The sequence below is a fragment of the Streptomyces sp. NPDC050738 genome, assembly GCF_040654175.1.
Lineage (GTDB): Bacteria > Actinomycetota > Actinomycetes > Streptomycetales > Streptomycetaceae > Streptomyces.
In genome coordinates, this window is the sequence record NZ_JBFAHN010000009.1 from 158504 (window position 1) to 273554 (window position 115051).

The 115051-nt window shown below is 70.1% G+C and carries 99 protein-coding genes (1 of these 99 only partly in view); 65 read left to right on the top strand and 34 right to left on the bottom strand.

Annotation, left to right across the window (positions count from 1 at the left end; translation table 11 throughout):
* Positions 1 to 90 precede the first annotated feature (90 nt).
* Entirely contained in the window at positions 91 to 537 is a 447-nt protein-coding gene (locus tag AB0H78_RS23670; RefSeq protein WP_363236518.1) for a DUF3093 domain-containing protein, read from the bottom strand.
* Between the two features lie 58 nt (positions 538 to 595).
* Here AB0H78_RS23670 and AB0H78_RS23675 point away from each other — a divergent pair, with 58 nt between their 5' ends.
* The 8 genes from AB0H78_RS23675 (at position 596) to AB0H78_RS23710 (ending at position 7853) form a co-directional block, all read left to right on the top strand.
* Positions 596 to 1180 (top strand): PaaI family thioesterase, encoded by a 585-nt coding sequence (locus AB0H78_RS23675; protein WP_363236519.1) that lies wholly within the window; start codon positions 596 to 598, stop codon positions 1178 to 1180.
* Complete coding sequence (gene dut / locus AB0H78_RS23680) at positions 1180 to 1692, top strand: dUTP diphosphatase (RefSeq protein WP_363236520.1); 513 nt, start codon at positions 1180 to 1182, stop codon at positions 1690 to 1692. Before AB0H78_RS23675 ends, dut begins: the two co-directional genes overlap by 1 nt.
* Position 1693: 1 nt before the next feature.
* Positions 1694 to 2452, top strand: coding sequence for a DUF3710 domain-containing protein (locus AB0H78_RS23685; RefSeq protein WP_363236521.1), 759 nt, complete (start codon positions 1694 to 1696; stop codon positions 2450 to 2452).
* A 149-nt stretch (positions 2453 to 2601) separates the two neighbouring features.
* On the top strand, positions 2602 to 3336 hold the full coding sequence (locus AB0H78_RS23690) for an ABC transporter ATP-binding protein (protein WP_363236522.1): 735 nt from the start codon (positions 2602 to 2604) through the stop codon (positions 3334 to 3336).
* A gap of 90 nt (positions 3337 to 3426) precedes the next feature.
* The gene (locus AB0H78_RS23695; RefSeq protein WP_363236523.1) at positions 3427 to 5970 is read left to right on the top strand and encodes a sensor histidine kinase KdpD; all 2544 of its coding nucleotides are present in this window, start codon (positions 3427 to 3429) and stop codon (positions 5968 to 5970) included.
* Between the two features lie 41 nt (positions 5971 to 6011).
* Positions 6012 to 6710 carry a response regulator gene (locus AB0H78_RS23700; RefSeq protein ID WP_363236524.1) on the top strand — a complete coding sequence of 233 codons (699 nt, stop codon included), beginning with the start codon at positions 6012 to 6014 and terminating at the stop codon, positions 6708 to 6710.
* Positions 6711 to 6719: 9 nt separating this feature from the next.
* Positions 6720 to 7103, top strand: a complete 384-nt coding sequence (locus tag AB0H78_RS23705) for an OB-fold nucleic acid binding domain-containing protein (RefSeq protein WP_206962685.1) — start codon at positions 6720 to 6722, stop codon at positions 7101 to 7103.
* A gap of 3 nt (positions 7104 to 7106) precedes the next feature.
* Entirely contained in the window at positions 7107 to 7853 is a 747-nt protein-coding gene (locus AB0H78_RS23710) for a DUF3159 domain-containing protein (protein ID WP_363236525.1), read from the top strand.
* A 65-nt stretch (positions 7854 to 7918) separates the two neighbouring features.
* Here AB0H78_RS23710 and AB0H78_RS23715 read toward each other — a convergent pair whose 3' ends face one another.
* The 4 genes from AB0H78_RS23715 to AB0H78_RS23730 form a co-directional block, all read right to left on the bottom strand.
* Positions 7919 to 8590, bottom strand: a complete 672-nt coding sequence (locus AB0H78_RS23715; RefSeq protein WP_363236526.1) for a TrkA family potassium uptake protein — start codon at positions 8588 to 8590, stop codon at positions 7919 to 7921.
* Positions 8590 to 9258: a TrkA family potassium uptake protein gene (locus AB0H78_RS23720; RefSeq protein ID WP_363236527.1), complete on the bottom strand. Its 669-nt coding sequence runs from the start codon at positions 9256 to 9258 to the stop codon at positions 8590 to 8592. Before AB0H78_RS23720 ends, AB0H78_RS23715 begins: the two co-directional genes overlap by 1 nt.
* A gap of 274 nt (positions 9259 to 9532) precedes the next feature.
* The gene (locus AB0H78_RS23725) at positions 9533 to 11167 is read right to left on the bottom strand and encodes a carboxylesterase family protein (RefSeq protein ID WP_363236528.1); all 1635 of its coding nucleotides are present in this window, start codon (positions 11165 to 11167) and stop codon (positions 9533 to 9535) included.
* A gap of 1 nt (position 11168) precedes the next feature.
* On the bottom strand, positions 11169 to 13700 hold the full coding sequence (locus AB0H78_RS23730; RefSeq protein WP_363236529.1) for a glycoside hydrolase family 3 C-terminal domain-containing protein: 2532 nt from the start codon (positions 13698 to 13700) through the stop codon (positions 11169 to 11171).
* 287 nt (positions 13701 to 13987) lie between these two features.
* On the opposite strand from AB0H78_RS23730, the gene AB0H78_RS23735 reads away from it, so the two are divergent.
* The 4 genes from AB0H78_RS23735 to AB0H78_RS23750 all read left to right on the top strand — a co-directional run bounded on the left by AB0H78_RS23735 (position 13988) and on the right by AB0H78_RS23750 (position 20728).
* The gene (locus AB0H78_RS23735) at positions 13988 to 16036 is read left to right on the top strand and encodes an APC family permease (protein ID WP_363236530.1); all 2049 of its coding nucleotides are present in this window, start codon (positions 13988 to 13990) and stop codon (positions 16034 to 16036) included.
* A gap of 102 nt (positions 16037 to 16138) precedes the next feature.
* Positions 16139 to 17473 (top strand): TRAM domain-containing protein, encoded by a 1335-nt coding sequence (locus AB0H78_RS23740; RefSeq protein WP_363236531.1) that lies wholly within the window; start codon positions 16139 to 16141, stop codon positions 17471 to 17473.
* Positions 17474 to 17732: 259 nt separating this feature from the next.
* Positions 17733 to 19463, top strand: coding sequence for an acyltransferase (locus AB0H78_RS23745; RefSeq protein ID WP_363236532.1), 1731 nt, complete (start codon positions 17733 to 17735; stop codon positions 19461 to 19463).
* 119 nt (positions 19464 to 19582) lie between these two features.
* On the top strand, positions 19583 to 20728 hold the full coding sequence (locus AB0H78_RS23750; RefSeq protein WP_363236664.1) for an MFS transporter: 1146 nt from the start codon (positions 19583 to 19585) through the stop codon (positions 20726 to 20728).
* Positions 20729 to 20815: 87 nt separating this feature from the next.
* Here AB0H78_RS23750 and AB0H78_RS23755 read toward each other — a convergent pair whose 3' ends face one another.
* A complete protein-coding gene (locus AB0H78_RS23755) occupies positions 20816 to 21454 on the bottom strand; it encodes a helix-turn-helix domain-containing protein (protein ID WP_363236533.1) in 639 nt (212 codons plus the stop codon).
* Positions 21455 to 21574: 120 nt separating this feature from the next.
* Here AB0H78_RS23755 and AB0H78_RS23760 point away from each other — a divergent pair, with 120 nt between their 5' ends.
* Both AB0H78_RS23760 and AB0H78_RS23765 read left to right on the top strand, forming a co-directional pair.
* On the top strand, positions 21575 to 22546 hold the full coding sequence (locus AB0H78_RS23760) for a zinc-binding dehydrogenase (RefSeq protein ID WP_363236534.1): 972 nt from the start codon (positions 21575 to 21577) through the stop codon (positions 22544 to 22546).
* A 216-nt stretch (positions 22547 to 22762) separates the two neighbouring features.
* Positions 22763 to 23245, top strand: a complete 483-nt coding sequence (locus AB0H78_RS23765) for a DUF4232 domain-containing protein (protein WP_363236535.1) — start codon at positions 22763 to 22765, stop codon at positions 23243 to 23245.
* Here AB0H78_RS23765 and AB0H78_RS23770 read toward each other — a convergent pair.
* Entirely contained in the window at positions 23226 to 23879 is a 654-nt protein-coding gene (locus AB0H78_RS23770) for a CatB-related O-acetyltransferase (protein ID WP_363236536.1), read from the bottom strand. The genes AB0H78_RS23765 and AB0H78_RS23770 overlap by 20 nt on opposite strands.
* 162 nt (positions 23880 to 24041) lie before the next feature.
* Between AB0H78_RS23770 and AB0H78_RS23775 the strand changes: the two genes are divergently transcribed.
* Genes AB0H78_RS23775 through AB0H78_RS23785 form a run of 3 tightly spaced genes read left to right on the top strand, consistent with a single transcriptional unit; the run spans position 24042 to position 28087 of the window.
* Positions 24042 to 24845 carry an alpha/beta hydrolase gene (locus AB0H78_RS23775; protein ID WP_363236665.1) on the top strand — a complete coding sequence of 268 codons (804 nt, stop codon included), beginning with the start codon at positions 24042 to 24044 and terminating at the stop codon, positions 24843 to 24845.
* Complete coding sequence (locus tag AB0H78_RS23780) at positions 24842 to 26107, top strand: SpoIIE family protein phosphatase (protein WP_363236537.1); 1266 nt, start codon at positions 24842 to 24844, stop codon at positions 26105 to 26107. Before AB0H78_RS23775 ends, AB0H78_RS23780 begins: the two co-directional genes overlap by 4 nt.
* A gap of 27 nt (positions 26108 to 26134) precedes the next feature.
* Positions 26135 to 28087, top strand: coding sequence for a M13-type metalloendopeptidase (locus AB0H78_RS23785; protein WP_363236538.1), 1953 nt, complete (start codon positions 26135 to 26137; stop codon positions 28085 to 28087).
* A 63-nt stretch (positions 28088 to 28150) separates the two neighbouring features.
* On the opposite strand, the gene AB0H78_RS23790 is transcribed toward AB0H78_RS23785, so the two are convergent.
* From AB0H78_RS23790 to AB0H78_RS23800, 3 genes are all read right to left on the bottom strand, one after another.
* Positions 28151 to 30064 (bottom strand): NAD-binding protein, encoded by a 1914-nt coding sequence (locus AB0H78_RS23790; RefSeq protein ID WP_363236666.1) that lies wholly within the window; start codon positions 30062 to 30064, stop codon positions 28151 to 28153.
* Positions 30065 to 30148: 84 nt separating this feature from the next.
* The gene (locus AB0H78_RS23795; protein ID WP_363236539.1) at positions 30149 to 30661 is read right to left on the bottom strand and encodes a DUF664 domain-containing protein; all 513 of its coding nucleotides are present in this window, start codon (positions 30659 to 30661) and stop codon (positions 30149 to 30151) included.
* 59 nt (positions 30662 to 30720) lie between these two features.
* Entirely contained in the window at positions 30721 to 31905 is a 1185-nt protein-coding gene (locus tag AB0H78_RS23800; protein ID WP_363236667.1) for an Ig-like domain-containing protein, read from the bottom strand.
* Positions 31906 to 32089: 184 nt separating this feature from the next.
* Between AB0H78_RS23800 and AB0H78_RS23805 the strand changes: the two genes are divergently transcribed.
* The 10 genes from AB0H78_RS23805 (at position 32090) to AB0H78_RS23850 (ending at position 43768) form a co-directional block, all read left to right on the top strand.
* On the top strand, positions 32090 to 33247 hold the full coding sequence (locus tag AB0H78_RS23805; RefSeq protein ID WP_363236540.1) for a peptidoglycan bridge formation glycyltransferase FemA/FemB family protein: 1158 nt from the start codon (positions 32090 to 32092) through the stop codon (positions 33245 to 33247).
* A complete protein-coding gene (gene murJ, locus AB0H78_RS23810; RefSeq protein WP_363236541.1) occupies positions 33244 to 34887 on the top strand; it encodes a murein biosynthesis integral membrane protein MurJ in 1644 nt (547 codons plus the stop codon). Before AB0H78_RS23805 ends, murJ begins: the two co-directional genes overlap by 4 nt.
* 22 nt (positions 34888 to 34909) lie before the next feature.
* On the top strand, positions 34910 to 35602 hold the full coding sequence (locus AB0H78_RS23815) for a response regulator transcription factor (RefSeq protein ID WP_363236542.1): 693 nt from the start codon (positions 34910 to 34912) through the stop codon (positions 35600 to 35602).
* Positions 35599 to 37050, top strand: coding sequence for an ATP-binding protein (locus AB0H78_RS23820; RefSeq protein WP_363236543.1), 1452 nt, complete (start codon positions 35599 to 35601; stop codon positions 37048 to 37050). Before AB0H78_RS23815 ends, AB0H78_RS23820 begins: the two co-directional genes overlap by 4 nt.
* Positions 37047 to 37538: a hypothetical protein gene (locus tag AB0H78_RS23825; protein ID WP_363236544.1), complete on the top strand. Its 492-nt coding sequence runs from the start codon at positions 37047 to 37049 to the stop codon at positions 37536 to 37538. Before AB0H78_RS23820 ends, AB0H78_RS23825 begins: the two co-directional genes overlap by 4 nt.
* 217 nt (positions 37539 to 37755) lie before the next feature.
* Positions 37756 to 41130: a phosphodiester glycosidase family protein gene (locus tag AB0H78_RS23830; RefSeq protein ID WP_363236668.1), complete on the top strand. Its 3375-nt coding sequence runs from the start codon at positions 37756 to 37758 to the stop codon at positions 41128 to 41130.
* Positions 41131 to 41181: 51 nt separating this feature from the next.
* Positions 41182 to 41586, top strand: coding sequence for a cell division protein SepF (locus AB0H78_RS23835; protein WP_363236545.1), 405 nt, complete (start codon positions 41182 to 41184; stop codon positions 41584 to 41586).
* A gap of 55 nt (positions 41587 to 41641) precedes the next feature.
* Positions 41642 to 42790: an ATP-binding protein gene (locus AB0H78_RS23840; RefSeq protein ID WP_363236546.1), complete on the top strand. Its 1149-nt coding sequence runs from the start codon at positions 41642 to 41644 to the stop codon at positions 42788 to 42790.
* A 25-nt stretch (positions 42791 to 42815) separates the two neighbouring features.
* Positions 42816 to 43151: a nucleotide pyrophosphohydrolase gene (locus tag AB0H78_RS23845; RefSeq protein ID WP_363236547.1), complete on the top strand. Its 336-nt coding sequence runs from the start codon at positions 42816 to 42818 to the stop codon at positions 43149 to 43151.
* A 125-nt stretch (positions 43152 to 43276) separates the two neighbouring features.
* On the top strand, positions 43277 to 43768 hold the full coding sequence (locus tag AB0H78_RS23850) for a DUF6099 family protein (protein ID WP_363236548.1): 492 nt from the start codon (positions 43277 to 43279) through the stop codon (positions 43766 to 43768).
* Between the two features lie 2 nt (positions 43769 to 43770).
* On the opposite strand, the gene AB0H78_RS23855 is transcribed toward AB0H78_RS23850, so the two are convergent.
* Positions 43771 to 43998, bottom strand: a complete 228-nt coding sequence (locus AB0H78_RS23855) for a hypothetical protein (protein WP_363236549.1) — start codon at positions 43996 to 43998, stop codon at positions 43771 to 43773.
* Positions 43999 to 44245: 247 nt separating this feature from the next.
* Here AB0H78_RS23855 and AB0H78_RS23860 point away from each other — a divergent pair, with 247 nt between their 5' ends.
* Positions 44246 to 45172, top strand: coding sequence for an LLM class F420-dependent oxidoreductase (locus AB0H78_RS23860; protein ID WP_363236550.1), 927 nt, complete (start codon positions 44246 to 44248; stop codon positions 45170 to 45172).
* Here AB0H78_RS23860 and AB0H78_RS23865 read toward each other — a convergent pair.
* Entirely contained in the window at positions 45162 to 45341 is a 180-nt protein-coding gene (locus tag AB0H78_RS23865; protein WP_363236551.1) for a hypothetical protein, read from the bottom strand. The two genes, AB0H78_RS23860 and AB0H78_RS23865, sit on opposite strands and share 11 nt — an antisense overlap.
* A gap of 11 nt (positions 45342 to 45352) precedes the next feature.
* Here AB0H78_RS23865 and AB0H78_RS23870 point away from each other — a divergent pair, with 11 nt between their 5' ends.
* From AB0H78_RS23870 to AB0H78_RS23890, 5 genes are all read left to right on the top strand, one after another.
* Entirely contained in the window at positions 45353 to 46822 is a 1470-nt protein-coding gene (locus AB0H78_RS23870; RefSeq protein ID WP_363236552.1) for a 3' terminal RNA ribose 2'-O-methyltransferase Hen1, read from the top strand.
* Positions 46819 to 49389, top strand: coding sequence for a polynucleotide kinase-phosphatase (locus tag AB0H78_RS23875; protein ID WP_363236553.1), 2571 nt, complete (start codon positions 46819 to 46821; stop codon positions 49387 to 49389). The genes AB0H78_RS23870 and AB0H78_RS23875 overlap by 4 nt, the downstream gene beginning before the upstream one ends.
* 49 nt (positions 49390 to 49438) lie before the next feature.
* On the top strand, positions 49439 to 50662 hold the full coding sequence (locus AB0H78_RS23880) for an arginine deiminase (protein WP_363236554.1): 1224 nt from the start codon (positions 49439 to 49441) through the stop codon (positions 50660 to 50662).
* Positions 50663 to 50709: 47 nt separating this feature from the next.
* Positions 50710 to 51720, top strand: coding sequence for an ornithine carbamoyltransferase (gene argF, locus AB0H78_RS23885; RefSeq protein ID WP_363236555.1), 1011 nt, complete (start codon positions 50710 to 50712; stop codon positions 51718 to 51720).
* A gap of 146 nt (positions 51721 to 51866) precedes the next feature.
* Positions 51867 to 53279 carry an amino acid permease gene (locus tag AB0H78_RS23890; RefSeq protein ID WP_363236556.1) on the top strand — a complete coding sequence of 471 codons (1413 nt, stop codon included), beginning with the start codon at positions 51867 to 51869 and terminating at the stop codon, positions 53277 to 53279.
* On the opposite strand, the gene AB0H78_RS23895 is transcribed toward AB0H78_RS23890, so the two are convergent.
* Positions 53257 to 53700: an ATP-binding protein gene (locus AB0H78_RS23895; RefSeq protein ID WP_363236557.1), complete on the bottom strand. Its 444-nt coding sequence runs from the start codon at positions 53698 to 53700 to the stop codon at positions 53257 to 53259. The genes AB0H78_RS23890 and AB0H78_RS23895 overlap by 23 nt on opposite strands.
* A 198-nt stretch (positions 53701 to 53898) precedes the next feature.
* On the opposite strand from AB0H78_RS23895, the gene AB0H78_RS23900 reads away from it, so the two are divergent.
* Positions 53899 to 54726 (top strand): enoyl-CoA hydratase family protein, encoded by an 828-nt coding sequence (locus tag AB0H78_RS23900; protein ID WP_363236558.1) that lies wholly within the window; start codon positions 53899 to 53901, stop codon positions 54724 to 54726.
* On the top strand, positions 54711 to 57002 hold the full coding sequence (locus AB0H78_RS23905) for a bifunctional salicylyl-CoA 5-hydroxylase/oxidoreductase (RefSeq protein ID WP_363236559.1): 2292 nt from the start codon (positions 54711 to 54713) through the stop codon (positions 57000 to 57002). Before AB0H78_RS23900 ends, AB0H78_RS23905 begins: the two co-directional genes overlap by 16 nt.
* Here the strand turns inward: AB0H78_RS23905 and AB0H78_RS23910 are convergent.
* Genes AB0H78_RS23910 through AB0H78_RS23925 form a run of 4 tightly spaced genes read right to left on the bottom strand, consistent with a single transcriptional unit; the run spans position 56989 to position 60711 of the window.
* The gene (locus AB0H78_RS23910) at positions 56989 to 57423 is read right to left on the bottom strand and encodes a hypothetical protein (RefSeq protein ID WP_363236560.1); all 435 of its coding nucleotides are present in this window, start codon (positions 57421 to 57423) and stop codon (positions 56989 to 56991) included. The genes AB0H78_RS23905 and AB0H78_RS23910 overlap by 14 nt on opposite strands.
* Entirely contained in the window at positions 57420 to 58250 is an 831-nt protein-coding gene (locus AB0H78_RS23915) for a GNAT family N-acetyltransferase (protein WP_363236561.1), read from the bottom strand. The genes AB0H78_RS23910 and AB0H78_RS23915 overlap by 4 nt, the downstream gene beginning before the upstream one ends.
* Positions 58251 to 58292: 42 nt before the next feature.
* Positions 58293 to 59102, bottom strand: coding sequence for a PaaX family transcriptional regulator C-terminal domain-containing protein (locus tag AB0H78_RS23920; protein ID WP_363236562.1), 810 nt, complete (start codon positions 59100 to 59102; stop codon positions 58293 to 58295).
* Positions 59103 to 59106: 4 nt separating this feature from the next.
* Positions 59107 to 60711 (bottom strand): AMP-binding protein, encoded by a 1605-nt coding sequence (locus AB0H78_RS23925; protein WP_363236563.1) that lies wholly within the window; start codon positions 60709 to 60711, stop codon positions 59107 to 59109.
* An 83-nt stretch (positions 60712 to 60794) separates the two neighbouring features.
* On the opposite strand from AB0H78_RS23925, the gene AB0H78_RS23930 reads away from it, so the two are divergent.
* From AB0H78_RS23930 to AB0H78_RS23960, 7 genes are all read left to right on the top strand, one after another.
* Complete coding sequence (locus tag AB0H78_RS23930; protein WP_363236564.1) at positions 60795 to 61904, top strand: acyl-CoA dehydrogenase family protein; 1110 nt, start codon at positions 60795 to 60797, stop codon at positions 61902 to 61904.
* On the top strand, positions 61904 to 62302 hold the full coding sequence (locus tag AB0H78_RS23935; RefSeq protein ID WP_363236565.1) for a RidA family protein: 399 nt from the start codon (positions 61904 to 61906) through the stop codon (positions 62300 to 62302). The genes AB0H78_RS23930 and AB0H78_RS23935 overlap by 1 nt, the downstream gene beginning before the upstream one ends.
* A 302-nt stretch (positions 62303 to 62604) precedes the next feature.
* Entirely contained in the window at positions 62605 to 62895 is a 291-nt protein-coding gene (locus AB0H78_RS23940; protein ID WP_363236566.1) for a hypothetical protein, read from the top strand.
* A 6-nt stretch (positions 62896 to 62901) separates the two neighbouring features.
* The gene (locus tag AB0H78_RS23945) at positions 62902 to 63822 is read left to right on the top strand and encodes an acetamidase/formamidase family protein (RefSeq protein ID WP_363236567.1); all 921 of its coding nucleotides are present in this window, start codon (positions 62902 to 62904) and stop codon (positions 63820 to 63822) included.
* 73 nt (positions 63823 to 63895) lie between these two features.
* Positions 63896 to 64342 carry a hypothetical protein gene (locus AB0H78_RS23950; protein ID WP_363236568.1) on the top strand — a complete coding sequence of 149 codons (447 nt, stop codon included), beginning with the start codon at positions 63896 to 63898 and terminating at the stop codon, positions 64340 to 64342.
* Between the two features lie 96 nt (positions 64343 to 64438).
* A complete protein-coding gene (gene dps, locus AB0H78_RS23955; RefSeq protein ID WP_363236569.1) occupies positions 64439 to 64999 on the top strand; it encodes a DNA starvation/stationary phase protection protein Dps in 561 nt (186 codons plus the stop codon).
* Positions 65000 to 65041: 42 nt separating this feature from the next.
* Positions 65042 to 65605 carry a type 1 glutamine amidotransferase domain-containing protein gene (locus AB0H78_RS23960; protein WP_363236570.1) on the top strand — a complete coding sequence of 188 codons (564 nt, stop codon included), beginning with the start codon at positions 65042 to 65044 and terminating at the stop codon, positions 65603 to 65605.
* A 14-nt stretch (positions 65606 to 65619) separates the two neighbouring features.
* Here AB0H78_RS23960 and AB0H78_RS23965 read toward each other — a convergent pair whose 3' ends face one another.
* Positions 65620 to 65988, bottom strand: a complete 369-nt coding sequence (locus AB0H78_RS23965) for an STAS domain-containing protein (protein ID WP_363236571.1) — start codon at positions 65986 to 65988, stop codon at positions 65620 to 65622.
* Between the two features lie 143 nt (positions 65989 to 66131).
* Here AB0H78_RS23965 and AB0H78_RS23970 point away from each other — a divergent pair, with 143 nt between their 5' ends.
* Together AB0H78_RS23970 and AB0H78_RS23975 are read left to right on the top strand one after the other, a co-directional pair.
* Complete coding sequence (locus AB0H78_RS23970) at positions 66132 to 66983, top strand: SigB/SigF/SigG family RNA polymerase sigma factor (protein WP_363236572.1); 852 nt, start codon at positions 66132 to 66134, stop codon at positions 66981 to 66983.
* Positions 66984 to 67088: 105 nt separating this feature from the next.
* On the top strand, positions 67089 to 68270 hold the full coding sequence (locus AB0H78_RS23975; protein WP_363236573.1) for a SpoIIE family protein phosphatase: 1182 nt from the start codon (positions 67089 to 67091) through the stop codon (positions 68268 to 68270).
* A gap of 42 nt (positions 68271 to 68312) precedes the next feature.
* On the opposite strand, the gene AB0H78_RS23980 is transcribed toward AB0H78_RS23975, so the two are convergent.
* The 4 genes from AB0H78_RS23980 to AB0H78_RS23995 all read right to left on the bottom strand — a co-directional run bounded on the left by AB0H78_RS23980 (position 68313) and on the right by AB0H78_RS23995 (position 72384).
* Entirely contained in the window at positions 68313 to 69839 is a 1527-nt protein-coding gene (locus AB0H78_RS23980) for a UDP-N-acetylglucosamine 1-carboxyvinyltransferase (RefSeq protein WP_363236574.1), read from the bottom strand.
* Positions 69840 to 69853: 14 nt separating this feature from the next.
* Positions 69854 to 71251 (bottom strand): FAD-binding oxidoreductase, encoded by a 1398-nt coding sequence (locus AB0H78_RS23985; RefSeq protein WP_363236575.1) that lies wholly within the window; start codon positions 71249 to 71251, stop codon positions 69854 to 69856.
* A 59-nt stretch (positions 71252 to 71310) separates the two neighbouring features.
* The gene (locus tag AB0H78_RS23990; protein ID WP_363236576.1) at positions 71311 to 71661 is read right to left on the bottom strand and encodes a hypothetical protein; all 351 of its coding nucleotides are present in this window, start codon (positions 71659 to 71661) and stop codon (positions 71311 to 71313) included.
* 93 nt (positions 71662 to 71754) lie between these two features.
* The gene (locus AB0H78_RS23995) at positions 71755 to 72384 is read right to left on the bottom strand and encodes a dihydrofolate reductase family protein (RefSeq protein ID WP_363236577.1); all 630 of its coding nucleotides are present in this window, start codon (positions 72382 to 72384) and stop codon (positions 71755 to 71757) included.
* Positions 72385 to 72536: 152 nt separating this feature from the next.
* Here AB0H78_RS23995 and AB0H78_RS24000 point away from each other — a divergent pair, with 152 nt between their 5' ends.
* The 5 genes from AB0H78_RS24000 (at position 72537) to acnA (ending at position 80286) form a co-directional block, all read left to right on the top strand.
* Positions 72537 to 73454 (top strand): ABC transporter ATP-binding protein, encoded by a 918-nt coding sequence (locus AB0H78_RS24000; RefSeq protein WP_363236578.1) that lies wholly within the window; start codon positions 72537 to 72539, stop codon positions 73452 to 73454.
* Positions 73451 to 74440, top strand: a complete 990-nt coding sequence (locus tag AB0H78_RS24005) for an iron-siderophore ABC transporter substrate-binding protein (protein ID WP_363236579.1) — start codon at positions 73451 to 73453, stop codon at positions 74438 to 74440. Before AB0H78_RS24000 ends, AB0H78_RS24005 begins: the two co-directional genes overlap by 4 nt.
* 22 nt (positions 74441 to 74462) lie before the next feature.
* Positions 74463 to 76538 carry an iron ABC transporter permease gene (locus AB0H78_RS24010; protein ID WP_363236580.1) on the top strand — a complete coding sequence of 692 codons (2076 nt, stop codon included), beginning with the start codon at positions 74463 to 74465 and terminating at the stop codon, positions 76536 to 76538.
* Between the two features lie 50 nt (positions 76539 to 76588).
* Entirely contained in the window at positions 76589 to 77398 is an 810-nt protein-coding gene (locus AB0H78_RS24015) for a tetratricopeptide repeat protein (protein WP_363236581.1), read from the top strand.
* 173 nt (positions 77399 to 77571) lie between these two features.
* Entirely contained in the window at positions 77572 to 80286 is a 2715-nt protein-coding gene (acnA, locus tag AB0H78_RS24020; RefSeq protein WP_363236582.1) for an aconitate hydratase AcnA, read from the top strand.
* A gap of 62 nt (positions 80287 to 80348) precedes the next feature.
* Here acnA and AB0H78_RS24025 read toward each other — a convergent pair whose 3' ends face one another.
* Entirely contained in the window at positions 80349 to 81341 is a 993-nt protein-coding gene (locus tag AB0H78_RS24025) for an aldo/keto reductase (protein WP_363236583.1), read from the bottom strand.
* Between the two features lie 75 nt (positions 81342 to 81416).
* Between AB0H78_RS24025 and AB0H78_RS24030 the strand changes: the two genes are divergently transcribed.
* The gene (locus AB0H78_RS24030; RefSeq protein ID WP_363236584.1) at positions 81417 to 81893 is read left to right on the top strand and encodes a MarR family transcriptional regulator; all 477 of its coding nucleotides are present in this window, start codon (positions 81417 to 81419) and stop codon (positions 81891 to 81893) included.
* 2 nt (positions 81894 to 81895) lie between these two features.
* The gene (locus AB0H78_RS24035) at positions 81896 to 82333 is read left to right on the top strand and encodes a MarR family transcriptional regulator (protein WP_363236585.1); all 438 of its coding nucleotides are present in this window, start codon (positions 81896 to 81898) and stop codon (positions 82331 to 82333) included.
* 69 nt (positions 82334 to 82402) lie between these two features.
* On the opposite strand, the gene AB0H78_RS24040 is transcribed toward AB0H78_RS24035, so the two are convergent.
* Positions 82403 to 86233 carry a GH92 family glycosyl hydrolase gene (locus AB0H78_RS24040; protein WP_363236586.1) on the bottom strand — a complete coding sequence of 1277 codons (3831 nt, stop codon included), beginning with the start codon at positions 86231 to 86233 and terminating at the stop codon, positions 82403 to 82405.
* Positions 86234 to 86933: 700 nt separating this feature from the next.
* Between AB0H78_RS24040 and ngcE the strand changes: the two genes are divergently transcribed.
* Genes ngcE through AB0H78_RS24055 form a run of 3 tightly spaced genes read left to right on the top strand, consistent with a single transcriptional unit; the run spans position 86934 to position 90275 of the window.
* On the top strand, positions 86934 to 88340 hold the full coding sequence (ngcE, locus tag AB0H78_RS24045; protein ID WP_363236587.1) for an N-acetylglucosamine/diacetylchitobiose ABC transporter substrate-binding protein: 1407 nt from the start codon (positions 86934 to 86936) through the stop codon (positions 88338 to 88340).
* Between the two features lie 7 nt (positions 88341 to 88347).
* Positions 88348 to 89406 carry a sugar ABC transporter permease gene (locus tag AB0H78_RS24050; protein ID WP_363236588.1) on the top strand — a complete coding sequence of 353 codons (1059 nt, stop codon included), beginning with the start codon at positions 88348 to 88350 and terminating at the stop codon, positions 89404 to 89406.
* Positions 89403 to 90275, top strand: a complete 873-nt coding sequence (locus tag AB0H78_RS24055; RefSeq protein WP_363236589.1) for a carbohydrate ABC transporter permease — start codon at positions 89403 to 89405, stop codon at positions 90273 to 90275. The genes AB0H78_RS24050 and AB0H78_RS24055 overlap by 4 nt, the downstream gene beginning before the upstream one ends.
* Before the next feature lie 65 nt (positions 90276 to 90340).
* On the opposite strand, the gene AB0H78_RS24060 is transcribed toward AB0H78_RS24055, so the two are convergent.
* Together AB0H78_RS24060 and AB0H78_RS24065 are read right to left on the bottom strand one after the other, a co-directional pair.
* Positions 90341 to 91093, bottom strand: coding sequence for an SIS domain-containing protein (locus AB0H78_RS24060; RefSeq protein WP_363236590.1), 753 nt, complete (start codon positions 91091 to 91093; stop codon positions 90341 to 90343).
* Entirely contained in the window at positions 91090 to 91965 is an 876-nt protein-coding gene (locus AB0H78_RS24065) for a MurR/RpiR family transcriptional regulator (protein ID WP_363236591.1), read from the bottom strand. The genes AB0H78_RS24060 and AB0H78_RS24065 overlap by 4 nt, the downstream gene beginning before the upstream one ends.
* A gap of 79 nt (positions 91966 to 92044) precedes the next feature.
* Between AB0H78_RS24065 and AB0H78_RS24070 the strand changes: the two genes are divergently transcribed.
* The 8 genes from AB0H78_RS24070 (at position 92045) to AB0H78_RS24105 (ending at position 103311) form a co-directional block, all read left to right on the top strand.
* The gene (locus tag AB0H78_RS24070; RefSeq protein WP_363236592.1) at positions 92045 to 93058 is read left to right on the top strand and encodes a BadF/BadG/BcrA/BcrD ATPase family protein; all 1014 of its coding nucleotides are present in this window, start codon (positions 92045 to 92047) and stop codon (positions 93056 to 93058) included.
* A 198-nt stretch (positions 93059 to 93256) separates the two neighbouring features.
* Positions 93257 to 94456 carry an ROK family transcriptional regulator gene (locus AB0H78_RS24075; protein ID WP_363236593.1) on the top strand — a complete coding sequence of 400 codons (1200 nt, stop codon included), beginning with the start codon at positions 93257 to 93259 and terminating at the stop codon, positions 94454 to 94456.
* Positions 94457 to 94578: 122 nt separating this feature from the next.
* The gene (locus tag AB0H78_RS24080) at positions 94579 to 95646 is read left to right on the top strand and encodes a substrate-binding domain-containing protein (RefSeq protein ID WP_363236594.1); all 1068 of its coding nucleotides are present in this window, start codon (positions 94579 to 94581) and stop codon (positions 95644 to 95646) included.
* Positions 95647 to 95881: 235 nt separating this feature from the next.
* Entirely contained in the window at positions 95882 to 96670 is a 789-nt protein-coding gene (locus AB0H78_RS24085; RefSeq protein WP_363236595.1) for an ATP-binding cassette domain-containing protein, read from the top strand.
* On the top strand, positions 96667 to 97965 hold the full coding sequence (locus AB0H78_RS24090; RefSeq protein ID WP_363236596.1) for a sugar ABC transporter permease: 1299 nt from the start codon (positions 96667 to 96669) through the stop codon (positions 97963 to 97965). Before AB0H78_RS24085 ends, AB0H78_RS24090 begins: the two co-directional genes overlap by 4 nt.
* A 179-nt stretch (positions 97966 to 98144) precedes the next feature.
* The gene (gene dxs / locus AB0H78_RS24095; RefSeq protein WP_363236597.1) at positions 98145 to 100058 is read left to right on the top strand and encodes a 1-deoxy-D-xylulose-5-phosphate synthase; all 1914 of its coding nucleotides are present in this window, start codon (positions 98145 to 98147) and stop codon (positions 100056 to 100058) included.
* Positions 100059 to 100248: 190 nt separating this feature from the next.
* Positions 100249 to 101766 (top strand): amino acid permease, encoded by a 1518-nt coding sequence (locus AB0H78_RS24100; RefSeq protein ID WP_363236598.1) that lies wholly within the window; start codon positions 100249 to 100251, stop codon positions 101764 to 101766.
* Positions 101767 to 101838: 72 nt separating this feature from the next.
* Positions 101839 to 103311 carry a glycosyltransferase family 39 protein gene (locus AB0H78_RS24105; RefSeq protein ID WP_363236599.1) on the top strand — a complete coding sequence of 491 codons (1473 nt, stop codon included), beginning with the start codon at positions 101839 to 101841 and terminating at the stop codon, positions 103309 to 103311.
* Here the strand turns inward: AB0H78_RS24105 and AB0H78_RS24110 are convergent.
* Positions 103287 to 103664 carry an NTP pyrophosphohydrolase gene (locus tag AB0H78_RS24110; RefSeq protein ID WP_363236600.1) on the bottom strand — a complete coding sequence of 126 codons (378 nt, stop codon included), beginning with the start codon at positions 103662 to 103664 and terminating at the stop codon, positions 103287 to 103289. The two genes, AB0H78_RS24105 and AB0H78_RS24110, sit on opposite strands and share 25 nt — an antisense overlap.
* A gap of 79 nt (positions 103665 to 103743) precedes the next feature.
* On the opposite strand from AB0H78_RS24110, the gene AB0H78_RS24115 reads away from it, so the two are divergent.
* The gene (locus tag AB0H78_RS24115; protein WP_363236601.1) at positions 103744 to 104787 is read left to right on the top strand and encodes a hypothetical protein; all 1044 of its coding nucleotides are present in this window, start codon (positions 103744 to 103746) and stop codon (positions 104785 to 104787) included.
* Between the two features lie 65 nt (positions 104788 to 104852).
* Here AB0H78_RS24115 and AB0H78_RS24120 read toward each other — a convergent pair whose 3' ends face one another.
* The 5 genes from AB0H78_RS24120 to AB0H78_RS24140 all read right to left on the bottom strand — a co-directional run bounded on the left by AB0H78_RS24120 (position 104853) and on the right by AB0H78_RS24140 (position 111228).
* Positions 104853 to 106985, bottom strand: a complete 2133-nt coding sequence (locus AB0H78_RS24120; RefSeq protein ID WP_363236602.1) for a 3-hydroxyacyl-CoA dehydrogenase NAD-binding domain-containing protein — start codon at positions 106983 to 106985, stop codon at positions 104853 to 104855.
* Positions 106982 to 108208, bottom strand: a complete 1227-nt coding sequence (locus tag AB0H78_RS24125; protein ID WP_363236603.1) for an acetyl-CoA C-acyltransferase — start codon at positions 108206 to 108208, stop codon at positions 106982 to 106984. The genes AB0H78_RS24120 and AB0H78_RS24125 overlap by 4 nt, the downstream gene beginning before the upstream one ends.
* A gap of 181 nt (positions 108209 to 108389) precedes the next feature.
* A complete protein-coding gene (locus AB0H78_RS24130) occupies positions 108390 to 109673 on the bottom strand; it encodes a ribonuclease D (protein ID WP_363236604.1) in 1284 nt (427 codons plus the stop codon).
* A gap of 78 nt (positions 109674 to 109751) precedes the next feature.
* Positions 109752 to 110414, bottom strand: coding sequence for a response regulator transcription factor (locus AB0H78_RS24135; RefSeq protein WP_363236605.1), 663 nt, complete (start codon positions 110412 to 110414; stop codon positions 109752 to 109754).
* A 163-nt stretch (positions 110415 to 110577) separates the two neighbouring features.
* Positions 110578 to 111228, bottom strand: a complete 651-nt coding sequence (locus AB0H78_RS24140; protein WP_363236606.1) for a DUF3000 domain-containing protein — start codon at positions 111226 to 111228, stop codon at positions 110578 to 110580.
* 68 nt (positions 111229 to 111296) lie between these two features.
* Here AB0H78_RS24140 and hemE point away from each other — a divergent pair, with 68 nt between their 5' ends.
* Complete coding sequence (hemE, locus tag AB0H78_RS24145; protein WP_363236607.1) at positions 111297 to 112361, top strand: uroporphyrinogen decarboxylase; 1065 nt, start codon at positions 111297 to 111299, stop codon at positions 112359 to 112361.
* A 5-nt stretch (positions 112362 to 112366) separates the two neighbouring features.
* Here hemE and AB0H78_RS24150 read toward each other — a convergent pair whose 3' ends face one another.
* Together AB0H78_RS24150 and AB0H78_RS24155 are read right to left on the bottom strand one after the other, a co-directional pair.
* The gene (locus AB0H78_RS24150; protein ID WP_363236608.1) at positions 112367 to 113740 is read right to left on the bottom strand and encodes an FAD-dependent oxidoreductase; all 1374 of its coding nucleotides are present in this window, start codon (positions 113738 to 113740) and stop codon (positions 112367 to 112369) included.
* Positions 113741 to 113759: 19 nt separating this feature from the next.
* On the bottom strand, positions 113760 to 114734 hold the full coding sequence (locus AB0H78_RS24155; RefSeq protein ID WP_363236609.1) for a DUF4349 domain-containing protein: 975 nt from the start codon (positions 114732 to 114734) through the stop codon (positions 113760 to 113762).
* 127 nt (positions 114735 to 114861) lie between these two features.
* Here AB0H78_RS24155 and hemG point away from each other — a divergent pair, with 127 nt between their 5' ends.
* Positions 114862 to 115051: the beginning of a protoporphyrinogen oxidase gene (gene hemG, locus AB0H78_RS24160; RefSeq protein ID WP_363236610.1), read on the top strand. 1235 nt of this gene lie beyond the right edge of the window; only the first 190 of its 1425 coding nucleotides appear in the window; the start codon lies at positions 114862 to 114864; the stop codon falls past the right edge of the window.

Genomic DNA, 115051 nt, shown 5'->3' on the forward strand with positions numbered 1-115051 from the left:
TCTGCCTCCGCTGGAGCGGATCGAGGGGCCGGTGCGGCTCAATGGTCCTGACGACCCGGAAGGCCACGGAGCACCCAGGGCCCTGGAGAGCTAGCCGGCCCGTACGGCCGCGAGGGCCGCCTTGAGCTCCTCCGGGTGGCGGGTGGAGAGGTAGGCGTACGGCGTCGGGTCGGCCGGGTCGGTGATCTCGACCTTCAGCGCCGTCGGGATGTAGGCGCGCAGCAGCATGAACGCCCTGGTGTCGGCCTTGTGCGAGCGCCAGGCGCGCGCCTCTTCGGCGTCCAGCACCTCGGCCTCGCCCAGCGCCGAGAGCGGAATCTTCGCCTCGCCCGCGACCAGCGAGTCCGCCACGACGCGGATGCGCATCGAGCCGTACGCACTCACCACGACGCCCGCGACCGCGGTGCCGCCGACCAGACCGCCGAGCAGGGGCAGGGTGCCCAGCGGCAGGAACATCAGCGCACACGCGAAGCCCACGAGCAGGGTGATGAACCACCATGAACGGGGTGCGGTGAGGCGTTCTTCGTAAGGCTGCATGAAGCCAAGCTTGGCACGGCGCTCTGCGCACAGGTACGCGCAGGTAGGGTCTGCGTTTGTGACAGGAACATCTGCAGCGCTGACGCCCCCGGCCGATGCCATAGCGCCGGTGCGGCATGCCGATGCGCCGGCCCCCGGAGAGCTTCTCGGCGCGCACTACGGACACTGCTTCGGCTGTGGTGATCAACAGGCGCACGGACTGCATCTCGCGGCCCGCGCCGGTGAAGGCGTACGCGTGTCCGCCGAGTTCACGGTGCAGGCCGCCCACCAGGGCGCCCCCGGGCTCGCGCACGGCGGCATCCTGGCCACCGCGCTGGACGAGACGCTCGGCTCGCTGAACTGGCTGCTGCGGGTCATCGCGGTGACCGGGCGGCTCGAGACCGATTTCGTACGGCCGGTCCCCGTGGACACCGTGCTGCACCTGGAGGCCGAGGTCACCGCCGTGCACGGGCGGAAGATCTACTCGCAGGCCGTGGGGCGGATCGGCGGTCCCGACGGACCCGTCGCGGTCCGCGCCAAGGCCCTTTTCATCGAGGTCAAGGTCGAGCACTTCACGGAGAACGGCCGGCCCGAGGAGATCCGGGCGGCGATGGACGACCCGGACCAGATCAGGCGCGTACGTGCCTTCGAGGTGAACCCCTGATGCGCAACCCCGTAGATGTACTCATCCGCCGCGTCGATCCGGACGTACCGATCCCCGCGTACGGGCACCCCGGCGACGCCGGAGCCGACCTGGTGACGACGGAAGCGGCCGAACTCGCCCCGGGGGAAAGGGCGGTGCTGCCCACGGGAGTGTCTGTCGCGCTCCCCGACGGGTACGCGGCCTTCGTGCACCCGCGATCCGGTCTGGCCGCCCGCTGCGGAGTCGCCCTGGTGAATGCCCCAGGGACGGTTGATGCCGGGTACCGTGGGGAAATCAAGGTGATCGTGGTCAATCTCGACCCGCGCGAAAGCGTGCGGTTCGAGCGATTCGACCGGATTGCCCAACTGGTCGTCCAGCAGGTCGAGAAGGTGCGCTTCCACGAGGTGGCGGAACTTCCCGGCTCGGCGCGGGCCGAGGGGGGCTTCGGTTCCACCGGCGGTCATGCCGCGGTGGGCGGCACACAGGGTGGGAATCGATACGCTTCGGTCGTATCCGACCGGGAAGGACAGTGACGTGTTCGGACGTCGCAAGAAGAATGGTTCCGACGAGGACCTGGCGGGCGAGGCCGAGCAGTTCGACGACGCCGGTGCCGAGGCCGAGGCCGAGGACGCTCCGCGCGTAGTACTGGAGCCCGCTCCCCGTCCCGACGGACCGTGGGACATCACCGAGGTCGGTGAGCCCGGCAAGGACCGGGTGGACCTCGGCGGACTCTTCGTCCCCGGGGTGGAGGGCATGGAGCTGCGGGTCGAGGTCGCGGGTGACGCGATCGTCGCGGCGACGGTCGTCCTGGGTGACAGCGCCGTACAGTTGCAGGCCTTTGCCGCGCCCAAGCGCGAGGGCATCTGGGGCGAGGTGCGCGAGGAGATCGCCACAGGCATCACCCAGCAGGGTGGTGTGATCGACGAGATCGAGGGCCCGTTGGGCTGGGAGCTGCGCGCGCAGGTCCCCGTACAACTGCCCGACGGGACCAACGGCGTGCAGCTGGTGCGCTTCGTCGGCGTCGACGGCAAGCGCTGGTTCCTGCGCGGGGTCATCTCCGGCCAGGGCGCGGTGCAGCCGCAGGCCGCCGGGGTGCTCGAGCAGATCTTCCGGGACACCGTGGTCGTACGGGGCGAGGGGCCGATGGCGCCGCGCGACCCGATCGTCCTCAAGCTCCCGGACGACGCGCAGATGATGCCCGACGGCGTCCAGCAGGAGGACCAGGAGGGCTCGCGCTTCTCCGGTGGCATGGGCCAGCTGCAGCGCGGTCCGGAGATCACCGAGGTCCGCTGAGCACAGGCGGTTCTGGGCCGGTGGCCCGCACCTCCCTTTCGAGGGGGTGCGGGCCACCGGTGTGTCCGGGCCGACACCGAAGCATTGCCCGGACCCACCCGGCGCGACGATACTGGCGCCTGATCACAGCACCGTACGGGGGAGCGCTCATGACCGAGAACACCAGCGGGCAGTCCGGCACGGCCCTGGCCGACGACCCGGCCGGCAGCCCGATGATCCAGGTGGAGAACCTCCACCGCTCGTACGGAACGGGGCCCGCCGCCGTCCACGCACTGCGCGGGGTCTCCTTCGACGTGCCGCGCGGCGAACTGGTCGCGCTCAAGGGGCGTTCGGGATCCGGCAAGACGACCCTGCTCAACCTGGTCGGCGGACTCGACAGCCCCGGCGAGGGCCGGATCACCGTGGACGGCACCGAACTCTCCGGCCTCGGCGAGAAGGGCCTCCTGGAGCTGCGCCGCGACCGGATCGGCTTCATCTTCCAGTCCTTCGGCCTGATCCCCATCCTCTCCGCCGCCGAGAACGTCGGCGTACCCATGCGGCTGCGCAAGACCGATCCGCGCGAGCGTGAGGAGCGCGTCGAGCTGCTGCTCTCCCTGGTCGGCCTGGCCGACCACGCCCAGCAGCGTCCCGGCGAGCTCTCCGGCGGCCAGCAGCAGCGCGTCGCCATCGCCCGCGCGCTCGCCAACAAGCCGGCGCTGCTGATCGCGGACGAGCCGACCGGGCAGCTGGACGCGGAGACCGGGCTCGCGGTGATGGAGCTGCTGCGGGCGGTCGTACGGAGCGAGGGCGTGACCGTCCTGGTGGCCACCCACGACAACCAGCTGCTCGGCCTCGCGGACCGGGTGCTCGAACTGAGCGACGGGCACATCGTCGAGCACGACTGAGGCGGGGGAGGGCGTCAGAGAGGCGTCAAGACGATCACCGCGACCCTCCCTTGTCCGGAATGCCTGTTTCGTTCGCCGTAAGGTCGAGGCATGGCACGCGGCAAGCTCCGGATCTACCTCGGCTCGGCACCGGGCGTCGGCAAGACGTACGCGATGCTGTCCGAGGCCCACCGCCGGATGGAACGCGGCACGGACTGTGTCGTCGCCTTCGTGGAACACCACGGCAGGCCGCGCACCGAGGTGATGCTGCACGGCCTGGAGCAGATCCAGCGCCGCGAGATCGAGTACCGGGGCACCGTCTTCACCGAGATGGACGTCGACGCGGTCCTGGAGCGCAGGCCGGCCGTCGCGCTGGTCGACGAGCTGCCGCACACCAACGTCCCGGGCTCGCGCAACACCAAGCGCTGGCAGGACGTCGAGGAACTGCTCGCCGCGGGCATCGATGTCGTCTCGACCGTCAACATCCAGCATCTGGAGTCGCTGGGCGACGTCGTCGAGTCGATCACCGGCGTACGGCAGCGGGAGACCGTCCCCGACGAGGTCGTCCGCCGTGCCGATCAGATCGAGCTGGTCGACATGTCGCCCCAGGCGCTCCGCCGTCGTATGGCCCACGGCAACATCTACACGTCCGACAAGGTCGACGCGGCCCTCTCCAACTACTTCCGCCCCGGCAACCTCACCGCCCTGCGCGAGCTGGCGCTGCTCTGGCTGGCCGACCGGGTCGACGAGTACCTCCAGCAGTACCGCGGCGAGCACAACATCCGCGCCACCTGGCAGGCCCGCGAGCGCATCGTCGTCGGCCTCACCGGAGGGCCCGAGGGGCGCACCCTCATACGCCGCGCCGCCCGCATGGCGGCCAAGGGGTCGGGCAGCGAGATCCTCGCCGTGTACGTCGCCCGCAGCGACGGACTCACCTCCGCTTCGCCCAAGGAGCTCGCGGTCCAGCGGACCCTCGTCGAGGACCTGGGCGGCACCTTCCACCACGTCATAGGCGACGACGTACCGCCCGCGCTCCTGGAGTTCGCACGCGGCGTCAACGCCACCCAGATCGTGCTCGGCTCCAGCCGCCGCAAGGCCTGGCAGTACATCCTGGGGCCCGGCGTCGGCCAGACCGTGGCCCGCGACTCGGGGCCCGACCTGGACGTCCATATCGTCACCCACGACCACGTCGCCAAGGGGCGCGGACTGCCCGTCGCCCGCGGGGCGCGGCTCGGCAGGGTGCGCATCATCTGGGGCTGGCTCACCGGAGTGGTGGGTCCTGTGCTCCTCACCGTGCTGCTCACCAACAGCAGCGCCGATCTCGGCATCGCCAACGACATGCTGCTCTTCCTGTCCCTGACCGTGGCCGCGGCCATGCTCGGCGGACTGCTGCCCGCGCTCGCGTCGGCGGCCTTCGGCTCGCTGCTCCTCAACTACTTCTTCGCCCCGCCGCTGCACCGGCTGACGATCTCCGACCCCAAGAACATCGTCGCCATCGTGATCTTCGTGTCGGTCGCGGTCGCGGTCGCCTCCGTCGTTGACCAGGCGGCCCGCCGCACCCACCAGGCCGCAAGGCTGCGCGCGGAGTCCGAGATCCTGTCCTTCCTCGCGGGCAGTGTGCTGCGCGGCGAGACGGCCCTGGACGCGCTTCTGGAGCGGGTACGGGAGACCTTCGCCATGGAGTCCGTGGCGCTCCTGGAACGCGCGAGCGACGTCGACCCCTGGACCTGCGCGGGCAGTGTCGGACCCCGGCCGGTCGCCCGCCCCGAGGACGCCGATGTCGACATGCCGATCGGCGACGACATGGCGCTGGCGCTCTCGGGGCGGGTACTGCCCGCCGAGGACCGCAGGGTGCTCGGCGCCTTCGCCGCACAGGCCGCCGTCGTACTGGACCGCCAGCGCCTCGTCGGCGAGGCCGAGGACGCCCGCCGCCTCGCCGAGGGCAACCGCATCCGCACCGCTCTGCTGGCCGCCGTCAGCCACGATCTGCGGACCCCGCTCGCGTCCATCAAGGCGGCCGTCACCTCCCTGCGCTCCGACGACATCCAGTTCTCCCAGGAGGACGAGGCCGAACTCCTCGCGGGCATCGAGGAGGGCGCCGACCGCCTCGACCACCTGGTCGGCAACCTCCTCGACATGTCCCGGCTGCAGACCGGCACCGTGACACCCCTGATCCGCGAGATCGACCTCGACGAGGTGGTCCCGATGGCGCTCGGTGGCGTACCCGAAGGCAGCGCGGAACTGGACATCCCCGAGTCGCTGCCGATGGTCGCGGTCGACCCCGGCCTGCTGGAGCGTGCCGTCGCCAACATCGTCGAGAACGCCGTGAAGTACAGCCCGGGCGGCGAGCCCGTGCAGGTCTCCGCCAGCGCCATGGCCGACCGGGTGGAAGTACGCGTCACCGACCGCGGCCCCGGCGTCCCCGACGACGCCAAGGACCGCATCTTCGAGCCCTTCCAGCGGCACGGCGACGCCCCGCGCGGCGCCGGAGTGGGCCTCGGCCTGGCCGTCGCACGCGGCTTCATCGAGTCCATGGGCGGCACCCTCGCCGCCGAGGACACCCCCGGCGGGGGCCTGACCATGGTCCTCACCCTCAAGGCGGTGCGCGGCCACACCTCCGTACCCGCGGATCTCCCCGCCCGGGTCACCTCATGACCCCGAAAGCCCCGCAGACGCAGGCAGAGAGCAGGAACGCAATGACCCGGGTCCTGGTGGTCGAGGACGAGCCGCAGATCGTCCGTGCCCTCGTGATCAACCTCAAGGCACGCAAGTACGAGGTCGACGCGGCCCCCGACGGCGCCACCGCCCTCGAACTCGCCGCGGCCCGCCACCCCGACGTGGTCGTCCTCGATCTCGGCCTGCCCGACATGGACGGCGTCGAGGTCATCAAGGGGCTGCGCGGCTGGACCCGCGTCCCGATCCTGGTGCTCTCCGCCCGCCACACCTCCGACGAGAAGGTCGAGGCGCTGGACGCCGGCGCCGACGACTACGTCACCAAGCCCTTCGGCATGGACGAGCTCCTCGCGCGGCTGCGTGCCGCGGTCCGCCGGGCCGAGCCGGTCGGCGGGGACGGATCAGGCGGCGGCGATGACGTCTCACTGGTCGAGACCGAGGGATTCGTCGTCGATCTCGCGGCGAAGAAGGTGCGCCGGGGGGACAGGGACGTACGCCTGACCCCGACCGAGTGGCATCTCCTGGAGGTGCTGGTGCGCAACACCGGCCGCCTGGTCAGCCAGAAGCAGCTGCTCCAGGAGGTGTGGGGGCCTTCGTACGGCACAGAAACCAACTATCTGCGGGTGTACATGGCCCAGCTGCGGCGCAAGCTGGAGACAGACCCCTCTCACCCCCGGCACTTCGTCACCGAGCCGGGAATGGGTTACCGCTTCGAGCGTTAGGCTTCCCGTATGAGCGCTAAGCCGACCGGCCGCTTCCGCCGGATGATCGACAGGCTGTCGTCGTCCCAGGAAGACCTGCACTCCGCGGAGCTGCAGGAGGACACGCAGGCCACCGGGTGCACCCGGATCACGGACTGCGGGGACCGACAGATCGTGAAGGTCACTGGTACCTTGCGCACGGTCACCCTGCGCCCTCGGGCGGGCGTGCCCGCCCTGGAGGCCGAGCTGTTCGACGGCACGGCCCCTCTGGACGTGGTGTGGCTGGGCCGGCGCTCCATCGTGGGCATAGAGCCGGGCCGCAAACTGATCGCCTCCGGCCGGATCTCGATGAGCCACGGCCGCAGGGTGCTCTTCAATCCCAAGTACGAACTGCGACCGCTCGGACAGGAGTAGCCGGTGACGTCGATCGACAAGCCGACCACCACACCGGATCAGCAGGGGAGCGACACTTCCGCCGAGTCCAAGGCCGTCACCGAAGCGGCGCTGTCCGAGGCCTTCGGCGGCGTACGCGGCATGGCGGAGACGATTCTCCCCGGTCTGCTCTTCGTGATGATCTACACGATCAACCAGGACCTGCACTCCGCGGCGATCGCCGCGCTCGCGGTCTCCCTGGTCCTGGTCGCCGTACGGCTGGTCCGCAAGGACACGGTCAAGCACGCCTTCAGCGGCGTCTTCGGGGTGGTCATCGGTGTGGTCTTCTCGATGTTCACCGGTGACGCCAAGAACTTCTACCTGCCGGGGATGCTGTACGGCGTCGGCACGGGGCTGGCGTACATCGTCTCCGCGCTGGTCGGCTTCCCGCTGATCGGGCTGATCCTCGGGCCGATCTTCAAGGAGAACCTCTCCTGGCGGACCCGGAACCCGGGCCGCAAATCGGCGTACATGAAGTCGAGTTGGGCCTGGGGCCTGATCTTCCTCGCCAAGTACGCGATCCTCTTCCCGCTGTACTGGTGGGGGGACACCACTCAGTTCGGCTGGGTGGTCATCGCGCTGAAGCTGCCGCCGATGCTGCTCGCGATCTATCTGACGTGGGTCTTCCTGTCGAAGGCGCCGCCGCCCATCGACGTGTTCGCGGAGATGGAGGCGGAGGAGCAGGCCGAGAAGGCCCGTAAGGCCGCCGCCGCCCAGCAGAGCGAGGCGTAGCGCCTGTTACGCGAAGGGGCCCCGGGACCGTGACGGTCCCGGGGCCCCTTGCGTCGGCTCTGCGGTCAGGCCGTCTCGCGACGTACCGACAGCAGGTCCTCCAGCTGTTCCTCGCGCGCCTGGGCCGCCACGAACAGCAGCTCGTCGCCCGCCTCCAGGGTCTCCTCCGGGCTCGGCGTCAGGACGCGCGTGCCGCGGATGATGGTGACCAGGGAGGTGTCCTCGGGCCAGGCCACGTCCGAGACCGGGGTGCCGGCCAGCGCCGACTCCGGGGGCAGCGTGAGCTCGACCAGGTTGGCGTCGCCGTGGCTGAAGCGCATCAGCCGGACCAGATCGCCGACGCTCACCGCCTCTTCGACCAGCGCCGACATCAGGCGGGGTGTGGAGACCGCGACATCGACGCCCCAGGACTCGTTGAAGAGCCATTCGTTCTTGGGGTTGTTGACGCGGGCCACGACCCGCGGCACTCCGTACTCGGTCTTGGCGAGCAGCGAGACGACGAGGTTGACCTTGTCGTCGCCGGTCGCCGCGATCACCACGTTGCAGCGCTGCAGCGCCGCCTCGTCCAGCGAGTTGATCTCGCAGGCGTCGGCGAGCAGCCACTCCGCCATCGGCACCCGCTCCACCGAGATGGCGGTCGGGGCCTTGTCGACGAGGAGCACCTCGTGCCCGTTCTCCAGGAGCTCGGCCGCGATGGAACGGCCCACGGCGCCGGCTCCGGCAATAGCGACACGCATCAGTGACCGCCCTCCTCGGGGCCCTGGGCGAAGACCGCCTCGACCTTCTCGACCTCGTCCGTGTGCATCATCACGTGGACGAGGTCGCCTTCCTGGAGCACCGTCTGCGAGGTCGGCAGGACCGCTTCGCCGAGGCGCGTGAGGAAGGCGACGCGTACGCCGGTCTCCTCCTGCAGCGTGCTGATCTTGTGCCCGATCCAGGCGGCCGACGTGTGCACCTCGGCCAGCTGTACGCCGCCGCTGGGGTCGCGCCAGAGCGGTTCGGCGCCGGACGGCAGCAGCCGCCGCAGCATCTGGTCGGCGGTCCAGCGGACGGTGGCGACCGTCGGGATGCCGAGACGCTGATAGACCTCGGCGCGGCGGGGGTCGTAGATACGGGCCGCGACGTTCTCGATGCCGAACATCTCGCGCGCGACCCGCGCGGCGATGATGTTCGAGTTGTCGCCGCTGCTCACCGCGGCGAAGGCGCCGGCATCCTCGATGCCTGCCTCGCGCAGCGTGTCCTGGTCGAAGCCGACCCCGGTGACCCTGCGGCCGCCGAACCCGGCGCCCAGACGGCGGAACGCCGTGGGGTCCTGGTCGATCACGGCGACCGTGTGCCCCTGCTGTTCCAGGGTCTGCGCGAGAGCGGCTCCCACTCGCCCGCAGCCCATGATGACGATGTGCATCGGGGCCCCTACCTCACCCTGTCCAGTGGGGCTTTGACCTGCACGTTCATCATCTTCTGTCCTTCCGTGCCCCGTACTGGGGCATTCACTGGGCAAAGCGGCTCGGATGTGGCGATGCGACAGCACGGACTGTGCCCGCCTGGCCATCATCCGACACGCTACCCGTACAGCCGAACGCAGGATCGGTCGCGGGACCACTCCGTGAATCCGATCTCCCCGGCGTACCGGCGCCCGGCGTGCGCCCCCCTGATGTGCACGCCGGGCGCCGCCCCTGTCACCCCGCCGCGGTTGCGTCCCAGAGGTCGCACCTGTGTTCGGTGCCGACGGTGGTGGAGATCGTGTTGCCGCCGGCCGAAGCGGTGCGCAGCGACAGTGTGCGGCCGGGGTGGCCGCGCTGGTCCCGCATGGCCGGCTGCCCTGCGGCGCGGGGCGCCGAGCCGTGGAGGAACGAACCCCAGTACTGCACCATCTGCCGGGACAGGGCGTGCTGCTCGGCATTGAGCGGCGTGGGCAGGCCGAAGTGTTTGAAGAGGTACTGGACTTCATCGACGTGGGTCGCGCCGAAGTCGAATGTCTTTCCGGCCTCCCTGATCGAGGCGAAGGGCGGAGACGTGCGGTCGGCGAACTCGTACGCGTACACCGGTGCGCGCCCGTCGCTCGCGAGGTCCCGGTCCAGGCGCAGGGCCGGGCAGGCCATCAGCTGGTCGCCGACGGCCGCCGCGTAGGCGAGGGTCGGGGAGGGGAAGGCGGACAGCGGGTAGCGGGCCAGGGCCTTCGCGCCCGTCGCGGGACCGAAGGCCGACTTCAGGGCGTCCGGGTAGGCGGCCGCGGTGAGGGGCTTGCCCTGGCCGTCGTAGGAGCCGTACGCGAAGAGGCGGCCCTCGTCCTTGTTGGCGCCGTTGAGGACGGGCACGTGTGCCGCGTGCCCGGTCGCTGTCGCGGTGGCGGGCTGCTGCGGCAGGAACGCACCGCCTGCCACGGGGGCCCAGTCGAAGCCCGACTGGGCGGCGAGGATCTCCTGGGCCGGTTTGCCGCGCAGGCAGGCCACGGTGTCCTTCGCCGCAGAGGCAGAGGCAGAGGCAGAGGCAGAGCAGCCGAGCTTCGCGGCGAACGCGGCGCCCGCGGCCGCGGCCGTCTTCGGGGTGCGGGCGGCGCAGTCGCCGTACGCCCCGCTCTCGATGATCCCGGCCCGGAACAGGCCGCGCGCCGTGGGCGAGGCGAGCTGGGTGCAGACGGAGCGGCCGCCCGCGGACTCGCCCGCGACGGTGACGCGGCTCGCGTCGCCGCCGAAGCGGCCGATGTTGGCGCGCACCCAGCGCAGCGCGAGCTGCTGGTCGAGCATGCCGTAGTTGCCCGAGACGCCGTCTTGCGCCTCTTTGTCGAGCCCGGACGCGGCGAGGAATCCCATCGCGCCCAGGCGGTAGTTGATGCTCACCACGACCGTGCCGGTCTGCCGTGCGAAGGCGTCGGGGACGATGTCGCTGCCTGCGCCCGCGGTCAGCCCGCCGCCGTGCAGCCACACCATGACGGGCTTGGAGCCGGTGCCTTCGGGTGCGTAGACATTGAGGTCGAGGCAGTCCTCTGTGTACGTCGGGTCCTGATAGCCGGGGTCCCAACTGGCGCCCTGTACGCAGCGGTTGCTGAAGTCGGTGGCCCGGCGTACGCCGTCCCAGGACCCTGCGGGGCGGGGCCGCGCCCAGCGCAGCTGTCCGACGGGCGGCTGCGCGTACGGGATGCCGAGGAACTGGCGTCCCTCGGGCGTGGACTCCCCGCGCACCCAGCCGTCCTGCGTCCGGACCAGAGTGCTGTCGTGGTGCGCGGCCGCCGCCTGGGCGGGCAGTCCCGCCGCGGCGACCGACGCGAGCGCGGCGAGGACCGCCGCAGCGCCGCGTGTGCGACTGAACCGCATGTCAGTGCTCCCTTCCGTGGCCGATGACGACGGCCCTGGTCAGCCGGGGATCGCGCGAGGAGGAGCCCACCTGGACGGTGCGGCGGCCGGTGCCGAGCACCCGGCCGTGCCGTCCCGCGTCCCAGGAGGAGAGGGTGCGGGTCGCGACGCGCACGGTGACGCGGCGCCGCTCGCCCGGCGCGAGGTGGATGCGGTGGTAGCCGGCGAGGGCGCGCACGGGCTGGTCGAGATCCAGGTCCGGCGACCTGCCGACGTACACCTGAGCGACCTCGACTCCCTTGCGCCGCCCGGTGTTGCGCACCGTGAAGCGGGCCTCGAAGCCGCCGTCGTGGGAGGGGCGCACGGTCAGGTCCGTATACGCGAACGAGGTGTACGAGACCCCGTGCCCGAAGGGGAACAGCGGCTCGGCGCCCTCGGCGTCGTACCAGCGGTAGCCGAGGTGGATGCCCTCGGAGTACTCCTCCCTGCCGCCCACCCCCGGGTAGCGCAGCGGGTCGCCCGCCATGGGGTGGCGGTCCTCGGAGACCGGGAAGGACTGGGTGAGGCGCCCGCCCGGGTCGCAGTCGCCGAAGAGCACCGCTGCCGTGGCCGCCGCGCCCTCCTGGCCCGGGTAGTACATCTGGAGGACGGCCGCGACGTCGTCGAGCCACGGCATCGTCGTCGCCGACGAGGTGTTGAGGACCACGGCGGTCCGCGGATTGGCGGCGGCCACCGCCGCGATCAGCTCCTCCTGGTGCCCGGGGAGGGCGAGGGTGGTGCGGTCCTTGCCCTCGGTGGCGTCCTCGTACGCGAAGAGCACCACGCTCCGGGCGCCGCGCGCGGCCGCGACCGCCTCGGCGATGTCGGCCTTCCTGGTCGCCGTGGTGATGCGGCGCAGCCGGAACGTCTGGCCGGCCGTGCCGCCCTGCGCGCTGATCTGCAGACGGTGCTCTCCCCGGGTCAGGGCGACCGGTGCGCGGCGCACCATCAGACCGTCGGGCGCGGCGGCGGTCAGGCCGCCCGCGAAGTACTCGCCGTAGCCGGGCAGCAGCGGGAAGAGCTCGGTGCCGTCGAGCAGTACGGTGGGGCGCGCCGCGCCCGAGTAGTGGATGACGAAGGTCCACTCGTCGGCGGCGTCGACGCTCAGATTCCCGTCGTACGTCCAGGTCTGCCCGGCCGCCACGCGCTGCCCTTCGAGGTCCGCGCCCGGAGCGAGCGTCCCCGGGGGCAGGGCCTTGCCGAAGAGGTCCTCGCCGAGTGCGTACGAGACCCGCGCGCCGTGTCCCGCCCGGGACGTGATGGCGTCGAGGGGGCTCCCGGCGTGATCGGGGATCACATGGGCGCTGCCGCCGCCGCTGATGAACGGGATGGAGCCGGTGGGTCCGATCACCGCGATGTCACGGGCCGCGGATCCGGTGAGCGGGAGCGTACGGCGCGGATTGTGCAGCAGCGTCGCGCCTGCCTCGGCCACCTCGCGTGCCACGGCGGCCCCGGCCCGCGGGTCGCGCGAGGGCCGCTTCGGCACCTTGCCGCCGAGCAGCCCGAAGCGGTCCATCACCCCGAGGATGCGGCGGACGCTGCGGTCGACGTACGCCTCGGGGACGGCCCCGTCCTGGACGGCCTTCTTCAGCGCGTCCCCGAAGTACGTACCGCCCGGCATCTCCATGTCGAGGCCCGCGGTGATCGCCGCGACCGTGCTGTGGGCGGCGAACCAGTCGGTCATCACCCAGCCGTCGAAGTCCCAGCCGTCCCGCAGGATCCCGGTGAGCAGGTCCTTGTTCTCGCAGGCGAAGGTCCCGTTGACCCTGTTGTACGAGCCCATCACCGCGCCCGTGCCCGCACGGACCGCGGACTCGAAGCCCCTCAGCTCCAGTTCGTGCATGGTCTGCTCGTCGGCGTGCACGTCGACGGAGTCGCGGTCCTTCTCCTGGTTGTTCAGCGCGAAGTGCTTGACGGTCGCGATCAGCCCCTCGCCCTGGATCCCGCCGATCTCCTCGGCGACCAGGTCGGAGGCGAGCAGCGGGTCCTCGCTGAAGGTCTCGAAATTGCGTCCCGCGTACGGGGTCCTGATGAGGTTGACCATCGGGGAGAGCAGCACGTCCTGGCCGAGCGCGCGGCCCTCGCGTCCGATGACCTCGCCGTATCTGCGCGCCAGCTGCGGGTCGAAGGCGGAGGCGAGGAGTACGGGGGCGGGGAGCGCGGTGGCATGCGCGGTGACGCGGACACCGGCGGGCCCGTCCGCGAGGCGGAGCGGAGGGATGGCGAGGCGGGGTATGCCGGGGATGTAGCCGGCCTGGCCCAGGTCCTGGGGGTCGGTGGCGCCGTGCAGGAAGGTGAGCTTCTCGTCGAGGGTGAGCCGGGCGAGCAGCGACTCCACCCGACGGCCGGCGCGGGGCCCGGCAGCCGGGGCGGCAGCGGCGGGGGATGCGAGGGGCAGTCCACTGGTCGCCGCCGCGGTCACCGCGATGGCGCCGCCGAGCAGACGAAAGGCCGACCGGCGGGTCATGGGGCGGGTCACGGGGCGGGATACAGAGCGGGACACGATCTCGGGCATGAGCCGTCACTCCTTCTGTGCCTGGACGTGATGGTGTGCATCGCTTACACGTGCCAATGAAGGGCCTGTGTTCAGCCCTTGAACGCGTGTCAGTGATTTCGGCCGGAAAGCTATGACCACCGTTGACTCGTGTCAATGAGTTGAACAAGAAACGAAGTTGAGACATCCCGGCGGCACGTGCCCGGCAGCGGCCCGCCCACCCCGCGGAGCCGCCGGCCGAAGGGATTCCCGGCGATAAGTGGGTGGTGGGTGGGCGACACCCATATCGAACGCTTACGATCCTCTGCGTGTCCAAACTGACCGACGTGCCCAAACGGATCCTGATCGGCCGGGCCCTGCGCAGCGACAAGCTGGGAGAAACGCTCCTCCCCAAGCGCATCGCACTCCCCGTCTTCGCCTCCGACCCCCTGTCCTCGGTGGCGTACGCCCCGGGAGAAGTGCTGCTCGTCCTCTCCATCGCGGGTGTGTCGGCGTACCACTTCAGCCCGTGGATCGCGGTCGCTGTCGTGGTGCTGATGTTCACCGTGGTGGCGTCGTACCGGCAGAACGTGCACGCCTACCCGAGCGGCGGTGGTGACTACGAGGTCGCCACCACCAACCTCGGCCCCAAGGCCGGGCTCACCGTGGCCAGCGCCCTGCTGGTGGACTACGTCCTCACGGTGGCCGTGTCGATCGCCTCCGGCGTGGAGAACCTCGGCTCGGCGATCCCCTTCGTCGTGGAGCACAAGGTGTTCTGCGCGGTCGCCATCGTCGTCCTGCTCACCCTGCTGAACCTGCGCGGGATGAAGGAGTCGGGCAAGCTCTTCGCCATCCCGACCTACATCTTCGTCGCAGGCGTCTTCATCATGATCGCCTGGGGCGCCTACCGCGGGTGGATCCTGGGCGACGGCATGAAGGCCCCCACCGCCGACCTCTCGATCCACGCGGAGAAGGGCGGCCTGGCGGGATTCGCCCTGGTCTTCCTGCTCCTGCGTGCCTTCTCCTCCGGCTGTGCGGCGCTCACCGGTGTCGAGGCCATCAGCAACGGCGTCCCCGCCTTCCGCAAGCCCAAGAGCAAGAACGCGGCGACCACGCTGGCCCTGATGGGCACGCTCGCCGTCGTCATGTTCTGCGGCATCATCGCGCTGGCCATGACGACCGACGTCAAGATGGCCGAGAACCCGGCGTCCGACCTGCTCAGGAACGGCACCCCGGTCGGCTCCGGTTTCGTACAGAACCCGGTGATCTCACAGGTCGCGGAAGCCGTGTTCGGCAAGGGCTCGTTCCTCTTCGTGGTGCTCGCCGCGGCCACCGCGCTCGTCCTCTTCCTCGCCGCCAACACCGCGTACAACGGCTTCCCGCTGCTCGGCTCGATCCTCGCGCAGGACCGCTACCTCCCGCGCCAGCTGCACACCCGCGGCGACCGCCTCGCGTTCTCCAACGGCATCGTGCTGCTGGCCGGCGCGGCCGTGCTGCTGATCGTGATCTACGGTGCCGACTCGACCCGGCTGATCCAGCTCTACATCGTCGGCGTCTTCGTCTCCTTCACGCTCAGCCAGACCGGCATGGTCCGCCACTGGAACCGCCACCTGCGGGCCGAGACCGACCCCAACAAGCGCCGCCGCATGATCCGTTCGCGCGCGATCAACACCTTCGGCGCCTTCTTCACCGGCCTGGTCCTGGTCGTCGTCCTGGCGACCAAGTTCACGCACGGCGCCTGGGTGGCGCTGCTCGGCATGGTGATCTTCTACGGCACCATGTCGGCGATCCGAAGGCACTACGACCGGGTCGCCGACGAGATCGCCGCCCCCGAGGTCCCCTCCGACGACACGGTGCGCCCCTCCCGGGTGCACTCCATCGTCCTGGTCTCCAAGGTCCACCGGCCGACGCTGCGCGCCCTCGCGTACGCCAAGCTGATGCGCTCGGACAAGCTGGAGGCGCTCTCGATCAGCGTCGACCCGGTCGAGACCAAGGCGCTCAAGGAGGAGTGGGAGCGGCGGGGCATCAACGTCCCGCTGAAGATCCTGGACTCCCCGTACCGCGAGATCACCCGCCCGATCATCGAGTACGTGAAGGGCCTGCGGCGCGAGAGCCCGCGCGATGTCGTCTCCATCTACATCCCGGAGTACGTCGTCGGGCACTGGTACGAGCACCTCCTGCACAACCAGAGCGCCCTGCGCCTCAAGGGCCGGCTGCTCTTCCTGCCGGGCGTCATGGTGACCTCGGTGCCGTACCAGCTGGAATCCTCCGAGGTCGCGAAGAAGCGGGCCCGTCGGCGGGCCGAGTGGAACGCGCCGGGTGCGGTGCGGCGCGGCCCGGTCAACCAGCGGCCCAAGGACCCGGCCAACAAGAGCTGACCCCTGCGGGCGCGCTGGTTGGCGAGCGGCCGGACAACACCCACGTAGACTGGTGGGTCGTTGTCCGGCCGCTTTCCTTTTGACCTCTGGAGTCACCCCGCCATGCAGAACGCGAACGCATCTGAGTCTTCGCTGGTCGGGGAGGAGTACGAGGTCGAGGTCGGTCCCGTCGCGCACGGCGGCCACTGCATCGCCCGTACCGCGGAGGGCCGCGTCCTCTTCGTACGCCACACGCTGCCCGGCGAGAAGGTCGTCGCCCGCGTCACCGACGGCGACGCGGACTCGCGCTTCCTGCGCGCCGACGCGGTGAAGATCATCGAGGCCTCCAAGGACCGCGTCGAGGCCCCCTGCGTCTACGCGGGCCCCGGCAAGTGCGGCGGCTGCGACTGGCAGCACGCCAAGCCCGGCGCCCAGCGCCGCCTCAAGGGCGAGGTCATCACCGAGCAGCTCAAGCACCTCGCGGGCCTGACCCCCGAGGAGGCCGGCTGGGACGGCACGGTCATGCCGGCCGAGGGCGACAAGCTCCCCCCGGGCGAGGTCCCGGCCTGGCGCACCCGCGTCCAGTACGCGATCGACGCCGAGGGCCGCGCGGGCCTGCGCAAGCACCGCTCGCACGAGATCGAGCCGATCGACCACTGCATGATCGCCGCACCCGGCGTCAGCGAACTGGGCATCGAGAAGCGCACCTGGCCGCAGCTCGCCTCCGTCGAGGCGATCGCCGCCACCGGCTCCAGCGACCGCCAGGTCGTCCTCACCCCGCTCCCCGGCGGCCGCCTGCCGATCGTCGAGCTCGACAAGCCGGTCTCGGTCCTGCGCGTCGAGGAGAAGGACGGCGGAGTGCACCGCGTCCACGGCCGCCCCTTCGTCCGCGAGCGGGCCGACGAGCGCACGTACCGCGTCGGCATGGGCGGCTTCTGGCAGGTCCACCCGCAGGCCGCGTACACCCTGATCAAGGCGGTCATGCAGGGCCTGATGCCGCGCAAGGGCGAGATGGCCCTCGACCTCTACTGCGGCGTCGGCCTCTTCGCGGGCGCCATCGCCGAGCGCCTCGGCGAGAAGGGCGCGGTGCTCGGCATCGAGACCTCCAAGCGCGCCTGCGAGGACGCCCGCCACAACCTGGCGGACATGCCGAGGGTCCGCATCGAGCAGGGCAAGGTCGAGCAGGTCCTGCCGCGCACCGGCATCAAGGAGACCGACCTGATCGTCCTGGACCCGCCGCGCTCGGGCGCAGGCAAGCAGACGGTCAAGCAACTGGCGGCCCTGGGCGCACGCCGCATCGCGTACGTGGCCTGCGACCCGGCGGCGCTCGCCCGGGACCTGGCGTACTTCCGCGAGGGCGGCTACAAGGTGCGCGTGCTGCGGGCGTTCGACCTGTTCCCGATGACGCACCACGTGGAGTGCGTCGCGATCCTCGAACCCATCGCAAAGGCCGCCTGACCTGCGGCCCCATCCGGCGACGACCTGGACGAGCTGCCAGTCGTATCCGGAGTCCGGCACGGGCGCCCGGGGCTGAGGGGGCGTGTGCCGGGTCATGTCGCCGCTCTTGCGTGCATGAGGGCGGGCGCCTTAACCTGCCGTCTGCGAAAGCGCTTTCTATGCGCTTCGGGGACCCTGCCGTGGGCACTCGCTCGTCAGTCTGTGACACGCCTCGGTGTGCCGGCGGCGAAGGTCACCAGCCCCCACGCGAGAGGAAACCGTGACGAAGGATCACACCGGCGAGACCTCACCGGCTGACTGGAATCGTTTCGACTACTCACCCTGGCGCTTCTGGTCGGACGCTGACGAGGACGCGCACGCCCGGCAGTTGGAACTGCAGCGGCGCCTGGCCGCAGACCGCCCCGGCCACACCTTCGGTGACAACTGCTTCGTCTCCGAACTCGCCTCGGTGGACAACGAGACACTGCGTCTGGGTGCACGTTCGTATGTCGCCGCCGGTGCCTACCTGACCGGTTCCCTGAGTACCGGCCGTGACTGCACCATCAACCCGTACAGCGTCGTGCGCGGTCGGATCGATCTCGGTGACGCCGTCCGGATCGGCGCCCACACCTCCCTGCTGGCCTTCAACCACACCATGTCGGACCCCGACACCGAGGTGTTCCGTCAGCCCATCTCCACGCGCGGCATCCAGGTCGGGAACGACGTCTGGATCGGCTCCCACGTGGTCGTCCTGGACGGCATCACGATCGGCGACCGCGCCGTCGTGGGAGCCGGCAGCGTGGTCACCAAGGACGTCCCGGCCGGCGCGGTCGTCGCCGGCAATCCGGCGAAGGTACGGCGCTGGCGCGTACCGGGGGCAGGGCCTCAGGCCCGTGCGGGCGACCTGGCCGGGGCGGTCGCCGCGTTCGCTGCCACCGCACGTACCCAGGCCGGAGAAGTGCTGGCCCGCTGCTACGACGCGACGGCCCACGGCGGCATCTTCACCGACCGGCCGGGTGCCGCCCCGACCGTCCGTGCCCAGTGCGACGCCATCGAGATCGCCGACCTGCTCCTCGGCCGGGCCCCGGACCAACTCCCGGCCACCGAACAGATCGGGCGGCTGCGCGACTGGCAGGACTCCGCGACCGGCATGGTGGCTCCGCTGTCTCCCGATGGCACTCAACCGGCTCCCAAGCCGGGCCTGTTCGACCCTGATGCCGGTTACCACGTGCTGTGCGTCGGCTATGCACTCGAGTTGCTCGGCAGCGGATTCCCTGGCCCGGTCCAGGTCGTCGCGGATGCGGATGCGGCCGACATCGTAGAGAACCTTGAGCGCCTGCCCTGGGCGGACGGCGCGTGGAAGGCGGGAGACTGGGTCGACATCCTGAGCACGGCGATGCTGTGGAACCGCCGTATGGGAGACAAGGGGCGGCCCGGCGCCACCGATGCGCTGTTCGGCTGGCTGCTGTCCCATGCCGATCCACGGACCGGCGTGTGGGGCACCCCGCGCCCGTCCGACGGCCTGCTCCAGGTCGTCAACGGCTTCTACCGGGCCTCACGCGGGTCCTTCGCCCAGTTCGGCTTGCCCTTGCCCTACCCGGAACGTGTGATCGACACGGTGCTGGAACACGTACGGGACGTCCGCTACAGCCCACCCGAGCGACAGAACGCGTGCAACATCCTGGACATTGCCCACCCTCTGTGGCTCACCCGGCAGACAGGACACCGAGCCGAAGAAGTCGGCACACTCGCCAGGCGCCTGCTCACCGACGCGCTGGGCCACTGGACGGATCACCAGGGGTTCGGCTTTCAGGCACCCCACCCGGCGAACACCGGCCTCCCGGCGACCGCTTCTGGACTGCAGGGCACCGAGATGTGGCTGGCGATCATCTGGTACCTCTCCGACCTCACCGGCCTGGCCGACCTCCTCGGATACAGGCCCCGCGGAGTACACCGCCCCGAGCCCCACCCGCACCGCGCCCTCTTTGGCCCCAACCTGCGTGCGACATAACGTACTTCGCACATGGCGGCTCGCGAGGACTGCGCGGAACGCGTCCTCTGCGCGCGGCTCCAGAGCGAGGGGGACCAGGCGTGACCACTCAGGCAGACGCGTCCGCGCCGAGGCGGCAGATGTGGCCGCTGTACGCGGCTGGGTTCACCACCGCGTTCGGCGCGCACAGCGTCGCTGCGAACCTCGGTGGTTTCAGCGAGGACGCGGTCACCTCCCTGCTGGTGCTGGGCGGGCTGCTCGCGCTGTACGACGGGGCGGAGGTCCTCCTCAAGCCGGTCTTCGGTACGCTCGCGGACCGCATCGGCGCCCGTCCGGTGATGATCGGCGGGCTCATCGCCTTCGCCGCAGCCTCGGCGCTCTACGCCCTGGCGGACAGCCCCGGATGGCTGTGGGCGGCCCGCCTCGGTCAGGGAGCGGCGGCCTCGGCCTTCTCGCCCTCGGCCTCCGCCCTTGTCGCGCGGCTCAATCCGGCCGCCAAGCATGGCCGGGCGTTCGGCAGTTACGGTTTCCACAAGTCCATCGGCTACACCCTCGGCCCGCTGCTCGGTGGCGTCCTGGTCTGGGCCGGAGGGCTGCGACTGCTCTTCGCGGTCATGGCCGTGCTCAGTGCCGTCGTCGCGGCCTGGGCCGCCCTGACAGTTCCCGCCATGCCGCCCCTGCCCCGCCGGCGTCAAACCGTTCTGGACCTGGCCAGGCGGCTCACCTCCCGCGCCTTCCTCGCCCCGACCGCCGCCCTGGCAGGCGCGACGGCCGCGCTCTCGGTCGGCGTCGGGTTCCTGCCCGTCTCCGGTGCGGCAGCAGGGCTCGGCACCGTGGCCACCGGCGCCGCCGTCTCCGTGCTCGCCGCATGTGCCGCCGTCGTTCAGCCTGCCGCCGGCCGGGCCCTGGACGCCGGCCGCCTCACCACCCGCACCGGTTTGACCACCGGGCTCCTGCTCACCTCGGCCGGTCTGGGCTGCGCGATGCTGCCAGGACTGCCCGGTGTGCTGAGCGGCGCGGCTCTGATCGGTGTGGGGACCGGGCTGATCACCCCGCTCGGGTTCGCGGCACTCGCCGCCTCCACACCCGCCGAACGCCTCGGTCAGACCATGGGGTCGGCCGAACTCGGTCGCGAACTCGGTGACGCCGGCGGCCCGTTGCTTGTTGCGGCTGTCGCCACGCTCACCACCCTCACCTACGGCTTCGCCGCGCTCGCCGTCATCCTCGCCATCGGCCCCGCTTGCGCGTTCGTCACACACCGTGGAAGAGCACCCACACCTCGGTAGTCGGCAGAGGCGGCAGCTCTCCACCGGAACGAGAAGAGGACGACGTACGGCGAGTCGGTTCCGGGCGGCGGATGCGCCCAGGCGCGTTCACGGTGTGGCGGGCGGGTGCCGCAGGTGGGGGGCCGGCGGCAGCGGGGCAGGTGCTCCTGTCCCTGGTGCGGCACGGAACGCCTCGATCATGTAGGCGGCGAACCGGCGCGAAGCCGTGAGCCGGGCGGCGCGCGGCGCGTCCTGGACGGACCGGTGGGCCATGAGCATCAGGATCAGGTCGTCGACGACGAAACCGGGGTGCAGCCGGCCGGTCTCCTGAGCGCGACGGGCCAGTTCGGCGACCGCGTGTTCGGCCCGCTTCCGGTCGGCGGCGAAGTCAATGGCCTCGGGAAAGGCCGTCATGAAGGCGTCGGCGAATCCCCGGCTGTGCGCGTGGAGTTCGCAGATCCGCTCGACCAGGCTCCGGAATCCGTGCCACGGGTCCGGGTCCGCGAGGGCGTCGCGGACGGCGGCATGGCAGGCTCGCCGCTGCTCGGCGAAGGTTTCCACGATCAGTGCCTGCTTGGTCGGGAAGTGCCGGTACAGCGTGGCGGGGCCGATGCCCGCCTGCCGGGCGACCTCACGCATGGGCGCACCCAGGCCGTCCTCGCCGAACACCGCACGGGCGGCGTCCAGGATGCGGGCCCGGTTGTCGCGGGCGTCGGAACGCGCAGGGTGAGGCAAACGGCCGGTCATGGTCTCTCATCTTAGCCAAACGGACGGGGGCGTCCGTTACGGTCCGATTGAGGGCATGCCGCCCGCCGCCCGCGCTCGCAGCGGCTGTGCCCCGTACGTCCACCGACCCGAGGAGCAGAGATGAAAGCCGTCGTGATCAGGGAGTTCGGAAACCCCGAGGGTCTGGAGGTCGTCGACGTGCCCGTGCCCGTCCCCGCCCCCGGGCAGGTGCTGATAGCGGTGGAAGCCGCCGGGGTGGGCGGCGTGGACGCCGTGATCCGCCGGGGAATGCTCGCCGCCTACGGCTTCCGGGAGGGCCATCTCCTCGGCAGCGAGGTCGCGGGAAGCGTCACCGCCGTGGGGGAGGGTGTGGACGCCTCATGGATCGGTCGGCGGGTGTGGGCGTTCACCGGGCTGTCCGGTGGATACGCCGAGCACGCCGTCGCCGCGGTCGAGGACGTCCTTCCGTTGCCGGACGGCCTGACCGGCGCCGACGCGGTGACTCTGGGCGGATCCGGCGTGGTCGCCCACTTCGCCCTGGAACACGCCCGATTCACGCCCGGTGAGGCGGTGCTCGTGCGCGGCGCCGCGGGCAGCATCGGGATCACGGCGGTCCAGCTCGCAGCCAAGGGTGGCGCAGGCACGGTGGCGGTCACCACCTCATCGGCGGAGCGCGGCGCCAGACTCAGGGACCTGGGCGCGACCCACGTCCTCGACCGCTCCGGCGAGGGCTCCGGCCCGGACGCGCCGTCGGGCTTCGATGTGGTGATCGATGTCGTGGGAGGTCCCCGGCTTCCCCTTTTCCTGGACAGGTTGAACCCCAACGGGCGGTTCGTGTCCGTCGGCGTGGTCGGCGGGCAGCCGCCGGCAGACTTCGGGATGCGGCTGATCGATGCCTTCCGCCGGTCCCTGTCGTTCGCCACCTTCAGCTCCGACACCGTGCCCGTCCCCGACAGGCAGGCCGTACGGTCGGCCCAGTTCACCGACGCCGCAAGCGGGAGCCTGCGCTCGGTCGTGCACGAGGTGCTGCCGCTGGACCAAGCGGCGTCGGCACACCGGAAGATGGACGCGGGAGAGGTGTTCGGCAGGGTTGTGCTGGCCCCCTGGGCCTGAGCGCATGTTTCCCGGCGTTGCGGACAGACGAGACGCATGAATGCCAAAGGGACGACACGGAATCGTGAACGCGCCTGTGCGGCAGCGTTCGTTGTGGTCGGCATGCTCGCCGGGGCCGCGTGCAGTGCGAACGGAGACGACCAGGCGCGGGTGAACGCGACGGCGCAGCGCCCGCAGCCACAGCCGGCCACGGACAGTGCGGCATCGAGCCGGTCCGTGGCCGTATCCCGGTCCGCGGCCCCGGCGGCCACCGGTGCGGGCAGGTCAACCCAGGGATCCGGGAGGGGCGGCGACTGCATCACGGACGCTCTGAAGGCCGCTCTCGTGCCGACGGGCCAGGAGATGAACAGCAGGTACTTCGATCTCACCCTGACCAACACCACGGACGGCACCTGCACGCTCAAGGGCTATCCGGGGCTGTCGTTGACCACGGCGGACGGTACGCGCATCGGTAAGCCCGCCACCCGGTCGGACAACGGCGGCAAGCGTGACGTCACGCTCAAGGCGGGGCAGACGGCGCACGCGGTCGTGCAGACGCCGCGCAAGGAGGTCACCGACGGCACATGCTGGCCCGAGCCGGCCCGCATCAAGGTCTACCCGCCCAACAACACCGTATCTCTCACCGCCGCCGCCCCCGGTCAACTCGTGGTCTGCGGGGACACTTTCACCGTCGGCCCCTTCACTGCCCGCGCGCTCTGAACGGAGCGGCTGCCTCCAACTCGGCGACATCGCCCGACATGATCGTCCGTACATGCTCGGTGATGTGCTCGGCGGGCCAGTCCCACCAGGCCACCGCCAGCAGCCGGGCCACGTCCTTCTCCTCGAATCGGGTGCGGATGAGGCGGGCCGGATTGCCGCCGACGATCCCGTAGTCGGGTACGTCGCCGGTGACGACGGCGCCGGTGGAGACGATCGCGCCGTGCCCGATCCGTACGCCGGGCATCACCGTCGTGCCGTGGCCGAACCAGACGTCGTTGCCGACGACGGTGTCTCCCCGGTTCGGCAGGCCGGTGAGCAGGTCGAAGTGGTCCGACCAAGGGCTGCCCATGGTGGGGAACGGGAAGGTCGAGGGGCCGTCCATACGGTGGTTCGCGCCGTTCATGATGAACCGCACCCCCGTGCCCAGCGCGCAGAACTTGCCGATGATCAGCTTCTCCGGGCCGTAGTGGTAGAGCACGTTGCGGGTCTCGAACGCGGTCGCATCGTCCGGATCGTCGTAGTAGGAGTACTCGCCGACCTCGATCAGCGGGGACTTCACCAAGGGTTTGAGCAGAACCACGCGTGGCTGCTCGGGCATCGGGTGGAGGACCGTCGGGTCGGCCGGTGCGGGCATGATCGGTGATTCCTCTCTCTTTACCCGGTGCTCGTGCCCCGGCCTGCGGCGTTCCAACCCCCTCGCGGGGGAGGCCGACGTGTTTCCCTAGGGTTGAAACGCGATCTGTGTGGCACTCGGCCCGTGTCGTATCGAGAAAGGCTCTGAATGAACCCCACTTCCGTGGATGTCCGCCACCGGAACAACATCACCGTCACCGGCCGTGCGGACGGACCCGTGCTTCTCCTGGCCCATGGCTTCGGCTGTGACCAGAACATGTGGCGGCTGGTCCTTCCCGCGCTGGTCGAGGACTTCCGGGTGGTGCTCTTCGACTACGTGGGCTCCGGGCGGTCGGACCCCGCTGCCTGGGACGAGCGGCGGTACGGCTCGCTGGAGGGGTACGCCCAGGACGTGCTGGACGTGTGCGAGGAGCTGGATCTGCACGATGTGACCTTCGTGGGGCATTCGGTCAGCGCCATGGTCGGGGTGCTCGCGGCGGCGACGGCACCCGAACGGTTCTCCCGTCTGGTGATGGTGGCTCCCTCGCCCCGCTACATCGACGAGGACGGGTATCGGGGCGGGTTCGCCGCGGACGGCATCGATGAGCTCCTCGAGTCCATGGAGTCGAACTACCTCGGCTGGTCCGCGGCGATGGCACCCGTGATCATGGGCAACGCCGAACGGCCCGAACTGGGCCAGGAGTTGAGCGGTCTGTTCTGCGCCACCGACCCGCACAAGGCCCAGGTCTTCGCCCGTACGACGTTCTTGTCCGACAGCCGCGCCGACCTCAAAACGGTCGCACTGCCGACGCTGGTCATGGAGTGCAGGCAGGACGTGATCGCCCCGCGCGAAGTCGGCGCGTACGTCCACGCCGCCATCCCCGGCAGCCGCCTGGTCACGCTGGACGCGACGGGACACTGTCCGCAACTGAGCGCGCCCCAGGCCACGTCGGAGGCGATCATCGACTTCGTCACAGCGACGCGGTGACGCACCGTACCGATCGGGATCCGGAAGGGGAGTACGACGGAGCCACCACCGATGCGGCGTTCACCGCTCTGCTGGAGGACAGCGTCGAGGAGTTGTACGAGCAGGCTCCGTGCGGCCATCTGTCGACGCTGATGGACGGCACGATCGCGAAGATCAACACCACCTTGCTGGAGTGGCTCGGGCTGCCCCGGGGGCAGGTGGTGGGCCGGATGCGCTTCACCGATCTGCTCACCGTGGGAGGCAAGCTCTACCACGAGACGCACTTCGCCCCGCTGCTGCAGATGAACGGCGAGATCAGCGGCATCGCCCTGGACATCAAGGCCGCCGGGGGACACCGGATGCCGGTGCTCGTCACCTCGAAGGTGAAAACCAGCGACGACGGCGAACCGATGCTCATCCGCACCACCGTCTTCGATGCCCACGACCGCCGCGTCTACGAGACCGAGCTGCTGCGCGAGCGCCAGGAGGCCGACGCGGCGCGCAGGCAGGCCGAGGCCGACCGCGAGCGGCTCCAGGAAGCACTCGCCGTGCTCCAGCGGAGCCTGCTGCCTTCCGAACTGCCCGTGGTTCCGGGGCTGGAAGCCGACTCGTACTACCACACGGCCTCCCCGGATCTGCTCGGCGGAGACTTCTACGACCTGTTCCCCCTCGACGGGGGCCGGTGGGCGTTCTTCCTCGGCGACGTATGCGGCAAGGGCCCCCAGGCTGCCGCCGTCACCTCGCTGACCCGCTACACGCTGCGGGCCGCCGCCCTTCACGAACGCGACCCCATCGCCGTGCTGACCACCTTGAACACCGTGCTGCACGAGCGGTACAGCAGCGGCGACACCCGTTACTGCACCGCCATATACGGCCTCGTCCAACCCGGCGACCACCACGTCGACGTGCAGCTGGCCTCCGGTGGCCACCCCTCCGCGCTGATCCAGCGCGCCGACGGCACCGCGCACTATCTGCCGACCCCCGGCGGCATGCTCATCGGCATCCTGCCCCACGCGCAGTTCACCCGGGCAGGCACCCGGCTGTTCCCCGGTGACACGCTGCTGCTCTACACGGACGGCCTGACCGAGGCCCGCACCGGATCCAACCGGGAGCTCTACGGAGAGGACGCCCTGCGCGACTTCGCCGCCGGACAGCCCCCCACGGGGCCCCAGGATCTGATCGGCGCACTGTCCGGACTCCTCGCCGGCTTCGGCGAGGGCCTCGACGACGACACCGCGCTGCTCGCCCTGGGGGTGCCGAGAGAGAGGCTGCCGAGGACCTGAATACCGGCAGGCCGTTAGGGTGCATGAATGAGCACTCTGGATGACGCACGCGAGGGTATGAACCCCGAGATCCGGCCGCAGGACGACCTGTTCGGCCACGTCAACGGCCGCTGGCTGGACACCGCGCAGATCCCCGACGACCGCTCCAGCTGGGGGCCCTTCGTCGAGCTCGCGGACGCCGCCGAGCAGCATGTGAAGGAGATCATCCAGGAGCTGGCCGCAGCGGGCTCCGCGGACGAGGACGCGCGGAAGATCGGCGCGCTCTACGCCTCCTTCATGGACGAGGAAGCCGCCGAGGCCAAGGGGCTCGACCCGGCCAGGCCGCTGATCGAGGCCGTCGCCTCCATCGGCGATCTGCGCGAGCTGGCCGCCTTCCTCGGCCGCTTCGAGCGGACCGGTGGCTCCGGGCTCTTCGGTTCGTACATCGACAGCGACGACCGCAACTCCGACCGCTACCTCGTCAACATCCTCCAGGGCGGGCTCGGGCTGCCCGACGAGTCGTACTACCGCGAGGAGAAGTTCGCGGACATCCGTACGGAGTACCTCGCCTACCTCACCCGGATTCTCGCGCTCGCCGAGCACACCGACCCGGCGGGCGCCGCGCAGACCGTCCTCGGCATCGAGACGAAGCTGGCGGCCGGGCACTGGGAGCGGGCCGAGACCCGTGACGTACAGAAGACCTACAACCTCACCACCTTCGCCGAACTGACCGCGCTGGCACCGGAGTTCGACTGGGCCGGTTACGCTGCCGGGCTCGGCGGTTCGGAGGCGACGCTCGCCGAGACGTGCGTGCGCCAGCCTTCGTATCTCACGCATCTGTCGGGTGTGCTGACCGAGGTGCCGATCGCGCAGTGGCGCGACTGGCTGCTGGTGCAGGCGGTGCGCGCCTGCTCGCCGTACCTCTCCGGTGCGTTCGTCGAGAACAACTTCGCCTTCTACGGGCGCACGCTCAACGGCACCCCTGAGCTGCGGGCCCGCTGGAAGCGCGGTGTGCAGTTCGTGGAGGGCGCTGTCGGCGAGGCCGTCGGCAAGGAGTACGTCGCCCGGCACTTCCCGCCGAGCTCCAAGGAGCAGATGGACGCCCTGGTCGCCAATCTCCTGGAGGCGTACCGCCAGTCCATCGGCCGGCTCGACTGGATGACGGACGAGACCAAGGAGCGGGCGTACGAGAAGCTCGCCACCTTCCGGCCGAAGATCGGCTACCCGGAGAAGTTCCGCGACTACTCGGCGCTCCAGGTCAGCGAAGGCGATCTGCTCGCCAACGCGGAGGCCTCGGCCGCCTTCGAGTCCGACCGGCAGCTCGCCAAGATCGGGGCGCCGGTCGACCGCGACGAGTGGTTCATGCTGCCGCAGACCGTCAATGCCTACTACAACCCGGGCACCAACGAGATCTGCTTCCCGGCGGGCATCCTCCAGAAGCCGTTCTTCTCTCCCGACGCGGACCCGGCCGAGAACTACGGCGGCATCGGCTCGGTCATCGGCCACGAGATCGGCCACGGTTTCGACGACCAGGGCGCGCAGTACGACGGCCAGGGCAACCTCAACGACTGGTGGACGGCGGACGACACCACGGCCTTCAAGGCCAAGTCCGGCGCGCTGATCAAGCAGTACGACGCGTTCTCGCCGCGCAATCTGCCCGGGGAGTTCGTCAACGGCGCGCTCACCGTCGGGGAGAACATCGGCGACCTGGGCGGCCTGACCATCGGGCACACGGCGTATCTGATCGCGCTGGACGGGGCCGAGGTGCCTTCGGCGGGCGGGCTCACCGGCTCGCAGCGGCTCTTCCTCAACTGGTCCTACTGCTGGCGCACCAAGCGCCGCAAGGAGCAGGAGCAGCAGTACCTGACGATCGACCCGCACTCGCCGCCGGAGTTCCGCGCGAACATCGTGCGCAACCTGGACGAGTTCCACGAGGCGTTCGGCACGGTGGAGGGCGACGGCCTCTGGCTCGCCCCCGAGGAGCGCGTACGGATCTGGTAGGTCGCGCGAGGCGCGCGGGCCTGGGCGGGATGCGATCCCGCCCGGGCCCGCGCGCCTTTTCCGCTAGTCGGTACGGGCGGCGGCCGTGCGCGCCTGCGCCGTCCCGCGGCCCAGGATCTCCGCCAGGCCCCTGCGGGTCGCGGCGAGCACCACGCGGTCCTGGGGTTGCAGGACGTAACTGCCGGAGAGTTCCCAGACCAGGCTGCGCGGGTGGGACGTGCCGTGCCGGGCCAGGTCCGGCGTGCGGTCGGCGGGGGCCGCGGTGTCCAGGGCGAGGATGCGGCAGACGCCGGGGCGGAAGACCTCCGCGACCTTACGGCCCTCCAGCTGGGGGTGGCCCGCCACGTCCACCGCCGCGAAGAGCAGCACTCTGCGCTCCACCGGTATGGCGCCCAGGATGTGACGGCCCATCATGGCGCCGGCGAAGGCGGGTGCCGCGAGGTGGGAGACGCTGCGGCTGCGGGTCAGGGCCCCGGGGTGCGCGGCGCGCAGGGTGCGGAAGACGGCGGTGGCGAAGTCGTCGTCGTACAGGCGCATGACGACGCGCAGGGCGGGGTCGAGCGAGCGGGCGTAGAGCGACGCCTCCAGGTTGGTGGTGTCGGAGCTGGTGAGGGCGAGCAGGGCGTGCGCGCGGTGGATGCGGGCCGCCTCCAGGGTGCCCACCTGGGTGGCGTCGCCGATGACGGTGGGCACCCGCAGATGGCGTGCGAGGCCCACACCGCGGGCCTCCGGGTCGGTCTCGACGCAGACCACCGGGATGTCGAGTTCGCGCAGCCGCAGCAGGACGCGGCTGCCGACCTTGCCCAGGCCGAGCAGGACGACATGGCCTGAGAGGCGGCGCGAGGGGCGCAGGAGGGCGGAGCTGGAGCGGAAGGTGCCCAGGCCCTCCAGTACGGCGGCGATCAGCACCGGCAGGAGCAGCAGACCCGTCAGGCCGGAGCAGAGCTGCAGGATCTGGCGGCTGAGGGGCTCGTCGACGGCCGGGTCGCCGATCGCGAAGATGTCCAGGAGCGTGAGGTAGGCGGCGCCGAGGAAGTGGTTGTCGGATGAGGTCAGCCAGGAGGCGATGGTCAGGCCGAGAACGGCCGCGGTGATCCCGGCGAACGACCACCGCAGGCGGCGCGAGAAGAGCCGGCCCAGGGGGACTCCGCGGTCGGTGAGGCGCGAGGCCTGCTGCGGCGGGCCCGAGTAGGAGACGGCCTCCAGGACCACCGTTCCGCGCCCCGTGGCGGAGGCCACCGACTGTGCGTCGGGCAGGAGTTGGGGTCCGTCCGTACCGCTGCCCTCGGCGCCCTCCGAGCCCGCAGGGTTCACCGCCGTCGAGGAGAGCAGGGCGAGGGTGCACAGCCCCTGGTCGGCGCTCTCGCCGGGTAGGGGCGGCGGCCGGTCGGCCGCCCGCAGCAGTACGCCGTCCGCCTGTACGACCTTGCTGGTGCCGGCCACCGCGGACGCGGCGAGCGCGGGGGCGGCGGTGTCCGCGTCGGAGAGCACGGTGGTCGACATGTCGAGCTGCGCCCGGTCGAGATCCGGGTCGGCGAGCACCGCCGCCTGGTCGAGCACCTCCGCCAGGTACTGGCCAAGCCTGCGGTTGTAGAGCCGGATCACCAGCCGCAGACGGGGGTTGAGACGGCGGGCGATCAGCGCCCCGCGGATATTGGTCTCGTCGTCCTCGTAGACGAGCGCCAGCGCGGCGGCCCCGCCGACCCCGGCCGCGGCCAGCACCTCGTGGGTCGGTTCGGTCGCCTCGGGGGCGGGCGCCGGTGCGGGGGTTCCGTCCGTACGGGCCGCCTCGCCCCGGTTCATGGCGGCCGACACCCGGTCCAGGAAGGCCGAGGCTCTGGCCCGTCCGCTCAACGGCAGCTGCGCCAGGGAGGTTTCGTCCAGCGGCGGTACGACGAGGGTGACCTGCTCCCCGTACACCTCGCGCAGTTCGGCGGCGAGCCGGTGCGCGAGCGTGTCGTCGCCACAGACGACCATGTGGCCGGTGGGGGCTGTGGTGCCTGACGGCTGCTGCTGGTGCGGAAGTGAGGACACGGATCAGAGCATGCCGTACGGCAGGCTCTAGGTGAGCACCAACCACCGGTGGCCGTCGATGAGTTCGCGTGCCGCGTCGAGATGTCCGGCATGGGCGGCGGTTTCGGTGATGACGTGCAGCACGGCCTCGCGGAAGCTGTGCAGATGCGGCTCGCCGAAGAGGTGGTGGGGCCACCAGGCCAGGGCGGCGTCCATCGGGGTGGTCGTGATGACGGCGTCCGCGAGCCGTGTCTCCAGGCGGTAGCGGTCGAGTACGTCGGCGGCCGGGACGCCGGGGTCCACCTTCCAGGGGTCGTCGATGTCGTCCAGCGCACGGATGACGTCCTGGTCACCGATGGCGACGGCGCGGAACCAGAACCGCTCCACATCGAGCGCGAGGTGCTGCACGAGCCCCAGGCAGCTCCACCCTGACGGCAGCACGGGCCGGTGCAGCGCGTCGGCGTCGAGCCCTTCGAGGATGCCCAGGATGTGCCGGCGCTGCCCCTGCAGGGAGGTGAGGAGTGCACGGGTCTCGGCGTCCGGCGCCGCGGTGTCGGTCATGGGAGAACAGGATTCCGCGCCGGACGCCGGGTGGCAACAAAGCTGCGCACAGGGCTTCTTCAGCCGAGGGCGCTCCTCGCCTGCCAGGCGGACCAGCTGAGATTCCACTCGCCGTAGCCGTTCCCCACGGCGACGGTGCCTTTCGTCTCGGCGCCGGTGATCTCGAAGGGGTCGCCGACCTGGGTGAGGCCGAAGAGATAGCCGGCGTCTCCGTCGCTCATGCCGATGCAGCCCGAACTGTGGTTCGCCTTCCCGAAGAAGGGGGCGTTCCAGGGGGCCGCGTGGGCGTACATCCCCGACCAGGTCAGCCGCATCGAGTCGTTGACCATCTTGTTGTACGCGTGGCCGAGCCCGACGGTCTCCGAGCGCATGTTGATCGTGCCCTCCCTGGCGATGACGACCGCCGTGCCCCGCCAGGACCGCTTGTCGCCGCCCGGGGTGCCGCCGGAGACCGGGATCTTCCGGATGCGGCTGCCGTCGCGGTACACCTCCAGCTGTTTGGTGTCGAGGTTCACCTTCGTCAGCTGGTTCCTTCCGATGGTGAAGCGGGTGCTGTAGTCGCGTACGAAGAAGCCTCCCGATGTGCCGGAGTCGACACCGTTCAGGTCGGCCTGGAGGGAGACCTTGGTGCCGGCCTTCCAGTACTCCTTGGGGCGCCAGTCGACGCGGTCCCGGCCGGAGTAGTCCTGGATCCAGCCCCAGGAGCCCTCGGTGTTGTTGGACGTGGTGACCTTCAGCTGCTTCTCGACGGCCGCCTTGTTCTTGACCGGGCTGTCGAAGACGATCGAGAGCGGCTGGGCGACGCCGACCGCGGTGTCCTTGGCGGGGGACATGGTCACCTTGTTGACGTGGTCCGCCGCGGCCGTCGCGAAGGAGGCCTGGGCCCTGCCGCCGTCCGCCGTGGCGGCCTGCACGGTGTAGCCCGTGCCGGGAGCCGCGCTGCGGGCCGAGGTCCAGGACTTGCCGTCGGGGGAGAGCGTGCCCGCGAGCGAGCCGCCCTTGTCCCCGGTCACCGTCACCTTGTCCAGGGTGCCTTCGGCGAGCGTCACCTTCACCGGGGCGCCTGCTCTGGCCTGCTGCCCGGTGAGATTCACGGTGATCTTCGGGGTCGCGGCCACTGACTTTCCCGGGGCCTTGTTGTCGTCACCGCCGCCGGAGGAACCGCCGGAGGAATTCCCGGAACAGGCGGTGAGCGCGGCGCACAGCACGACACCGACGGCCGCGGTTCTGCGTATGTGATGCAACTTCTTCGACTGCCTCGACTGCTTCAACGGGGTTCCTCCGTAAGGGTATTTCCCCGGACTCTAGGTCGCGGCGGCTCATGGAAATCCGGCAATTCACCGTGTGACAAGGACCGGAGAGCAACGGTCACCGTCCCGTCACATGCGCCGCTCGGACCGGTCATGGACCGCTGTGAACATCCTGTGCATGACAGCACTCCTGGTGACCGGCGACCGCGATGTGGAGCTCGGGATGCGCAGCCTCGACACCACCGAGTACCGCTCCTTCCTCGACGGGCGCCCGGGGGCGAGTTTCCTGCAATACCCGTCCTGGGCCGAGGTGAAGAGCCAATGGCGTGCCGAAAGAGTCGGATGGGCCCTCGGGAACGGCGAATTGGCCGGCGGCGCTCTGGTGCTCTACCGGCATTTCCCCGGCACCCGAAAGTACTTCGCCTATCTTCCCGAAGGCCCCGTGGCGGACTGGGCCGATCCGGATATCGACCGCTGGCTGACGCCGCTGCTCACCCATCTGCGGCAGGCGGGCGCCTTTGCCGTACGGATAGGGCCCTCGCCCGCGTACCGCCGCTGGGACGCCGCCCGGCTGAAGGCGTCCACCGGGCCCGGGCGCAGGATCGGTGACGTACTCGCGACCGAGGTGGATCCCCTGGGGTCCGCGGTCGCCGAGCGGCTGCGGGCGCGCGGCTGGAAGCGGTGCGGAGGCGACGAGGGGGACGCCGACGCCCAGCCACGCCATGTCTTCCAGGTGCCGCTCGCGGGCCGGACCCAGGACGATCTGTGGGCCGGGCTCAATCAGGAGTGGCGCCGCAACGTACGGATCGCCGCGCGCGCCGGAGTCCGGGTGTTCGAGGGCGGGCCCGACCAACTGGCCGACTTCTACCGGCTGCTGGAGATCACCGAGCAGCGCGACGGCTTCCGGCTCGGCCGCTCCCTCGCGTACTTCCAGCGCCAGTACGCGGCCCTCAACGCCGAGCGGGCGGGCCGCATGCGGCTCTACCTCGCCGTGCACGACGGGGAGATCCTTGCCGCGCACACCATGATCGTCGCGGGCGGGAGGGCCTGGTACCAGACCGGCGCCTCGGCCGACCACCGCCGTGAGGTGCGCCCCAGCAACGCCCTGCAATGGCAGATGATGCGCGATGCACACGCACTCGGTGCACAGGTGTACGACATGCGCGGGGTACCCTCCACCCTTGATCCGGGCGACCGGTCCTTCGGTCTGCTGCGCTGGAAGCTCGGCACCGGCGGACAGGCCGTCGAGACACTGGGGGAGTGGGAGATGTCCATGGGCGGGGCCACCAACAACGCGCTGTACCGGGCCTTCCAGGCCTATCTGGCACGCCGGTGACAGCGGCGGCCGCGGAGGCGGGGCCCAGACACGCGCGGTCCAAGGACTCGCTGCTGCGCAGCGGAGCCGTCATGGCCGCGGGCTCCGTCGTCTCGCGAGCCACCGGATTCATCCGCTCGGCGGTCGTCGCCGCCGCGCTGGGCGTCGCGTTCCTCGGCGACGGGTACGCGGTCGCCAACAACATCCCCAACATCCTCTACACGCTGCTGATCGGCGGCACCCTCAACGCGGTCTTCGTGCCCGAACTGGTCCGCGCCGCCAAGGAGCACGCCGACGGCGGCGCCGCCTACACCGACCGGCTGCTCACCGCCTGCACCACCGCCCTGCTGGTCATCACGGCCGCCGCGGTGCTCGCGGCCCCGGCGCTCATCTCCGCGTACACCAGCTACAGCGGCGCAAAGGCCGATCTCGTCGTCGCCCTCGCCCGCTACTGCCTGCCGCAGATCTTCTTCTACGGCCTCTTCACCCTCTTCGGGCAGGTCCTCAACGCGCGCGGCCGCTTCGGCGCCATGATGTGGACGCCGATCCTCAACAACCTGGTCGTCATAGGGGTGTTCGGCCTCTTCCTGGCCACCGCGACCACCGGCGGCGAGACCCTGAGCGCCGCCGACGCCCGGCTGCTCGGCTACGGCACCACCGCCGGAATCGCCGTCCAGGCCCTCGCCCTCGTCCCGTCCCTGCGCGCCGCCCGCTTCCGCTGGCGCCCCCGCTTCGACTGGCGCGGCAGCGGGCTCGCCAGGCCGCTGCGCTCCGCCGGCTGGCTGGTGCTGCTCGTCCTGACCAACCAGGCCGCGTACTGGGTGATCACCCGGCTCTCCACCACGGCGGGACAGCGCGCCGAGCACGCGGGCGTGGAGGGCGCGGGCTACGCCGCGTACACCAACGCCAACCTCCTCTGGATGGTCCCGCACGGCATCATCACCGTCTCCCTGGTCACCGCACTGCTCCCGAGGATGAGCCGCTCGTACGCCGACGGAGACCTCGCCGCGGTCCGCCGCGACATCTCCTACGGCCTGCGGGTCAGCGCCGCCGCCATCGTCCCCGCCGCCTGCGCGCTCCTCGCGCTCGCGCCCTGGGTGCTCGGCGCGGTCTACGGATACGGGCGCACCGGCGACGGAGAGATCACGGTGATGGCCGGGATGCTGATGGCCTTCGCACCCGGCCTCGTCGCGCTCTCCGCGCAGTACGTCCTCTCGCGCGGCTTCTACGCGCTCGGCGACACCCGCACCCCCTTCTTCCTCAACCTCGTCATCGCCGGGGTGAACGCGGGGCTCACCGTCGTCGCGTACGAGACGCTGCCCGCGCGCTGGGCCGTCACCGGGATGGCCGGGGCCTACTCGGCGGCGCTCTTCGCGGGCTGCGCGGTCACCGCGTACACCCTGCGGCGCAGGCTCGGCGGGGGCGCAGGACCGCTGCGCTCGCCCACCGTGCGCGCCCACGGGCGGCTGCTGCTCGGCGCGCTGCCCGCCGCGGCCGCCGGATACGGGGCCGCCCGCGCGGCCGAACCCTTCGGGGACTTCGCGGCGGCCGGTGGCGGCACCGTCGTCCTCCTGGTGGTCCTCGCACTGCTCGCGGGGCCGCTCGGGCTCACCGAGATCACTGCCATGTTCAGCAAACTGCGCGGCCGCAGAAGCCGTTGAGAGACCAAGGACACCGACAGCCATGCCACGCGTGCTTCTGATCGAGGACGACGCCTCCGTGCGCGAAGGGGTCGAGCTCGGGTTGCGCCGCCGCGGCCACGAGGTGCGCACGGCCGAGACCGGAGAGGCGGGACTCGATGAACTCAAAGGGTTCCAGCCCGAGTTGGTGCTGCTCGACCTGATGCTCCCCGGGATGAACGGCGTCCAGGTCTGCCGCCTCATCCGCGAGAGCGAGGAGACGAGCCTGCTGCCGATCATCATGCTCACCGCGCGCGGCGACGACTTCGACGTGGTGGTGGGCCTGGAGGCGGGCGCCGACGACTACATCATCAAACCCGCGCGCACCGAAGTGATAGAGGCCCGCATCCGGGCCGTACTGCGCCGGCTCACCGACCCCGGCAACGGCCGCCCCGGACCGGAGTTCCACGGTGAACTCGCCCTGGACCGCACCGGATTGAGCGCCGCCAAGTCAGGGGAGCGACTGCAGCTCGCCCCGTCCGAGCTGAAGCTCCTGCTCCATCTCGCCGCCTCCCCGGAACAGGTCTTCAGCCGTCAGCAGCTCCTCGAATCGGTCTGGGAGCACAGCTACCACGGTGACGCCCGACTGGTCGACGCCTGCGTACGCCGGCTGCGCCACAAGATCGAGGACGTCCCCGGCAACCCTCTCTACATCCAGACCGTGCGCGGCTTCGGTTACCGCTTCGGACCGCTGTGAGACGCCGCCTCCTGGGCCGCCTCGGCCTGCGCAGCCGGCTGATCGCCGCCTTCCTGCTGGTCGCCGCCATCAGCGCGGCCACCACCGCGACCCTCACCTACCGCGAGGCGCGCTCGGCCATCCTGCAGCAGGTGCAGGACACGGCCGTCGCGCAGTTCCGCGACCAGATCCAGGCCCAGCACCTGACCCTGCCCATGAGCGCCAAGTCGCTGGAGCACGTCTGCATCCAGCTCGCCGTCCGGGGCCGCCCGCGCCCGTGGATCGTCTTCGGCGAGTACGGAAAGATCACCGCGTCCTCCTCCGACCGCCCCACCTCAGGGGTGGTCACCGCCGCGCTGCGCGACAGGACCCGGGCCAGCGCGCACGGCTCCTTCCAGCGCGTCGTCAAGGGCGGCGTCCCCTGGCTGACCGTCGGAATGCCGGTGATGTTCGGCGAAGGAGAGAACCAGCAGCGCACCGGCATCGTCCTCTACGCCGTGATGAAGCTCGACACCGAGGAAGCCAACATCGACGCCATGGTCACGGCGGCACGCGACGGCGCCCTGCCCGCACTCGCCGTCGCGCTCGTGCCCGCGCTGCTGGCCGCGCGCAGCGTGCTGCGGCCGGTGCGCGATCTGCGACGGGCCGCGAGCAGCATGGGCAAGGGCGCGCTCGACACGCGTATCGAGGTGAAGGGATCCGACGAACTCGCCGACCTGGCATGGACGTTCAACGAATCCGCCGTCGCACTGGAACGCTCCGTCGAAGAACTGCGCAAGGCGGAGGCGCGGGCCAGGCGCTTCGCCTCCGACGTCTCGCACGAACTGCGCACCCCGCTCGCCGGGATGCTCGCCGTCACCGAGGTGCTCGACGAGGACGCCGACCGGCTCGACCCCGACACCGCGGCCGCCGTACGCCTGATCTCCGCCGAGACCGGAAAACTCGCCACGCTGGTCGAGGACCTGATGGAGATCTCCCGCTTCGACGCCAAGGCGGCAGAGCTCAACGCCGACGAGGTCGACGTGGCGGAGACGATCCGCAAGACGCTCCAGCGGCGGCGCTGGGAGGACCAGGTCACCACCGAACTCCCCGACGGGATACGGGCGATGCTCGATCCGCGCCGCTTCGACATCGTCATCGCCAACCTGGTCGGCAACGCGCTGCAGCACGGATCGCAGCCCGTGACGCTGCGGCTGTACGCGGACCGGGCCGACGCGGGCCCGGCCGGCGGGCGCCTCGCCGTCGAGGTGGCCGACGGCGGACCCGGAGTGGATCCGGCCGTGCTCCCGCACATCTTCGACCGGTTCTTCAAGGCGGACGCGGCACGCACCCGGTCGGCGGGCAGCGGCCTCGGTCTTGCGATCGCGCTGGAGAACGCACGGCTGCACGGCGGGACGGTGCGCGCGGCGAACGGACCCGCGGGCGGGGCCCTCTTCACCGTGGAGCTGCCGGTGGGCGAGACCCGATGAGGCGGATCCACCACTGGGCCGGGGTGATTCTCGCCATGACCCTGGCGGGCGGCTGCGGTATCCGCTCCACCGACGTGGTCGAGGTCGGGGAGCCCGCGACCGGGCAGATCGGCACGCCCGGAACTCCCGGCAAGGAGGGGGTCACGCTCTACTTCCAGGGGCCGGACGGACTGATGCCCGTGGTGCGGCCCTACGGGAAGGACGTCGATCCGGGGAAGCGGCTCGCCATGCTGCTGGTGGGCCCCACGGCGGCGGAGCGTGCGGCAGGACTGCGTACGGAACTCCCGGAATTCGACGGTTCGCCGGCCTTGGAGGAGAACCCGGGCGACGTACGCATCCTGCTGATGGGGCCGGTGGCCGGCCTGCCCGCCGGCGCACGCCAGCAACTGGTGTGCACGGCCGCGTCCTTCAAGGGGCAGAGCCTGATGACCACCGTGCGGATCAGCGGATCCGACGGTGACCTCGGCATGGAACCGTGCCGGCTGTGAGCGCGGACGCCGGCCGCGCGCAGCTGTTCCCGGGCAATTCATGCGCCACCCCTTGGATCACACCTGTCCCCCTGGAACCCTGAGGCGCTGCACACGCCTGTCGTCGCACCAGACTCAGGGGGTCCCCTTGTTCTCGTCCGCCCACATACGCTCCGGCCGGGTCAGACATCGCGCCGGACCGGTCGCCGTACTCGCCGCACTGACACTCACCGGCACCCTGGCGGCCGCCGCGCCCGCCCTCGCCGACACCGGCCCCTCCCTCGACGTACGCCCCGCCACCAGGGCCGACGCCCTGCGCCCGATATCGCCGCCCGCCGCCAGCGCACCGGACGGCGGGCTCTCGGCGAACGCGGTGGTCGACGGCGACGGCATCGAGACCGCCGCCTCCTCCCAACCTCTCGCGCAGGGCGTGACGTTGACCAAGTTCGACCGTATGGAATCGGACAAGTGGCTGCGGGCCGACGCACTCTCCGTCGACCTCGGCGGCAGCGCACGGGTCGACTACCTCTCCTCCGGCAAGGTCTCCGGGCGCGAGACGATCTCCCAGATGGTCTCGCACCACGACGCGGGCAAGGGCCGTACGACGGTCGCCGCGACCAACGCCGACTTCTTCGACATCAACCAGACCGGCACCCCGCTCGGCTTCGGCATCGCCAACGGCGTGATCGACCACTCCGCGAAGGCCGGCTACAACACCTCCCTCGGCTTCGGCTCCGCCACCGACCCCGCGGACGCCGCCGGGCGCATCCTCAACCTCACCTTCCAGGGCACCCTCACCCTCCCCGACGGCGCCCACTCCCTCGACTCGTACAACGCGGCCGACGTCCCGGCAGGCGGCATCGGCCTCTACACCCCGCAGTGGGGAGAGGCCGACCGCGCCCAGACCGTCGACGGCTCGGCCAAGGTCGTCGAGGCGGACGTCGTGAACGGCACAGTCGTCGCGGTCGACGACAAAGCCGGCACCGGCGCGATACCCGACGGCCAGACGGTCCTGATCGGACGCGACGCGGGCGCCGACACACTCTCCGCGCTCAAACCCGGCGACCGGGTGTCCACCGCCTACGAGCCGCGCACCGACGGCGGTTCCGTGCCCCGCACCGCCGTCGGCGGATCCGGACTCCTTGTCGTGGACGGACAGGCCCAGAACTGGGAGGGCAGGCCGAACAACACCACCGCCCCGCGCACCGCCGTCGGCTTCTCCAAGGACGGACTGACCATGCACGTCCTGGTGGTCGACGGACGCCAGGCCGACAGCGGCGGCACCACCCTCACCGAACTCGCCCTGATGATGAAGAAGCTGGGCGCCTACAACGCCCTCAACCTCGACGGCGGCGGCTCCTCCGTCCTGCTCGCCCGCGAGGCGGGACGCACCGGCACGGTCGTCGAGAACAGCCCCTCCGACGGCAGCGAGCGCGCCGACGCCACCGGCATCGCCATCACCGCACCCACCGGCACAGGACAGCTCAAGGGCTACGAGGTCGCCACCGCCACCTCCGCCGCCTCGGCCCCCACCGCCGACCCGGTCAAGGGCGGCCACCCCGACCGGGTCTTCCCCGGCCTGACGCGGCGCCTGACCGCCACCGGATACGACGCCGCCTACGGACCCGCCTCGGGCCGCCCCGGCTGGCGCACCTCCCGGCCGGACGTCGCCACGGTCTCCAAGGACGGCGTCCTGCGCGCCCGGCGCGCCGGCACGACCGACGCGCTCGCCCGCAGCGGCACGGCACATGGAGCACTGCGCATGACCGTCCTCGACCCCCTCGACCGGATCACCGCCACCACCCGCAAAGTCGGCCTCGCCGACCCCGCGGCAAGCGGCAGCTTCGGTCTGATCGGCCTCGACGCACGCGGCGACAGCGCGCCGATCGAGCCCGGCGACGTACAACTCGACTACGACCACGCCCTGTTCGACATCACCGCCGAGAAGGCCAAGGGCTCCTTCACCGTCAAGGCCAGAACCGCGGGCGGATCGGGACTCGTCCGCGCCACGGCCGGCGGGAGGACCACGACGGTCGGCGTGACCGTCGGGCTCGAGGACCGGGAGACCGCCTCGTACGACGACGCGGCGCAGTGGACCTTCAGCGCCGCACGCGCCACCGGTTCGCTCGCCGCGACCGCCGAAGGGCACACCGGCACCGCGCTCACCATGAACTACGACTTCAGCAAGGACACCGCGACCCGCGCCGCATACGCCAACCCGCCGCAGCAGATCGCCGTCCCCGGCCAGCCGCAGTCCTTCACCCTCTGGATCAAGGGCGACGGCAAGGGCTCCTGGCCCAGCCTCCACCTCAAGGACGCGGCAGGCACCGACCAGGTGCTGCGCGGCCCTTACATCACCTGGACCGGCTGGAAGCAGGTCACCTTCACCGTGCCCGCCGGGGTGGCGTACCCGGTGAGCGTCTACCGCTTCTACATCGCCGAGACCGTCGCCACCCAGCAGTACACCGGGCAGATCGCGCTCGACGACCTCCACGCACAGCTCCCGCCGGACGTGGCGCTGCCCGCCGAGCCGGTCGTCAAGGACCCGCTCATCCAGAGCGCGGCCAGGGTCGGACACCGCGACTGGCGGTTCGCGGTGATGTCCGACGCCCAGTTCGTGGCGCGGGCACCCGACAGCGACATCGTGCGCCAGGCACGGCGCACGCTGCAGGAGATCCGGGCGGCGAAGCCGGACTTCCTGGTCATCAATGGGGATCTCGTCGACGAGGGGTCGGCCGCCGACCTGAAATTCGCCCACCAGGTATTGAACGAAGAACTGGGCGACGCGGTTCCCTGGTACTACGTGCCGGGCAATCACGAGGTGATGGGCGGCTCCATCGCCACCTTCACCGCCGAATTCGGCCCCGCACAGCGCACGTTCGACCACAAGGGGACCCGCTTCATCACCCTCGACACCTCCTCGCTCACCCTGCGCGGCGGCGGCTTCGCCCAGATCAAGGAGTTGCGGAAGCAGCTCGACGCGGCAGCCACCGACCCCTCGGTCGGCTCGGTGGCGGTGATCGAGCACGTACCGCCGCGCGACCCCACCCCGCAGAAGGGCAGCCAGCTGGGCGACCGCAAGGAGGCCGCCCTGCTGGAGAACTGGCTCTCGGACTTCCAGCACAGCAGCGGCAAGGGCGCCGTGTTCATCGGCGGCCACGTCGGCGTCTTCCACGCCTCGCACGTCGACGGCGTGCCGTACCTGATCAACGGCAACTCGGGGAAGAATCCGGCAGCCCCGGCCGCCGAGGGCGGCTTCACCGGCTGGTCCCTGGTCGGCGTCGACCGAGGCGCCAGGCCGGACTGGATCTCCGTACAGACCAGGGCACATGTCGACACACTGACGATCGACGCACCCGAGACCCTGACCGTAGGCCAGTCGGCACGGGTCACGGGAAGCACCGAGCAGTCCGGGCGTACGGTGCCGGTCGCCTGGCCGGTGAGCGCGGACTGGTCCGTCAGCCCGGGCAGCGCCGCGTCCTTCGACCCCGCGACAGGGGTGCTCTCGCCCCGCAGAACAGGGCCGTTGACCGTGACGCTCAAGGTCAACGGGGTGACCACGCAGGCGACGATCAACGTCGGGCCCCGTGTCGGTGTTGGGCTGAACGGGTGAGAGGCGTCATCATCGACTGATGCAGATAGTGAGTCCAACCGAGGCGGTCCGGTGAGCAGGTACGGCAGATACGACCAGTTCGATGCCACCGACGAGCAGTGGGAAGGGCTTGCCCAGGTCGTACCCCTGAGGAGCCGGAACGAATGGCCCTCACGGGTCGACCACCGGACCATCCCCAACGAATACGCCGAGGAGCAGCGCCGGTTCGTCGTGCTGAGGGTGCAGGTCTTCGCGGACGCCCGCGAGGTCGCCGACTACCTCATCGCGCAGATCCCGGTGCTGCTCGACCTGACCGGAGCGGACATCAGCGTGGCCAAACGGATCCTGGACTTCAGCACCGGAGTCGTCTTCGGTCTGGGCAGCGGGATGCACCGCGTCGACAAGAACGTCTTCCTGCTCGCCCCGGTCGGCACGGAGGTGGAGGGGATCGCGGCCGAGGCCGTCCCCCGATCGTAGGAAGGTCAACGCGGTGTAACGGTTCGGCAGTTCGGCGGGTGCATACGGTCCGACCATGGACGCATCCCGCTCGCTGCCGACCGTCACCGAACTGAGGCTCGCCGCCTTCGGAACGCATCGCGGCGCGGTCTTCCCCCTGGCCCCCGTGACCCTGTTCGCGGGGCCCGGCGGCAGCGGCAAGTCGACAGCGCTGCAGGCGTACGAGGCCCTGGCCAGGCTCGGCGCCGGCGACTGCCTGGAAGAGGCCTTCCCCGACCCGTCGGGCTGCGTACCCGAGGGATCGGAAGCTGACGCGGAGGGCCGACGCGGGTTCAGGATCGGATGCACGGTCCAGGGCCCCGCAGGCCCCGTACGCCTCGATCTCGCCCTGCAGGCGGAACCCGAACTGCGCATCGTCGGCGAACGGCTGAGCATCGGCGAGCAGACGCTGCTGGCCACCGCGCTGCGCGACCCCGGCCGGTCCACGGTGCAGGCCGCCTGGCACACCGGGGGCGACGTGCCGGTGACCAGAGCGCCGCTGCCCGACGATCTGCTGGGCACAGCACTGCTGCCGCTGCGGGTCGCCGGCAGGACGGAGGGGCAGTTGAAGGTGCTGGCCGCCGCCGAGCAGATGGTGGTGGCACTGCGCTCGGTGTACGTATGTGATCCCCAGCCCCAGCGGATGCGCGGACGCGTCACGGTGGGCGCGGGGCGGCTGCGGCGCGGCTGCGACAACCTGGCCGAGGTGCTGCTCCGCACCCAGTCGGAGTGCGCGATCCGCTACCGGGAGCTGGTCGCCGCCGCGCGGGAGGGCTGCGCCGGACCGGTGGAGACGGTGCGCGCCGAGGAACTGGCCGACGGAACGGTACGGGCGGTGCTCGGCCGCGGCGGGGAGCGGTCCACCCCGCTGGGGCGGCTGGGGGACGGCGAGTTGAGGTACCTGGCGCTCGCGCTCGTGCTGCTCACCGGGGACCGGGTCCTGGCCATGGACCCCGCGCACGAGGTGCCCGAGGCGCTGCAGTCGCTCACCTTCCTGCTGGACGGATTCGACCGGTGCCTGGACACGCGGCAGTCGAGGTCGCTGCTCGAACTGGCGGCGCGGACCTGCGCCCGGGAGAACCGCCGGGTGGTGGGGGCGGTCGGCGAGGGGTCGGCGGCCGCTGCGTATGCGCGCGAGGTGGCGGGTGTGACGGTGGTAGACCTGAGCCGTGACCGAACCACTTGATACAGCACCTGATCGAGCACCTGATGTGGCCGCGCTGCAGGAGCGACTGACCCGGTTCGCCGAGGCGCGGGGCTGGGGGCCGTACCACACGCCGAAGAACCTGGTGGCGGCGTTGAGCGTCGAGGCGTCGGAGCTTCTGGAGATCTTCCAGTGGCTGACGCCCGAGGAGTCGGCCGGGGTGATGGAGGACCCGGAGAAGGCGCATCGGGTGGCCGACGAAGTCGCCGACGTGCTGGCCTATCTCCTGCAGTTCTGCGCGGTGTTGGGGATCGACGCGCTGGCGGCGCTTTCGGCCAAGATCGACCGGAATGAGCACCGGTTTCCGGTACCGGACCCCCAAGATCGTCACTCTTCGAAGTGACGGAGTTGTCCACAACCGGCTTGGTGTCCACAGATTTCCCCATTCCCCTGGCTTTCCGGACTCAGCTCGCTCACTCTGGGTAATGGAGTGAGTGGGACGGAAAGTCGTACGAACGGGGGCGGCGTATGGATGCGGTGCGGCTCATCGGAGTATGCCGGCACGCACTGGCCCAGAGCCGGGCGGAGTTGGACACGGTGGCGGAGGCCTGGCAGGCACAGGCGCTCGCGACGGCGATAGGCGGCCGACTCGCGCTGTGCGGACCCCCCGAACTGCGAACGGAGGCACGCGGCCTGGTCGAGTCGGGCGGACGGGGGTGCGCCGCGCTCGACCCGGTGGTGCTCCCGATAGGGGCGATTCGGGCGGCCCAGCTCACCGAAGTGGCCCAGGTGCGGACGGCGTTGACCGGCCTGGGCATCCTGCTCGGGGAAGTCGGCATCGCGCTCGTCGGCGTCGGCTGCGCGACGGACGTCGACGGGCTCTACTGGCAGTGCATCGAGGCGGTGGACGCCGCCGACGAGTCGGGTGACCGGGTGCGCGGGATGCTGCGAAGACTCACGGTGCGGGAACAGGACAGACCGTCAGGGTCCGTCCGTGACTCGGCGGCGGGGCCGTCATGACATCAGTGGGAGTTCTCGCCCGCCGGCAATGGGGTCTCCCCTGCTCGAACGGAGTTGAGAGCTTGGGGAAGGTTAGTCGAGGACTGCAGATCGGCGTCGAGCTGCGAGAGATCGGCGTTGAGCGAGGCCATCAGCTCCTCCATCTGCTGGAGCAGACCCTTTGGCGCACCCTTCTGCTCGGGTACGGACGGTGCGGGCGCAACCTGTTCGGGTGCGGCTTCGTGGGACATGACGGCCTCCTCGGCCCGAGCCCTCCCACGGGGAGGGCTGCAACAACGAGCGACGCACCGGCAGCGGGGGCCGGTGCGCGAGCCGGACGGTCCGGCTCCGACCGAGCCAACGACCGGGCCCGGGCGCCAGTAACTGGCGGAGCCGTGCGCGGACCGCCAGGTTGACGGGATTTCACCCGGCCGTGCGGGTGGTGAGGTGGGTGAGGCGGGAGGGGTTGACGGGTGTTCGAAGGTGCAGGATGGATGTATGGACCTTCGAATCTTCACCGAGCCCCAGCAAGGGGCGAGCTACGACACCCTGCTCACTGTCGCCAAGGCCGCCGAGGACCTGGGCTTCGATGCCTTCTACCGCTCCGACCACTATCTGCGGATGGGGTCGGGCGACGGTCTCCCGGGACCGACCGACGCCTGGATCACGCTGGCCGGTCTGGCCCGCGAGACCAAGCGGATCCGGCTCGGCACGCTGATGACCGCGGGCACCTTCCGGCTGCCGGGCGTGCTGGCCATCCAGGTGGCGCAGGTCGACCAGATGTCGGGCGGCCGGGTCGAACTGGGCCTGGGCGCGGGCTGGTTCGAGGAGGAGCACAAGGCGTACGGCATTCCGTTCCCGAAGGAGAAGTTCGGCCGGCTCGAAGAGCAGCTGGCGATCGTCACCGGGCTCTGGGAGACGAAGGTCGGCGAGAAGTTCAACTACGACGGGACCTACTACCAGCTGACCGACTCGCCCGCGCTGCCCAAGCCCGCCCAGGCGAAGATCCCCGTGCTCATCGGCGGACACGGAGCGACCCGCACCCCGCGTCTCGCCGCCCGGTACGCGGACGAGTTCAACATCCCCTTCGCTTCCCTGGAGGACAGCGAGCGGCAGTTCGGCCGGGTGAGGGCCGCAGCGCAGAAGGCGGGCCGCGCCAAGGACGACCTGGTGTACTCCAACGCCCTGGTGGTCTGTGTGGGCAAGGACGACGCGGAGGTGACCCGCAGGGCGCATGCCATCGGGCGGGACGCGGCGGAGCTGAAGGCCAACGGCCTGGCCGGTTCGCCGGCCGAGGTCGTGGACAAGATCGGCCAGTACGAGGCCATCGGGTCCTCCCGGGTCTATCTCCAGATCCTGGACCTCGACGACCTCGACCACCTGGACCTGATCTCCTCCCAGGTGCTGTCCCAGCTCAGCCGGTAGCGGGCCGCGCGATGACCTCGAAGAGTTCGCCCCTGCGGCCGTAGAGGAAGTCCGTCACGGGGCCGGCGACACCTCCGGCCCCGTGAGCCCGCTCGGCCACCGCATCGCCCGGGGTGCCGAGGTCCGGGATGCGAAGAAAATCTCTGGTGGGGGCGGTCTCACCGGGCAATACTCGGAAGCGTGTTCCTGACGATCAGTACCTCCGGCACCCCAGAGCGTCCCGCGACCGAGCTCGGCTTCCTGCTGCACAAGCACCCCGACAAGGCCCAGGCGTTCTCCACCTCCCATGGCACGGCGCACGTCCTCTATCCCGAGGCGACCGCCGAGCGCTGCACCGCGGCGCTGCTCCTGGAAGTGGATCCCGTGGCGCTGGTCCGCAGCGGCAAGGGGAAGGGGCGCGGCGGTGCACCCGACGCGGCGCTCGCGCAGTACGTGAACGACCGCCCCTACGCCGCGTCTTCGCTGCTGTCCGTCGCGATGAGCACCGTCTTCAAGAGCGCTCTGCGCGGAGTGTGTGCGGCACGCCCGGAGCTGGCCGCCGGGCCGATGCCGTTGCGGATCGAGGTGCCCGTGCTGCCCGCACGCGGCGGCCCCGACCTGGTGCACAAGCTCTTCGGGCCGCTCGGCTGGTCGAGCGTCGTCGCCGAGCCGGTGGCGCTGGACGAGGCGTTCCCCGCGTGGGGAGAGTCCCGGTACGTACGCCTGGTGCTCGAAGGCGACCTGCGGCTCGCCGACGCACTGCGCCAGCTCTACGTCCTGCTGCCGGTGCTCGACGACGCCAAGCACTACTGGGTCGCACCCGACGAGGTCGACAAATTGCTGCGGGCGGGCGAGGGCTGGCTGGCCGAGCACCCCGAGCAGAAGCTGATTACCACCCGCTACCTCGCGCGCCGCTGGGGGCTGACCCGTCAGGCGATGGAGGCCCTCGAACTCGTACGGCTCGCGGAGGCGGACGACAGCGAGGTCGAGGAGATCGACAACGCCGTCGACGAGACCGCCGACACGGAGGAGAAGCCGGTCCCGCTCGCCGTCCAGCGGCGCGAGGCGATCCTCGAAGCGCTGCACGCGGCCGGTGCGGGCCGGGTGCTCGACCTGGGCTGCGGGCAGGGCCAGTTGGTGCACGAGCTGCTCAAGGACGTGCGGTTCACCGAGGTCGTCGGTGTCGACGTGTCGATGCGCGCGCTGAACATCGCCGCGCGCCGGCTGCGGATCGAGCGGATGGGGGAGCGGCAGTCCGGGCGGGTCAAGCTGATGCAGGGCTCGCTCGCGTACACCGACAAGCGGCTCAAGGGCTACGACGCGGCGGTGCTCAGCGAGGTCATCGAGCACCTCGACCTGCCCCGGCTGCCCGCTCTGGAGTACGCCGTCTTCGGTTCGGCCCGCCCTCAGACCGTGCTGGTGACCACGCCGAACGTCGAGTACAACGTCCGCTGGGAGACCCTCCCGGCCGGACATGTGCGCCACGGCGACCACCGCTTCGAGTGGACCCGCGAGGAGTTCCAGGCCTGGGCCGGGGCGGTGGCCGAACGGCACGGCTACGGCGTGCGGTTCGTGGCCGTGGGGCCCGACGACCCCGAGGTGGGGCCGCCGACCCAGATGGCTGTTTTCACGATGAGGACCGACGAAAAGAAGGAGGCGAAGGCCGCATGACCAGTACGGACACCACCAGCAGCACGAGCAGGCGCACTCTCCCGGTGACCGACCTCTCCCTCGTGGTCCTCGTCGGAGCGACCGGGTCGGGCAAGTCCACCTTCGCGCGCGCCCACTTCAAGCCCACCGAGGTCATCTCCTCCGACTTCTGCCGCGGTCTCGTCGCGGACGACGAGAACGACCAGAGCGCGAGCGGTGACGCCTTCGACGTCCTGCACTACATCGTCGGAAAGCGCCTCGCCGCCGGCCGGCTCACCGTCGTCGACGCCACCAGCGTGCAGTCCGAGAGCCGCAAGCAGCTCGTCGCCCTCGCCCGCGAGCACGACGTGCTGCCCATCGCGATCGTCCTCGACCTGCCCGAAGCGGTCTGCGCGGAGCGCAACGCCGCACGCCCCGACCGGGCCGGCATGCCCCGCCACGTCATCTCCCGGCACCGCCGCGAACTCCACCGCTCGCTGCGCTCCCTGGAGCGCGAAGGCTTCCGCAAGGTGCACATCCTGCGCTCCGTGGAGGAGGTCGAGAGCGCCGAAGTCGTCCTGGAGAAGCGCTACAACGACCTCACCCACCTCACGGGCCCCTTCGACATCATCGGCGACATCCACGGCTGCCGCTCCGAGCTGGACACCCTCCTGGGCGAGCTCGGTTACGTCGACGGCGCGCACCCCGAGGGACGTACGGCCGTCTTCGTCGGCGACCTCGTCGACCGAGGCCCCGACAGCCCCGGCGTACTGCGCCGTGTGATGTCGATGGTCGCCGGGGGCAACGCGCTGTGCGTGCCCGGGAACCATGAGAACAAGCTCGGCCGTTACCTCAAGGGAAGGAACGTCCAGCACACCCACGGACTCGCCGAGACCATCGAGCAGCTGGAGAAGGAGACCGAGGAATTCCGTACGCAGGTGCGGGAGTTCATCGACGGGCTCATCAGTCACTACGTCCTGGACGGCGGCAGGCTCGTCGTCTGCCATGCGGGGCTGCCGGAGAAGTACCACGGCCGCACCTCGGGCCGGGTGCGTTCGCACGCCCTGTACGGCGACACGACCGGGGAGACCGACGCGTTCGGCCTGCCCGTGCGCTACCCCTGGGCCGAGGACTACCGCGGCCGCGCGGCGGTGGTCTACGGACACACCCCGGTCCCGTCCACGAGCTGGATCAACAACACCATCTGCCTGGACACCGGCGCGGTCTTCGGCGGGAAGATGACCGCGCTGCGCTGGCCGGAGCGCGAGCTCGTCGACGTACCGGCCGAGCAGGTCTGGTACGAGCCCGCCAAGCCCCTCACCACCGAGGCGCCGGGCGGACACGACGGGCGCCCGCTCGACCTGGCCGACGTCAACGGCCGCCGGATCGTGGAGACACAGCACTCCGGCCGCGTCGCCGTGCGCGAGGAGAACGCCGCGGCGGCTCTGGAGGTGATGAGCCGGTTCGCGGTCGACCCCCGCCTGCTCGCCTACCTCCCGCCCACCATGGCCCCGACGGCCACCTCTGAGGTGGACGGCTACCTGGAGCACCCCGCCGAGGCCTTCGCCCAGTACCGGAAGGACGGTGTCGCCAAGGTCGTGTGCGAGGAGAAGCACATGGGCTCGCGCGCGGTCGCCCTCGTCTTCCGCGACGCGGACGTGGCCAAGGAGCGCTTCGGCGTGGAAGGACCGACCGGCGCACTCCACACCCGCACCGGACGCCCCTTCTTCGCCGACGAGAAAGTCACCGAGGAGATCCTCGGCCGGCTGCGCACCGCCGTCACGGAAGCGGGCCTCTGGGACGAACTCGCCACCGACTGGCTGCTGATCGACGCCGAGTTGATGCCCTGGTCGCTCAAGGCGTCGGGCCTGCTGCGCACGCAGTACGCAGCCGTGGGCGCCGCCTCGCGCGCCGTCCTGCCCGGAGTCGTCGGCGCCCTGGAGGCGGCAGCGGCCCGCGGGGTCGAGGGTGTCGAAGGGCTGCTCGCCAAGCAGCGCGAACGGGTCGTGGACGCAGCCGCGTTCACCGACGCCTACCGCCGCTACTGCTGGACCACCGACGGCCTGGACGGCGTACGGATCGCGCCGTTCCAGATCCTCGCCGTCCAGGGCCGCAGCCTCGCCGCCGTACCGCACGACGAGCAGCTTGCCTGGCTGGACCGGCTGGTCGAGCACGACAACCGCTCCGACGGAAGCAGCCTGCTCCAGACCACGCGCCGTCTGGTCGTCGACACCGGTGACGAGGCCTCCGTACAGGCAGGCACCGACTGGTGGCTGGAGATGACGGGGCGAGGCGGCGAGGGCATGGTCGTCAAGCCGCTCCAGGCCATGGCGCGCGACGGCAAGGGCAGGCTGGTCCAGCCGGGCATCAAGGTGCGCGGCCGCGAGTACCTCCGGATCATCTACGGACCGGAGTACACGCGCCCGGAGAACCTGACCCGACTGCGCCAGCGCTTCCTCGGCCACAAGCGCTCGCTCGCCCTGCGCGAGTACGGGCTCGGTGTCGAGGCGCTGGACCGGCTGGCCGGCGGCGAGCCGCTGTGGCGCGTCCATGAGGCGGTCTTCGCCGTGCTCGCGCTGGAGTCGGAGCCGGTGGACCCGCGCCTCTGAACGGGGCACTCAGGGGGTGAGCGCGGTCGCCCGGGGACAGGATGGGGGCATGGGATTCCATGTCGACTCCGAGTCCGGGCGGCTGCGCCGCGTCATCCTCCACCGGCCCGATCTGGAGCTGAAGCGCCTCACCCCCAGCAACAAGGACGCGCTCCTGTTCGACGATGTGCTCTGGGTGCGCAGGGCCCGCCAGGAGCACGACGGATTCGCCGATGTGCTGCGCGACCGCGGCGTCGAGGTGCATCTCTTCGGCGACCTTCTCCGCGAGTCGCTCGACGTCCCCGAGGCGCGGGCTCTTGTCCTGGACCGGGTCTTCGACGAGAAGGAGTACGGCCCCCTGGCCACAGGTCATCTGCGGGCTGCCTTCGACGAGATGCCCGCGGCCGATCTCGTCGGGGCGCTGGTCGGCGGGATGACCAAGCGGGAGTTCCTGGAGCGCCACACCGAGCCGGTCTCGGTCCGTTTCCACGCCATGGACCTGGACGATTTCCTGCTCGGCCCGCTCCCCAACCACCTCTTCACCCGTGACACCTCGGCCTGGATCTACGACGGGGTCTCCATCAATGCGATGCGCTGGCCGGCCCGCCAGCGCGAGACCGTCCACTTCGAGGCGATCTACCGCCACCACCCGCTCTTCGCCCGCGAGACCTTCCACACCTGGTCCAGAGGCCAGAGCGACTATCCCTCCACCATCGAGGGCGGTGACGTCCTGGTCATCGGGAACGGCGCGGTCCTGATCGGGATGAGCGAGCGCACGACCCCGCAGGCCGTGGAGATGCTGGCGCGCGGGCTGTTCGCGGCCGGTTCGGCACGGACGATCGTGGCCCTCGACATGCCCAAGCGCCGTGCGTTCATGCATCTGGACACGGTGATGACGATGGTCGACGGGGACACCTTCACGCAGTACGCGGGGCTCGGCATGCTCCGCTCGTACACGATCGAGCCGGGTACGGCCGAGAGCGAGCTCAAGGTCACCGACCACCCGCCGGAGCACATGCACCGGGCCATTGCCGCGGCCCTCGGCCTGGACTCGGTGAGGGTGCTGACCGCGACGCAGGACGTGCACTCGGCGGAGCGCGAGCAGTGGGACGACGGCTGCAACGTGCTGGCGGTGGAGCCGGGCGTCGTCGTCGCGTACGAGCGCAATGTGACCACCAATACGCATCTGCGCAAGCAGGGAATCGAGGTCATCGAGATCCGTGGCAGTGAGCTGGGGCGGGGCAGGGGCGGGCCGCGGTGCATGAGCTGCCCGGTCGAACGCGATGCCGTATAGTGATGCGTTCTAATGCATAGAATTTCACTTCCCCGGGAGTAGTCATCATGGCGATAGACCTCGCAGGCCGCCACTTCGTCAAGGAGCTGGACTTCACCGCCGAGGAGTTCCGCGGGCTCGTCGAGCTGGCCGCGGAGCTCAAGGCGGCCAAGAAGTCGGGCACCGAGACGCAGCGGCTGCGCGGCAGGAACATCGCCCTGATCTTCGAGAAGTCCTCGACCCGTACGCGCTGTTCGTTCGAGGTCGCGGCCGCCGACCAGGGTGCTTCGACGACGTACATCGACCCGGCGGGCTCGCACGTCGGCAAGAAGGAGTCGGCGAAGGACACCGCCCGCGTCCTCGGCCGGATGTTCGACGCGATCGAGTTCCGCGGAGACGCGCAGGACACCGTCGAGGAGCTCGCCGCGCACGCCGGTGTCCCCGTCTACAACGGCCTCACCGACGACTGGCACCCCACCCAGATGCTCGCCGACGTGCTCACCATGACCGAGCACAGCGACAAGCCCCTGACCGGGATCTCCTTCGCCTACCTCGGCGACGCCCGCTTCAACATGGGCAACTCCTACCTGGTGACCGGTGCGCTGCTCGGCATGGATGTACGGATCGTGGCGCCGAAGTCCTACTGGCCCTCCGAGGGCGTCGTCGCCCAGGCCCGCAAGGCCGCCGAGGTCAGCGGCGCGCGCATCACTCTCACCGAGGACATCGCGGAGGGCGTCGCCGCGGCCGACTTCGTCGTCACCGACGTCTGGGTCTCCATGGGCGAGCCCGAGGAGATCTGGGCCGAGCGGATCAAGGTCCTCGGTCCGTACGCGGTGACCATGGACGTCCTCAGGGCCACCGGCAACGCGAACGTGAAGTTCCTGCACTGCCTGCCCGCCTTCCACGACCTCGGCACCAAGGTCGGCCGCGAGATCCACGAGAAGTACGGGCTCTCCGAGCTCGAAGTCACCGACGAGGTCTTCGAGTCGGCGCACTCGGTCGTCTTCGACGAGGCCGAGAACCGGATGCACACCATCAAGGCGGTCATGGTGGCGACACTCGCGGGCAGCGCGTCCTGAAACACCTGACGCGAATATCAATACACCCGATTGGGTGAATATGCAGAGTGGCGGCTAGTATGTCGCCTCTTGGTGGGGTTCGAGCTCGCACGCTCGAACCCCACTTTCTTGTGCTCGAAACAGAGATCAGAGAAGAGATCCACCCCGTGCTGCGCATCAAGTCCCCGGAACAGCTGCTCGCCGAGTCGGGTGCCGACCTCGAGGGCCACGGCCTGAAGCGCACCATGGGGCTCTTCCAGCTCGTGTGCTTCGGCGTCGGCGCCATCGTCGGCACCGGCATCTTCGTCGGCCTCTCCGACACGGTCGCCGAAGCCGGCCCCGCGGTGATCATCTCGTTCATCCTGGCCGCGATCACCTGCATCTTCACGGCCTTCTCCTTCGCGGAGCTGGGCGGTGCGATCCCGGTCTCCGGCTCCTCGTACTCCTTCGCCTACGCCACGCTCGGCGAGCGCATCGCCTTTCTCACCGGCTGGTGCCTGCTGCTGGAGTACGGCGTCTCGGTCTCGGCCGTGGCGGTCGGCTGGAGTCAGTACGTCAACGAGCTGCTGAGCAGCCTCTTCGGATGGCAGCTTCCCGCCTCGCTCTCGGCGGGCCCCGGCGACGGCGGCGTGATCAACGTCCCCGCCGTCGTGGTCATCGTGATGGCCGCCGTCCTGCTCGTGCGCGGCATCCGTGAGAGCGCCCAGGCCACCGCCGCCATGGCCGTCCTCAAGATCGCCATCCTGATCGCCTTCTGCGCGATCGCGTTCACCGCCTTCGAGGACGGCAACCTCGTGCCGTTCTCCCCGCAGGGCTTCGCCGGCATCACGGCGGGCACCTCGGCCGCCTTCTTCTCGTACATCGGTTTCGACGCGATCACCACGGCCGGCGAAGAGGTCAAGAACCCCCGCCGCAACATCCCCATCGCGATCCTGATCTGCATCGGCATCGTCACGGTCATCTACTGCCTGGTCGCCATCTCCGCCATCGGCGCCGTGGGCGCGGACGCCGTGGGCGATCAGCCCGCCGCGCTCTCCCTCATCGTCAACCAGGTCACCGACTCCACCGTCGGCGGCGGGATCATCGCCTTCGGCGCGGTCGTGGCGATCGCCTCGGTCGTCCTCGCCGTGATGTACGGCCAGACCCGCATCCTGATGTCGATGTCCCGCGACGGTCTGATCCCGCGCGTCTTCGAACGCGTCTCTCCGAAGACCGCGACGCCCGTCGCCAACACCTGGATCGTCGCGCTGGTCTTCGCGATTCCGGCGGCCTTCAGCTCGCTCGACATCGTCGTGGACCTGACCACCATCGGGGCGGCCGCGACCATGGCCGTCGTCAACATCGCGGTGATCGTGCTGCGGCGCAGCCACCCGGAGCTGGAGCGTTCCTTCCGGGTGCCGTTCTACCCGGTGAGCCCGCTGGTGGGCATGGCCTTCTGTGTGTACCTCATGTACGGCACCGGCTGGACGACCTGGGTGCAGTTCATCGTCTTCGTGGCCGTCGGACTGCTCGTCTACACGCTCTACGGGCGCCGCAACTCCCGGCTCACCGACCCCGTCAGTCCCGCCCCGGCAGCGTGAACCAGATCGCCTTGCCGTGCGCGGTGGGGCGGTGGCCGTAGGACGAGGAGAGGGTGCGGATCAGCAGCAGTCCGCGCCCGTGCTCCTGCCAGGGGTCGGGCTCGGCCGGCGGTCCGCTCTGCGCGAGCTCGCCGGGCGCGACCGGATCGCGGTCGTGCACCTCGACCTGGCAGCCCGTCGGGAGCAGCTCGACGACCAGCTCGATCGGGGCGTCCCCTTCCGTGTGCTCCACCGCGTTGGCCACCAGCTCCGCCGTGAGCAGCTCGGCCGTGTCGCTGTCCGCGGCGCCCCCGTCGCCCGCCGCGATGTCCGCGAGTGCGGTGCGGATCAGGGCGCGTGCGATCGGCACTGCCGCCGTGGTGTGCGGCAGTGCGATGCGCCAGGAGGCAGGGCCGGGGGAGTCGGGCACGCTGAGCTTCATCTCCTTTGGGGACGTGTGAGTCGACTTGTCCACGGTACGGAGGCGACCTGTGGGTGAGTAGGGGCAGCGGCCTCCTCCGGGAGGGACCTTCGGCACACTCCCCCTGCATTTCCTTTATCGCGTACTCGTGACGAGAGTCACGAACCGGTGATAACTTCTAGGGACCGGCAGCCCTCCGACCGAAGGAGGCCGCACGTCATGAGCCCCTTTACCGGCTCCACACCCCGCACCGGCCAGTGGCAGCACCTGCGGCTGACCGTCGACGACGGGGTCGCCACCGTCACGCTGGCCCGGCCCGAGAAGCTCAACGCGCTCACCTTCGGCGCCTACGCCGACCTGCGCGATCTCCTCGCCGAGCTCTCCCGGGAGCGTGCGGTGCGCGCACTGGTCCTGGGCGGCGAGGGGCGTGGATTCTGCTCAGGCGGAGACGTCGACGAGATCATCGGCGCCACGCTCGCCATGGACACCTCCCAGCTGCTCGACTTCAACCGGATGACGGGCCAGGTCGTACGGGCCCTGCGCGAATGCCCCTTCCCGGTGATCGCCGCGGTCCACGGCGTCGCGGCGGGCGCGGGCGCCGTTCTCGCGCTGGCCGCCGACTTCCGCGTCGCCGACCCCTCCTCCCGGTTCGCCTTCCTCTTCACCAAGGTCGGTCTCTCCGGCGGAGACATGGGCGCCGCGTATCTCCTGCCGCGCGTCGTCGGGCTCGGGCACGCCACCCGGCTGCTGATGCTGGGCGAGCCCGTCCGCGCCCACGAGGCCGAACGCATCGGCCTGATCAGCGAGTTGGCGGAGGAGGGCCGTGCGGCCGAGGCGGCCGACACGCTCGCCCGCCGGCTCGCCGACGGCCCTGCCCTCGCGTACGCGCAGACCAAAGCGCTGCTCACCGCCGAACTCGACATGCCTCTCGCGGCTGCCGTGGAGCTGGACGCCGCCACCCAGGCGCTCCTCATGAACGGGGAGGACTACGCCGAGTTCCACGCCTCCTTCACCGAGAAGAGGCCGCCGAAATGGCAGGGGAGGTAGCCGGTATGCGCGTCGCGGTGATCGGCGGCGGACCCGGTGGGCTGTACGCGGCAGCCCTCCTCAAGCGCCTCGACCCCAGCCGGTCCGTCACCGTCTGGGAGCGCAACGCCCCCGACGACACCTTCGGCTTCGGGGTCGTCCTCTCGGACGAGACCCTCGGTGGCATCGAGCACGCCGACCCGGTCGTCCACCGCGCGCTCCAGCAGGAGTTCGTACGCTGGGACGATATCGACGTCGTCCACCGCGGTACCACTCTGACCTCGGGCGGCCACGGTTTCGCGGCGCTCGGCAGGCGCCGCCTGCTGGAGATCCTGCACGAACGCTGCCACTCCCTCGGTGTCGAACTCCGCTTCCGCACCGAGGCCCCGCCCGCCGCCCAACTCGCCCTGGAACACGACCTGGTGATCGCGGCCGACGGGGTGCACAGCGCGACCCGCACGGCGCACGCCGACGCCTTCGCGCCCCGCCTCACCACCCACCGCTGCCGCTACATCTGGCTCTCCGCCGACTTCGCCTTCGACGCCTTCCGCTTCGAGATCGCCGAGACCGAACACGGCGTGATGCAGCTGCACGGCTACCCCTATGCGGCGGACGCCTCCACCGTCATCGTCGAGATGCGCGAAGAGGTGTGGCGGGCGGCCGGCCTCGACGTATGCGACGAACAGGAGTCGACGGAACGCTGCGCGAAGATCTTCGCCGACGCACTCGGCGGCCGCTCCCTGCACGGCAACAGCTCCACCTGGACCGCCTTCCGCACCGTCGTCAACGACCGCTGGTCGCACGGCAATACGGTCCTGATCGGCGACGCCGCCCACACCGCCCACTTCTCCATCGGCTCGGGGACGAAGCTGGCGGTCGAGGACGCCCTCGCGCTGGCCGCCTGCATCGAGGAACAGCCCGACCTGCCCACGGCTCTCGCCGCGTACGAGAGCGAGCGCCGGCCCGTGGTCGCCTCCACGCAGCGCGCCGCCCGCGCCAGCCTGGAGTGGTTCGAGGAGCTGGGGACCTATGTCGGCCAGCAGCCACGCCAGTTCGCCTTCAACCTCCTCACCCGCAGCCGCCGCGTCACCCACGACAACCTGCGCCTGCGCGACGGAGCCTTCACCGACGCCGTGGAGCGTGCGTTCGGCTGCGATCCTGGCACGCCCCCGATGTTCACCCCCCTCCGGCTGCGCGAGCTGACCCTGCGCAACCGCGTCGTCGTCTCGCCGATGGACATGTACTCCGCCGAGCACGGCGTCCCCGGCGACTTCCACCTCGTCCACCTGGGCGCGCGGGCGCTCGGCGGGGCGGGCCTGGTCATGACGGAGATGGTGTGCGTCAGCGACCAGGGCCGCATCACCCCGGGCTGCGCGGGCCTCTACACCCCCGAACAGGCCACGGCCTGGCGGCGTATCGCCGACTTCGTCCACACCCGGTCGCCGGGCACGGCCATCGGGATCCAGCTGGGCCACTCGGGCCGCAAGGGATCGACCCGCCTGATGTGGGAGGGCATGGACGATCCGCTCGCCGACGGCGAGAACTGGCCCCTGGTCGCCGCGTCCCCCCTTCCCTACCGCCCCGGCGTCAGCCAGATCCCGCACGCGCTCGACCGCACCGGCCTCATCGACATCCGCGAGCAGTTCGCGGCGGCGGCCTGGCGCGCGGCCCGCTGTGGATTCGACCTCCTCGAACTCCACTGCGCACACGGCTACTTGCTGTCCGGTTTCCTGTCCCCCCTGACCAATCAACGCACCGACGGCTACGGCGGTTCCCTGGCCGCCCGCCTCCGCTTCCCCCTGGAGGTCTTCGACGCGGTGCGGGGCATCTGGCCGGAGGACCGCCCGATGACGGTACGGATCTCCGCCACGGACTGGGCGGCCGGCGGTACGACCCCCGAGGAGGCGGTCGAGATCGCGCGGGCCTTCGCCGCTCATGGCGCGGACGCCATCGACGTGTCGACGGGCCAGGTCGTCTCCGACGAGCAGCCCGCCTACGGCCGCTCGTACCAGACCCCCTTCGCGGACCGTATCCGCAACGCACTGGACGTCCCCGTGATCGCGGTCGGCGCGATCTCCTCCTGGGACGACGTCAACTCCCTGCTCCTCGCGGGCCGCACCGACCTCTGCGCCCTGGCCCGCCCCCACCTCCACGACCCCAACTGGACCCTGCACGCGGCGGCCGACCAGGACTACCAGGGCCCGGGCGCCTCCTGGCCCCTCCCGTACCAGGCGGGCAGCCGCCGCCCGCAGACCGGCAGAACGGACGGTCCGAAGCCCCGGCTCAGGCTTGCGTGAGGCAGTCGTGGCAGAGGCAGGGCTCGGGGTGGGGCGCCCCACCCCAGTGGGTGGCACGGTATCGGCGCGACATCCGCTCGAGGAACTCGGCGAGTTCGGCGGCCTGTTCACGGTTCTCGTGGGCGAGCCAGCCGTCCTCGTTGCGGCGCAGCACGGCCGGGCTGTAGACGAGTTCGGCCCGGAAACCGTGCAGATTGCGGGCCGCCATGTCCATGGTGATGTACGCCCCGGTGTGCCGTCCGTGCCCGACGGTGGTCACCTGCTCCCACCCCATGCCCGGGTGGCCGCCGATGACGTACACCTTCGCCCCTCCCCGGTAGGACTTGGTCCCGGGCCGCAGCTCCTGGCCGCCCTCGCCGTAGCGCCGGTGGAGCACGACGTTCGCGGCGACCAGCCACACGGGCTCAGGGCCGCCGCTCACGATGCGGTGACGATGACGCGGTCGGTCACCGGGCGGTAGCCGATGCGCTGGTACACCCCGTTGCTCGTCGGGTTCGCCAGGTCCGTGAAGAGCAGGACCTCGCCCACGCCCGCGTCCAGCGCGGCGCGGCTCACCGCCGCGGTGACCGCCGCCGCGTAGCCGTGGCCGCGCAGGGCGGGCGGGGTGTAGACCGGGGCGACCCGGACCTGCCCCGCCACCTGTCGCGTCGCACCGGCCAGCGACACCGGCGTCCCTTCGTGCTCCCAGAGCGTCAGGCCGCCGTACGAGAGCCGGTCGGTCACCGCCGCCTCGACGCGTGCGTCCTCCCGGTCGGTGCCGGTGTCGTGCGCGAACGCGTGCAGCCACTCCACCAGGAGTTCACGGTCGGCGGCCGTCGCGACCCGCGCCCGGCCCGGCGGTGCGGGGGAGGGAGGGGTCAACTCCGCTAGACGGTAAAGGCGTTGCTCCATCAGCGTCCGGTGCTCGGGCCAGGCGGCCGTGAGCGCCTCCAGCTCGGGGCGTCGCGCGTTGACCGTCGTCGCGCCCAGCTTCCGTATCTCCCGGGCCAGCGGAGCGAGTGCCTCCGCCGGCACCACCCCCACCTGGAAGGGGTGCGGCGGAGTCCACAACGCGGTGCCCTCCACGGCGCCGTCGGGTCCCTGCCACCAGCCGAACACCGGGGCGTCGTCGCTGTAGATGTGGAGTCCGCGCTCCCGGAGGCCCGCCGTGATGGTCAGGATCAGTGTGTTCTCCGCCGGGTGAGCGGCCGCCGAGGCGCCCGCGGTCGCCAGGAACGCGTCGAGATCCTCCGTGAAAGTCCAGGTCATCGGCTCATGCTGCCAGCCCGCCCCGGCGCATGCACCTTTGTTTCAGGGGGATTGCAGCACGAACTCCGCGCCCGCGTCCCGCAGTCGACCGTGCAACTGTCCGAAGACCTCCGCCGCCCGTCCGCCCGGCCACTCGCCCGGGAGCAGTTCCGGCGGCAGGCCGGGGTCCGCGTAGGGGAGCCGCCGCCAGGAGTCCAGGGCCAGGAGGTAGTCGCGGTAGGCGGACTCCGCGTCGGGTGTGTGCTGCTCCCAGTGCCTGAGCACCGGCTCGTGACGCTCCAGGAACTCCTCGTAGAGCTTGGCGACCGCCCCCAGGTCCCACCAGCGCGCGACCGACTCCGCCGTCGCGGTGAAGCCGAGGTGTTCCCCTCGGAACAGGTCGACGTACGGCCCGAGTCCGAGCCGCTCCAGGGTGTGCCGCGTCTCCTCGTACAGCGTGGCGGGTGCGATCCACACCCCCGGCGCCGCCGTGCCGAAACCCAGCCCGGCCAGCCGCGAGCGCAGCACATGGCGGCGCTCGCGCTGCGACTCGGGGACAGAGAAGACGGCGAGGACCCAGCCGTCGGCGATCCGTGGCGCCGGCCGTGCGTAGATCCGCCGGTCGCCGTCGTCGAGCAGCTGGCGCGCGTCCGCCGAGAGCGCGTAGCCCGCGGCACCCTCGTCCGTACGCGAGGACTCCAGCAGCCCGCGCCGCTTCAGCCGCGACACCGAGGAGCGCAGCGACGGCGCGTCCACGCCCACCGCCGCGAGCAGACGGATCAGTTCCGCCACGGGGACAGGGCCTGCGGACGTGCGGCCGTAGGCGCCGTACAGCGTGACGATCAGGGACCGGGGGGCGTGCAGCTCACTCACGCGATCACTCTAATTCGCGCAGGCGGAAGCGCTGCAGTTTGCCCGTGGGCGTCCGGGGCAGCGCGTCCACGAAGACGATGTCGCGCGGGCACTTGTAGGGGACCAGCTCGGCGCGCACGAAGTCCTTGAGCGCCTGCACGTCCCGCCGCGCGCCCTCCCTCAGCACGGTGTACGCGACGGCCACCTGGCCCCGTTGCTCGTCCGCGCGGCCCACCACGGCGGCCTCCAGCACATCGGGGTGGCGCAGAAGGGCGTCCTCGACCTCGGGGCCCGCGATGTTGTACCCGGCCGAGATGATCATGTCGTCCGCGCGGGCCACATAGCGGAAGTAGCCGTCCGCATCGCGGATGTAGGTGTCGCCCGTCAGATTCCAGCCGTCCCGTACGTACTCCGACTGCCGCTCGTCGGCGAGATAGCGGCACCCCACCGGGCCGCGTACCGCCAGCAGCCCCGGCTCCCCGTCCGCGACCGGCACCCCCTCCCGGTCCACCACCCGCGCCTGCCAGCCCGGCACCGGCACACCGGTCGTGCCAGGACGGATCGCCTCGTCCGCCGCCGAGACGAAGATGTGCAGCAGCTCGGTGGCGCCGATGCCGTTGATGATGCGCAGCCCGGTCCGCGTCTGCCAGGCGTGCCAGGTCGCCGCGGGAAGGTTCTCGCCCGCCGAGACGCAGCGGCGCAGGGCCGAGAGGTCGTACGCGTCCACATCCGCCAGCATGGCCCGGTAGGCGGTCGGCGCGGTGAACAGGACCGACACCCGGTGCTCGGCCAGGGCGGGCAACAGCTGCCTGGGGCCCGCCTGTTCGAGCAGCAGCGCCGACGCGCCCGCCCGCATCGGGAAGATGACGAGACCGCCGAGCCCGAAGGTGAAGCCCAGCGGTGGGCTGCCCGCGAAGACGTCGTCGGGCTGCGGCCGCAGGATGTGACGCGAGAAGGTGTCCGCGATGGCGAGCACGTCCCGGTGGAAGTGCATGCACCCCTTCGGCCGTCCTGTGGTGCCCGACGTGAAGGCGATCAGGGCCACGTCGTCGCAGGAGGTCTGCACGGCCTCGTACACCTCGGGCTTCTCGCGCGCCAACTGGCAGAGGTCGTCGGGTCCTTCACCCCCGAAGGTGGTGATCCGCAGGTCCGCGATCTCCGCCTTCGCGAGGTCGTCGACCGATCTGATGTCGCACAGCGCGTGGCGGACCTGCGCGAGGGAGCAGATCGTCGCCAGCTCCTGCGACCGCTGCGCGGCCAGCACGGTCACCGCCACCGCGCCCGCCTTCATCACGGCGAGCCAACAGGCCGCCAGATGAGGGGTGGTGGGGCCGCGCAGCAGGACGCGATTTCCGGGTACGACCCCGAGTTCATCGGTCAGCACATGCGCGATGCGGTCGACTTCGGCCCGTAGTTCTCCGTACGTCCAGACCTCGCCCGCGGCGGTACGGAACACCGGCCGGTCCGCGCCAAAGCGCCGCACGGTGCCGTCCAGCAGCTCGGACCCGCAGTTGAGCCGGTCCGGATACCGCAGTTCGGGCAGGTCGACGATCAGCTCCGGCCACTGATGGGCGGGCGGCAGCTGCTCGCGGGGAAAGGTGTCGACGTGCGCTGAGTTCTTCAGCTCCATGACGGGATCGCCCCCTTGTCGCAACTGGAGCGTATCGTTTACATGACGACAGTCAACGGTCCGCGATAAGAAGGGTTGCCCGGATGCCCGCATTCGCACTGGAACCGGAACAGCAGGCATGGTGTGCCGAGCTGCGCGCCCTCTCCGCCGACCGGCTGCGCCCCCTCGCGGAGAAGGGCGAGCCGGGCCGTGTGAACCGGCCGCTGCTCGCCGCCCTCGGTGAACTCGGCCTCCTCGCACGGCTGTTCACCTCCGGAGCGCTCGACCTCTGTCTGATGCGCGAATCCCTCGCGCACGGCTGCACCGAGGCCGAGACGGCGCTCGCCCTCCAGGGGCTCGGCACCTGCCCCCTGGTCCAGTCGGGCACCGCCGCCCAGCGCGATCGCTGGCTCCCCGAGGTCACCACCGGCCGGGCGGTCGCCGCCTTCGCGCTGAGCGAACCGGGCGCGGGTTCGGACGCCGCGGCGCTCTCCCTCGCCGCCGCACCCGATCGGGGCGGCTGGCGCCTGACCGGTGAGAAATGCTGGATCTCCAACGCCCCCGAGGCCGACTTCTACACCGTGTTCGCCCGTACGACCGAAGGCGCGGGCGCCCGCGGTGTCACCGCCTTCCTCGTCCCAGCCGACCGCCCGGGCCTCACCGGAGTCCCGCTCGACATGCTCTCGCCGCACCCCATCGGCGCCCTGGCCTTCGCCGGCGTCCCCGTCGGCCCCGAGGACATCCTGGGCGAGCAGGACCGTGGCTTCCGCGTCGCCATGAACACCCTCAACCTCTTCCGCCCGAGCGTCGGCGCCTTCGCGGTGGGCATGGCCCAGGCGGCACTGGACGCGACGGTGGCCCATACCGCCCAACGCAGCGCATTCGGGGGCCCCTTGAAGGACCTCCAGTCGGTCGCCCACCAGGTCGCGGAGATGGCGACGCGCACCGAGGCGGCCCGCCTGCTGGTCTACGCGGCGGCCTCCGCGTACGACGCGGGAGCGCCCGGCATCGCGCGCACCTCCGCCATGGCCAAACTGCTGGCCACCGAAACGGCCCAGCACGTCGTCGACCAGGCGGTCCAATTGCACGGCGCCCGCGCCCTCCAGCGCGGCCACCTCCTCGAACACCTCTACCGCGAGGTCCGCGCACCCCGGATCTACGAAGGCGCCACCGAAGTCCAACGCACCATCATCGCCAAGGAGTTGTACGCCTGATGCCCCTCGACCGCATCAACCCGCCGCACCTCTCCCCGCCGACAGGCTTCTCGCACGCGGTCGCGGCCACCGGCATCCGACTGGTCTTCCTGGCGGGCCAGACGGCCCTGGACGGCGACGGCAAGGTGGTCGGCGACACCCTCCCCGCCCAGTTCCGTACGGCACTCACCAACCTCCTCGCGGCCCTGGCCGCCGCCGGCGGCACCCCCGCCGACCTGGCCCGCGTCACGGTCTACGCCACCGACATCGCGGCGTACCGCATACACGCCCGCGAACTGGGCCGCATCTGGCGCGAGTTGGCGGGACGGGACTACCCGGCGATGGCGGTGATCGGCACCACCCGCCTCTGGGACGAGCAGGCCATGGTGGAGCTGGACGGCACGGCGGTACTTTCCTGACGTAGCGGGCATCTCCGGGGGTACACGGATAGCGCAACTCGTCCTAGACCGCCCGAGGTTGGTGTCCGTGCGCGCATTCAGGAACTGGTTCCGCCGCAGCCTGGCCGTCACGCTGACGTTCACCGTGCTTCTGATCGCCGGAGTGCTGGCTGACCCGCCCCCATGACTCGCCGGCCCTGCAGGCGTTCAAGATCATCGTCTACAGCGGGATCTGCGGGGCCGTCATCATCTACCGCAGGCGCAAGGACCGCGCGGAGACCGGATGCGACCCCGAAGCCGTACAGTCCCTGGACCGGAAGATCATGCACGGCACGGTCCCGGAGGAAACCGGTGAACGGGCCGCCATGCGCCGCCTGGTGACGTACCGGCTCCGCGGGATGCACCGCACCCGCTGGGCGGCGCCCACCCTCTGCACGATAGGGGCGCTGGTGTTTGCCCTTGACGCCGCTACCGGACAGTGGATCATGGCCGGGTGTGTTGCGATCGGCGGAGCCGTCTTCGTCCTCCTGGCCTGGATGCGCCGCCGCGTCCACCGAAAATTCCATCACATGGACGAGGTCCTCGGCAGCGACCAACCCTCCCTGGAACACTGACCGTTCATGACCTCCTTCACCCTCCACGGCGGCCAGGTCCACCACACCTGGGACCGCTCCATCGCCCCCGTCACCACGCTCGCCCCCGGCGACGAGGCGACCCTGCAACTCCGCGACGCGGGCGGCGGTCAGCTCACCGCGGAGTCCACCGCCGCCGACCTCGGGAAGCTCGACTTCGGCCGCCTGAACCCCGTGACCGGACCGCTGTACGTGGAGGGGGCCGAGCCGGGCGACGCCCTGGTCGTCGACATCCTCGACGTGGAGGTGGGGGAGTGGGGCTGGACGGCCTGCATCCCCGGATTCGGGCTGCTCGCCGACGAGTTCCCCGACCCGCACCTGCGGATCTCGCGCATCGGCGGCGGCCACGCGGAGCTCCTCCCCGGCCTGCGCATCCCCGTCGTCCCCATGATCGGCACGATCGGCGTCGCCCCGCCCGAGCCGGGCCCGCACTCGGTGATCCCGCCGCGCCGCTGGGGCGGCAACATGGACATCCGCCACATCGGACCCGGAGCCCGGCTGATCCTCCCGGTCGGCGTGGAGGGCGCGCTGCTCTCGGCGGGCGACACCCATGCGGCCATGGGCGACGGCGAGGTCTGCGGCACGGGCATCGAGACCCCGGCGACGCTCCGCCTCCGTGTGGACGTACGCAAGGCAGCCGCCCCGCGCACCCCGGTGATCGAGACCCACCCGGTCAGCGCACGGACCGGCGCGGCCCTGGCCACCACCGGGATCGGCCCGGACCTGATGGAGGCCTCGCGGGACGCCGTACGGGCGCTGATCGAGGAGATCACCGCACGCACCGGCCTGGCCCCCGAGGACGCGTACCTCCTGTGTAGCGTGGCCGCTGACCTCAAGATCTCCGAGGTCGTGGACGCCCCCAACTGGGTCGTCTCGGCCCATCTGGAGCGTGCGGTTCTCGGCAGCTGAATCCGAGGTGCCGGTACGTGTGACCTGGCGCAGGGTGGATACGTGAGGTGACAGAAGGGCGAGGTGACGCACGATGACCGAGCAGAGCGACGCCACCGCGATGGGCGACGACGTCTACCAGCCGGGAGACCCCGACGCACGGGAGGACCAGGGCATTCTCGACGCCGAGGACACCCTGTCCGACCCCGCGGTGGACCCCTACGACGAGGGCTGGTCCCCTCCCGAGCGGCCGCTCGGCGTGGAGCACACGGGAAACACGGCGGACGAGCAGCGCTCAGGTGAGACCCTCGGCGAGCGGCTGGCCGAGGAGCGTCCGGACACGGCGATCGAGGAGCTGGAACGGCTCGAGTCGGATGAGGAGAACGACGACGTGCTCTCCGACGACGAGGCGGGCGCGGACCGCTCCGGCCGTCCGGAGGCGCCGGACGAGGGTGCCCATGAGGAAGCGGAGAAAGACATGCTGGCCGAGGAGTCGGCGGCCGTGCGCGTGGTGGATCCCGGCGACGACCGGACCACGTGACGGCTCCGGGCAATTCTTGTGAAATAGGTGATTGACGCACTTTGTGCGGGGTACCTGCGTGGCGGAAGCGACCGACACGAACAGGAGTGAACGGACATGGCTTCGGCGAACACACCGCGCTACACCGTCCCCGGAATATCGATCGAGGATGCCGGGACCGTGATCGCGCTGCTTCAGCAGCGCCTGCACGCGCTGAACGATCTGCATCTGACCCTCAAGCACGTTCACTGGAACGTCGTGGGACCTCATTTCATCGCCGTGCACGAGATGCTCGACCCGCAGGTCGAGCAGGTCAGGGCCATGGCGGACGACGCCGCCGAACGGATCGCGGCGCTCGGCGGCACCGCCCAGGGCACCCCGGGGATTCTGGTGAAGGAGCGGGGATGGGAGGACTACAGCGTCGGCCGGGCCGATGCCATCGCCCATCTCGGAGCACTGGATCTCGTCTACACGGGCGTGGTGACGAGCCTGCGACAGGCGATCAAGACGGTCGGCGAGATCGATCCGGCCACCGAGGACCTGCTCATCGGGCAGTTGCGCGACCTGGAGAAGTTCCAGTGGTTCATCCGAGCGCATCTGGAGACCGCGGGCGGCGATCTCACCACCGCTGACGCCACCACCGAGGAAGATGCCGCCGGCCAGGTGACACGCCGCTAGCGGCACCGGCCGGCACCTCACCCACGTACTAAGGAACTCAGCATGACCAGCCAGAACCTCGCCGGACACCGCGTCCTGGTCCTCACCACCAACTACGGCGTCGAGCAGGACGAACTCGTCGTGCCCGTCGAGCACCTGCGCGACGCCGGCGCCCACGTCGATATCGCAGCGGTCGAGCCTGGCCGCATCGACACCCTGGTGGGGGACCGGGAGCCGGGCAAGTCCGTACAGGCCTCCCACGCACTGGCGGACATCTCACCCGACGCGTACGACCTGCTGCTGATCCCGGGCGGCACCCTGAACGCCGACGCGTTGCGCTGCCAGGACCCCGCCGTCCGGGCCGTGCAGGCTTTCGCGGCATCGGGGCGCACCGTGGCGGCCATCTGCCACGGCCCCTGGCTGGCCGTCGAGGCTCACGTGCTGAGCGGCAAGACGCTCACGTCGTACCCGTCGCTGGCCACGGACATCCGCAATGCCGGAGGCACCTGGGTCGACGAGGAGGTGTTCACCTGCGGAGCGGGAAACTGGACGCTCATCACCTCCCGGACACCGGACGACCTGCCCGCATTCCTGGGCGCGATCGATACGGCCCTGCAGTCGGACTGACTCCGGGCGGCCTTTCAGCTACGGGGACGGCAGGCCTCGTCCACCGACGGATGGAGCGACAGCACCGTGTCGGCGGCGGTGACCTTCAGCAGACGCATCAGCCGGTCCCCGGCGGCCGCGATCCGCAGATCGGTCGCCTGATGCGCGTACAGGAGCACGCCGAGCGCGGAGGAGTCCGCGAAAGTCACCTCGCCCGCGTCCAGCACCACCGTCCGGTGCTGCGACGCGGCCTCCTCCAGCGCTTCGCGCAGCGGGGGAATCGAATCGCAGTCCAGCTCGCCGCGGACAGCGATCACCCAGCTGTCCCCCGCGGCGTACTGGCGCGCCACCACAGAGGGGCGCTGGGCGCGCTCAGGAACGGCGCTGTTGTCAGGTGTGACCATGCCCGCAGTATGTCCAATTCCCTCCATACGAGCCAAGGCCGAAAGTCCCGGCGGGTCCGGGACCAACGCACCTTCGCCTCGCCTTTCGGGCGGCCCAGCATGGAATGCGAAGGAGAGCCGCAGGCGAACAGAGAGGGATTGCGATGACAGAGACGGCGAAGCGCGTGGATTCGCCGGGGTCCACGGCAGAGGCTGAGCTGCCGTGGATCGAGGAGGCGGGGAAAGTCGCGCCGCGCGACGCCCGCGCACTGTCGAAGGTGTTCTTCGACCGGCTGCGGGAGCTGGAGGAGGGAACGCCTGAGCACCAGTACGCGCGGAACACCCTCATCGAGATGAACCACTCCCTGGTGCAGTTCGCCGCACGGCGCTTCCGCAACAAGGGCAGCGGAGAGATGGAGGACATCCTCCAGGTCGGCACCATCGGTCTCATCAAAGCGATCGACCGTTTCGATCTTTCGCGCGAGGTCGAGTTCAGCTCCTTCGCGATCCCCTACATCGTGGGCGAGATCAAACGCTTCTTCCGCGACACCAGCTGGGCCGTCCGTGTGCCGCGCCGGCTCCAGGAGCTGCGCGCCGAGATAGCCAGGTGCAAAGAGAATCTCACCCTCGTCCTCGACCGTGACCCCACGGTCAAGGACCTCGCAGCGCATCTGCGGGTGAGCGAGGACGAGATCGTCGAAGGGCTCGTCGCGACCAACGGGTACATCGCCGATTCCCTCGACGCTCCAGCCGACGGCGTGGGGAGTACGGAGGGCCGCGGCTTGGCGGACATCCTCGGCGCCGAGGATCCGGAGCTGGAGAAGTTCGAGAACCTGCACTCCCTCGCACCCCTGCTGGGCGCCCTGGACGAGCGGGACCGCCGCATCATCGAGATGCGCTTCGGCCGGGAGCTGACCCAGTCCGAGATCGCCGCCGAGCTCGGCGTCTCGCAGATGCAGGTCTCCCGGCTCCTGGCGAAGATCCTGCACACACTCCGTGCCGGCATGAACGGGTAGGGCTGCGGCCATCCGGACCTCCTCGAAAGGCCGGCCGGCCGTGCTGCTGCGAGAGTGCTGGGAGACCGGATGCGGTGACGGGGCTCTCACAAGGCGGGATACGCGATGGACCAGGCGAAGTCTGCGGACCACCTCCTCGGCGAGTTCCTCGCGGACCCGGGCAACGCGGCGCTGGACCTGGCCACCGCGGTGGCGCACTGTTCCCGTGCCATGGGGTTCGAGGACTGCGTCGTCTACCTGGTGGACCTGCAGCAACGCCGCCTCTCACCCCTGAACGGAGTGGCGGAGACACTTTCCGTCGACGACTCGCTCGCGGGCTGGGCGTACCGCACCCAGTCCCTGCGCGTCGAGGAATCGGATTTCGGCGCGATCACGGCCTGGCTGCCCTTGGTCGACGGGGCCGAACGCCTCGGGGTCCTGGCCGTACGGACGCCCGCTGTGGACGCGTTGTCGCTGCGGCGGGCCAGGACGCTCGCCGCACTCTTCGCCATGATGGTCACGTCGAAGCGGACGTACAAGGACACCTTCGTGCGCCGGACGCGTACGGAACCCATGCGGTTGCCCGCCGAGATGCTGCGCGCCTATCTCCCGCCCCGCACGATCGGCACCACACACGCCGTGTCGACCGCGGTCATGGAACCGGCCTACGAGGTGGGCGGCGACGCCTTCGACCACGCCCTGACCGAGTCGACCCTGCACGCGGGGATCCTCGACGCCATGGGACACAGCCTGGCCTCGGGCCTGACCACGGTGGTCTCGCTCGCGGCCTGCCGCAACGCACGGCGTACCGGAGCGGATCTGCCCGAGCTCGTGGAGTCCGTCGACGCGGCTCTGGCGAGTTGGCTGCCCGACCAGTTCTGCACCGCGATCCTCGCCCGGCTGGACCTGGCGACCGGCGGTCTCCGGTGGATCAACTGCGGACATCCCGCGCCCCTGTTGCTGCGAGGCCAGAGCCTGGTCGCCGGGGCGATGGACCGGGACGCCGACCCGCCCATGGGGCTTCCGGCCGTCTTCGCCACGCACCCCCGCACCGTGCACGAGATCGCCCTGGAACCCGGCGACCGCGTGCTGATGTACACCGACGGAGTGACCGAGGCCCGTACCCCGGACGGCAGCGAGTTCGGCCTCGAGCGTTTCGTCGACTACGTCATCAGGGCCACGGCCACGGGCGAGCTGGCCCCCGAGACGCTGCGGCGCCTCATCCACTCGCTGCTCGATTCGCAGGACAACAAGCTGCGTGACGACGCGACGATCCTGATGTTCGAGTGGCAGCCGACCTCACGCTGAGGGCGGGCTGCCCCTCCCGGGGGAAGGGGCAGCACCTGTCCGTCAGATGTCGCGGAAGATCTCGATCTGCGCGCCCACCGAGTTGAGCCGCTCGGCCAGGTCCTCGTAACCGCGGTTGATGACATAGACGTTGCGCAGCACGGACGTGCCCTCGGCCGCCATCATCGCGAGCAGGACCACCACCGCGGGCCGCAGCGCCGGCGGGCACATCATCTCGGCCGCGCGCCAGCGCGTCGGGCCCTCGACCAACACCCGGTGCGGGTCGAGCAGTTGGAGCCGCCCGCCCAGCCGGTTCAGGTCGGTGAGGTAGATCGCGCGGTTGTCGTACACCCAGTCGTGGATCAGGGTCTGGCCCTGCGCGACCGCTGCGATCGCCGCGAAGAACGGCACGTTGTCGATGTTGAGGCCCGGGAAGGGCATGGGGTGGATCTTGTCGATCGGTGCCTCGAGCTTCGAGGGCCGCACCGTCAGGTCGATCAGCCGGGTCCGGCCGTTGTCCGCCGCGTACTCCGCGCTGCGGTCGTGGTCGAGCCCCATCTCCTCCAGGACCGCGAGCTCGATCTCCAGGAACTCGATCGGCACCCGGCGGATGGTGAGCTCCGACTCGGTCACCACGGCGGCGGCCAGCAGGCTCATCGCCTCGACCGGGTCCTCCGAGGGCGAGTAGTCGACATCCACGTCGATCTCCGGCACCCCGTGCACGGTGAGCGTCGTGGTGCCGATGCCGTCGACCCGTACGCCCAGCGCCTCCAGGAAGAAGCACAGGTCCTGGACCATGTAGTTGGAGGAGGCGTTACGGATCACGGTCGTGCCCGCGTTGCGGGCGGCGGCCAGCAGCGCGTTCTCGGTGACAGTGTCGCCGCGCTCGGTCAGGACGATCGGGCGGTCGGGCGACATCCGCTGGACCTCGGCGTGGTAGATGCCCTCCGTCGCGGAGATGTCCAGGCCGAAGCGGCGCAGCGCGATCATGTGCGGCTCGATGGTGCGCGTGCCGAGGTCGCAGCCGCCGGCGTAGGGCAGCTTGAAGCGGTCCATGCGGTGCAGCAGCGGGCCCAGGAACATGATGATCGAGCGGGTGCGGCGCGCGGCGTCCGCGTCCATCGCGTCCATCTCGAGACGCGCGGGCGGCACGATCTCCAGGTCCTTGCCGTCGTTGATCCAACGGGTGCGTACACCGATGGAGTTGAGGACCTCCAGGAGGCGGTAGACCTCTTCGATGCGCGCCACCCGGCGCAGCACGGTGCGGCCCTTGTTGAGCAGCGAGGCGCAGAGGAGGGCCACGCACGCGTTCTTGCTCGTCTTGACGTCGATCGAGCCCGAGAGACGGCGGCCGCCGACGACGCGCAGGTGCATCGGTCCGGCGTAGCCCAGGGACACGATTTCGCTGTCCAGGGCCTCACCGATACGGGCGATCATCTCAAGGCTGATGTTCTGGTTCCCGCGTTCGATGCGGTTGACCGCGCTCTGACTGGTGGAGAGCGCATCGGCAAGCTGAGTCTGTGTCCAGCCCCGGTGCTGCCGGGCGTCACGGATGAGCTTGCCGATGCGTACGAGGTAGTCGTCTGCCATATCGGCAGGCTATCTCACATATGAGATGCCGCATTTTCTGAGGCGGCCACCGGAGTGATGTTGCGGTTGAGGCGGAAGAGGTTCGCGGGGTCGTGGGCGCCCTTCAGCCGGGCAAGCCGGGTGTAGTCCTGCGGGTCGTACCCGGCCCGGGTCTGTGCCTCGTCCGCCCTCGCCCCGTCCCCGTAGACGAAGGGCAGCGCGAGCCCCACGCTCCACGGCGCAAGGATCTCCGCCGCCCGGTCCAGCACGCCCCGTGCCTCCTCCAGGGCGCCCTCGCGCTCCTCCAGCATGGTGATGATCCGCACGATGTAGCGCGCATCACGCCGCCCCACCGCGCTGCCGCCCTCCGGCCTTCGCGCGAGCGCACCGCCCAGGTGCCGCACGTCGACGACGCACATCATCGGGGCGCCGGGCCCCGTCAGCCGGCGTACGGCCTCCAGTGCATCTGCGTCCAGGGCGCTGAGCAGCACATTGGTGGCGGTGTAGGCGTGTGGGAAGGGCGGGTCCTGGTAGATCGATCCGCCCTCGCTGTACGGAAGGGTGCGCAGCGAGTCGATCAGTCGCGGTCCCACCGCCCGCAGCGGTGCCACCAGCCGCTCGCCCTCGGCGGCGTCCCCGTTGAAGGCGATCCGCACATGCGCCACATATTGTCCGCGCAGCGGCTGCGGCAGCTGCGCCATGTCGGGATAGGCGATCAGCCCGACCGACGACGTCAGCTCCTCGGGCACGGTCTCCGCCCATGCGCGGTACGCCCCCAGGACGTCCTCGATCTGCTCCGCCGCGAAGTACATCCCGCCGCCATAGACCTCCGCGACCTCCACGAGGTCCATCTCCAGGGCGGTCACCACCCCGAAGTTGTGCCCGGCGCCGCGCAACGCCCAGAAGAGATCGGGATCGCTCCCGGCGGTCACCGTGCGCAGGCGCCCGTCGGCGGTGACGATCTCCGCCGAGCGGATCCTGTCGGCCGCGTACCCGAACTGCCGGGCCAGCAGCCCGATTCCGCCGCCCAGGGTGTACGAGACCGCGCCGACCCCGGGCGAGGAGCCGCTGAGCGGCGCGAGCCCGTGTTCGGCGGCGGCGCTCACGACCTGCTCCCAGCGGGCCCCCGCCTCGATCCGCGCGGTCCGGGCGGCGGCGTCGATGCGGACGCCGTCCATCCGGCCGGTGGTGATCAGGACCCCGCCCTCGGTGGCGACGGACAGCCCGTGCCCGGTGGCCTGCACGGCGACCGGCAGGCCCAGCCCCGCCGCGTACTCCACGGCGACCCGTACGTCCTCGGCCCCCGCGGCGCTCACGATCACCGAAGGCCGGTGCCGGTCGGCGGTCTGGAAACCAGCCGCTCCGGCTTCGTACTCCGCGTCCCCCGGAAACAGGACGGAGCCCTTGATCTCATCGGCAGGGAAGGTTTTCATCGCTTCAACTCTCCGTCGACAACAGGTCCGTTGAAGAAGATCCTGCCTCAACGGCCTGCTCAGTCGCGCCGCACGCTCACTCCGCCGAGCAGTCCGTACGCATTGACCACCACGACAGGACCGCCCGGCTCGGTGGGGCCCGAATCGCTGACCCCGCCCAGCCGGATCCCCTTGACCTGTACGCGCACCTCCGGGCGCACGCGGAGCGAGACGCCGCCGATGAGGCTGAGCTTGGTGATGCGCAGTTCCGATCCGTCGGGAATGTCCACATCGGTGAGGTCGATGTTCGCGCCGCCGACCAGGGAGACGGTCAGGGTGCGCTCATGGACGGCGGCTCCCTCCAGTCGCGTACCACCGATGAGGCTGACATGGACGTCGGTCTTCTCTTCAGGAACGTCGCTCTTGGTCATGGGATCACCGTAGGCGGGGAAGGGGTGCCTCCGGCAGTGAGCCGCGTACGAACTCCGGTATGACATCTGTCAGTTGTTCCGACCTGACCCGGGTCAACGGCGGACCAGCAGTGAGTGCGCGGCGGCGGGGGAGGCGACCACCTCGGCGACCCGGTAGCCGTCGAGCGCGTCCCCCAGGTGGTCGAAGAGGCGCTCTCCGCGGCCGGCGAGCAGCGGGACGACGGCCACGTGCATCTCGTCGACGAGCCCGGCGCGCAGGTACTGCTGGATGGTGGCCGGCCCGCCGCCGATCCGCACGTCCTTCCCGTCCGCCGCTTCGAACGCCCGCTGCAGCACGGTCTCGACGGGCTCGTCCGTGAAGTGGAAGACGGTCCCGCCCGCCATGGGCACCGACGGCCGCAGGTGGTGGGTGTGGACGAACACATCGTGCTGGTAGGGCGGGTTCTCACCCCACCAGCCCGTCCATGACTCGTCCTGCCACGGTCCTCGCACGGGCCCGAACATGTTGCGCCCCATGATGGTGGCCCCGATGTTCTCGTCGCCGCGTTCGATCCAGCCGGCGTCGATCCCGCCCTTGCCGTCGGCCAGGTCGCGTGAAGCGGCGAAGGCCCACTCGTGCAGTCCGTCGACACCGTCGCCGAAGGGGGCTCCGGGGCGCTGGTCGACGCCGGAGGCGAAGCCGTCCAGGGTGACCGTGAGGTTGTGTACGCGAAGCTTGGGCATGGCGTTCTCCTTGGTCCGTCTCTTGCTGCTCTGTCTTCCTGCTGCTTCCTGCTCTCACCTCTGCGTCGAACGAGCGGCGGCCGGATCGACGGTTCCTGGTCGGCGTTCCCCGGTGTTTTCAGTCCTGGTTAGGTTAGGCTAACCTTCGGCGCGTGAAAGTCGGTGAAGAACTTCCCCGGGCCGCGCATGTTCGCGGCCACGCCCTCTCCGCCACGGGTGTCACCGTGGCGTACGACGGTCTCGACGTCGTGCACGAGGCGGCCCTCGCGCTCGCGCCCGGGCGGGTGACCGTGCTGGTCGGGCCCAACGGCAGTGGAAAGTCCACGCTGTTGCGGACCGTGGCGCGGCTGCAGCGGGCCCGGAGTGCGGCGCTGACCCTCGACGAGGGCACGGACGGATTCGCGCTGACGCCCCGTGAGTTCTCGCAGCATGTGGCGCTCCTGACCCAGGGCCGGCCCACACCCAGCGGGCTGACCGTGCGGGACGTCGTGGAGTTCGGGCGCTATCCCTACCGGGGCCGCTGGGGGCGGGCCGATCCGGACGGGACCGCGGCCGTCGACCGGGCGCTCGCGATGACCGGGGTCGCCGAACTCGCAGGCCGCGGCGCCGAGCACCTCTCCGGAGGCCAGCTGCAGCGGGTGTGGCTCGCGGGCTGCCTCGCGCAGGAGACCGGCGTACTGCTCCTCGACGAGCCGACGACCTACCTCGACCTGCGCTACCAGGTGGAACTCCTGGACCTGATACGGGACTTGGCCGACGACCACGGCATCGCCGTCGGAGTGGTCCTGCACGACCTGGACCAGGCGGCGGCCGTCGCCGACCGGATCGTGCTGCTCCGCGACGGACGCGTGATCGCGGACGGCGAGCCCGAGGACGTACTCACCCCGGACCGGCTCACGGACACGTACGGCATCCGGATCGAGGTCTCCACCGACCCGCTGACGGGGCGTCTGCGCACCCGGGCCATCGGACGGCATCACACACGGCGGGCGCCGGACGGCGACGCCGCACGGAACAGCAGGCAGAACGCGCACCACGCGCACAGCGAAAGGCTCAGTGCCACCTCATGAGACGACTCCTCCTCACCGCCGTCACGGCCACCGCCGCCGCACTGACCCTCAGCGCGTGCGGTACGACCGAGCCCGCTGCGGACAAAGCCGCGAACGCGGACGACAAGGCGGCCGCGCACATCACCCTCACCGGCGCCTCCGGTAAGAAGGTCGAGCTGGACGGGCCCGCCAAGAAGGTCGTCGGGACCGAGTGGAACGTCGTCGAGCACCTGGTCTCGCTGGGTGTAGCGCCGGTCGGCGTCGCCGACGTCAAGGGGTACACGTCCTGGGACAAGGCCGCCCCGCTGACCAACTCGCCGAAGGACATCGGCACCCGCGGCGAGCCCAGCATGGACTCGGTCGCCGCGCTCGCACCCGATCTCATCGTCGCCACCAGCGACCTGCCCGCGGCCGCCATCACGCAACTGAGCAAGATAGCCCCGGTCCTCGACCTGAAGGCGGCCGACGCGGCCGACCCGATCGGTCAGATGAACAGTGACCTCGACATGATCGCCAAGGCCACGGGCACCACCGCCAAGGCCGAGGAGCTCAAGAAGGGCTTCGAGGCGAAGCTCGCCGCGGGCAGCGAGGCGCTGGAGAAGGCCGGGCACAAGGGGGACAAGTTCGCCTTCGCCGACGGGTATGTGACGGGCAATCAGGTCTCCATCCGCCCCTACACCGGCGGCTCGCTGCTCGGCGCGGTCAACGCGAAGCTCGGGCTGAAGAACCCCTGGACGATGAAGGGCGACCCGGCCTACGGGCTCGCCGCCACCGACGTCGAGGGTCTGACCAAGCTCGGTGACGTGCAGTTCGCGTACATCGGCAGCGACGACGACAAGGGCAGCACGCCCTTCACCCATGAGCTCGCCGGCAACGCGGTCTGGAAGTCGCTCCCGTTCGTGAAGGCGGACAAAGTGCACCGACTGCCCGACGGTGTATGGATGTTCGGCGGCACCGCGTCGATGGAGTCGTACGTCGACTCCGTCGTCGCCGCGCTGAAGAAGTGACGACGGGGCGCGTGTAAACACCATGGCCGTCACCACCACTGCTCCTCCCTCCGTCCCCACCACGGCGGCTCCCCGGACGGGCGGCGCGGTCGCGGTGACGGCCGTGCTCGTCCTGCTGGTCGCCGTCCTCGCGGTCGTCGACATCACGCAGGGCACCGCGTCCGTCGGCGCCGCCGAGATCTGGAAAGCGCTCACCGGGCAGGCCGATCCGGCGGACGCCTCCGTGGTCGTCGCCTCGCGGCTGCCGCGCATGACCGCAGGACTCCTCGTCGGGGCCGTGCTCGGCATGGCGGGCGCCGCCCTCCAGGCCGTCAGCCGTAACGTGCTCGCCGCACCCGACACCCTCGCGGTCAACGCCGGTTCCTATCTCGCGCTCGGGCTGGCCGCGGCGACCGGCGTCTCGATGCCGCTGCTCGCCTCATCCGGCATCGCCTTCGCCGGCGGGCTCGCGGCCGCGGCCGTCGTGCTCGCCCTCTCAGGGCTGGGAGCGGGGACCGTACGGCTGGTCCTCGCGGGCAGCGCCCTCACCCTCGGGCTCAGCTCCGTCACCGAGGGACTGCTGCTGCTGTTCCCCGTACAGACGCAGGGGCTGTACGCCTGGAACCAGGGCAGCATCGCGCAGAACGGCTTCGGCGGCGTGCTGTGGATGCTGCCGCTCGCCGTCATCGGGCTGGCCGGGCTGCTCCTCGTGGCCCGCCGCGTGGATGCGCTGGCGCTCGGCGACGACGCCGCGCGCGGCCTCGGCGTACCGGTGCGGGCCACCCGTGTGACCACGGTCGTGCTGTCCGCGCTGCTCTCGGCCGCGGCCGTCACCCTCGCAGGGCCGGTCGGCTTCGTGGGGCTGTTCGCCCCGGCCGTCGTACGCCTGGCGGCCCGCCGTCACCGCCGGTTGTCCCGGCTGCGTACGAGCGTGGCGCTCTCCGCACTGGCCGGTGCGGCCCTGGTGCTCGGCTCGGACGTCGCGCTGCGCGGCATGGTGGCATCCGATGTGGCGGTGGCCGTGCCGACCGGTGTGGTGACGAGCCTGGTCGGCGCCGTCTTCCTGATGGTGCTGGCGACCCGAGGCCGGGACACCGGAGCCGCCGCCCCGCCCGACCGGCTGCGGATCCGCAGCCGGGCCGTCTTCCTGACGGTGGCGGGCACGCTGGTGGCCGTGCTGATCGCGCTGACCGTCGCCTCCGTGCTGCTCGGCGACACGAAGCTGCTCTTCGGCGATGTCGTCAACTGGGCGCAGGGCAGGGCCGGCCGGTCCGTCTCGTACGTCCTCGACACCCGGGTGCCGAGGGTGCTCGCCGCCCTCCTCGCGGGTGCGGCCCTCGCGCTGGCGGGAACCCTGGTCCAGGCCGTCACCCGCAACCCGCTCGCCGAACCGGGCGTCCTGGGCGTCTCCGGCGGAGCGGCGCTGGGCGCGGTGATCCTGCTGACGACCGTGCCCTCGGCCGGTCCGACGGGCCTCGCCGTCGCGGCCTTCGCAGGCGCCGCCGTCGCCTCCGGACTGGTCTTCGGGCTGTCCGCGCGCGGCGGCTTCCAGCAGAACCGCCTCGTCCTGGTCGGCATGGGCGTCGCCACCGCGAGCTCGGCCCTGATCAGCCTGTTCATCGTCCTCACCGACCCGTTCAACGCCACCAAGGCGCTGACCTGGCTGTCGGGTTCGACGTACGGACGCACCCTGCCGGACCTGCTGCCGCTCACCGTCGTCCTCGTGGCGGCGCTCGCCGTGACGGCCGTACGCCGCACGGAGCTCGACCTCGTCTCGCTGGACGAGGACACCCCGAGGCTGCTCGGCCTCGGTCTGTCCCGGGCACGCCTGGGATTCCTGGCGCTGGGCGTCCTGCTCAGCGCGGCGGCCGTCGCCGCGGCCGGAACGATCGCCTTCGTCGGCCTGGTCGCCCCGCACGCTGCGCGCGCCCTGGTGGGCCGCCGCCATGTGCGCGTCGTGCCGGTGGCGGTGCTGCTGGGCGCGGTGCTCGTGGGCACGGCCGATGTGGTGGGCCGGACGGTGATCGCACCGGCGCAGCTCGGAGCGGGTCTGCTGACGGCGGTCATCGGGACGCCGTACTTCCTGTGGCTGCTGGTACGGAGCCGGGCGCGGACGTAGCCTCCCGGCCTATGAAGTCCATAGCGGCGAGGTGGGCCCACAGGCGACGCATGCGGGCGGGGGAAGAGCTGACACGTTCGCAGGAGGCGGTCTTCGACGAGCTTGACGTTCAGTTCCGTGAGGGCGAGTACGAAAAGGTCGAGGCCGGGGCGAGAGCGATGGCGGCCGCGCCCCGGAGCCACAGGAGCCGCGGTCCTGCCGTGGACCGGCTGGCCGGAACCATGGCGGTGACCACGGCCATAGCGCACGGGCACGGAGGCGAAGTGCTGGCCGAAGTGGAGGCACAGATCGTCGATCTGGAGCGGACTGTCGGCGCCTGGCGGATGCTGCTGGTGATGGCCCGGGCGAACCGTACGGCGATCCTCGTCGGTCAGAAGCGGTACGCGGAGGCGGAGGCCGAGGCGGGAGTCGTACTGCGGGAATCGGGCCGCCTCGCACGCCTCGACGGCAGAGAGAAGGCCGAACTGTCTGCTCTGGCAGGCTTGGCCAAAGCTCTGTGCGGGCAGGGCCGGTACGAAGAAGCGCACGCCATCGCTGCGGGGAATCTGCCGCGGGCGCAGGGGCGCACCGCCTTCGCGCTCCGCTCCGCCCTCGTCCACAGCCTGAGCGGCCTCGGCCGGCACGAGGAGGCCCTGGCAGAAGCCGGCCGGTTTCCGTCGGATGGAAGCCGTGCTGAAAGCGGATCCCCGGAGATCGCCACCGCCACGGCTCTGTACGGACTCGGCCGCCGGAGCGAGGCCGAGGCCATGGCCCGACAGGCGCTCGCCCTCTGCGAGCAGCGTCTGCACCCGGACCACCCTCGTACCGAGGAGGCCCGCGCGCTGCTGCGCCGTATCACCGCCGGGGACCCGCCCGCCTGACCGGCGTCAGGGGTGCCCAGACATGACCCGGGCGCGGCGGTGTACTAGAGTTATCTCGACATCGAGATATCTGCCCAGGCGCACCGAAGCCGTCCCGCGGGTAAGGGTTACCTTACCTGATCGGCGCTGGAGCCGAGAGCGGTAGAACGCGCACTTTTATGAAGGAGACTGTCGTGTCGGCGAACAGCTTCGACGCCCGCAGCACGCTGCGCGTGGGTGACGAGTCGTACGAGATCTTCAAGCTGGACAAGGTCGAGGGCTCCGCGCGCCTCCCTTACAGCCTGAAGGTGCTGCTGGAGAACCTGCTGCGGACGGAGGACGGCGCGAACATCACCGCCGACCACATCCGCGCGCTCGGCGGCTGGGACTCGCAGGCCCAGCCCAGCGAGGAGATCCAGTTCACGCCGGCCCGCGTGATCATGCAGGACTTCACCGGCGTCCCCTGCGTCGTGGACCTCGCCACGATGCGTGAGGCCGTGAAGGAGCTCGGCGGCGACGCGGCGAAGATCAACCCGCTCTCGCCCGCCGAGATGGTCATCGACCACTCCGTCATCGCCGACAAGTTCGGCACCAAGGACGCGTTCGCGCAGAACGTCGAGCTGGAGTACGGCCGCAACAAGGAGCGCTACCAGTTCCTGCGCTGGGGCCAGACCGCCTTCGACGACTTCAAGGTCGTCCCCCCGGGCACCGGCATCGTCCACCAGGTCAACATCGAGCACCTGGCGCGCACGGTCATGGTCCGCAACGGCCAGGCCTACCCCGACACCCTCGTCGGCACCGACTCGCACACCACCATGGTCAACGGCCTCGGCGTGCTCGGCTGGGGCGTCGGCGGCATCGAGGCCGAGGCCGCGATGCTGGGCCAGCCGGTCTCCATGCTCATCCCGCGCGTCGTCGGCTTCAAGCTGACCGGCGAGCTCACCCCCGGCACCACCGCCACCGACCTGGTCCTCACGATCACCGAGATGCTGCGCAAGCACGGCGTCGTCGGCAAGTTCGTCGAGTTCTACGGTGAGGGCGTCGCCGCGACCTCCCTCGCCAACCGCGCCACCATCGGCAACATGTCGCCGGAGTTCGGCTCCACCGCCGCGATCTTCCCGATCGACGACGAGACGCTGAACTACCTGCGTCTGACCGGCCGCGACAAGCAGCAGGTCGCGCTCGTCGAGGCGTACGCCAAGGAGCAGGGCCTCTGGCTCGACCCGGCCGCCGAGCCCGACTTCTCCGAGAAGCTGGAGCTCGACCTCTCCACGGTCGTCCCCTCCATCGCAGGCCCGAAGCGCCCGCAGGACCGCATCGTCCTCGCGAACGCCGCCGAGCAGTTCGCCGTAGACGTACGCAACTACGTCGCCGACGACGAGGAGGCCGGCAAGGAGTCCTTCCCGGCGTCCGACGCCCCGGCGTCCTCCAACGGCGTCCCGACGAAGCCGACCCTGGTCACGCTGGCCGACGGCACCTCGTTCGAGATCGACCACGGCGCGGTGACGGTCGCGGCCATCACCTCCTGCACCAACACCTCGAACCCGTACGTCATGGTCGCCGCCGCGCTCGTCGCGAAGAAGGCCGCCGAGAAGGGCCTGACCCGCAAGCCGTGGGTCAAGACCACCCTCGCCCCGGGCTCCAAGGTCGTCACCGACTACTTCGACAAGGCCGGCCTCACGCCGTACCTCGACAAGCTCGGCTTCAACCTGGTCGGCTACGGCTGCACCACCTGCATCGGCAACTCGGGTCCCCTCGACGAGGAGATCTCGAAGGCGATCAACGACGCGGACCTGGCCGTCACTTCGGTGCTCTCGGGCAACCGTAACTTCGAAGGCCGCATCAACCCCGACGTCAAGATGAACTACCTCGCATCGCCGCCGCTGGTCGTTGCGTACGCCATCGCCGGGTCGATGAAGGTCAACATCACGACGGACGCGATCGGCACCGACACCGAGGGCAAGCCGGTCTTCCTCAAGGACATCTGGCCGACCGAGGCCGAGGTCAACGAGGTCGTGGCCTCCGCCATCGGCGAGGACATGTTCAACAAGTCCTACCAGGACGTCTTCGCGGGCGACGCCCAGTGGCAGGCCCTGGAGATCCCGACCGGCAACACCTTCGAGTGGGACCCGGAGTCGACGTACGTCCGTAAGCCCCCTTACTTCGAGGGCATGACGATGGAGACCACCCCGGTCTCCGACATCACGGGCGCGCGCGTCCTCGCCAAGCTGGGCGACTCGGTCACGACCGACCACATCTCCCCGGCCGGTGCGATCAAGGCCGACACCCCGGCCGGCAAGTACCTCACGGAGCACGGCGTCGAGCGCCGCGACTTCAACTCCTACGGCTCGCGCCGTGGCAACCACGAGGTCATGATCCGCGGCACGTTCGCCAACATCCGCCTGCGCAACCAGATCGCGCCGGGCACCGAGGGCGGCTTCACCCGCGACTTCACGCAGGACGACGCTCCGGTGGCGTTCATCTACGACGCCTCGCAGAACTACCAGGCGGCCGGCACCCCGCTCGCGATCCTCGCGGGCAAGGAGTACGGCTCGGGCTCGTCCCGCGACTGGGCCGCCAAGGGCACCGCGCTGCTCGGCGTGAAGGCCGTCATCGCCGAGTCGTACGAGCGCATCCACCGCTCGAACCTCATCGGCATGGGCGTCCTGCCGCTCCAGTACCCGGAGGGCGCCACCGCCGCGTCCCTGGGTCTGACCGGCGAGGAGTCCTTCTCCTTCACCGGCGTGACCGAGCTGAACAACGGCACCACCCCCCGTACGGTCAAGGTCACCACCGACACCGGTGTGGAGTTCGACGCGGTCGTCCGCATCGACACCCCCGGCGAGGCGGACTACTACCGCAACGGCGGCATCATGCAGTACGTGCTGCGCAACCTGATCGGCAAGTAAGCGGTACGGGCGCGTAGTCGAGGGCCGCATCCCTTCGGGGGTGCGGCCCTCGGGCGTTCCGCTCAGCCGTTGACGAAGCGCAGGCTGCCCTCGTCGTAGCGGGTGCCCGCGACCGTGCCCGCCGGGGCGGCCGCGTCGATCGCCGCCAGCTCCTCCTGCGACAGTGCGATCGTCGCGGCGGCGAGATTCTCCTCCAGGTACGTCTGGCGGCGGGTGCCCGGAATCGGCACCACGTCCGTGCCCCGGTGCTGCACCCAGGCGAGCGCCAACTGGCCCGCGGTGACGCCCTTTTCGGCGGCCAGGGCGTTGAGGTGGTCGACGATTTTGAGGTTCCGCTCCAGGTTGCCGTCCGCGAAACGCGGCTGCGAGCGGCGCATGTCGGACGCGGACAGGGCCTCGACCGAGGTGTAGCGGCCGGTCAGGAAGCCCCGGCCGAGCGGCGAGAACGGCACCAGGCCGATCCCCAGCTCCCGGCAGACGGGGGCGATCTCCGCCTCCAACTCCCTGGTCCACAGCGACCATTCGCTCTGCAGCGCCGCGATCGGGTGCACCGCGTGCGCACGGCGGATCGTCGCCGCACCCGCCTCGGAGAGTCCGAGGTGGCGCACCTTCCCGGCCTGTACGAGCTCGGCCATCGCACCGACCGTCTCCTCGATCGGCACGTCCGGGTCCACCCGGTGCTGGTAGTAGAGGTCGATGTGGTCGGTGGCGAGCCGGCGCAGCGAGGCGTCGCAGGCCTGCCGTACATAGGCGGCGTCGCCACGGATCGCGGTCGGCTCGCCGAGCCGGTTGGCGAAACCGAACTTCGTTGCCACGACGGCCTGTTCGCGGCGGGCACCGGCGAGGGCGCGGCCGATCAGCTCCTCGTTGTGGCCCTGCCCGTAGAAATCGGAGGTGTCCAGCAGGGTGACGCCGAGGTCCAGGGCGCGGTGGACGGTTGCGATCGACTGGTCGTCGTCCGCGGCGCCGTACGCGTGGCTCATGCCCATGCAGCCGAGGCCCTGGGCGGAGACGGTCAGTTCGCCGAGCCGACGGGTGGGGAGGGTGGAAGTCATGCCCCGACCGTAGGCGCTGGGGGCCGTTCCCGGAAATAGTAGCCGTGTACTTAATAGCCATGTACTGTATCTCTCATGAGTACGGCATACGAAGGCTCGACACCCGGTTTCCTGGTCTGGCGCCTGTCCATGAAGTGGCGGGTCGCCGTCGACCGGGCGGTGGCACCCCTGGGGCTGACGCACGCGCAGTACTCACTGCTCGCATCGCTGTACGGCCTGGAGTACTCCGGAGTGCAGCCCAGCCAGCGCCAACTCGCCGACCACACAGGCCTGGAGGCGCTGTACGTCTCCAAACTGGCCCGCGCCTCGGAGGCCGCGGGGCTGATCGAGCGCGCCAAGGACCCGGCCGACTCACGGGCGGTGCGCCTATCGCTCACCGCACGGGGGCGTGAGGTCACCGGAAGCGCGATCAAGGTCGTACAGCAGTTGCACGGACGGATGCTGGCGCCGCTCGGAGGACTCGGCGGCGCCCGGACGAAGGCGCTCGCCGGAGAGCTGGCGGCGCTGCTCGACGTACCACTCGATGGACCACTCGACGTACCCGAGGAGTAACCATGACTGCCATACCCACCGTCAACGGCCAGGTCATCGGCCAGGCCCACTACGCCACCCGCGCCCTCCTGGAGGGAGCGCTGGTGCAGAGCGGCACCAGCTTCCACCAGGCCCTGGCGCTCAATTACGTTGCCGATCGCGGCGGTTCGGTGGACACCGGGGCGATCGTCGGCCGGCTGGTCGGCGGGGTCAAGATCGAGGAAGCCCTGGCCCGCACCGTCGTCGACGAGCTGATCTCCGGCAAGCTGCTGGAGACGGCGGAGGGCGACGAGGTCCGGTTCACGGACGCGGGGGCGGAGTTGCACGAGCACACCCGCACCGCCGGCAACAACATCGCCGCGCGGCTGTACGGAGACATCCCGGCCGCCGACCTGGAAGCCGCGGGACGCGTCCTGGCCCTGGTCACCGAGCGCGCCAATGCCGAACTCGCAGGGCGCTGAACAGACCTGAGGGCGGCCGCGGAGTTCGTCCGTGACCGCCCTCAGGCGTCGTGCAGGAGTGCTGTCAGGTCAGGAGAGCAGCTCCACCTCCGCGAGGGTCGCCGCGCCCGTTCCGGCGTTCACCAGGCGGTAGTTCTTGTACGTACCGGGGTGCGCCACCGTGAAGACCCGGGTCTGCTGGTCCCAGCTGAAGGACTGTTCGGTGCGCTGGTCCAGCGGGGTCCACTTCGTACCGTCGTTCGAGCCTTCGAGGGTCCAGGCGGACGGTGCCTTCGTCCTGTCGGACGAGGTGAGGGTGTACTGGACGGGGCGGGCCGGACCGGCGACCGGCAGGTCCGTCGACGTGAACTCGGCCGACGTGGCAGAGGTGTTGTCGAACAGCGGGCCCGCGCCGGTGATCGCGTCGTCGCGCGGGGCGGGGGCCTTGTTGTCCTGGGTGATGGAGACGGGGGCCGCGTTCTTGCCCGTACCCCAGTTGGAGGGCTTCGAGCCCATCGAGAAGTCCAGTGTGCCGCCGCGCTCCAGAAGGTCGTTCGGGAGGGCGGTGGAGTTCCAGGACTTGCCGTTGACCTTCAGCGACTGGATGTAGATGTTCTTGTCGCTGTTGTTCGGCGCCTTCACGACCAGGTCGTGGCCGTTCTCCAGGTGGACGGTCGCCTTGGTGAACTGCGGTGAGCCGATGGCGTATTCGCCGCTGCCCATGACGAGCGGGTAGAAGCCGAGCGAGGAGAAGAGGTACCAGGCCGACTGCTCGCCGTTGTCCTCGTCGCCGTGGTAGCCCTGGCCGATGTCGCTGCCCGTGTAGAGGCGGCTCATGACCTCGCGGACCTTCTCCTGGGTCTTGGAGGGCTGGCCGGCCGCGTCGTACATGTACGTGATGTGGTGGGCGACCTGGTTGCTGTGGCCGTACTGGCCCATCCGCACGTCACGCGCCTCGGTCATCTCGTGGATGACACCGCCGTAGGAGCCCGCGAACTCGGGGGACGCGGTCTCGGGGGTGGAGAAGTACGTGTCGAGCTTCTTGGCGAGGCCGTCCTTGCCGCCGTAGAGGTTGGCGAGACCGCGCGAGTCCTGCGGGGCGGTGAAGGCCATGCCCCAGGCGTTGGTCTCCGTGTAGTCGTAGCCCCAGACGCGCGGGTCGAACTTCGAGGAGTCGACGCGCCAGTCGCCCTTGAGGTCCTTGCCCTGGAAGAAGCCGGCCTTGGAGTCGAAGAGCTTGACGTAGTCCTGGGCGCGGTTGAGGAAGTACGCGGACTCCTCCTTGTAGCGCTGCTCGTGCGTCTTCTTGTAGAGGGCCTCGCCCATCTTGGCGATGCCGTAGTCGTTGACGTAGCCCTCCATCGACCAGGACATGCCCTCGTGGGTGTCGGTCGAGGCGTATCCGAGGAAGGGCGAGGTCTCCATGCCCTTGCGGCCGACGCCCGAGCTCGGGGGGACGACCGTGGCGTTCTTCAGGGCCGCCTCATAGGCCGCCTTGGCGTCGAAGTTGGTGACGCCCTTGACGTATGCGTCCGCGAAGGCCACGTCCGAGCTGGTGCCGGTCATCAGGTCCGCGTAGCCGGGGGACGACCAGCGCGAGGTCCAGCCGCCGTCCTTGTACTGCTGGACGAAGCCGTCGACGAGGGTGCCCGCCTTCTTCGGGGTGAGGAAGGAGTACGCGGGCCAGGTCGTGCGGTAGGTGTCCCAGAAGCCGTTGTTGACGTAGACCTGACCGTCGACGATCTTCGCGCCGGTCTGCGTCGGGGTGTTCTCACCGGTCGCCTTGGAGAAGGGGCTGGCGTACTGGACCTTCGAACCGACCTTCTCCGAGCCGGAGTTGGGGTAGAGGTACAGCCGGTAGAGGGAGGAGTAGAGGGTGGTGAGCTGGTCCTGGTCGGCGCCCTCGACCTCCACCTTCTTGAGGATCGTGTCCCAGGCGGACTGGGCGCGGTGCTCGGTGCCCTCGAAGGTCGCGGAGGCCGGGAGCTCCTGGCGCAGGTTGTCCTTCGCCTGGTCCAGGCTGATCAGCGAGGTGGCCATCTTGAGGGTGACCGTCTTGTTCTTGCCCGGCTTGAAGCGCAGGTAGCCGGTCACGTCGTCGCCGCCTCCGCCCTTCAGCTTGCCGCCGGCGGTGACGGGGGTGTCGAAGGTCCCGTATACGAAGAGCCGGGTCGCTCCGGTGGAGCCGCCGCTCTTGACGTCCGAGAAACCGGAGAAGGAGCCGGTGGCCGGGTCGAGGGTCAGGCCGCCGTCGTTGGAGATGTTGTCGAAGATCATGCTGGCGTCGTCACCGGGATAGGTGAACCGCATCATCGCCGCATGGTCGGTCGGCGTCATCTCCGCCTTGAGACCGTTCTCGAAGGTGACGCCGTAGTAGTGCGGCTTCGCCGTCTCGTTCTCGTGGCGGAAGGGCATCGCCCGCTTGGTGCGGTCGGCGTCCGGGGTGCCGGAGGCGATCGACGGCATCAGCTGGAAGGTCTGGCGGTCGCCCATCCAGGGGCTCGGCTCGTGGCTCGCCGCGAAGGCCTGCAGGGTCGGCAGGTTGTCGGCGTTGTTGCCGCGGGCGTAGTCGTACAGCCAGCTGGTGGAGCCGGCGTTGGTGACCGGCGTCCAGAAGTTGAAGCCATTGGGCACGGCGGTCGCGGGGAAGTTGTTGCCGCGCGAGAAGGAGCCGCTGGAGTTGGTGCCGCGGGTGGTCAGCGCGTAGTCCGAAAGGTGGGCCTTGCGCTTCTCCGGAGCCTTGGGCGCGATCGTGATGTCGTCGAGCCAGCCCTGGAACTTCGCCGGGCCCTTGGGGGAGTCGTAGGCGACCAGGACCCGGTCGACGGTCTTGCCGGCCGCGACCGAGCCGATGCGGGAGGCGACGGAGTTCCACTGGTTGACGTACAGCCGCTTGGCGGCGCCCTGGCCCTGAGGTGTCAGCGTCCCGCCGTTGCTGTCGAGGGCACCCAGGTCACTCAGATAGGTGCCGTCGGTGAAGGCGAGATCGACCGACACGTTGGTGGCGGGGTAGTTGAGGTCGGTCTCCGCCATCGCGGGGAACACCTTGTAGGAGAGCTGGGTGTCCTTGGCGATGCGCGTATCGACGTCGAAGACCTTGTTGTACGAGTAGGCATGCCCGGTGCCGGACTGCGTCCCCGCGTACCGCAGGGCCTTCGTCCCGGTGAAGCCCGCGCGTGCCTTCGCCGTGGGGGAGCTGCTGGGGCCGTTGTCGACCTGGGTGCGCATGTCGGACGGCGGCGGGACGCTGGTGTCACCGTTCGAGAGTTGAACGTCTGCGAGCTGCAGGGCGTCCGTGGCCCCGCCGTTGGCGGTGACGCTCAGCCGGTAGTGCGCATAGGCCGTGTCATTCGCGAAATCGTACGATTTCGTCTGGAAGCGCCCGGTGAAGGTCTCGCCCTTGCGCGTGTCCAGCGTCTTCCACGTGGTGCCGTCGGCCGAACCTTCAAGGGTCCAGTCCTTTGGGTCACGCTCGGCATGGTCGTTGGCCGAAGTGAGCGCATACGTCACGACCTTGACGGGTTCGTCCAAATCGAACTCGGCCCAGCCGGTCGGGGCGAATGTCAGCCACTTCGTGGTCGAGTCGGTGTCGACGAGGTTCTCCTTCACCTCCCCGCCGCCGGTGTTCTCGGCGCTGGCCCGGACATCGGTGACCCGGTCCGTCACATTGCCCGGTATTCCACTGCTGAAGCCGCCTTCGACACCGGATGAGCGCTTCTGACCGTCAGGCCCCACTTCGACGGTGTTGCGCCAGTCGGGCTGCGGTTGTCCGGCTTCGAAGGAGGACGTGAACTCGCCCCCCGGTTGCGCGGCTTGGGCGGGACGGGCGACGGCGGCGCCCTGGGCCGAGACGACGAGCGCGAAGGCGGTCGCCACCAGGACGGTTGCAGAATTCTTTCGGTGCCGGGGTCTGATCGGCATGAAGGACGTCCTCCTGAGGATGCGATCTGGACAACGTTGTCATGTTGATGCGCAAGGTCAAGTAGGAAGGCAAGTGCCCAGTGGTGTCAAGGGTGTTGGACGTGTCGGGGTGGCGTTTCGGGCGGGTCCGGAATGGACCGTTCCACGGAGCCCCAGATGTCCGTGAGGTCTCAACTCGGGAAAGACTGACGTTCAAACCTGCATTCGATCTTGCCCAGTTGAAGGGAAGTGGACTATACCTGTCGGCGTCCGCCCAGCCGTGAAATCGGCAGCGGGTCCGGGGGGACGGGAAGGCGGCGGGGGAGCAGTTCGGTGCCGTGCAATCGGACCAATCCATAAGTACCCGCCACCGCTTGACCTCAGCTTCACATCACCGCGGTACCGGGGAGGATCCGGTTCACCGCCTGAGTCCTGGAGAAGGCGAGGACTTGAGCATGGGATCCACCCTCGGTGGAGGCCATCGCGATGATCAGGAGCGTCGATCACGACGCCATGCATCTCGCAGCTGATCACCATCGGCGCCGCTGAGCGGCGCCGAAACGACGGCGAAACGCACTGACGCGCCTCTCCGCCGGCATTCCACGCGGAGACTCACCCGAAGTCGCGCGGGGAAGTGCGGCAGGCGCATCGCCTGACCGGCCTGACGGCCGAACACGCAGTGAAACCCATAAAGATCGAATCGATCAGTGAGGATGCAGAGATGACGACTCGTACCGGCTCTCTTGACAGGCGGATGTTCCTGCGTGGGGCGATCGCGGCAGCGGCCATGGGATCGATGGCGGTCGCGTGCGGCTCTCCCTCCTCCGACGGCGGGGACAAGGACAAGCCGAAGGGCGAGACCTCGGCGAAGAACCCGTTCGGTGTCGCGAAGAACTCCAAGGTCGAAGCCTGCATCTTCAACGGCGGCTACGGCACCGACTATGTCGGGTACGCCAACAAGGTCATCGGCAGCCAGATCGCCGGTGTCTCGGTCCAGGTCAAGCCGGTCGTCGACATCGCCCCGGAGCTTCAGCCCCGGTTCGTCGGCGGCAACCCGCCGGACCTCATCGACAACTCCGGTGAGGACCAGATCGGCTTCCTCAGCATTCTCGACCAGCTCGAGACGCTCGACGACGTCCTTGAGGCCAACAACTACGAGGGCAAGAAGATCGCCGACACGATCTACGCCGGCGTCAAGGCCCCCGGAACGTTCAACGGCAAGTTCGTCGGGCTCAACTACGTGATGACCGTGTACGGCGTCTGGTACTCGAAGACGCTGTTCGCGGCGAACGGCTGGACCGCGCCGAAGACGTGGGACGAAGCGTACGAGCTCGGCAAGAAGGCGAAGGCGAAGGGCAAGTACCTGTTCGTCTTCGGCAAGGAAGCCGCGACGTACTACCAGACGCTGGTCATCGACTCCGCGATCAAGGAGGGTGGCGACGAGGTCCGTATCTCCCTCGAGAAGCTCGACAAGGACTCCTGGTCGCAGAAGCCCATCCAGGACATCCTCAAGGTCCTCGAGAAGATGGTCAAGGAGGGCATGTTCGTCCCCGGCGGCTCCGGCACCCAGTTCCAGAAGGCGCAGGCGGCCTGGAGCAACGACCAGAAGGCGCTCCTCTACCCGACCGGTGGCTGGATCGAGAACGAGATGAAGAAGGCCACCAAGGCCGACTTCCAGATGACCGGTATTCCGGAGTTCACGGTCACCAGCAGCCCGAAGATGCCCTACGAGGCGGTTCACGCTGCCGCGGGCGAGCCGTTCATGGTTCCCAAGAAGGCCAAGAACGCGGCAGGCGGCAAGGAGACGCTGCGGGCGATGCTGTCCAAGGAGGCGGCCTCCAACTTCTCCAAGACGAAGCTGGCCCCGACGATCGTCAAGGACACCGTGCCCGCCGACGGCTACGGATCGACGGCGCTGGTCTCGCAGTCGAAGATGCTCGCCGATGCGGGCGAGCACATCTTCGACCACAAGTTCGTCGGCGCCTACGGGATCAACACCGACATGCTGGTGCCGTGGAACTCGTTCCTTGCCGGAGACCTCGACGCCGCGGGCCTGACCAAGGCTCTGCAGAAGATCTCCGACAAGATCCGGAACGACGACTCCATCAAGAAGTTCGAGGTTAGCTAGCATCCCCATGAGTGACACGATCACCAACCCCGACACCGCGAGCGGCCGGTCGACGCCGGCCGCTCGCGGCGGGCGTCCCCGACGCCGCAAGCTCACCTTCGACCGGGTGACGTTCTTCCTCGCGTTCCTCGGCGTCCCGTTGGCTGTCTTCGTGACCTTCGTCCTGATCCCCTTCGTCCAGGCGATCTTCTGGGCGATGACCGACTGGCGCGGCTTCAGCCCCGACTACAACTTCATCGGGCTGGACAACTTCACCAAGATGTTCCAGGACGACGTCTTCATGAAGGCGTTGCGCAATGTCGCGTTGCTGGCGGCCATCGTGCCGTTCGTGACGCTGACGCTCGCCCTCGGGGTCGCGGTGGCCATCACCCTGGGCGGACCCAGCAAGGGCCCCATCCGGGGAATCCGAGGGGCGTCGTTCTACCGGGTCATCTCGTTCTTCCCCTACGTCGTGCCGGCGATCATCGTCGGTCTGATCTGGGCGCAGATGTACGACCCGAACGCCGGCCTGCTCAACGGCATGCTCACCAAGCTCGGGCTGAGCGGGTTCAAGGAGTTCGCCTGGCTGGGCGAATCCTCGACCGCGATGCCGGCCCTGATGTTCGTCTTCGTCTGGGGGCTCGTCGGGTTCTACGCGGTGCTCTTCATCGCTGCGATCAAGGGAGTTCCCGCCGAGCTGTACGAGGCGGCCAAGATCGACGGGGCCGGCCGGTTCCGCGCAACGTTCTCGATCACTCTGCCGGCGATCCGGGACACGGTGCAGACGGCGTACATCTACCTGGGCATCGCCGCGCTGGACGCGTTCGTCTACGTACAGGCGCTGTTGCCGAACGGTGGACCGGACAACTCGACCCTGACGATCAGCCAGCGACTGTTCAATGTCGCCTTTCGCCAGGGGCAGTTCGGATATGCCACCGCGATGGGGGTCGTCCTCGCCGTGGTCACCCTGGTGTTCGCGCTGCTGGTGTTCATCGTCAATCGCCTGACCGGCGGTGGCGAGGACAAAAAGAAGAAAGCGCGTGGGTTCAAGGCTCGGCGTGCAGGAGCCAAGGGAGGTGCTCAGTGAGCGCCATAGCCGCCGACCGGAAGCTGACGAAAGGCGTCGCGAACAGCGACCGCAGGTTTGCGGCGATCTCGCACGCGTTGCTGATCCTGTGGTCCGTGATCGTGATCGTGCCCATGCTGTGGGTGCTGGTGTCGTCGTTCAAGACGAACAGCGAGATTCTGTCGTCACCGTTCTCGCTGCCGGATCACTGGATGGTCGAGAACTACTCGCACGCGTGGAGCGACGCCAACATCGGGAAGTACTTCCTGAATTCGGTGGTCGTCGTGGTCTCCGCGCTGGTCCTGGTGATGTTGCTGGGGTCGATGTGCGCGTACATCCTGGCGCGGTTCGAGTTCCCCGGACGCCGGGTGATCTACTACGTGATGCTGGCCGGGCTGACCTTCCCCGTCTTCCTGGCGATCGTCCCGCTGTTCTTCCAGCTGCAGAACCTCGGGCTGCTGAACACGCGTATCGGATTGATCCTCACCTACGTCGCGTTCGCGCTGCCGTTCACGATGTTCTTCCTCTATTCGTTCTTCCGGTCACTGCCGCATGACGTCTACGAGGCCGCGCAGATCGACGGTGCCGGTGACTGGCGGGCGTTCTTCCAGGTGATGCTGCCGATGGCCAGCCCGGGCATGGCCGCGGTGGCGATCTTCAACTTCCTGGGGCTGTGGAACCAGTTCCTGCTGCCGGTGGCGCTCAACACCAACCAGGACAAGTGGGTCCTGACCCAGGGAATGGCCGCCTACGCGTCCTCGCAGGTCTACGACGTCGACTACGGCGCGCTGTTCGCGGCGATCGTGGTCACGGTGGCGCCTGTCCTGGTCGTGTACGTCATCTTCCAGCGCCGGATCGCCGGTTCGGTGTCGCAGGGCACCTTCCGCTGACACCTGCTGTCCGACAAACGAAGTGCCCCGGCGGACATCTCCGCCGGGGCACTTCGTTGTGCGCATCAGGCCCCGCGGCGGATCCGCCCCGCGTACCGCGCCTCGAGTTCACGGTTGTGCTCGTCGCCGCCCGCCATGTTCGCGGAGAGATAGACCGGCGGGACCTCCCCCGCGGCCAGCAGATCCTTGACCACCTCGGCGACCGTCATCTGGGCGAGCAGTGCGGAGGTGATGGTGGAGACGGCGCCGAAGGTGCCGCCACCGGGGAGGTCCATGACCGAGTCCCCGTACGGAGCACCGTTGTCCAGCACCACGTCGGCCAGGTCGATCAGCTTGCGGCCCGAGGGGTGGCGCGAGGTCATCTCCTGGGTGTGCTGGAGCGAGGTGATGGCGATCAGGCCGTGCCCCTGCTCCTTCACGATCGACGCGAACTCCACGATCGTCCCGTTGACACCGGAGTTGGACGTGATCACGAAGACGTCCTGCCGCTGGACCGGGACGAGGTCGTAGAGCCTCCTGGCGATCGCGGGATCGCGCTCCAGTTCGGGTGAGCCGAGCAGCGACGCGGGCTCGCCGCCGTACAGCACCAGGTCGCGCAGGGCGATCTTGTTGGTGGGGACGAGGCCGCCGGCCCGGCCCGCGATCTCCATCGAGATCGACTCCGAGTGTCCGGAGCCGAACGCCTGGATCACGCCGCCGTCCAGAAGGGATGCGCTGATCAGCCGGGCGGCCCGGCCGACGGCCTCCGTCTGGCTCTTGGCCACGGAGGGAATCAGCTGCTCGATGTGCCCGACGTACGACTGCGCGTCGATGGTCATGGTCGTCTCATCTCTGTCCGGTGGCTGGCTGTGGCCTGGCTGGTGATCTCGATGGCGTGCGTGGTGCGTTCGTACGTCAGTTGCGCGACTGCCATGTAGAGGGCGTTGAGAGCGAAGAGCTGGGAGTGGACGGTGGCCATGCCGCGGGCGCGGAGACCGCCCTCCCGGCCCGCTGTCAGCAGGACATGGTCCGCCGTCTCCGCCAGCGGTGTGCGCAGGGAGGAGGTGACGGCGACGGAGACCGCGCCGTTGTCGGCCCCTTCGGTCAGTACTTCGAGGACCTCGCGCGTACGCCCCCGGTGGGACACCCCGACCACGACGTCGCCCGGCTGGAGCAGCGCCGCGTTGGGCAGGGCCTCGTGCGGGTCGGTGGAGCTCCAGCAGGGCACCCGGATGCGGTTGAACTGCCCCGCGATCAGGCCCGCCACGGCCCCGCTCACCGAGGTGCCGAAGAACAGGACGCGCCGGGCGGAGACCATGGCGGCCGCCGCCTGGGCGACGGCGTCGAGGTCGAGCTGTTCACCGGTCTCGCGCAGCAGCTCGGTGTCGGTGGTCAGCAGCGACTGGACCATGGTGGAGAGCGAGTCGTCCGGAGAGACGACCGCCTCCGCCGCGCTCTCCCAACTCGCCTGCTCGGTACGCCCGGTATCGGCTGCCAGGGCATAGCGGAGCTCCGTGTACCCGGCGAATCCAAAGGTCCTGGCGAAGCGCGTCACCGTGGCGGGGGAGGCCCCGCCGCGGGCGGCCAGCTCGATGATCGTCGAGCGTGCGGCCGCCGCCGGGTCGGCCAGAACCGCTTCCGCGATACGGCGCAACGCACCTGGCAATTCGGGCAGTTCATCCGCGATCCGCCCAACTGTCCCCGCTGTCAAGGTAACTCTTTTCATTGGAGTGCCATCGGCATGAAAATTATTCTTGCCATGGACTCCCGTCAAGACCCACCATGTCGGCATGACGGATCACCGGCTCGTCCTGGGAATCGACGCGGGCGGCACCGCGACCCGCGCGGTCGTCATGCGGCTCGACGGAGAGCTGCTCGGTCAGGGACGGGCAGGCGGCGCCAACCCCACCACCCATGGCGGGCCCGCCGCCTGCGGCCGGCTGGCCGAGGCCCTCGCCGATGCGCTGCGCACGGTGGACCCGGCCGACGTGGTCGCCGGGGTGGCGGGCATCGCGGGCGGCCAGGCCTTCGCACCGGGTGAGCTCGCAGCGGTGTGGCAGGGGGCCGGACTCGGCTGCGTACCCCGCCCGGTGGGCGACGCGCTGATCGCCTTCGTGGCCGGCACCCCGCAGCCTTCGGGGACGCTTCTGCTCAGCGGTACGGGTGCGATCGCCTGCCGGGTGTCGGACGGGACCGTCGCGGAGGTGTCGGACGGCCTCGGCTGGCTCCTCGGTGACGAGGGATCCGGCTACTGGCTCGGGCGGGAAGCCGCCAGGGTCGTCGTGCACACCCTCGCGACCCCGGACAGCGCCGACCCGGGACTGCTCGGAGAGCTCGTCACCGAGGAACTGCTCGGCTCACCGCAATCCTTTCGTGACCTGAACGATCAGGCGATCGCCCTGGTGGCCCGCGCCCAGGCCGACCCCCAGTCGCTCACCCGGCTCGCTCCCGCCGTGAACGGGGCCGCCGCGGCAGGCGACCCGAAGGCGCTGGAGATCGTACGAGAAGGAGCGCGCAGGCTGGTCGCCACGGCGTCCCGCGTCCACCTCCCGCAGAGCCAGATAGTGCTCGCCGGATCCGTGCTGACCAGCGAAGGTCCGCTTCGCTCGGTGGTGCTGGAGCTCCTCGCGGCGCAGGGCGACACCTCGGTGCGTACCGCGGGAAGCGGGGCCGGAGCGGCCGCTTGGCTGGCGGCGGGCGAGGTCGTGAACCCAGTGGAAGCAGCCGTGCATGCCGTGCTGCACGCGAAATTTACCGAGGGTAATCCGTCTCCAGCGGCTTCTGCGCCCGTCACACCCGCCTGACCTGCGCTTCTGTCTCAACTGGGGTCGGTGGCAGGGCCGCTCATTCGTGCCTTCCCCTGCTCAAGGTCTTGACGGATAGGAACCCCAAAGGCTCATCTTAGAGTTCACATGTTGGAGATAGGGCGGGGTCTCATTGCTGCGACCCCGCGCGGGGGGCGGCCGTCGTGCCGTCTGCCACAAACGGGAGTGGATGAGTCGATGGAGACTCCGGGGTCGCAGACATCCCTGCACCGGGCCAACCTTGAGCGGGTCGTTCGCGCGGTGCGGATGGCGGGCTCGCTCACTCAGGCGGAGATCGCCCGCTCCACCGGGCTCTCGGCAGCCACGGTCTCCAATATCGTCCGGGAGCTGAAGGACGGCGGAACGGTCGAGGTCACCCCGACCTCCGCAGGCGGCCGCAGGGCCCGCAGCGTCTCGCTCAGCGGATCCGCCGGCATCGTCATCGGCGTCGATTTCGGACATACGCATCTCCGGGTCGCGGTCGGCAACCTGGCCCACCAAGTGCTCGCGGAGGAGTCCGAGCCCCTCGATGTGGACGCCTCGTCCGCGCAGGGCTTCGGGCGGGCCGAGGAGCTGGTCAAGCGGCTGATCGCGGCGACCGGCATCAGCGCGGACAAGGTGATCGGAGTGGGTCTCGGTGTGCCGGGCCCCATCGACGTCGAGTCGGGCACGCTCGGCTCCACCTCGATCCTGCCGGGCTGGACCGGGATCAATCCCTCTGAGGAGCTCTCCGCGCGGCTGGGGGTGCCGGTGTACGTCGACAACGACGCCAACCTGGGCGCGCTCGGCGAGTTGGTGTGGGGGAGCGGCCGGGGGGTCAAGGACCTCGCGTACATCAAGGTCGCCAGCGGTGTGGGCGCCGGGCTCGTCATCGACGGGCAGATCTACCGGGGCCCCGGCGGCACGGCCGGCGAGATCGGCCACATCACCCTCGACGAGTCGGGCCCGGTCTGCCGCTGCGGCAACCGCGGCTGCCTGGAGACCTTCACGGCGGCCCGGTACGTGCTGCCCCTGCTCCAGTCCAGCCACGGCGTGGACCTGACCATGGAGCGGGTCGTCCAGCTGGCGCGCGAGGGCGATCCGGGGTGCCGCCGCGTCGTGGCGGACGTCGGCCGTCACATCGGCAGCGGCGTGGCCAACCTGTGCAACCTCCTCAACCCCTCCCGTGTCGTCCTCGGCGGAGACCTCGCGGAGGCCGGAGAGCTGGTCCTGGGGCCCATCCGCGAGTCGGTCGGCCGGTACGCGATCCCCAGCGCGGCACGTCAACTCTCCGTGCTTCCCGGGGCGTTGGGCGGTCGTGCCGAGGTGCTGGGCGCTCTCGCCCTCGTACTCAGCGAAATGGGCGATTCGACCCTTTTGGACAGTAGTGTCCCCGCGGGGACCCCTGCCTTCACTTAGATAACGAATGACACCGTTGCCATCTCGTTAAGGATTTACTCCTTGACGCCTACGTGGCGGCCGAGTTGACTCACTCCCACCTCGGCCGCAACGTTGCGGCCTCGTCAGGGAGGCTTCTCCACATGAACGCAATGATGCGTCGCGCTGTTATCGGTACCGCTGCCGTCTCGATGGCCCTCTCGATTGCCGCCTGCGGCAAGGCCGGCGACGACAAGAAGGACTCCGGTGACTCGGGCAGCAAGACCAAGATCGGTCTGCTGCTCCCCGAGAACAAGACGGCTCGCTACGAGACGCTGGACAAGCCGCTGTTCATCGAGGCAGTCAAGAAGGACTGCGCGGACTGCGATGTTGTCTACAACAACGCAGGCGGCGATGTCGGCCAGCAGAAGCAGCAGTTCGAGCAGCAGATAGCCGACGGCATCAAGGTCATCGCGATCTCGTCGGTCGACGCCGAGAAGTCCGCCGCATGGGTCGCCGACGCGCACAAGAAGGGCGTCAAGGTCGTCGCGTACGACCGCGCCATCGTCGGTGCCGACGCCTACGTCAGCCACGACAACGAGAAGATCGGCAAGCTCCAGGGGCAGGCCATCCTCGACGCCCTCGGCTCGAAGGCCGCCACCTCCAACCTCGTCATGATCAACGGTGACGAGAAGGACCCGAACGCCGGTCTGTTCAAGAAGGGCGCCCACGAGTCCCTCGACGGCAAGATCAAGATTGCCTACGAGGCGTCCGGCGAGTGGGACCCGAAGATCGCCGGTGAGAAGATGACCGCCGGTATCTCCTCGGTCGGCAAGGACAAGATCAACGCGGTCTACTCCGCCAACGACGGCATGGCCGGCGGCATCATCACCTCCCTGGGCAACGCCGGCATCAAGGGCATCCCGGTGGGCGGCCAGGACGCCGAACTCCCCGGCATCCAGCGGATCATCGCCGGTACGCAGACCTTCACGATCTACAAGTCGCCGAAGCAGCTCGCCCCGGCCGCCGCTCAGTTCGCCGTCAACCTGCTCCAGGGCAAGGACATCGGCGCCCAGGGCAAGACGGACGGCGTTCCCTCCACGCTGCTCGAGCCGACCGTGGTGAACAAGGACAACATCGAGGCCACCGTGGTCAAGGACGGCATCTACCAGGCCTCCGCGATCTGCGTCAAGGACATCGCCGCCAAGTGCACCGCGCTGGGCATCAAGTAGCACCTCCTCGTGCCAGGGCCAACAGGCCCTGGCACGCACGGGTTCGACCCGCGCGCCGAGGTGCGCGGGCTCTGCCCGCCCCATGACTGTCCGGCCCCGGCCGGCTCATACCCCGCTGTCGGCCGGGTGCCGGACACTCACCCCCCCCAGTACTTCAGTACGCCGATGCCGCGCCCACGGCGCGGCGTCTCCGCCGGTCAGGCGGCACATCCCCGCCGGTCAGGCGGCGAAGGAGATGGTTCACGTGTCACAGACGCCCGTGCTGGCGTTGCGTGGAATCTTCAAGCGATTCGGAGCGGTGCAGGTCCTCTCCGGTGTCGATCTCGAAGTCCACGCCGGAGAAGTCGTCGCCCTCGTAGGCGACAACGGTGCCGGAAAGTCCACGCTGGTCAAGACGATCGCCGGCGTGCACCCCATCGATGAAGGCGTCATCGAGTGGGAGGGCAAGCCGGTCGAGATCAACCGGCCGCACGACGCCCAGAACCTCGGCGTCGCGACCGTCTACCAGGACCTCGCGCTCTGCGACAACCTGGACGTCGTCGCCAACCTCTTCCTCGGTCGCGAGATCAAGAAGGGCGGCGTCCTCGACGAGGTCGCCATGGAGAAGCGGGCACAGGACCTCCTGTCCACCCTCTCCATCCGTATCCCCAGCGTCCGTATCCCGGTCGCCGCCCTCTCCGGCGGCCAGCGCCAGGTCGTGGCCATCGCCCGCGCCCTGGTCGGCAACCCGAAGATCGTGATCCTGGACGAGCCCACCGCGGCCCTCGGCGTCGAGCAGACCGCACAGGTCCTCGACCTGGTGGAGCGGCTGCGCGAGCAGAACCTCGGCGTCATCCTCATCAGCCACAACATGGCCGATGTGAAGGCTGTCGCCGACCAGGTCGCCGTGCTGCGACTCGGCCACAACAACGGCATCTTCCCCGTGGCGACGACCAGCCACGAAGAAATCATCGCCGCGATCACGGGCGCCACCGACAACGCCGTGACCCGCCGCAAGTCCCGCAGCGCGGAGGCATCCAAGTGAGCAAGATCAGCAAGACGCCCGCCAAGGTCCCGGCCCAGGCCGAGGCCACCGAGGCTCCCGCAGCCGCGGCTGGCGCAGTCAAGGTCGTCGACCCCCGCCTGCTCATCCGTGAGCAGGGCTTCAAGGGCTACTGGATCGAGTTCAAGCGCAAGGTGCGCTCGGGCGAGATCGGCTCGCTGCCCGTCGTGGTGGGCCTGATCATCATCGGGATCGTCTTCCAGCTCGAGACCGGCAACTTCCTCACCTCGTACAACCTCGACCAGATCACGCTGTACGCGGCGGGCCCCGGCATCATGGCCGTCGGCATCGTCTTCGTACTGCTGCTCGGCGAGATCGACCTCGCGGTCGGTTCCGTCGCCGGTCTCGCGGGTTCGGTGTGGGCCGTGCTCGGCACGGACATGCCCGACTCCCTCGCCATCGTGGTCGGCATCCTGTCCGGCACGGTCATCGGAGCCTTCCACGGCATCGTCTTCGCCAAGATCGGCGTGCCCGCGTTCGTCGTGACGCTCGCCGGCTTCCTCGGCTGGGCCGGTCTGCAGACCTGGGTGATGGGCGACAAGTCCACCATCACCACCCCGCTCGGCAGCTTCGTCAGGGACCTGACCAGCTACTACTTCGAGGACGTCGCGGCCGCCTACGGCCTCGCCGTGGTCGTGATTGTCGCCTTCTACCTCGCGCAGCTGCGCGACTCGCGTCGCCGCAAGGCCGCAGAGCTGCCGCACCGCCCGCAGAGCGAGATCATCCTGCGCACGGTGCTGCTGGCCATCCTCACGCTCCTCGCCGCGTACGCGTTCAATCAGGAGCAGGGCCTCCCTCTCTCCCTGGTGATCTTCCTCGCGATCCTGGTCATCACCGACTTCGTCCTGCGCCGTACCACCTACGGCCGTCAGATCTTCGCGGTCGGCGGTGGCATCGAGGCGGCTCGCCGTGCCGGTATCAACGTGTCCTGGATCCGCATCTCGGTGTTCATGATCTCCGGCACGCTCGGTGCGGTCGGCGGTCTCTTCCTGGCCTCCGCGACCGGCGGCGCCGACCGTTCGCTCGGTGGCGGCAACCAGCTGATGATGTGCATCGCGGCAGCGGTCATCGGCGGTACGTCCCTGTTCGGCGGACGCGGCAAGGTCTGGTCCGCGCTCCTCGGCATCCTGGTCATCCAGTCGATCGTCCAGGGCCTCAACCAGATGAACCTGTCCTCCAACGCGATCCAGTACATGATCACCGGTGGAGTACTCCTCATCGCCGTGATCATCGACTCGGTCTCCCGCAAGACCCAGAAGACCGCGGGCCGCGCCTGACCGCGGTTCCGCAGGAGCGCCCGGCACCGTACTCCGGTGTCGGGCGCTCCTGCGTGGGTACAGCGTGATGCACGCGTGACATAGAACGCACCGCCCGATGAACACGGTCGCGGCCGGAACATTAGACTCGACAAGATCCGGCAGAAGCTCGATCAGGCTAGGAACGCAAGGAGGCACGGGTGGCGCTGCTGACCCGCATCACGGGACCGCGCGATCTGGACCGGCTCACCCCGGAGCAGCTGGAGCAGCTGGCCGAGGAGATCAGGGCCTTTCTCGTCGACGCCGTGTCCAAGACCGGTGGCCACCTCGGCCCCAACCTGGGCGTCGTCGAGCTGACCATCGCCCTGCACCGCGTCTTCGACTCCCCGAAGGACCGCGTCCTCTTCGACACCGGCCACCAGAGCTATGTGCACAAGCTGCTCACCGGCCGTCAGGACTTCTCCAAGCTCAAGATGAAGGGCGGCCTCTCCGGCTACCCCTCGCGCGAGGAGTCCGAGCACGACGTCATCGAGAACAGCCACGCCTCCACCGTCCTGGGCTGGGCCGACGGCCTCGCCAAGGCGAACGAGGTCCTGCGCAAGGACGACCACGTCGTCGCCGTCATCGGCGACGGGGCCCTCACCGGCGGCATGGCCTGGGAGGCGCTGAACAATATCGCCGCCGCCAAGGACCGCCCCCTGGTCATCGTCGTCAACGACAACGAGCGCAGTTACGCCCCCACCATCGGCGGCCTCGCCGACCACCTGGCCACCCTGCGCACCACCGACGGCTACGAGCGGTTCCTCGCCAAGGGCAAGGACTTCCTGGAGCGCACCCCGGTCGTCGGCAAGCCGCTGTACGAGACGCTGCACGGCGCCAAGAAGGGCCTCAAGGACTTCATCGCCCCGCAGGGCATGTTCGAGGACCTCGGCCTGAAGTACGTCGGCCCGATCGACGGCCACGACATCGCCGCCCTGGAGTCCGCCCTGGAGCGCGCCAAGCGCTTCGGCGGCCCGGTGATCGTCCACTGCCTCACGGAGAAGGGCCGCGGCTACCAGCCCGCCCTCCAGGACGAGGCCGACCGCTTCCACGCCGTCGGCAAGATCCACCCCGACACCGGCCTGCCGATCGCCACCGCCGGTCTCGACTGGACCTCGGTCTTCGGCGAGGAGATGGTGCGCCTCGGCAAGGAGCGCGCCGACATCGTCGCGATCACCGCGGCCATGCTCCAGCCCGTCGGCCTCGACAAGTTCGCCAAGGTCTTCCCCGACCGGGTGTACGACGTCGGGATCGCCGAGCAGCACGCCGCGGTCTCCGCGGCCGGCCTGGCCACCGGCGGACTCCACCCCGTCTTCGCGGTGTACGCGACCTTCCTCAACCGCGCCTTCGACCAGGTCCTGATGGACGTCGCCCTGCACAAGTGCGGCGTGACCTTCGTCCTGGACCGGGCCGGGGTCACCGGCACCGACGGCGCCTCGCACAACGGCATGTGGGACATGTCGATCCTGCAGTGCGTCCCGACCCTGCGGATCGCCGCCCCGCGCGACGCCGACCAGGTCAGGGCCCAGCTGCGCGAGGCCGTCCAGGTCGAGGACGCCCCGACGGTGGTCCGCTTCTCCAAGGGCGCGGTCGGTCCCGCCGTTCCCGCCGTCGGCAAGGTCGGCGGCATGGACGTCCTGCGCAACGCGGGCACGGACACCCCTGATGTCCTCCTGGTCTCGGTCGGCGCCCTGGCGCCCATGTGCCTGGAGATCGCCGAGCTGCTCAACAAGCAGGGCATCACCACCACCGTCGTCGACCCCCGCTGGGTCAAGCCCGTCGACGAGGCGCTGCCCCCGCTGGCCGAGCAGCACCGGGTCGTCGTCACCGTCGAGGACAACAGCCGTGCCGGCGGGGTCGGTTCCGCGGTCGCGCAGGCGCTGCGGGACGCGGGCGTGGACGTACCGCTGCGCGACTTCGGCATCCCGTCGCGCTTCCTCGACCACGCGTCCCGCAAGGAGGTCATGGCCGAGATCGGTCTGACCGCCCCGGACATCGCCCGCCAGGTCACCGGCCTGGTGGCGAAGCTCGACGGCCGCATGGTGGACGTGGCGGCCGAGGTCGCGCGCGACTGATCCGCTCCGCCCCCGTCAGCCCCTGGGCCGTACGGACCATCCCCCCCGGGTGGTCCGTACGGCCTATTGGTTTTCCCCCGCATGGGCCCCATCGGGTGAATTGCCCCTCCCGTTCTCCGTACGGGCAGGTGTGGTCTCGATCATTGCGGTGACTCGGCGATCGGGACCGGACCATCAGGGAGGCGCGGCAGTGGCCACACACACCGACCACAGCACCAGCAAGAGGCAGCAGGGACTGCTGCGGACGAAATCGATCGAGCAGTCGATCCAGGACACGGAGGAGCCCGAGCACGCGCTGAAGAAGTCGCTCTCGGCCCTCGACCTCACGGTCTTCGGCGTCGGGGTCGTCATCGGCTCCGGAATCTTCGTCATCACCGGTACGGCGGCCAAGAACTACGCGGGCCCCGCCGTCACCCTCGCCTTCGTCGTCGCCGCCGTGGTCTGCGCCCTGGCGGCCCTCTGCTACGCGGAGTTCGCCTCGACCGTCCCGGTCGCCGGATCCGCGTACACCTTCTCCTACGCCTCCCTCGGCGAGTTCCCCGCCTGGATCATCGGCTGGGACCTGGTCCTGGAGCTGGCGCTGGGCTGCGCGACGGTCGCCGTCGGCTGGTCCGGCTATGCGCAGTCGCTCCTCGACAGCTGGGGCATCCCGCTGCCCACCAAGCTCCAAGGGCCGCCCGCCGACGGCGGGTTCGGCTTCAACATCGCCGCCTTCCTCCTCATCCTCGCGGTCACCGCGGTGATCGTCGTCGGCATGAAGCTCTCCGCGATGGTCACCTCGGTCGTCGTGACGATCAAGGTCATCGTCGTACTGATCGTGATCGCGGTCGGCGCCTTCCTGGTCAACGGCTCCAACTACCACCCGTTCATCCCGCCGTCGCAGGAGACCAAGGGCGCCTCGGGCCTCAACTCCACGCTCCTCGAGGCGGTCTTCGGCTTCACGCCCACCAGCTTCGGCTTCATGGGGATCTTCACCGCCGCGGCCGTCGTCTTCTTCGCGTACATCGGCTTCGACGTCGTCGCCACCGCCGCCGAGGAGACCCGCAATCCGCAGAAGGACATCCCCCGCGGCATCCTCGGCTCACTGCTGATCTGCACGATCCTCTACGTCGCCGTCGCGATCGTGGTGACCGGCATGCAGAAGTACACCGACCTCGACTCCGAAGCCCCGCTCTCCGAGGCCTTCAAGTCCGTCGGGCACCCCTTCTGGGCCGGGCTCATCAACTTCGGCGCGATCATCGGCCTGGTCACCGTCTGCATGATCCTGCTGATGGGCCAGAGCCGCGTCTTCTTCGCGATGAGCCGCGACGGCCTGCTGCCGCCGCTCTTCAGCCACGTCCACCCCAAGTTCCGTACGCCCTACCGCTCCACCCTCATCCTGGGCCTCATCTCCGCGCTGGTGGCCGGCTTCGTCTCGCTCGACGAGCTGTCCAAGCTCGTCAACATCGGCACGCTCTTCGCCTTTGTCGTCGTGGCCCTCGGCGTGATCATCCTGCGTCGCACTCGCCCCGACCTGCCGCGCAACTTCAAGGCACCCTGGGTGCCCGTGCTGCCGGTGCTCTCGGTGGCCTGCTCGGTGTGGCTGATGCTGAACCTGTCGGTCGAGACCTGGCTGCGGTTCGCGATCTGGATGGCCGTCGGGGTCGTCATCTACTTCAGTTACGGCCGCAAGCACAGTCACCTCGCCCGCGCCCGCAACTCCCGGTAATCGCACGCGATTTCATCTCCGGCCCCGTATGTCCGCATAAGCCGCGGAGTGCGGGGCCGGTAGTTTGCACCCATGCTTGTCGATTTGCCGCCGTCGCTACGGTACGTATCCGCCCCCCGGCCGCAGCGACGCGCACCGGCGCCACCCTTCTGGCGCCGCGTCCTCCCCCTCCTTGCCGCACTGGCCGCCGTCACCCGCATCCCCTCCTTCCGCCTCCCCCTCTGGAACCCGGACGAGGGCTATCTCGCCGTCCAGGCGCGGATACTGGCGGGCGGCGGCACCCTCTACGACACGGTCGTCGACCGCAAGCCACCCCTGCTGCCCTGGCTGTACGAAGCCGTCTTCGCGCTCTGCGGCGACGACTCGCTGCGCCCGCTGAAGGTCCTCGCGGTCCTCGCCCAGCTGGCCACCGCGGCCCTCCTGGCCGCGATCGCCCGCCGCCGCTGGGGCGATCGGGCCGGGCGCACCGCGGGAGTCCTCTATCTCCTGGCGTCCATCGGCCTCAACCCGGAGGACACCCAGGCCGCCACCTTCGAGGTCTTCATGCTGCCCTTCACGGCGGCCGCCCTGTGGTGCGCGGACCGCGGACGGTGGGCCTGGGCCGGCGCCGCGGTGGCCGCCGCGTTCCTGACCAAACAGACCGGCGGCGCGGTGCTGATCCCGGTTCTCTGGGTGCTGTGGCGCACCGCACCGACCCGAAATGCCGTACTGCGTACGGCAGTCGGCCTCGCCGCCCCCGTGATCGCCGCAGCCCTGCTCACCACCCCGACGGGCTTCGTCTTCTGGACGGTGACCGGCTCGGGGGCGTATGCCTCCTTCACCGGATCCGAACTCCATGTGCTGGTACGCGCCGTGACCAACACCGCGATCCTCGCCTTCGCCTGCGCCGGTCTGATCCCCCCGGTCCTGCGCGTCCTGCGCATCGCCCGCACCGGGGCCGCCGACCTCTGGCTGTGGCTCGCCTCGTCAGTGGCCGCGGTCGTCATCGGCTTCCACTTCTTCGGCCACTACTACCTCCAACTCATCCCGCCCCTGGCGCTGTTGGGCACGGCCGCGCTGCAGATCCTGCCGCGCGACTGGCTGCACAGAGCCGTTCTCACCTCGGCCTGCACCTGCGCGCTCTTCCTCGCCTGGGGCCTGTTCGCACCGCGCCCGGAACTCGTCCACGTCCAGCGCCTGGCCGCGGCGGTACAGGTGCGCACCGTGCCCACCGACCGCGTCCTGGTCTGGGGGATGCACCCCGAGACGTATCTCTTCGCCGACCGGACCCCCGCCAGCCGCTTCCTCACCGCAGGGCTGCTGACCAACTACAGCGGCGGCCGCGACGGCCCGCAGGTCGGCGAGAAGTACGCCGTCGACGGCGCGTGGGCCCACTTCCGCCAGGAGATGGCCGAGCGTCCCCCGGCCCTGATCGTCGACGACTCGCTCGGCAAGCCCTTCGCGCCCGACCGCGTCCCCACCCTGCGCCGGCTCATCGAGGGCCGCTACACGGAGCGGGCCACGGTCGACGGGGCGGTGTTCTACGTACGCTCCCCGGGCGGCTGACGCACGCTGCGGGGGCCGGCGCACCGCGCCCCGTGAGCCTCCACGCGCCTGCGCAGCTCACGGTCGGCGGTCACCACGGTGCACTCCACCCCGGCGGCCCCGGCCTCCGCGGCCAGCTCCACGATCCGGTCGTCACCGCTGCCGGGTGCCGACTCCACCCGTACGCCTTCGACGGACTCCACCCCGCGGGCCGCGCCCTCCACCACCAGGACGATCTCGGCCCCTTCCCCGGCCGCCCGCCCGTACAGGACGAGGCCGTCCCGCAGCCGTACGGCGGCCCCGCGCCGGTCCCGCCACCAGCCGTCGGGCACGGAACCCACCACATTTGCCGCGTCCACGATCAACAGGGACACCCTCGCACCGCCCCTCACCAGCCAGAATGTTAGTGTTGTCGACAAGTATGACCAGTTGAAGGAAGGCTGGCAGCCAGCCATGTCGCCGCGTACCGCCCAAGCGCCCAGCACCAGTCGCTGGCTTTTCCTCGGCAAGGACGGAAGGCTCACCGCCTACGCCCTGACCGAGGGCGGCATCCTCCGCTGGACGGAGACCAGCCCCGGCGGACCCCACTGGTCGCCCCCCGATTTCATCGAGGCCGCAGGCCTCCTGCACCTCGCGCTCGGGCAGGGCCCCGACGGTTACGTCCACCTCCTCGCCCGCCGCAGGCGGGCCCAGGGCGACGACGTGATGCACGCCGTCCAGTACCAGAGCGGTCGCCCGATCGGCCCCTGGCAGTCGCTGGGCAATCCGCACACCAAGGACATGAACAAGGCCCGTGCCGTCGGTGTCCCCGCGGTCGCGGTCAGCGCCGACGGCTATGTGCACCTCTTCCTGAACAACGGCAACGGCGCGGTCAATCTGCGGCGCCAGACCAAGGCCGTGAAGTGGCAGGGGTGGCAGGACCTCAAGGGCGCGAACTTCCGCGAGGGCATGGCGGCCGCCGTCGCCGTCGGCGGCCTGGTCGAGGCGCTCGCCCCCGCCGACAAGGAACTCCTCCGCCGCGAACAGGCCGCCCCAGGCGGCGACTTCAGCGAGGCCGAGCCTGTCGCGGCCACCCCGCACCCGGCCTCGCTGACCGGCCTGCAGACCGCCGACGACCACGCCACGTACTACTGGAGCGACCGCGAGTCCGCCGGCATCGTCGCCCACCGCCACGGCTCCGAGCCCATCGCCCTCGGCGGCGACCCGGACGACGGCCCCCCGGCGGTTCTGCGCACCCCGATAGAGGGACACGACTGCACGGTCCTGGCCTACCGGGGCCGCGACGGCCGCCCGGCCATCGCGGCCTGCCCGACCGAGGCCGAAGCGGACGGCCTGTGGTGGACGCCGACCGGCGAGCCCTCCCTCGGCGCCCCCGCCCTCGCCCTGGACGCCGAGGGCCGGGTGGTCATGGCGGTCGTCGCCGCGGACGGCACCCTGCGCGTGGCCCGCCAGAAGGACGAACCGGGCCTGGCACTGGCGGCCTGGGTCCGCGCCTAGGACGAAAAACGATCGGGCCGTACGGGAGTGATCCCGTACGGCCCGATCGCTATGGGGTTCGGACGTTACGCCGGAACGCTCGCCACGCCCTGCGCCAGGAACGGCTTCCCGTTCACCCGCTGCGAGACGCCCTCGCGGTCCAGGTACGGCGTGATCCCGCCGAGGTGGAAGGGCCAGCCCGCACCGGTGATCAGGCAGAGGTCGATGTCCTGCGCCTCGGCGACGACACCCTCCTCCAGCATGAGCCCGATCTCCTGCGCCACCGCGTCCAGGACACGGTCACGGGTCTGCTCCTCGGTCAGTACGACATCGCCCTGCTTGAGCAGCGCCGCGACCTCCGGGTCCAGCTCCGGCTTGCCGCTGTCGTAGACGTAGAAGCCGCGCTTGCCCGCCTTGACCACGGCGGCCAGGTTCTCCGAGACGGTGAAGCGCTCCGGGAAGGCGCGGTTCAGGGTCTCCGAGACGTGCAGACCGATCGCCGGGCCGACCAGCTCCAGGAGCACCAGGGGCGACATCGGCAGGCCCAGCGGCTCGACCGCCTTCTCGGCGACCTCCACCGGGGTGCCCTCGTCGATGACGTTCTGGATCTCGCCCATGAAGCGGGTGAGGATGCGGTTCACGACGAACGCCGGGGCGTCCTTCACCAGTACAGCGGTCTTCTTCAGCTTCTTGGCGACACCGAAGGCCGTGGCCAGCGACGCGTCGTCCGTCTGCTCGCCGCGCACGATCTCCAGGAGCGGGAGGATCGCGACCGGGTTGAAGAAGTGGAAGCCGACGACCCGCTCGGGGTTCTTCAGCTTCGACGCCATCTCGGTGACCGAGAGGGACGAGGTGTTGGTGGCGAGGATCGCGTGCGCCGGAGCGACCGCCTCGACCTCCGCGAACACCTGCTGCTTGACGCCGATCTCCTCGAAGACGGCCTCGATGATGAAGTCGGCGTCGGAGAAGCCCTCGGCCTTGTCCAGGACACCGGAGACCAGGCCCTTGAGGCGGTTGGCCTTGTCCTGGTTGATGCGGGACTTCAGCAGCAGCTTGTCGATCTCGCCGTGGACGTACGAAACGCCCTTGTCGACCCGCGCCTGGTCGATGTCCGTGAGGACGACCGGGACCTCGAGGCGGCGCAGGAAGAGCAGCGCGAGCTGCGAGGCCATCAGGCCCGCACCCACGACGCCCACCTTCGTCACCGGACGCGCCAGGTTCTTGTCCGGCGCACCCGCCGGGCGCTTGGCGCGCTTCTGTACGAGGTTGAACGCGTAGATGCCGCTGCGGAGTTCCCCGCCCATGATGAGGTCGGCCAGCGCGGCGTCCTCGGCGTCGAAGCCCGCCTGCAGGTCACCGCTCTTGGCGGCGGCGATGATGTCCAGCGCGCGGTACGCGGCCGGGGCGGCGCCGTGCACCTTGGAGTCGGCGACGAGACGGCCCTTGGCGACGGCCTGGTCCCAGGCCTCGCCGCGGTCGATCGCGGGGCGCTCGACCTTGACGTCGCCCTTGAGGACGTTCGCCGTCCAGATCAGCGACTGCTCCAGGAAGTCCGCGCCCTCGAAGATCGCGTCGGCGATCCCGAGCTCGAAGACCTGCTTGCCCTTCAACTGCCGGTTCTGGCTGAGCGAGTTCTCGATGATGACCGAGACCGCGCGCTCCGCGCCGATCAGGTTCGGCAGCAGGGCGCAGCCGCCCCAGCCGGGTACCAGACCGAGGAAGACCTCGGGCAGCGAGAAGGCGGGCAGTGCCTTGGAGACGGTGCGGTAGGTGCAGTGCAGACCGACCTCGACACCGCCGCCCATCGCGGCACCGTTGTAGTACGTGAACGTGGGGACCGCCAGGCCCGACAGCCGCTTGAAGACCTCGTGGCCGCCCTTGCCGATGGCCAGCGCGTCGTCGTGGTTCTTGAGGAGCTCGACACCCTTGAGGTCGGCGCCGACCGCGAAGATGAACGGCTTGCCGGTGATACCGACACCGACGATTGCTCCGTCGGCCGCCTCCTTCTCCACCTGGTCGATGGCGGCGTTCAGATTCGCGAGCGAACCCGGGCCGAAGGTCGTCGGCTTGGTGTGGTCGAAGCCGTTGTCCAGCGTGATCAGCGCGAACTTGCCCGCGCCGTACGGCAGATCGAGGTGGCGTACGTGCGCCGAGGTGACGACCTCGCCCGGGAACAGCTCGGCTGCACCCTTCAGAAGCTCAGTGGTGGACGTGCTCACTTCTCGCCTCCGGCGTCCTTGTGGTTCGGGTTCTCCCAGATGACCGTGGCGCCCATGCCGAAGCCGACACACATGGTGGTCAGGCCGTAGCGGACCTCGGGCTGCTCCTCGAACTGCCGCGCCAGCTGCGTCATCAGACGCACGCCGGAAGAGGCGAGGGGGTGGCCGTAGGCGATGGCGCCGCCGTACTGGTTGACGCGCGCGTCGTCGTCCGCGATGCCGTAGTGCTCGAGGAAGGCGAGCACCTGGACCGCGAAGGCCTCGTTGATCTCGAAGAGGTTGATGTCCTCGATGGAGAGGCCGGCCTTGGCGAGGGCCTTCTCGGTGGCCGGGATCGGGCCGTAGCCCATGACCTCCGGCTCGACGCCGGTGAAGGCGTACGACACGAGGCGCATCTTGACCGGGAGGTTGTGCTCCCGGGCGAAGTCCTCGGAGGCGATGATCGAGGCGGTGGCACCGTCGTTGAGACCGGCGGCGTTGCCCGCGGTGACGCGTCCATGCGTACGGAACGGCGTCTTGAGCCCGGCGAGGTTCTCCAGGGTCGTGCCCGGACGCATCGGCTCGTCGGCGGTGACCAGACCCCAACCGGTCTCGCCCACCTCGGCGTTGGTGTTGCGTACGGAGATCGGGACCAGGTCCTGCTGGATCTTCCCGTTCGCGTACGCCTTCGCAGCCTTCTCCTGCGAGCGCACGGCGTACTCATCCGCGCGCTGCTTGGTGATGGTGGGGTAGCGGTCGTGCAGGTTCTCGGCGGTCATGCCCATGAACAGGGCGGACTCGTCGACGAGCTTCTCGCTCACGAACCGCGGGTTCGGGTCGACGCCCTCGCCCATGGGGTGGCGGCCCATGTGCTCGACGCCACCGGCGATGACGGCGTCGTACGCGCCGAAGGCGATCGAGCCCGCGGTCGCCGTCACGGCGGTCAGCGCGCCCGCGCACATGCGGTCGATCGAGTAGCCGGGCACGGACTGCGGCAGACCGGCGAGGATTCCCGCGGTCCGGCCGAGGGTGAGGCCCTGGTCGCCGATCTGGGTGGTGGCGGCGATGGCCACCTCGTCGATCAGCGCGGGGTCGAGTTCCGGGTTGCGTCGCAGCAGCTCCCGGATCGCCTTCACGACGAGATCGTCGGCCCGGGTCTCGTGGTAGATGCCCTTCGGGCCCGCCTTGCCGAACGGGGTGCGGACGCCGTCGACGAAGACGACGTCCCGGATGGTACGAGGCACGATGGCTCTCCTCCAGGGTGCGGGATGGCACAGCTGCTGCGGGCACGACGGATCGTGTTCCGCATACGGCCATGCTACCCACGGGTAACCAGACTGCCCAGTCCTTACGGCAGGAGCGGCGAAGGTCACACGGAGGAGCCCCCGGCCGGGGCCGCGGCCACCACCGCGGCCCCGAGCGCCGTCAGCTCTGTGCGGGTCCCGCCTGAAGTGCCGTCACCAGCAGGGGCCCGACCTGTTCGATCTGCCACCTGCGCGCGCCGAGCCCGGAAAGAACGGCCGAGATCTTTTCCTCGGTGGGGTCCCTCGGCGGCTCCCAGCACACCCGGCGCACCGTGTCCGGCGTCATCAGGTTCTCCTGCGGCATGTTCAGTTCCTCGGCCAGCGCCGAGACCGCGGCTCGCGCCGCGGAGAGCCGGGCCGCTGCCGCCGGGTCCTTGTCCGCCCAGGCGCGGGGCGGCGGCGGACCCGCCAGCTGCGTTCCCGGCTGCGGGAGTTCGTTGTCCGGCAGGGCCCTGGCCCGGTCGACCGCGGCCTGCCACTGATCCAGTGCGCGCCGGCCCATCCGGTGGCCGAATCCGGGCAGGGCGGTCAGCGCCGTCACATTGACCGGCAGCGCGAGCGCCGCCTCCACGATGGCGCCGTCGCCGAGCACCTTCCCCGGCGACACGTCACGGCGCTGGGCAACCGTGTCGCGGGTGGTCCACAGCTCGCGTACGACCGCCATCTGACGGCGGCGGCGCACCTTGTGCATCCCCGACGTACGGCGCCAGGGGTCCTTGCGCGGCGGCGCGGGCGGCGCGGAGGCGATCGCGTCGAACTCCTCCAGGGCCCACTCCAGCTTGCCCTGCCGCTCCAGCTCCTTCTCCAGCGCATCGCGCAGATCGACGAGAAGCTCCACGTCGAGCGCGGCGTAGCGCAGCCACGGGTCCGGCAGCGGACGCGTCGACCAGTCGACGGCGGAGTGACCCTTCTCCAGGGCGTAACCCAGTACGTTCTCGACCATCGCGCCCAGGCCGACCCGCGGGAACCCGGCGAGCCTCCCGGCCAGCTCGGTGTCGAAGATCCGCGTCGGGACCATGCCTATTTCGCGCAGGCAAGGAAGGTCCTGGGTCGCGGCGTGCAGCACCCACTCGGCGTCCGCGATGACGTCGCCCAGACCCGAGAGGTCCGGACAGCCGACCGGATCGATCAGCGCGGAGCCCGCGCCTTCGCGGCGGAGCTGGACGAGATAGGCGCGCTGTCCATAGCGGTAGCCGGACGCGCGTTCGGCATCGACGGCGACGGGGCCCGTGCCCGCGGCGAAGGCCGCGATCACTTCGGCGAGCGCCTCATCGGTGGCGATCACCGGCGGAATGCCCTCGCGGGGCTCCAACAAAGGAATCGGCGCCGTATCGACGTCGTCGGGGGGAGCGCCCCCCGTGGTGCGCAGTGCTGTCTCTGCTGCGGTCTCTTGGGCGTCGGTCACCTGTCAAGGGTATCTGTGAACGCACGGGGCCCGTCGACGGAACGTTCCGTCGACGGGCCCAGAGGGTGTGTAAATCGGTCAGTGGATGATTCCGGTACGGAGAGCCACCGCGACCATTCCGGCACGGTCGCCCGTGCCGAGCTTGCGCGCGATCCGGGCAAGGTGGCTCTTTACGGTCAGGGCGGACAGCCCCATCGAGACGCCGATGGCCTTGTTGGACTGGCCTTCGGCGACGAGACGGAGCACCTCGACCTCACGGCCCGACAGCTCGCGGTAACCGCCCGGGTGGCTCGGGGCGCCCGGGGGGCGGCGGTGCATACGGGCTGCGTTGGCGCCGATGGGTGCGGCGCCCGGGCGGTTCGGGTGCCCGACATTTGTGCGGGTGCCGGTGACTACGTAGCCCTTCACGCCGCCCGCGAGGGCATTGCGTACGGCACCGATGTCATCGGCTGCGGAGAGGGCCAGGCCGTTCGGCCACCCCGCGGCTCGGGTCTCGGACAGCAGGGTCAGCCCGGAACCGTCGGGCAGGTGGACGTCGGCAACGCAGATGTCGCGCGGGTTGCCGACGCGGGGACGCGCCTCCGCGATGGACGAAGCCTCGATGACGTCGCGTACTCCGAGGGCCCACAGGTGGCGGGTGACGGTGGAGCGGACGCGAGGGTCGGCCACGACGACCATGGCCGTCGGCTTGTTCGGGCGGTAGGCGACCAGGCTTGCGGGCTGCTCGAGAAGAACGGACACCAGGCCTCCTGGGGAGAAGAGTGGGGTGCTTGCGGGTCACTGACCTCTTCGGCACCAATTGGCCCAGGCTTTAGAGAAAGATCACGATTTGGTGAGTAACAATTCCGGCAATTCGGACGTGCGCGCGATTGTTCGCATACGTGCCGGGGTTTCAGCACGACGCTCAGAGCGTCTGCGGACCGCGCCGCTGCGGCAGCGAGACCACCCCGGAGTCCACCGGACCGACCGGCGGCAGCCCCCCGATCTGACAGAGCAGATCGCACCAGGCCGCCAGATGTGAGGCGGCGTCGGGCACTCCGCCCATCCCCTCGCGAGGGGTCCAGGACGCCCGGATCTCGATCTGCGTCGCAGGCCTGCGCTCGGAGAGCCCGCCGAAGTAGTACGACCCGGCACGGGTGACCGTGCCGCTCGCCTCTCCGTACGAAAGGCCGCGCCCCTCCAGCGCCCCGGTCAGCCACGACCAGCAGACCTCGGGAAGCAGCGGGTCCGAGGCCATCTCGGGCTCCAGTTCCGCACGCACCAGCGTGACCAGACGGAAGGTGCCCTGCCAGGCGTCGTGCCCCGACGGGTCGTGGAGGAGCACCAGCCGGCCGTCGGCCAGGTCGAGGTCGTCCTGCACGACCGCCGCCTCCAGCGCGTAGGCGTGCGGCGCGAGGCGCTTGGGCGCCTTGGTCGGGTCGATCTCCACCTCCGGCCGCAGCCGCGCAGACTGCAGCGCATCGACCGCCCGCTGAAAAGCAGGCGGGACGGGGTTCCCGTCCGCGCTGTCCGAACCGTCAGCGCCATCTGAAAATCGTCCTTGAGCCGCAGCCATGCGGGGAAGACTAGGCGGAACGAGGGCTTCGCACGGGGACAGACACCCGCCATGCGAAACTTCTGGACGTGAGCGCCAACGACCGCCCCCAGGGCCAACAGAGCAAGACGTACGACTCGCCTTTCATGAAGGCCTGCAGGCGGGAAGCCGTCGAGCACACGCCGGTCTGGTTCATGCGCCAGGCGGGGCGCTCGCTCCCCGAGTACCTGAAGGTGCGCGAAGGCATCCCGATGCTCGAGTCCTGCGCACGCCCCGAGCTGGTCGCCGAGATCACGATGCAGCCCGTACGCAGGCACAACGTGGACGCGGCGGTCTATTTCAGCGACATCGTGGTCCCGCTGAAGGCCATCGGCATCGACCTCGACATCAAGCCGGGCGTCGGTCCCGTCATCGCCGAACCGATCCGCACGCGCGCCGATCTGGACCGGCTGCGCGATCTCACGCCCGAGGACGTCTGGTACGTCACCGAGGCGATCGGGCTGCTCACCGCCGAACTCGGCTCCACCCCGCTCATCGGATTCGCGGGCGCACCTTTCACCCTCGCGAGCTACCTCGTCGAGGGCGGTCCCTCGCGCAACCACGAGCACACCAAGGCGCTGATGTACGGCGACCCGCAGCTCTGGGCCGACCTTCTCGACCGCCTCGCCGAGATCACCTCCGCCTTCCTCAAGGTGCAGATCGAGGCGGGCGCGAGCGCCGTCCAGCTCTTCGACTCCTGGGTGGGCGCGCTCGCCCCGGCCGACTACCGGCGCTCGATCCTCCCGGCCTCGGCGAAGGTCCTCGACTCGGTGGCTTCGTACGGCGTCCCGCGCATCCACTTCGGTGTCGGCACCGGTGAACTGCTCGGGCTGATGGGCGAGGCCGGTGCGGATGTCGTCGGCGTCGACTGGCGCGTGCCTCTGGACGAGGCCGCGCGGCGGGTCGGACCCGGCAAGGCGCTCCAGGGCAACCTCGACCCCGCCGTGCTCTTCGCCCCGACCGAGGTGGTCGAGGCGAAGACGCGTGAGGTGCTCGACGCTGCCGCCGGGCTCGAGGGGCACATCTTCAACCTCGGGCACGGTGTGATGCCGAACATGGACCCCGAGGCGCTCACCCGGCTCGTGGAGTACGTGCACACGCAGACCCGGGCCTGATCGGCTCAGGTGGAGCGGACGGCTGTCGTCGCCTTGCGGGCCGCCACCAGGATCGGGTCCCAGACCGGGGAGAACGGTGGGGCGTAGCCCAGGTCCAGGGCCGTCATCTGTTCCACCGTCATCCCGGCGGTGAGCGCCACCGCCGCGATGTCCACCCTCTTCGCCGACCCCTCGTGGCCCACGATCTGTACGCCGAGCAGCCGCCCCGTGCGGCGCTCGGCGAGCATCTTCACCGTCATCAGCGCAGCGCCGGGGTAGTAACCGGCGCTGTTCGTCGACTGGATCGTCGCGGTGACGAACTGCAGGCCTGCCGCACGGGCCTCCTTCTCGCGCAGGCCCGTGCGGGCGATCTCCAGGTCGCAGACCTTGGAGACGGCCGTGCCGACCACGCCGGGGAAGGTTCCGTATCCGCCGCCGATGTTCGAGCCGATGATCTGGCCGTGCTTGTTGGCGTGCGTGCCCAGTGCGATGTGGCGCTCCCGCCCCGAGACCAGGTCGAGGACCTCCACGCAGTCGCCGCCCGCCCAGATGTTCTCGTGGCCGCGCACCCGCATGGAGAGGTCCGTGAGGATTCCGCCGTACTCGCCGAGCGGGAGCCCGGCCGCCCGGGCCAGGGTGGTCGCGGGCTCCACGCCGATGCCCAGGACCACGACGTCCGCCGGATACTCGGCCTCGTCCGTGGCGACCGCGCGAACTCGCCCTTCCTCACCGGTGAGGATCTTGGTGACCTCGGCGCCGGTCACCGTCGTGATCCCCATCGTGTCCATCGCCTCGTGGACGAGGGCGCCCATGTCGGGGTCGAGCGTGGTCATCGGCTGCTCGCCGCGGGTCAGGACCGTGACCTCGTAACCGCGGTGCAGGAGCGCCTCGGCCATCTCCACGCCGATGTAGCCCGCGCCGACGATCACCGCGTGGCGGCCCTCGGTCCGCTCCAGCGTCCCGATCAGCGCCTGGCCGTCGTCGAGCGTCTGGACTCCGTGCACGCCCGCCGCGTCGATGCCGGGGAGCCGGGGGCGGATGGGCCGGGCGCCGGTGGCGACGACGAGTTTGTCGTACGGCGTCCAGGCCTCGGCGCCCGACTCCAGGTCGCGGGCGCGCACCCGCTGCCCGGCCACGTCGATCTCCGTCACCTCGGTGCGCATCCGCAGGTCGATGTCGCGCTCGCGGTGCTCCTCGGGCGTGCGGGCGATCAGGTCGTCCCGCTCGGGGACCTCGCCGCCCACCCAGTACGGGATCCCGCAGGCGGAGAAGGAGGTGAACCCGGACCGCTCGAAGGCCACGATCTCCAGCTCCTCGGGGCCCTTCAGCCTGCGGGCCTGCGATGCGGCGGACATGCCCGCCGCATCGCCGCCGATGACCACCAGTCGTTCCGCCGCCATGTGTGGGTCCCCTCGCTGTTCAGTCCTGCGTGTGTTTGCTCTCCTCCTGTGAAGGTACGTACCGGGGCATCGGAACATTCCCCGGCGACACGGCCTCCGGCGCGGGCCGCCTCGGCAGCCGGGACCTGACCAGCCGCCACAGGACGTACAGCAGGGCGAGCGCGGCGGCGAACGGGGCGACCGCGGCCAGCACCATCGCGATCCACTTGAGCGCCGTCACGAACGCGTCCCAGCCGCCGCCGAGCGCGTCGAGGAAGCCGGGTCCGTCGACGTCCGTCTTCGCCGCCTTCGCCTTCACCGCGGGCTCGGAGAGCGAGAGAGTGATCGTCGAGAGGCTCGTCTGGTCCTTGAGCGAGGCCTGCTGGGCGAGCAGGGACTCCAAGTCGGCCTGGCGGCTGGAGAGTTCACCCTCCAGCTGGACCACGTCGCCGATCTTCGACGCCCGGTCCATCAGCGCGCGGATCCGTGCGACGCTCGCCCGCTGGGTGGCGATCCGGCTCTCCACGTCGACCACCTGGTCGGTGACGTCCTTGGCGTCGGACCTGCGGGAGAGGAGCTTGCCCGTGCCCTGCAGAGCGCTGAGCACGCTGTCGTAACTGTCCTGCGGGACCCGCAGGACGATCGTCGAGACCTCGTGCCCCGACCCGTCCCGCCGGGTCGATTCATTGCCGATGAAACCGCCCGCGCCCGAGGCCGCCGCACGGGCGGTGTCCAGCGCCCTGGCGACGTCCTTGACCTGCACGGTGAGCGAGGCGGTACGGATGATCTGGCTCTTGGTGAGCACCGGGCTCTTCGCCGGTTTGCCTCCGGCCGACGGCTGCTTGGCGCCGGACGCGGAGTCGGCCGCCCCGCCGCCGGCGGGCTTGGCCGCTTCGCCTGCCGCCGCCTTGTCGTCGGACTTGCCGGCTGAGTCGTCGCTGCCCGCGCCACTGCATCCCGCGAGGGCGAGCGAGGCGGCGAGAAGGACTGCCGCGAGACTTCTTGGTGCACGCATTCCGGGTCCCCCGAAGGTCGTGTCGGCTGTTGCCGGTTCGACGTACGAGGCCGTGGTGCGGGTTGCCCTCCGCTGATCCCGAAGCGGTCACGTTCGGGACTCGGAAAGGGTTTGAGAGAGTGGACCCATGAGTGCGGACATGCAGGACACACCCACGGGCCACGTCATAGTCGTCGGAGGCGGAATCTCGGGCCTCGCGGCCGCCCACCGGCTGCTCGCCTCCGGCGTGCGCGTGACCGTGCTCGAAGGGTCCGGCCTGCTCGGCGGCAAGCTGCTGTCGGGCGAGATCGAGGGCGTACGGACCGACTTCGGAGCCG

Excerpts from the sequence above, each read along its gene's own strand:
- AB0H78_RS23670 (WP_363236518.1), bottom strand. The coding sequence starts at position 537 with ATGCAGCCTTACGAAGAACGCCTCACCGCACCCCGTTCATGGTGGTTC.
- dut (WP_363236520.1), top strand. The coding sequence starts at position 1,180 with ATGCGCAACCCCGTAGATGTACTCATCCGCCGCGTCGATCCGGACGTA.
- AB0H78_RS23690 (WP_363236522.1), top strand. The coding sequence starts at position 2,602 with ATGACCGAGAACACCAGCGGGCAGTCCGGCACGGCCCTGGCCGACGAC.
- AB0H78_RS23695 (WP_363236523.1), top strand. The coding sequence starts at position 3,427 with ATGGCACGCGGCAAGCTCCGGATCTACCTCGGCTCGGCACCGGGCGTC.
- AB0H78_RS23700 (WP_363236524.1), top strand. The coding sequence starts at position 6,012 with ATGACCCGGGTCCTGGTGGTCGAGGACGAGCCGCAGATCGTCCGTGCC.
- AB0H78_RS23705 (WP_206962685.1), top strand. The coding sequence starts at position 6,720 with ATGAGCGCTAAGCCGACCGGCCGCTTCCGCCGGATGATCGACAGGCTG.
- AB0H78_RS23715 (WP_363236526.1), bottom strand. The coding sequence starts at position 8,590 with ATGCGTGTCGCTATTGCCGGAGCCGGCGCCGTGGGCCGTTCCATCGCG.
- AB0H78_RS23720 (WP_363236527.1), bottom strand. The coding sequence starts at position 9,258 with ATGCACATCGTCATCATGGGCTGCGGGCGAGTGGGAGCCGCTCTCGCG.
- AB0H78_RS23725 (WP_363236528.1), bottom strand. The coding sequence starts at position 11,167 with ATGCGGTTCAGTCGCACACGCGGCGCTGCGGCGGTCCTCGCCGCGCTC.
- AB0H78_RS23730 (WP_363236529.1), bottom strand. The coding sequence starts at position 13,700 with ATGCCCGAGATCGTGTCCCGCTCTGTATCCCGCCCCGTGACCCGCCCC.
- AB0H78_RS23740 (WP_363236531.1), top strand. The coding sequence starts at position 16,139 with ATGCAGAACGCGAACGCATCTGAGTCTTCGCTGGTCGGGGAGGAGTAC.
- AB0H78_RS23750 (WP_363236664.1), top strand. The coding sequence starts at position 19,583 with ATGTGGCCGCTGTACGCGGCTGGGTTCACCACCGCGTTCGGCGCGCAC.
- AB0H78_RS23755 (WP_363236533.1), bottom strand. The coding sequence starts at position 21,454 with ATGACCGGCCGTTTGCCTCACCCTGCGCGTTCCGACGCCCGCGACAAC.
- AB0H78_RS23760 (WP_363236534.1), top strand. The coding sequence starts at position 21,575 with ATGAAAGCCGTCGTGATCAGGGAGTTCGGAAACCCCGAGGGTCTGGAG.
- AB0H78_RS23770 (WP_363236536.1), bottom strand. The coding sequence starts at position 23,879 with ATGCCCGCACCGGCCGACCCGACGGTCCTCCACCCGATGCCCGAGCAG.
- AB0H78_RS23785 (WP_363236538.1), top strand. The coding sequence starts at position 26,135 with ATGAGCACTCTGGATGACGCACGCGAGGGTATGAACCCCGAGATCCGG.
- AB0H78_RS23790 (WP_363236666.1), bottom strand. The coding sequence starts at position 30,064 with ATGGTCGTCTGTGGCGACGACACGCTCGCGCACCGGCTCGCCGCCGAA.
- AB0H78_RS23795 (WP_363236539.1), bottom strand. The coding sequence starts at position 30,661 with ATGACCGACACCGCGGCGCCGGACGCCGAGACCCGTGCACTCCTCACC.
- AB0H78_RS23805 (WP_363236540.1), top strand. The coding sequence starts at position 32,090 with ATGACAGCACTCCTGGTGACCGGCGACCGCGATGTGGAGCTCGGGATG.
- AB0H78_RS23815 (WP_363236542.1), top strand. The coding sequence starts at position 34,910 with ATGCCACGCGTGCTTCTGATCGAGGACGACGCCTCCGTGCGCGAAGGG.
- AB0H78_RS23825 (WP_363236544.1), top strand. The coding sequence starts at position 37,047 with ATGAGGCGGATCCACCACTGGGCCGGGGTGATTCTCGCCATGACCCTG.
- AB0H78_RS23840 (WP_363236546.1), top strand. The coding sequence starts at position 41,642 with ATGGACGCATCCCGCTCGCTGCCGACCGTCACCGAACTGAGGCTCGCC.
- AB0H78_RS23850 (WP_363236548.1), top strand. The coding sequence starts at position 43,277 with ATGGATGCGGTGCGGCTCATCGGAGTATGCCGGCACGCACTGGCCCAG.
- AB0H78_RS23855 (WP_363236549.1), bottom strand. The coding sequence starts at position 43,998 with ATGTCCCACGAAGCCGCACCCGAACAGGTTGCGCCCGCACCGTCCGTA.
- AB0H78_RS23860 (WP_363236550.1), top strand. The coding sequence starts at position 44,246 with ATGGACCTTCGAATCTTCACCGAGCCCCAGCAAGGGGCGAGCTACGAC.
- AB0H78_RS23875 (WP_363236553.1), top strand. The coding sequence starts at position 46,819 with ATGACCAGTACGGACACCACCAGCAGCACGAGCAGGCGCACTCTCCCG.
- AB0H78_RS23880 (WP_363236554.1), top strand. The coding sequence starts at position 49,439 with ATGGGATTCCATGTCGACTCCGAGTCCGGGCGGCTGCGCCGCGTCATC.
- argF (WP_363236555.1), top strand. The coding sequence starts at position 50,710 with ATGGCGATAGACCTCGCAGGCCGCCACTTCGTCAAGGAGCTGGACTTC.
- AB0H78_RS23895 (WP_363236557.1), bottom strand. The coding sequence starts at position 53,700 with ATGAAGCTCAGCGTGCCCGACTCCCCCGGCCCTGCCTCCTGGCGCATC.
- AB0H78_RS23900 (WP_363236558.1), top strand. The coding sequence starts at position 53,899 with ATGAGCCCCTTTACCGGCTCCACACCCCGCACCGGCCAGTGGCAGCAC.
- AB0H78_RS23905 (WP_363236559.1), top strand. The coding sequence starts at position 54,711 with ATGGCAGGGGAGGTAGCCGGTATGCGCGTCGCGGTGATCGGCGGCGGA.
- AB0H78_RS23915 (WP_363236561.1), bottom strand. The coding sequence starts at position 58,250 with ATGACCTGGACTTTCACGGAGGATCTCGACGCGTTCCTGGCGACCGCG.
- AB0H78_RS23925 (WP_363236563.1), bottom strand. The coding sequence starts at position 60,711 with ATGGAGCTGAAGAACTCAGCGCACGTCGACACCTTTCCCCGCGAGCAG.
- AB0H78_RS23930 (WP_363236564.1), top strand. The coding sequence starts at position 60,795 with ATGCCCGCATTCGCACTGGAACCGGAACAGCAGGCATGGTGTGCCGAG.
- AB0H78_RS23935 (WP_363236565.1), top strand. The coding sequence starts at position 61,904 with ATGCCCCTCGACCGCATCAACCCGCCGCACCTCTCCCCGCCGACAGGC.
- AB0H78_RS23940 (WP_363236566.1), top strand. The coding sequence starts at position 62,605 with ATGCACGGCACGGTCCCGGAGGAAACCGGTGAACGGGCCGCCATGCGC.
- AB0H78_RS23945 (WP_363236567.1), top strand. The coding sequence starts at position 62,902 with ATGACCTCCTTCACCCTCCACGGCGGCCAGGTCCACCACACCTGGGAC.
- AB0H78_RS23950 (WP_363236568.1), top strand. The coding sequence starts at position 63,896 with ATGACCGAGCAGAGCGACGCCACCGCGATGGGCGACGACGTCTACCAG.
- dps (WP_363236569.1), top strand. The coding sequence starts at position 64,439 with ATGGCTTCGGCGAACACACCGCGCTACACCGTCCCCGGAATATCGATC.
- AB0H78_RS23960 (WP_363236570.1), top strand. The coding sequence starts at position 65,042 with ATGACCAGCCAGAACCTCGCCGGACACCGCGTCCTGGTCCTCACCACC.
- AB0H78_RS23965 (WP_363236571.1), bottom strand. The coding sequence starts at position 65,988 with ATGGTCACACCTGACAACAGCGCCGTTCCTGAGCGCGCCCAGCGCCCC.
- AB0H78_RS23970 (WP_363236572.1), top strand. The coding sequence starts at position 66,132 with ATGACAGAGACGGCGAAGCGCGTGGATTCGCCGGGGTCCACGGCAGAG.
- AB0H78_RS23975 (WP_363236573.1), top strand. The coding sequence starts at position 67,089 with ATGGACCAGGCGAAGTCTGCGGACCACCTCCTCGGCGAGTTCCTCGCG.
- AB0H78_RS23980 (WP_363236574.1), bottom strand. The coding sequence starts at position 69,839 with ATGGCAGACGACTACCTCGTACGCATCGGCAAGCTCATCCGTGACGCC.
- AB0H78_RS23985 (WP_363236575.1), bottom strand. The coding sequence starts at position 71,251 with ATGAAAACCTTCCCTGCCGATGAGATCAAGGGCTCCGTCCTGTTTCCG.
- AB0H78_RS23990 (WP_363236576.1), bottom strand. The coding sequence starts at position 71,661 with ATGACCAAGAGCGACGTTCCTGAAGAGAAGACCGACGTCCATGTCAGC.
- AB0H78_RS23995 (WP_363236577.1), bottom strand. The coding sequence starts at position 72,384 with ATGCCCAAGCTTCGCGTACACAACCTCACGGTCACCCTGGACGGCTTC.
- AB0H78_RS24005 (WP_363236579.1), top strand. The coding sequence starts at position 73,451 with ATGAGACGACTCCTCCTCACCGCCGTCACGGCCACCGCCGCCGCACTG.
- AB0H78_RS24010 (WP_363236580.1), top strand. The coding sequence starts at position 74,463 with ATGGCCGTCACCACCACTGCTCCTCCCTCCGTCCCCACCACGGCGGCT.
- AB0H78_RS24015 (WP_363236581.1), top strand. The coding sequence starts at position 76,589 with ATGCGGGCGGGGGAAGAGCTGACACGTTCGCAGGAGGCGGTCTTCGAC.
- AB0H78_RS24025 (WP_363236583.1), bottom strand. The coding sequence starts at position 81,341 with ATGACTTCCACCCTCCCCACCCGTCGGCTCGGCGAACTGACCGTCTCC.
- AB0H78_RS24030 (WP_363236584.1), top strand. The coding sequence starts at position 81,417 with ATGAGTACGGCATACGAAGGCTCGACACCCGGTTTCCTGGTCTGGCGC.
- AB0H78_RS24035 (WP_363236585.1), top strand. The coding sequence starts at position 81,896 with ATGACTGCCATACCCACCGTCAACGGCCAGGTCATCGGCCAGGCCCAC.
- AB0H78_RS24040 (WP_363236586.1), bottom strand. The coding sequence starts at position 86,233 with ATGCCGATCAGACCCCGGCACCGAAAGAATTCTGCAACCGTCCTGGTG.
- ngcE (WP_363236587.1), top strand. The coding sequence starts at position 86,934 with ATGACGACTCGTACCGGCTCTCTTGACAGGCGGATGTTCCTGCGTGGG.
- AB0H78_RS24050 (WP_363236588.1), top strand. The coding sequence starts at position 88,348 with ATGAGTGACACGATCACCAACCCCGACACCGCGAGCGGCCGGTCGACG.
- AB0H78_RS24060 (WP_363236590.1), bottom strand. The coding sequence starts at position 91,093 with ATGACCATCGACGCGCAGTCGTACGTCGGGCACATCGAGCAGCTGATT.
- AB0H78_RS24070 (WP_363236592.1), top strand. The coding sequence starts at position 92,045 with ATGACGGATCACCGGCTCGTCCTGGGAATCGACGCGGGCGGCACCGCG.
- AB0H78_RS24075 (WP_363236593.1), top strand. The coding sequence starts at position 93,257 with ATGGAGACTCCGGGGTCGCAGACATCCCTGCACCGGGCCAACCTTGAG.
- AB0H78_RS24080 (WP_363236594.1), top strand. The coding sequence starts at position 94,579 with ATGAACGCAATGATGCGTCGCGCTGTTATCGGTACCGCTGCCGTCTCG.
- AB0H78_RS24085 (WP_363236595.1), top strand. The coding sequence starts at position 95,882 with ATGGTTCACGTGTCACAGACGCCCGTGCTGGCGTTGCGTGGAATCTTC.
- AB0H78_RS24105 (WP_363236599.1), top strand. The coding sequence starts at position 101,839 with ATGCTTGTCGATTTGCCGCCGTCGCTACGGTACGTATCCGCCCCCCGG.
- AB0H78_RS24115 (WP_363236601.1), top strand. The coding sequence starts at position 103,744 with ATGTCGCCGCGTACCGCCCAAGCGCCCAGCACCAGTCGCTGGCTTTTC.
- AB0H78_RS24140 (WP_363236606.1), bottom strand. The coding sequence starts at position 111,228 with ATGGCTGCGGCTCAAGGACGATTTTCAGATGGCGCTGACGGTTCGGAC.
- AB0H78_RS24150 (WP_363236608.1), bottom strand. The coding sequence starts at position 113,740 with ATGGCGGCGGAACGACTGGTGGTCATCGGCGGCGATGCGGCGGGCATG.
- AB0H78_RS24155 (WP_363236609.1), bottom strand. The coding sequence starts at position 114,734 with ATGCGTGCACCAAGAAGTCTCGCGGCAGTCCTTCTCGCCGCCTCGCTC.